At 66.3% G+C, this 115,343-nt stretch carries 93 protein-coding genes, 4 pseudogenes and 1 riboswitch (2 of these 98 cut by a window edge); of the genes and pseudogenes, 49 read left to right on the top strand and 48 right to left on the bottom strand.

Annotation, left to right across the window (positions count from 1 at the left end; all coding sequences use genetic code 11):
• The 5 genes and pseudogenes from G6N68_RS04685 to G6N68_RS31955 all read left to right on the top strand — a co-directional run.
• Nucleotides 1–445, top strand: the end of a protein-coding gene (locus G6N68_RS04685; RefSeq protein ID WP_163708505.1) for an LCP family protein. The gene continues 1,022 nt to the left of window position 1, outside the view; the window shows 445 of its 1,467 coding nt (coding positions 1,023–1,467); its start codon lies beyond the left edge, outside the window; its stop codon occupies nucleotides 443–445.
• Complete coding sequence (locus G6N68_RS04680; protein WP_240355372.1) at nucleotides 433–1,158, top strand: TIGR03089 family protein; 726 nt, start codon at nucleotides 433–435, stop codon at nucleotides 1,156–1,158. The genes G6N68_RS04685 and G6N68_RS04680 overlap by 13 nt, the downstream gene beginning before the upstream one ends.
• Before the next feature lie 109 nt (nucleotides 1,159–1,267).
• A complete protein-coding gene (locus G6N68_RS04675; protein WP_069422351.1) occupies nucleotides 1,268–1,546 on the top strand; it encodes a DUF1490 family protein in 279 nt (92 codons plus the stop codon).
• Between the two features lies 1 nt (nucleotide 1,547).
• Nucleotides 1,548–3,743, top strand: coding sequence for a manganese-exporting P-type ATPase CtpC (gene ctpC, locus G6N68_RS04670; RefSeq protein WP_163708501.1), 2,196 nt, complete (start codon nucleotides 1,548–1,550; stop codon nucleotides 3,741–3,743).
• Nucleotides 3,743–3,833: pseudogene (locus G6N68_RS31955) on the top strand (2-isopropylmalate synthase); the annotation flags it as partial. The gene ctpC and the pseudogene G6N68_RS31955, both read left to right, overlap by 1 nt.
• A 9-nt stretch (nucleotides 3,834–3,842) precedes the next feature.
• On the opposite strand, the gene G6N68_RS04665 reads toward G6N68_RS31955, so the two are convergent.
• The 3 genes from G6N68_RS04665 to G6N68_RS04655 form a co-directional block, all read right to left on the bottom strand.
• On the bottom strand, nucleotides 3,843–5,213 hold the full coding sequence (locus tag G6N68_RS04665; RefSeq protein WP_163708496.1) for a PPE family protein: 1,371 nt from the start codon (nucleotides 5,211–5,213) through the stop codon (nucleotides 3,843–3,845).
• A gap of 49 nt (nucleotides 5,214–5,262) precedes the next feature.
• Nucleotides 5,263–6,669 carry a PPE family protein, SVP subgroup gene (locus G6N68_RS04660; RefSeq protein ID WP_163708492.1) on the bottom strand — a complete coding sequence of 469 codons (1,407 nt, stop codon included), beginning with the start codon at nucleotides 6,667–6,669 and terminating at the stop codon, nucleotides 5,263–5,265.
• Nucleotides 6,670–7,011: 342 nt separating this feature from the next.
• Entirely contained in the window at nucleotides 7,012–7,680 is a 669-nt protein-coding gene (locus G6N68_RS04655; protein WP_163718168.1) for a cation diffusion facilitator family transporter, read from the bottom strand.
• A 119-nt stretch (nucleotides 7,681–7,799) separates the two neighbouring features.
• On the opposite strand from G6N68_RS04655, the gene G6N68_RS04650 reads away from it, so the two are divergent.
• Nucleotides 7,800–8,996 (top strand): CoA transferase, encoded by a 1,197-nt coding sequence (locus G6N68_RS04650; RefSeq protein ID WP_163708489.1) that lies wholly within the window; start codon nucleotides 7,800–7,802, stop codon nucleotides 8,994–8,996.
• 277 nt (nucleotides 8,997–9,273) lie between these two features.
• The gene (locus G6N68_RS04645) at nucleotides 9,274–11,535 is read left to right on the top strand and encodes a SulP family inorganic anion transporter (protein WP_163708486.1); all 2,262 of its coding nucleotides are present in this window, start codon (nucleotides 9,274–9,276) and stop codon (nucleotides 11,533–11,535) included.
• A gap of 33 nt (nucleotides 11,536–11,568) precedes the next feature.
• On the opposite strand, the gene G6N68_RS04640 is transcribed toward G6N68_RS04645, so the two are convergent.
• The 6 genes from G6N68_RS04640 to G6N68_RS04615 form a co-directional block, all read right to left on the bottom strand.
• The gene (locus G6N68_RS04640; RefSeq protein WP_069422441.1) at nucleotides 11,569–12,009 is read right to left on the bottom strand and encodes a response regulator; all 441 of its coding nucleotides are present in this window, start codon (nucleotides 12,007–12,009) and stop codon (nucleotides 11,569–11,571) included.
• Nucleotides 12,006–13,541 (bottom strand): sensor histidine kinase, encoded by a 1,536-nt coding sequence (locus G6N68_RS04635; RefSeq protein WP_163718166.1) that lies wholly within the window; start codon nucleotides 13,539–13,541, stop codon nucleotides 12,006–12,008. Before G6N68_RS04635 ends, G6N68_RS04640 begins: the two co-directional genes overlap by 4 nt.
• Nucleotides 13,542–13,609: 68 nt before the next feature.
• On the bottom strand, nucleotides 13,610–14,800 hold the full coding sequence (locus G6N68_RS04630) for a PP2C family protein-serine/threonine phosphatase (protein WP_163708483.1): 1,191 nt from the start codon (nucleotides 14,798–14,800) through the stop codon (nucleotides 13,610–13,612).
• Between the two features lie 271 nt (nucleotides 14,801–15,071).
• Nucleotides 15,072–16,241 (bottom strand): acyl-CoA dehydrogenase, encoded by a 1,170-nt coding sequence (locus tag G6N68_RS04625; RefSeq protein ID WP_163708480.1) that lies wholly within the window; start codon nucleotides 16,239–16,241, stop codon nucleotides 15,072–15,074.
• Between the two features lie 22 nt (nucleotides 16,242–16,263).
• The gene (gene purE, locus G6N68_RS04620; protein WP_163708476.1) at nucleotides 16,264–16,788 is read right to left on the bottom strand and encodes a 5-(carboxyamino)imidazole ribonucleotide mutase; all 525 of its coding nucleotides are present in this window, start codon (nucleotides 16,786–16,788) and stop codon (nucleotides 16,264–16,266) included.
• Nucleotides 16,781–17,986, bottom strand: coding sequence for a 5-(carboxyamino)imidazole ribonucleotide synthase (locus tag G6N68_RS04615; RefSeq protein WP_163708473.1), 1,206 nt, complete (start codon nucleotides 17,984–17,986; stop codon nucleotides 16,781–16,783). The genes purE and G6N68_RS04615 overlap by 8 nt, the downstream gene beginning before the upstream one ends.
• A gap of 99 nt (nucleotides 17,987–18,085) precedes the next feature.
• On the opposite strand from G6N68_RS04615, the gene G6N68_RS04610 reads away from it, so the two are divergent.
• The gene (locus G6N68_RS04610; protein WP_163708471.1) at nucleotides 18,086–18,781 is read left to right on the top strand and encodes a GtrA family protein; all 696 of its coding nucleotides are present in this window, start codon (nucleotides 18,086–18,088) and stop codon (nucleotides 18,779–18,781) included.
• Here G6N68_RS04610 and G6N68_RS04605 read toward each other — a convergent pair.
• Nucleotides 18,736–19,260, bottom strand: coding sequence for a PH domain-containing protein (locus tag G6N68_RS04605; RefSeq protein ID WP_163708468.1), 525 nt, complete (start codon nucleotides 19,258–19,260; stop codon nucleotides 18,736–18,738). The two genes, G6N68_RS04610 and G6N68_RS04605, sit on opposite strands and share 46 nt — an antisense overlap.
• A 17-nt stretch (nucleotides 19,261–19,277) precedes the next feature.
• Nucleotides 19,278–20,108: a biotin--[acetyl-CoA-carboxylase] ligase gene (locus tag G6N68_RS04600; RefSeq protein WP_163708465.1), complete on the bottom strand. Its 831-nt coding sequence runs from the start codon at nucleotides 20,106–20,108 to the stop codon at nucleotides 19,278–19,280.
• A 199-nt stretch (nucleotides 20,109–20,307) separates the two neighbouring features.
• Here G6N68_RS04600 and G6N68_RS04595 point away from each other — a divergent pair, with 199 nt between their 5' ends.
• The 8 genes and pseudogenes from G6N68_RS04595 to G6N68_RS04560 all read left to right on the top strand — a co-directional run bounded on the left by G6N68_RS04595 (nucleotide 20,308) and on the right by G6N68_RS04560 (nucleotide 27,274).
• A complete protein-coding gene (locus G6N68_RS04595; RefSeq protein WP_163708463.1) occupies nucleotides 20,308–21,948 on the top strand; it encodes an acyl-CoA carboxylase subunit beta in 1,641 nt (546 codons plus the stop codon).
• 50 nt (nucleotides 21,949–21,998) lie between these two features.
• Nucleotides 21,999–22,205, top strand: a pseudogene (locus G6N68_RS04590) (acyl-CoA carboxylase subunit epsilon); the annotation flags it as partial.
• Nucleotides 22,202–22,855, top strand: coding sequence for a Maf family protein (locus G6N68_RS04585; RefSeq protein ID WP_163708457.1), 654 nt, complete (start codon nucleotides 22,202–22,204; stop codon nucleotides 22,853–22,855). The pseudogene G6N68_RS04590 and the gene G6N68_RS04585, both read left to right, overlap by 4 nt.
• On the top strand, nucleotides 22,852–23,340 hold the full coding sequence (locus G6N68_RS04580; RefSeq protein ID WP_163708454.1) for a pyridoxamine 5'-phosphate oxidase family protein: 489 nt from the start codon (nucleotides 22,852–22,854) through the stop codon (nucleotides 23,338–23,340). The genes G6N68_RS04585 and G6N68_RS04580 overlap by 4 nt, the downstream gene beginning before the upstream one ends.
• Before the next feature lie 45 nt (nucleotides 23,341–23,385).
• Nucleotides 23,386–24,276: a sulfurtransferase gene (locus G6N68_RS04575; RefSeq protein WP_163708450.1), complete on the top strand. Its 891-nt coding sequence runs from the start codon at nucleotides 23,386–23,388 to the stop codon at nucleotides 24,274–24,276.
• Nucleotides 24,276–24,695 carry a SufE family protein gene (locus tag G6N68_RS04570; RefSeq protein WP_163708448.1) on the top strand — a complete coding sequence of 140 codons (420 nt, stop codon included), beginning with the start codon at nucleotides 24,276–24,278 and terminating at the stop codon, nucleotides 24,693–24,695. The genes G6N68_RS04575 and G6N68_RS04570 overlap by 1 nt, the downstream gene beginning before the upstream one ends.
• Nucleotides 24,696–24,799: 104 nt before the next feature.
• The gene (locus tag G6N68_RS04565; protein ID WP_163708445.1) at nucleotides 24,800–26,599 is read left to right on the top strand and encodes an acetyl/propionyl/methylcrotonyl-CoA carboxylase subunit alpha; all 1,800 of its coding nucleotides are present in this window, start codon (nucleotides 24,800–24,802) and stop codon (nucleotides 26,597–26,599) included.
• A 258-nt stretch (nucleotides 26,600–26,857) separates the two neighbouring features.
• The gene (locus G6N68_RS04560) at nucleotides 26,858–27,274 is read left to right on the top strand and encodes an STAS domain-containing protein (protein WP_163708443.1); all 417 of its coding nucleotides are present in this window, start codon (nucleotides 26,858–26,860) and stop codon (nucleotides 27,272–27,274) included.
• Here G6N68_RS04560 and G6N68_RS04555 read toward each other — a convergent pair.
• The 5 genes from G6N68_RS04555 to G6N68_RS04535 all read right to left on the bottom strand — a co-directional run bounded on the left by G6N68_RS04555 (nucleotide 27,237) and on the right by G6N68_RS04535 (nucleotide 30,092).
• Complete coding sequence (locus G6N68_RS04555) at nucleotides 27,237–28,025, bottom strand: RNA polymerase sigma factor SigF (protein ID WP_163708440.1); 789 nt, start codon at nucleotides 28,023–28,025, stop codon at nucleotides 27,237–27,239. The two genes, G6N68_RS04560 and G6N68_RS04555, sit on opposite strands and share 38 nt — an antisense overlap.
• 7 nt (nucleotides 28,026–28,032) lie before the next feature.
• Entirely contained in the window at nucleotides 28,033–28,470 is a 438-nt protein-coding gene (locus G6N68_RS04550; RefSeq protein WP_163718164.1) for an anti-sigma factor, read from the bottom strand.
• 299 nt (nucleotides 28,471–28,769) lie between these two features.
• Nucleotides 28,770–29,087, bottom strand: coding sequence for a protein UsfY (gene usfY, locus G6N68_RS04545; RefSeq protein ID WP_163708437.1), 318 nt, complete (start codon nucleotides 29,085–29,087; stop codon nucleotides 28,770–28,772).
• A gap of 123 nt (nucleotides 29,088–29,210) precedes the next feature.
• Nucleotides 29,211–29,564, bottom strand: coding sequence for a hypothetical protein (locus G6N68_RS04540; RefSeq protein WP_371871534.1), 354 nt, complete (start codon nucleotides 29,562–29,564; stop codon nucleotides 29,211–29,213).
• Nucleotides 29,565–29,708: 144 nt separating this feature from the next.
• Nucleotides 29,709–30,092 carry a hypothetical protein gene (locus tag G6N68_RS04535; RefSeq protein ID WP_163708431.1) on the bottom strand — a complete coding sequence of 128 codons (384 nt, stop codon included), beginning with the start codon at nucleotides 30,090–30,092 and terminating at the stop codon, nucleotides 29,709–29,711.
• A gap of 495 nt (nucleotides 30,093–30,587) precedes the next feature.
• Here G6N68_RS04535 and G6N68_RS04530 point away from each other — a divergent pair, with 495 nt between their 5' ends.
• The 3 genes from G6N68_RS04530 to nei2 all read left to right on the top strand — a co-directional run bounded on the left by G6N68_RS04530 (nucleotide 30,588) and on the right by nei2 (nucleotide 36,669).
• On the top strand, nucleotides 30,588–31,265 hold the full coding sequence (locus G6N68_RS04530; protein WP_163708429.1) for a TetR/AcrR family transcriptional regulator: 678 nt from the start codon (nucleotides 30,588–30,590) through the stop codon (nucleotides 31,263–31,265).
• 64 nt (nucleotides 31,266–31,329) lie between these two features.
• Nucleotides 31,330–35,901 (top strand): ATP-dependent helicase, encoded by a 4,572-nt coding sequence (locus G6N68_RS04525; protein WP_163718163.1) that lies wholly within the window; start codon nucleotides 31,330–31,332, stop codon nucleotides 35,899–35,901.
• Nucleotides 35,902–35,904: 3 nt separating this feature from the next.
• The gene (nei2, locus tag G6N68_RS04520) at nucleotides 35,905–36,669 is read left to right on the top strand and encodes an endonuclease VIII Nei2 (RefSeq protein WP_163708427.1); all 765 of its coding nucleotides are present in this window, start codon (nucleotides 35,905–35,907) and stop codon (nucleotides 36,667–36,669) included.
• Nucleotides 36,670–36,706: 37 nt separating this feature from the next.
• On the opposite strand, the gene G6N68_RS04515 is transcribed toward nei2, so the two are convergent.
• The 4 genes from G6N68_RS04515 to pstS form a co-directional block, all read right to left on the bottom strand.
• The gene (locus tag G6N68_RS04515) at nucleotides 36,707–37,633 is read right to left on the bottom strand and encodes an extracellular catalytic domain type 1 short-chain-length polyhydroxyalkanoate depolymerase (protein ID WP_163708424.1); all 927 of its coding nucleotides are present in this window, start codon (nucleotides 37,631–37,633) and stop codon (nucleotides 36,707–36,709) included.
• An 82-nt stretch (nucleotides 37,634–37,715) separates the two neighbouring features.
• Nucleotides 37,716–38,522: an MBL fold metallo-hydrolase gene (locus G6N68_RS04510; RefSeq protein ID WP_163708421.1), complete on the bottom strand. Its 807-nt coding sequence runs from the start codon at nucleotides 38,520–38,522 to the stop codon at nucleotides 37,716–37,718.
• A 52-nt stretch (nucleotides 38,523–38,574) separates the two neighbouring features.
• Nucleotides 38,575–39,780, bottom strand: a complete 1,206-nt coding sequence (locus G6N68_RS04505; RefSeq protein ID WP_163708418.1) for a PPE family protein — start codon at nucleotides 39,778–39,780, stop codon at nucleotides 38,575–38,577.
• Nucleotides 39,781–39,889: 109 nt separating this feature from the next.
• Entirely contained in the window at nucleotides 39,890–41,011 is a 1,122-nt protein-coding gene (gene pstS, locus G6N68_RS04500) for a phosphate ABC transporter substrate-binding protein PstS (protein WP_163708415.1), read from the bottom strand.
• Nucleotides 41,012–41,251: 240 nt separating this feature from the next.
• On the opposite strand from pstS, the gene G6N68_RS04495 reads away from it, so the two are divergent.
• Entirely contained in the window at nucleotides 41,252–41,596 is a 345-nt protein-coding gene (locus tag G6N68_RS04495; RefSeq protein ID WP_163708412.1) for a DUF732 domain-containing protein, read from the top strand.
• Between the two features lie 54 nt (nucleotides 41,597–41,650).
• Here G6N68_RS04495 and G6N68_RS04490 read toward each other — a convergent pair whose 3' ends face one another.
• From G6N68_RS04490 to G6N68_RS04475, 4 genes and pseudogenes are all read right to left on the bottom strand, one after another.
• Nucleotides 41,651–44,566 carry an arylsulfatase gene (locus tag G6N68_RS04490; protein WP_163708409.1) on the bottom strand — a complete coding sequence of 972 codons (2,916 nt, stop codon included), beginning with the start codon at nucleotides 44,564–44,566 and terminating at the stop codon, nucleotides 41,651–41,653.
• Nucleotides 44,559–45,425 carry a pseudouridine synthase gene (locus G6N68_RS04485; protein WP_163708406.1) on the bottom strand — a complete coding sequence of 289 codons (867 nt, stop codon included), beginning with the start codon at nucleotides 45,423–45,425 and terminating at the stop codon, nucleotides 44,559–44,561. Before G6N68_RS04485 ends, G6N68_RS04490 begins: the two co-directional genes overlap by 8 nt.
• A gap of 16 nt (nucleotides 45,426–45,441) precedes the next feature.
• Nucleotides 45,442–47,187, bottom strand: a complete 1,746-nt coding sequence (locus G6N68_RS04480) for a glycerol-3-phosphate dehydrogenase/oxidase (protein WP_163718161.1) — start codon at nucleotides 47,185–47,187, stop codon at nucleotides 45,442–45,444.
• Between the two features lie 14 nt (nucleotides 47,188–47,201).
• Nucleotides 47,202–48,695: pseudogene (locus tag G6N68_RS04475) on the bottom strand (NAD(P)H-quinone dehydrogenase).
• 162 nt (nucleotides 48,696–48,857) lie between these two features.
• Between G6N68_RS04475 and G6N68_RS04470 the strand changes: the two are divergent.
• Both G6N68_RS04470 and G6N68_RS04465 read left to right on the top strand, forming a co-directional pair.
• Nucleotides 48,858–49,337, top strand: coding sequence for a gamma-glutamylcyclotransferase family protein (locus G6N68_RS04470; RefSeq protein ID WP_163708401.1), 480 nt, complete (start codon nucleotides 48,858–48,860; stop codon nucleotides 49,335–49,337).
• Between the two features lie 119 nt (nucleotides 49,338–49,456).
• A complete protein-coding gene (locus tag G6N68_RS04465; protein ID WP_163708399.1) occupies nucleotides 49,457–50,338 on the top strand; it encodes a type IV toxin-antitoxin system AbiEi family antitoxin in 882 nt (293 codons plus the stop codon).
• A gap of 69 nt (nucleotides 50,339–50,407) precedes the next feature.
• Here the strand turns inward: G6N68_RS04465 and G6N68_RS04460 are convergent, their stop codons facing one another.
• Complete coding sequence (locus G6N68_RS04460) at nucleotides 50,408–51,577, bottom strand: M20 family metallopeptidase (protein ID WP_163708396.1); 1,170 nt, start codon at nucleotides 51,575–51,577, stop codon at nucleotides 50,408–50,410.
• Nucleotides 51,574–52,779 carry a M20 family metallopeptidase gene (locus G6N68_RS04455; RefSeq protein ID WP_163708393.1) on the bottom strand — a complete coding sequence of 402 codons (1,206 nt, stop codon included), beginning with the start codon at nucleotides 52,777–52,779 and terminating at the stop codon, nucleotides 51,574–51,576. The genes G6N68_RS04460 and G6N68_RS04455 overlap by 4 nt, the downstream gene beginning before the upstream one ends.
• A 69-nt stretch (nucleotides 52,780–52,848) precedes the next feature.
• Here G6N68_RS04455 and G6N68_RS04450 point away from each other — a divergent pair, with 69 nt between their 5' ends.
• On the top strand, nucleotides 52,849–53,655 hold the full coding sequence (locus G6N68_RS04450; protein ID WP_163708390.1) for a purine-nucleoside phosphorylase: 807 nt from the start codon (nucleotides 52,849–52,851) through the stop codon (nucleotides 53,653–53,655).
• Between the two features lie 5 nt (nucleotides 53,656–53,660).
• On the top strand, nucleotides 53,661–55,262 hold the full coding sequence (locus tag G6N68_RS04445; RefSeq protein WP_163718159.1) for a phospho-sugar mutase: 1,602 nt from the start codon (nucleotides 53,661–53,663) through the stop codon (nucleotides 55,260–55,262).
• Nucleotide 55,263: 1 nt separating this feature from the next.
• Here G6N68_RS04445 and upp read toward each other — a convergent pair whose 3' ends face one another.
• The gene (gene upp / locus G6N68_RS04440) at nucleotides 55,264–55,887 is read right to left on the bottom strand and encodes a uracil phosphoribosyltransferase (protein ID WP_163708387.1); all 624 of its coding nucleotides are present in this window, start codon (nucleotides 55,885–55,887) and stop codon (nucleotides 55,264–55,266) included.
• Nucleotides 55,888–55,980: 93 nt separating this feature from the next.
• Here upp and G6N68_RS04435 point away from each other — a divergent pair, with 93 nt between their 5' ends.
• The 5 genes from G6N68_RS04435 to G6N68_RS04415 all read left to right on the top strand — a co-directional run bounded on the left by G6N68_RS04435 (nucleotide 55,981) and on the right by G6N68_RS04415 (nucleotide 60,465).
• Nucleotides 55,981–56,877 carry an alkaline phosphatase family protein gene (locus G6N68_RS04435; protein WP_163708384.1) on the top strand — a complete coding sequence of 299 codons (897 nt, stop codon included), beginning with the start codon at nucleotides 55,981–55,983 and terminating at the stop codon, nucleotides 56,875–56,877.
• A gap of 48 nt (nucleotides 56,878–56,925) precedes the next feature.
• On the top strand, nucleotides 56,926–58,218 hold the full coding sequence (satS, locus tag G6N68_RS04430; protein WP_163708381.1) for a protein export chaperone SatS: 1,293 nt from the start codon (nucleotides 56,926–56,928) through the stop codon (nucleotides 58,216–58,218).
• Between the two features lie 195 nt (nucleotides 58,219–58,413).
• On the top strand, nucleotides 58,414–58,971 hold the full coding sequence (locus G6N68_RS04425) for a PE family protein (protein WP_163708378.1): 558 nt from the start codon (nucleotides 58,414–58,416) through the stop codon (nucleotides 58,969–58,971).
• Between the two features lie 10 nt (nucleotides 58,972–58,981).
• Complete coding sequence (locus tag G6N68_RS04420; protein ID WP_163708375.1) at nucleotides 58,982–59,563, top strand: hypothetical protein; 582 nt, start codon at nucleotides 58,982–58,984, stop codon at nucleotides 59,561–59,563.
• Entirely contained in the window at nucleotides 59,563–60,465 is a 903-nt protein-coding gene (locus tag G6N68_RS04415; RefSeq protein WP_163708372.1) for an alpha/beta fold hydrolase, read from the top strand. The genes G6N68_RS04420 and G6N68_RS04415 overlap by 1 nt, the downstream gene beginning before the upstream one ends.
• 37 nt (nucleotides 60,466–60,502) lie before the next feature.
• On the opposite strand, the gene G6N68_RS04410 is transcribed toward G6N68_RS04415, so the two are convergent.
• The 8 genes from G6N68_RS04410 to G6N68_RS04375 form a co-directional block, all read right to left on the bottom strand.
• Nucleotides 60,503–60,988, bottom strand: coding sequence for a PE family protein (locus G6N68_RS04410; RefSeq protein WP_163708369.1), 486 nt, complete (start codon nucleotides 60,986–60,988; stop codon nucleotides 60,503–60,505).
• Between the two features lie 5 nt (nucleotides 60,989–60,993).
• Complete coding sequence (locus tag G6N68_RS04405; protein ID WP_240355370.1) at nucleotides 60,994–61,524, bottom strand: PE family protein; 531 nt, start codon at nucleotides 61,522–61,524, stop codon at nucleotides 60,994–60,996.
• 198 nt (nucleotides 61,525–61,722) lie between these two features.
• The gene (locus G6N68_RS04400) at nucleotides 61,723–61,866 is read right to left on the bottom strand and encodes a hypothetical protein (protein WP_163708363.1); all 144 of its coding nucleotides are present in this window, start codon (nucleotides 61,864–61,866) and stop codon (nucleotides 61,723–61,725) included.
• Between the two features lie 708 nt (nucleotides 61,867–62,574).
• Nucleotides 62,575–62,850: a PE family protein gene (locus G6N68_RS04395; protein WP_163708360.1), complete on the bottom strand. Its 276-nt coding sequence runs from the start codon at nucleotides 62,848–62,850 to the stop codon at nucleotides 62,575–62,577.
• A 57-nt stretch (nucleotides 62,851–62,907) separates the two neighbouring features.
• Nucleotides 62,908–63,798: a PE family protein gene (locus tag G6N68_RS31950; RefSeq protein ID WP_371871533.1), complete on the bottom strand. Its 891-nt coding sequence runs from the start codon at nucleotides 63,796–63,798 to the stop codon at nucleotides 62,908–62,910.
• A gap of 258 nt (nucleotides 63,799–64,056) precedes the next feature.
• Complete coding sequence (locus G6N68_RS04385; protein ID WP_163708357.1) at nucleotides 64,057–65,145, bottom strand: adenosine deaminase; 1,089 nt, start codon at nucleotides 65,143–65,145, stop codon at nucleotides 64,057–64,059.
• Nucleotides 65,142–66,449, bottom strand: a complete 1,308-nt coding sequence (locus G6N68_RS04380; RefSeq protein ID WP_163708354.1) for a thymidine phosphorylase — start codon at nucleotides 66,447–66,449, stop codon at nucleotides 65,142–65,144. Before G6N68_RS04380 ends, G6N68_RS04385 begins: the two co-directional genes overlap by 4 nt.
• Nucleotides 66,442–66,846: a cytidine deaminase gene (locus G6N68_RS04375; RefSeq protein WP_163708352.1), complete on the bottom strand. Its 405-nt coding sequence runs from the start codon at nucleotides 66,844–66,846 to the stop codon at nucleotides 66,442–66,444. The genes G6N68_RS04380 and G6N68_RS04375 overlap by 8 nt, the downstream gene beginning before the upstream one ends.
• Nucleotides 66,847–67,103: 257 nt before the next feature.
• On the opposite strand from G6N68_RS04375, the gene sdhC reads away from it, so the two are divergent.
• The 5 genes from sdhC (at nucleotide 67,104) to G6N68_RS04350 (ending at nucleotide 71,665) form a co-directional block, all read left to right on the top strand.
• Nucleotides 67,104–67,442, top strand: coding sequence for a succinate dehydrogenase, cytochrome b556 subunit (gene sdhC, locus G6N68_RS04370; RefSeq protein WP_240355665.1), 339 nt, complete (start codon nucleotides 67,104–67,106; stop codon nucleotides 67,440–67,442).
• Nucleotides 67,439–67,915, top strand: a complete 477-nt coding sequence (locus G6N68_RS04365; protein WP_163708345.1) for a succinate dehydrogenase hydrophobic membrane anchor subunit — start codon at nucleotides 67,439–67,441, stop codon at nucleotides 67,913–67,915. The genes sdhC and G6N68_RS04365 overlap by 4 nt, the downstream gene beginning before the upstream one ends.
• A gap of 62 nt (nucleotides 67,916–67,977) precedes the next feature.
• Nucleotides 67,978–69,732 carry a succinate dehydrogenase flavoprotein subunit gene (gene sdhA, locus G6N68_RS04360; RefSeq protein WP_163718155.1) on the top strand — a complete coding sequence of 585 codons (1,755 nt, stop codon included), beginning with the start codon at nucleotides 67,978–67,980 and terminating at the stop codon, nucleotides 69,730–69,732.
• A complete protein-coding gene (locus G6N68_RS04355; protein WP_163708342.1) occupies nucleotides 69,732–70,538 on the top strand; it encodes a succinate dehydrogenase iron-sulfur subunit in 807 nt (268 codons plus the stop codon). Before sdhA ends, G6N68_RS04355 begins: the two co-directional genes overlap by 1 nt.
• 272 nt (nucleotides 70,539–70,810) lie before the next feature.
• Nucleotides 70,811–71,665, top strand: a complete 855-nt coding sequence (locus G6N68_RS04350) for an SCO6745 family protein (RefSeq protein WP_163708339.1) — start codon at nucleotides 70,811–70,813, stop codon at nucleotides 71,663–71,665.
• On the opposite strand, the gene G6N68_RS30525 is transcribed toward G6N68_RS04350, so the two are convergent.
• The gene (locus tag G6N68_RS30525) at nucleotides 71,662–72,054 is read right to left on the bottom strand and encodes a hypothetical protein (RefSeq protein ID WP_163718153.1); all 393 of its coding nucleotides are present in this window, start codon (nucleotides 72,052–72,054) and stop codon (nucleotides 71,662–71,664) included. The genes G6N68_RS04350 and G6N68_RS30525 overlap by 4 nt on opposite strands.
• 155 nt (nucleotides 72,055–72,209) lie before the next feature.
• On the opposite strand from G6N68_RS30525, the pseudogene G6N68_RS04340 reads away from it, so the two are divergent.
• Nucleotides 72,210–72,821: pseudogene (locus G6N68_RS04340) on the top strand (carboxymuconolactone decarboxylase family protein); the annotation flags it as partial.
• A gap of 121 nt (nucleotides 72,822–72,942) precedes the next feature.
• Here G6N68_RS04340 and G6N68_RS04335 read toward each other — a convergent pair.
• Together G6N68_RS04335 and G6N68_RS04330 are read right to left on the bottom strand one after the other, a co-directional pair.
• Nucleotides 72,943–73,842 carry a sigma-70 family RNA polymerase sigma factor gene (locus G6N68_RS04335; RefSeq protein ID WP_163708334.1) on the bottom strand — a complete coding sequence of 300 codons (900 nt, stop codon included), beginning with the start codon at nucleotides 73,840–73,842 and terminating at the stop codon, nucleotides 72,943–72,945.
• Nucleotides 73,839–74,189 carry a hypothetical protein gene (locus tag G6N68_RS04330; RefSeq protein ID WP_163706403.1) on the bottom strand — a complete coding sequence of 117 codons (351 nt, stop codon included), beginning with the start codon at nucleotides 74,187–74,189 and terminating at the stop codon, nucleotides 73,839–73,841. The genes G6N68_RS04335 and G6N68_RS04330 overlap by 4 nt, the downstream gene beginning before the upstream one ends.
• Nucleotides 74,190–74,218: 29 nt before the next feature.
• On the opposite strand from G6N68_RS04330, the gene G6N68_RS04325 reads away from it, so the two are divergent.
• The gene (locus tag G6N68_RS04325) at nucleotides 74,219–75,538 is read left to right on the top strand and encodes an aspartate aminotransferase family protein (protein WP_163708331.1); all 1,320 of its coding nucleotides are present in this window, start codon (nucleotides 74,219–74,221) and stop codon (nucleotides 75,536–75,538) included.
• Between the two features lie 5 nt (nucleotides 75,539–75,543).
• Here G6N68_RS04325 and G6N68_RS04320 read toward each other — a convergent pair whose 3' ends face one another.
• Both G6N68_RS04320 and G6N68_RS04315 read right to left on the bottom strand, forming a co-directional pair.
• Nucleotides 75,544–77,871 carry a VIT domain-containing protein gene (locus G6N68_RS04320; RefSeq protein WP_163708327.1) on the bottom strand — a complete coding sequence of 776 codons (2,328 nt, stop codon included), beginning with the start codon at nucleotides 77,869–77,871 and terminating at the stop codon, nucleotides 75,544–75,546.
• The gene (locus G6N68_RS04315) at nucleotides 77,868–78,470 is read right to left on the bottom strand and encodes a helix-turn-helix domain-containing protein (RefSeq protein WP_205351241.1); all 603 of its coding nucleotides are present in this window, start codon (nucleotides 78,468–78,470) and stop codon (nucleotides 77,868–77,870) included. The genes G6N68_RS04320 and G6N68_RS04315 overlap by 4 nt, the downstream gene beginning before the upstream one ends.
• A gap of 189 nt (nucleotides 78,471–78,659) precedes the next feature.
• On the opposite strand from G6N68_RS04315, the gene dacB1 reads away from it, so the two are divergent.
• The 4 genes from dacB1 to nagA are packed head-to-tail and all read left to right on the top strand — an operon-like array spanning nucleotide 78,660 to nucleotide 82,759.
• A complete protein-coding gene (gene dacB1, locus G6N68_RS04310) occupies nucleotides 78,660–79,823 on the top strand; it encodes a D-alanyl-D-alanine carboxypeptidase DacB1 (protein ID WP_371871672.1) in 1,164 nt (387 codons plus the stop codon).
• 56 nt (nucleotides 79,824–79,879) lie between these two features.
• The gene (locus G6N68_RS04305; RefSeq protein ID WP_163708321.1) at nucleotides 79,880–80,203 is read left to right on the top strand and encodes a hypothetical protein; all 324 of its coding nucleotides are present in this window, start codon (nucleotides 79,880–79,882) and stop codon (nucleotides 80,201–80,203) included.
• Between the two features lie 13 nt (nucleotides 80,204–80,216).
• On the top strand, nucleotides 80,217–81,617 hold the full coding sequence (locus G6N68_RS04300) for a sugar porter family MFS transporter (protein ID WP_163708318.1): 1,401 nt from the start codon (nucleotides 80,217–80,219) through the stop codon (nucleotides 81,615–81,617).
• Nucleotides 81,614–82,759 (top strand): N-acetylglucosamine-6-phosphate deacetylase, encoded by a 1,146-nt coding sequence (gene nagA, locus G6N68_RS04295; RefSeq protein ID WP_163708316.1) that lies wholly within the window; start codon nucleotides 81,614–81,616, stop codon nucleotides 82,757–82,759. The genes G6N68_RS04300 and nagA overlap by 4 nt, the downstream gene beginning before the upstream one ends.
• On the opposite strand, the gene yhjD is transcribed toward nagA, so the two are convergent.
• Both yhjD and trpS read right to left on the bottom strand, forming a co-directional pair.
• Nucleotides 82,756–83,802, bottom strand: a complete 1,047-nt coding sequence (gene yhjD, locus G6N68_RS04290) for an inner membrane protein YhjD (RefSeq protein WP_163708313.1) — start codon at nucleotides 83,800–83,802, stop codon at nucleotides 82,756–82,758. The genes nagA and yhjD overlap by 4 nt on opposite strands.
• 22 nt (nucleotides 83,803–83,824) lie before the next feature.
• Nucleotides 83,825–84,841 (bottom strand): tryptophan--tRNA ligase, encoded by a 1,017-nt coding sequence (gene trpS, locus G6N68_RS04285; protein WP_163708310.1) that lies wholly within the window; start codon nucleotides 84,839–84,841, stop codon nucleotides 83,825–83,827.
• Nucleotides 84,842–84,992: 151 nt separating this feature from the next.
• Here trpS and ephH point away from each other — a divergent pair, with 151 nt between their 5' ends.
• Nucleotides 84,993–85,793: an epoxide hydrolase EphH gene (ephH, locus tag G6N68_RS04280; protein ID WP_240355663.1), complete on the top strand. Its 801-nt coding sequence runs from the start codon at nucleotides 84,993–84,995 to the stop codon at nucleotides 85,791–85,793.
• An 18-nt stretch (nucleotides 85,794–85,811) separates the two neighbouring features.
• On the opposite strand, the gene G6N68_RS04275 is transcribed toward ephH, so the two are convergent.
• Nucleotides 85,812–87,047, bottom strand: a complete 1,236-nt coding sequence (locus G6N68_RS04275) for an NADP-dependent isocitrate dehydrogenase (RefSeq protein WP_163708304.1) — start codon at nucleotides 87,045–87,047, stop codon at nucleotides 85,812–85,814.
• Between the two features lie 147 nt (nucleotides 87,048–87,194).
• A riboswitch (SAM riboswitch) is annotated at nucleotides 87,195–87,317 on the top strand.
• Nucleotides 87,318–87,434: 117 nt separating this feature from the next.
• On the opposite strand from G6N68_RS04275, the gene G6N68_RS04270 reads away from it, so the two are divergent.
• The 4 genes from G6N68_RS04270 (at nucleotide 87,435) to G6N68_RS04255 (ending at nucleotide 93,404) form a co-directional block, all read left to right on the top strand.
• Nucleotides 87,435–88,793, top strand: coding sequence for a bifunctional o-acetylhomoserine/o-acetylserine sulfhydrylase (locus G6N68_RS04270; RefSeq protein ID WP_163708302.1), 1,359 nt, complete (start codon nucleotides 87,435–87,437; stop codon nucleotides 88,791–88,793).
• A 9-nt stretch (nucleotides 88,794–88,802) separates the two neighbouring features.
• Nucleotides 88,803–89,972 (top strand): homoserine O-acetyltransferase MetX, encoded by a 1,170-nt coding sequence (gene metX / locus G6N68_RS04265; protein WP_163708299.1) that lies wholly within the window; start codon nucleotides 88,803–88,805, stop codon nucleotides 89,970–89,972.
• Nucleotides 89,969–90,703: a class I SAM-dependent methyltransferase gene (locus G6N68_RS04260; protein ID WP_163708295.1), complete on the top strand. Its 735-nt coding sequence runs from the start codon at nucleotides 89,969–89,971 to the stop codon at nucleotides 90,701–90,703. The genes metX and G6N68_RS04260 overlap by 4 nt, the downstream gene beginning before the upstream one ends.
• 70 nt (nucleotides 90,704–90,773) lie before the next feature.
• Nucleotides 90,774–93,404, top strand: a complete 2,631-nt coding sequence (locus tag G6N68_RS04255; RefSeq protein ID WP_163708290.1) for a helix-turn-helix transcriptional regulator — start codon at nucleotides 90,774–90,776, stop codon at nucleotides 93,402–93,404.
• A gap of 7 nt (nucleotides 93,405–93,411) precedes the next feature.
• Here the strand turns inward: G6N68_RS04255 and G6N68_RS04250 are convergent, their stop codons facing one another.
• The gene (locus tag G6N68_RS04250) at nucleotides 93,412–93,609 is read right to left on the bottom strand and encodes a hypothetical protein (protein WP_163708287.1); all 198 of its coding nucleotides are present in this window, start codon (nucleotides 93,607–93,609) and stop codon (nucleotides 93,412–93,414) included.
• A 239-nt stretch (nucleotides 93,610–93,848) separates the two neighbouring features.
• On the opposite strand from G6N68_RS04250, the gene G6N68_RS31355 reads away from it, so the two are divergent.
• Nucleotides 93,849–97,628, top strand: coding sequence for a PE family protein (locus G6N68_RS31355; protein ID WP_163708284.1), 3,780 nt, complete (start codon nucleotides 93,849–93,851; stop codon nucleotides 97,626–97,628).
• A gap of 2 nt (nucleotides 97,629–97,630) precedes the next feature.
• Here G6N68_RS31355 and G6N68_RS04240 read toward each other — a convergent pair whose 3' ends face one another.
• Nucleotides 97,631–99,082: an FAD-binding oxidoreductase gene (locus G6N68_RS04240; RefSeq protein WP_205351239.1), complete on the bottom strand. Its 1,452-nt coding sequence runs from the start codon at nucleotides 99,080–99,082 to the stop codon at nucleotides 97,631–97,633.
• A gap of 198 nt (nucleotides 99,083–99,280) precedes the next feature.
• Between G6N68_RS04240 and G6N68_RS04235 the strand changes: the two genes are divergently transcribed.
• Nucleotides 99,281–99,715, top strand: a complete 435-nt coding sequence (locus G6N68_RS04235) for a DUF732 domain-containing protein (protein WP_163708279.1) — start codon at nucleotides 99,281–99,283, stop codon at nucleotides 99,713–99,715.
• 5 nt (nucleotides 99,716–99,720) lie between these two features.
• Here the strand turns inward: G6N68_RS04235 and G6N68_RS04230 are convergent, their stop codons facing one another.
• Both G6N68_RS04230 and G6N68_RS04225 read right to left on the bottom strand, forming a co-directional pair.
• Nucleotides 99,721–100,014 carry a DUF3017 domain-containing protein gene (locus G6N68_RS04230; RefSeq protein WP_163708276.1) on the bottom strand — a complete coding sequence of 98 codons (294 nt, stop codon included), beginning with the start codon at nucleotides 100,012–100,014 and terminating at the stop codon, nucleotides 99,721–99,723.
• Complete coding sequence (locus G6N68_RS04225; protein ID WP_163708273.1) at nucleotides 100,011–100,865, bottom strand: bifunctional methylenetetrahydrofolate dehydrogenase/methenyltetrahydrofolate cyclohydrolase; 855 nt, start codon at nucleotides 100,863–100,865, stop codon at nucleotides 100,011–100,013. The genes G6N68_RS04230 and G6N68_RS04225 overlap by 4 nt, the downstream gene beginning before the upstream one ends.
• 125 nt (nucleotides 100,866–100,990) lie before the next feature.
• Between G6N68_RS04225 and G6N68_RS04220 the strand changes: the two genes are divergently transcribed.
• A complete protein-coding gene (locus G6N68_RS04220) occupies nucleotides 100,991–102,199 on the top strand; it encodes an NADH:flavin oxidoreductase (RefSeq protein WP_163708270.1) in 1,209 nt (402 codons plus the stop codon).
• A gap of 385 nt (nucleotides 102,200–102,584) precedes the next feature.
• On the opposite strand, the gene G6N68_RS04215 is transcribed toward G6N68_RS04220, so the two are convergent.
• Nucleotides 102,585–113,654 (bottom strand): PPE family protein, encoded by an 11,070-nt coding sequence (locus G6N68_RS04215; protein WP_163708267.1) that lies wholly within the window; start codon nucleotides 113,652–113,654, stop codon nucleotides 102,585–102,587.
• 550 nt (nucleotides 113,655–114,204) lie between these two features.
• On the opposite strand from G6N68_RS04215, the gene G6N68_RS04210 reads away from it, so the two are divergent.
• A protein-coding gene (locus G6N68_RS04210) for an FHA domain-containing protein (protein ID WP_163708263.1) crosses the window boundary here: on the top strand, nucleotides 114,205–115,343 show its 5' portion. Its footprint extends 1,498 nt past the window's final position; only the first 1,139 of its 2,637 coding nucleotides appear in the window; its start codon is at nucleotides 114,205–114,207; the stop codon falls past the right edge of the window.

The raw sequence follows: 115,343 nt of genomic DNA, 5'->3' as shown, positions 1-115,343 counted from the left end.
GCAGGACGAGGGCAAGACCGAGGAACTCGCCTACTCACCGGACAAGACCACCGCCGATGTGCTCAACGACACCGACATCAACGGGCTCGCGTCGGCCGTTTCAGGGGTGTTGGCCGCCAAGGGATTTGGCACCGGGACCGTTGGCAACAACGATGGCGCCCACGTGAAGGGCAGCCAGGTCCGGGCAGCCAAGACCGACGACAAGGGGGCCCAAGAGGTCGCCAAGGAGTTGGGCGGGTTGCCCGTCGTCGCCGATGCGTCCATCCCGCCGGGGTCGGTGCGCGTGGTGCTGTCCAACGACTACACCGGGCCGGGTTCGGGGCTCAGCGGGACCGGGACCGTGACCCCCGTACGCGCCTCGAACCAGGGGGCTTCCGATGGCGCAACTCCCCCCGCCTCGCGGATCCTGACCGCGGGCTCGGATAGCCCGGAGTGCATCAACTGAGCGCGGCGACAACGCTCAGCGCGGCGATCCTGGATCCGATGCTCCGCGCCGATCCGGTTGGCCCCCGGATCACCTACTACGACGATTCGACAGGCGAGCGCATCGAGTTGTCCGCGGTGACGCTGGCCAACTGGGCCGCCAAGACCGGCAATCTGTTGCGCGACGAACTCGCCGCCGGGGCCGGCAGCAAGGTCGCCGTGCTGTTGCCCGCACATTGGCAGACGGCCGCGGTGTTGTTCGGTGTGTGGTGGATCGGCGCCGAGGTCGTGCTTTCCGGACCGGCGGATCTGGCGCTGTGCACCGCCGAACGACTCGACGAAGCCGACGAGGCGGTGGCGGGCGGCGAGGTCGCGGTGTTGTCGCTGGACCCGTTCGGCCGGCCGGCGCCCGACGTGCCGATCGGCGTCACCGACTACGCGACCGCCGTGCGGGTGCATGGTGACCAGATCGTGCCCGAAAGCAACCCGGGGCCGGCCCTGGCCGGTCGAACGGCGGAACGGGTGCTGGCCGATTGTCGGGAATCGGCGACGGCGCAAGGTCTGGGTGCTACCGATCGCGTCCTGTCCACCGCGTCGTGGGACACGCCCGACGAGTTGGTGGCTGGGCTGCTGGCGATCATGGCCGTCGGCGGGTCGCTGGTGCAGGTCGCCAACCCGGACCAGGCTGCGCTGCCGCGGCGGATCGAGACCGAAAAGGTCACTCGCGTCCTGTGAGTCGTCCGCGGCGTCTTCCCGGGGACCAAGTCGCAGATCCATGTTGATATAGCAATATTTCAATGTTAGCGTCGGGTTAACCCAGAACTCAGCAGGAAGGTTTCGCGCGATGGCATTCCAGGCGCTCCTAGGGAAGGCGGCAGCGACGGTGGTCACCGGTCTGGTCGGGGTGACCGCCTACGAGGCCTTGAAAAAGGGCCTCGCCAAGGCGCCGCTGCACCAGACTGCGGTAACGGCGGCGGAACTGGGTCTGCGCGGAACCCGCAAGGCCGAGGAAGCCGCGGAATCGGCCCGGCTCAAAATCGCCGACGTGATGGCCGAGGCTCGCGAGCGCATCGGCGAGGAGGCGCCCACTCCAGCCGTCGGCGTGCACGAGCACGATCACTGATATGTCGCTCGCGCTGGTCCCCGACGTCGCCGATTCGGACGATCCGACCTTGGAGGTGGTTTCCGACGCTGCCGGGCGAATGCGCGTCCGAGTGCCGTGGGTGCGCTCGGATTCGCGGCGCGCGGTCGCGGTCGAAGAGGCCGTCGCCAAGGAGGACGGTGTGCGCGTCGTGCATGCTTACCCGCGCACCGGGTCGGTCGTGGTCTGGTATTCGCCCAAGCGCTGTGACCGCGCGGCGGTCCTGGCCGCCATCGGCCGCGCCGCGCACGTTGCCGCCGATCTGATTCCAACCCGCGCCCCGCATTCGTCGGAAATCCGCAACGCGGACGTGCTGCGCATGGTCATCGGGGGCGCGGCGTTAGCGCTGTTGGGCGTCCGGCGATACGTGTTCGCGCGACCACCACTGCTCGGGCCCAGCGGTCGCACGGTCGCCACCGGCGTCACGATCTTCACCGGATACCCCTTCCTGCGCGGGGCGTTTCGCTCGGTCGGCTCGGGGAAGCTCGGCACCGACGCACTGGTCTCGGCGGCGACGATCGCCAGCCTGATCCTGCGGGAGAACGTCGTCGCGCTCACCGTGCTGTGGCTGCTCAACATCGGCGAATATCTGCAGGATCTGACGCTGCGGCGGACCCGCCGGGCGATTTCGGAGTTGCTGCGCGGCAACCAAGACACCACCTGGATCCGACTGACTGATCCTGCCGGGGGGCCCGACGCCGTCACGGAGGTCCAGGTGGCCACCGATTCGGTGCAGATCGGCGACGAGGTGGTCGTCCACGACCACGTTGCGATCCCAGTCGACGGCGAAGTGGTCGAGGGCGAGGCGGTGGTCAACCAGTCCGCGATCACCGGCGAGAACTTGCCGGTCAGCATCACGGCGGGCCAGCACGTGCACGCCGGTTCGGTGGTGGAGCGCGGCCGTCTGGTGGTGCGCGCCGAAGCGGTCGGCAAGCAGACCACCATCGGGCGCATCATCGCCCGAGTCGAGGAGGCACAACACGACCGGGCACCGATCCAGACGGTCGGCGAGACCTTCTCCCGCCGCTTCGTGCCCACCTCATTCATCCTGTCGGGCCTGACCCTGCTGGTGACCGGCGACGTCCGGCGCGCGATGACCATGCTGTTGATCGCCTGCCCATGCGCGGTCGGGCTGTCCACGCCGACGGCCATCAGCGCCGCGATCGGAAACGGCGCGCGCCGCGGCATCCTGATCAAGGGCGGTTCGCACCTCGAGCAGGCGGGCCGGGTGGACGCGATCGTGTTCGACAAGACCGGCACCCTGACCGTCGGGCGGCCCGTCGTGACCAATATCGTTTCCTTGCACAAGGATTGGGAGCCCGAGCAGGTGCTGGCCTATGCCGCCAGCTCGGAGATCCACTCTCGTCACCCGCTGGCCGAAGCCGTCATCCGCTCGACCGAGGAACGCCACATCACGATTCCCCCGCACGAGGAGTGCGAGGTGCTGGTGGGTCTGGGTATGCGGACCTGGGCCGACGGCCGGACCCTGCTGCTGGGCAGTCCCGGACTGCTGCGGGCCGAGAAGATCCGGGTGTCCAAGAGGGCGTCGGAGTGGGTCGACAAACTGCGCGCCCAGGCCGAGACGCCACTGCTGTTGACGGTGGACGGCAAGCTGGTGGGGCTGATCAGCCTGCGCGACGAGGTGCGGCCCGAGGCCGCCGAGGTGCTGAAGAAGCTGCGGGCCAACGGCGTTCGCCGGATTGTCATGCTCACCGGGGACCATCCCGACATCGCCAAGGTGGTGGCCGAGGAGCTGAAGATCGACGAGTGGCGCGCCGAGGTGATGCCCGAGGACAAGCTCGAGGTGGTGCGGGAACTGCAAAACGACGGCTACGTCGTGGGGATGGTCGGCGACGGCATCAACGACGCCCCGGCGCTGGCCGCCGCGGACATCGGGATCGCCATGGGCCTGGCCGGCACGGATGTCGCCGTCGAGACCGCCGACGTCGCACTGGCCAACGACAACCTGCACCGCCTACTGGATGTGCGGGATTTGGGGGCCCGGGCCGTAGACGTCATCCGGCAGAACTACGGCATGTCGATCGCCGTCAACGCGGCCGGTCTGCTGATCGGGGCGGGCGGCGCGCTGTCGCCGGTGCTGGCTGCGATCCTGCACAACGCTTCGTCAGTTGCCGTGGTGGCCAACAGTTCTCGGCTGATCCGGTACCGCCTCGACTAGTGGCGATCGCAAGCGCGGCGCAGCCGGGCGAAGCGGGTCGCCACCATCGGGCCAGTGGCGATCGCAAGCGCGGCGCAGCCGGGCGAAGCGGCGACTGATCTACGCGCCGAACGAGATTTCGAGCAGCATTTTCTTCTGCTCGGTGTAGTCCTGTTCACTAAGCAGTCCGGCGGCGCGCTGTTCGGCGAGCTGGCGGATCGCGGCGGCGACGCCGGTCATGACGGTCCGCGGCGCGGGTACGGCCTCGACGTCGTCGGTTGGTGTGTCCTCGGTGCGACCGGTGAACCACGCCGGCCTGGCGTTCGCCTCCGTGTTCGCGGCGGCCGGCGGGCCGGCCAGCGCCTGTGCGGCCATGGCGGCAGTCGCCGTCTCGTTCAATGTGTTCGCCTGGCCCAACTCAGCTTCCGGCGCCGCCGCCGCGTCCGTGCTCGGCAGCGGTGCGGTCAGCGCGGTCGGGCGGATCTCGGGCTCGCCATCAGCGATTCGAGTCCAGCTCGGCGGCACCGTCAACCTTCCGACCGCGTTCGCCCCACCGAAGAGCGCTGACGTCGTCGGTGCCGGAAGCCCGCTGGAAGGTGTCCCCAGAAGGGGAGCCACAAACGGCTCCACAGGTGCCGATCCGGTACCCGGAAAGAGTTCCGTCCCGTCCAGGCCGCTGAGAGCCTCATCGTCCTCGGCACCCGAAACCGTGGTGAATATGGCGAGAGGAAAGTCCCCGAATGAGCCGAGCACGTCTGCCGGCACTAGCGCCACAAGGGCCAGTGCGTCGATTGGCGAAAGGAAAAGAAGCCCGACCAGGACCAGCAGGAGTTCAAGCTGCTCGAACTCAGCCGGTACCGCCATTGCGGACAACGCCTGCGGCACAACCGACATCGCATCTTGCGCAGCGCCGGCAAAGGTGCCGATCTGGCTGATCGCGGCTGCTTGGCCGGCCGTCCCGGCCGGGTCGGTGTTCTGGTGCGGAGAGGCAAACGGAGTCAGCACGGTCGCGACTGCTGACGAAGCTGCGTAGTTGTACATCGCCAGGCTGTCCTGCGCCCACATCTCGGCGTAAAGCGCCTCGGTGGCCGCGATGGCTGGCGTGTTCTGTCCCAAAAAATTAGTCGCCACCAGCGCCGCCAGCAGGCTGCGGTTGGCGGCGATCTCCGGTGGCGGCACCGTGGCCGCGAACGCCGCCTCGTAGGCGGCGACCGCTGTCCATGCTTGGGCGGCGGTCTGCTCAGCCCGCGCAGCGGTGGCGCTCAGCCATTCCACATACGACTCGGCCGCTGTGCGCATCGCCGCGGCCGACGGACCCGACCAAGCCCCTTCGGTGAGTTCGGACACCGTGGACTGATATCCGGAGATTGTTATGTGCAGCTCGTCGGCCAAGCTGTCCCAGGCCTGCGCAGCGGCCAGCATCGGCCCCGCTCCCGGACCGGTGTACATCCGACCGGAGTTGATCTCCGGCGGATAGATCCCGAAATCCACTGTTGCGCATACCTCTTCTTGACAGCCGCTGCCTTCGTCGGACGACGGTTCAGCGACCGAGCAGGCGGTTCTTCTGCTCGGTGAATTCCTCGTCGGTCAAAATCCCCTCGTCGCGGAGCTTGGCGAATTCACGTAGCTCAGCCGCGACTCCGGTGACCACAGCCCGAGGCTTGTCGTCGGGCGCCTCGCCGTTCTCGCCAGCAGCCACATTGCCACCGGCGGTCTCGGCGGCTCTGGCGCGAGCGGGCGCCGCTGTTTTCTTCGCCCCCTTGCCGCCGCCCAAGCCCACGCCGGGGCCGAGGAATCCGGCCATGGCGCCCCCGGCCATGCCCGCGAGTGCCATCTCACCGAGCGAGCTGCCCGAACCGGCTCCCGGCGCTGGCGCGGCGGTGGCCTTGACTGCAGCATCACTCAACGCCGGCAGCGTGTACGAGACGGGGCGGACCGCTGGAGTGGCGATGGTCCACGTCGGTGGCACGGATAACGCCCCAACTCCCTTCGCTTCACCCAGATTGGCCGAGATACTCCCTGACGACACCGCCCCCGGCGGCATGTTGCGCACCGGCGCCGTAAGCGGCTTAACGTCCGGTTCCGGCTCAATGGTCGCGAGGGGTTCCACGCCCTCCAAGTCGCTGAGGATCTCGTCGGTGTGAACACCCACCATGGTGCCGAAGATGGCCACCGGAAAGTTCACGATCCCGAGCACAGCGGCGGGCACGCCGAGACCCAAGGTAGCGATGCCCGCTGTTACGCCGAAGACAATGGCGGACAGATCGGCCAGCACGGCCAGCACCACCAATGGGTCCTCCGCCGCCGCTGCCGGGGTCGCCGCGCTCTGCAGCGCGCCGGGCACCGCGGAGAGCGCTCGTTGGACACTGCTTTCCAGGCTGCCGGCCTGGCCAGCGGCGGCTTGCTCGGCCAAGCCGCTCGGGTCGGTGGTCTGCGGGGGTGGATTGAATGGCGTCAACGTCGTCGCCGAGGCTGACGAGGCTGCGTAGGCATACATCGCCGCCGCGTCCTGGGCCCACATCTCCGCGTACTGTGCCTCCGTGGCCGCGATGGCCTGGGTGTTTATTCCGAACACATTGGTGGCGATCAGGGTCAACAGCTGAGTGCGGTTGGCCGCCACGATAGGCGGCGGAACCGTCGCCGAAAACGCGGTTTGGTAGGCGGCGGCCGCGGCCTTTGCCTGGGCGGAGGTTTCTTCGGCTTGTGCGGCGGTGGCTCGCAACCACACCACATACGACGCGGCCGCAGCGCTCATCGACGCCGCCGACGGCCCCAACCAGGGACCGGCGGTCAATGCCGATACCGCCGCTTGGTACGAACTCGCGGCCGACTGCAGTCCGGCGGCGAGCGCAGCCCACGCCTCGGCCGCGACCAACATCGGCCCCGACCCAGGGCCGGCATACATCCGGGCCGAATTGATCTCAGGCGGATAGCTCCCGAAATCCATGGCTACGTTGCTCCTCGACGCACCTTGGTCGGCCTGAAGTCATCGCGCCGCTCCCGGTGCTGTGACCCGACGACCCCCTCCGAAAGGCCCACCATACATCGCCCGGGTAGTTCGCGCGCCCCAACGAAGATGGGACTTATCCCACACATATTGCCTGCTCAGGCAGTCGGTAGGCGTGCATGGGCATGGCATCCGCGGCGACCCGGCAGACATTAGGTATTTGCGTAGGCGCAACGATCTGCGGGTGGCGCCACGACGCCGGGCGTTGACACTGCGTCCAGGGCGACAAAATGCGAGAAATGACCGCCCTCAGCGCAGTCTCAACGAAGGGTCATGCCACACCTAGCAGCAGTCTTGGCCGCGCCAGGCTCGAACACCCTGCCATACGGCGACACACGCAATGGCCAACCCGATCGCGGGATCTACCCACCAACCGCCGGACCAGAGCGCAGTGAGCGCGAGAGTGAGCAAGACCCCCGCAGCCTGCGCCGCGCAAAGGTAGTTCTGGGTGCCGCTGCCCTCGGTTGCCCCCGACCTCAGTCGCGCGCCCAGTTTGTGGTTGGCCCGGCCGAGCATCGGCATCGCGACCAGCGCCACGGAGGTCAACACGATGCCGATCACCGACGTCTCGACGCGTTGCGCGTCAGCCAGATGATGGATCGATTCGGCGGCGACGTACGGGGCGGTCAGCCAGAAAGACACGGCGACCCCGCGTTGGGCGTGTCGCTCGGCGGTCGCCGACACCGTGCGGTCGCCGGTGAAGCGCCACAACACCATGGCGCTGGCCAACCCCTCGGCGAAGCCGCCCAGCGCCCACCCGGTCAACGCGATGGAGCCGACCGACAGGCCTTGCCACAGCCCCAAGACCCCCTCGACGAGGAGCATGGTGAGGCTGATCCACGCCAGCCGGCGCGCCCACAGTGCGTTGCGGTGCCAGTCGTCGCCATGCCCGTGTTCATGCCCATGTCCATGGCAACAGGTGTCAGCCGATAGCTCCACGGGCGACGGCATGTCCACCCAGACGATGGTAGAGGCAAGACGGACCAAAACCTCGATGAATGCCTGTGGTTAATCTGACTGACAGTTTGCGGTCATCGCGGACCGCAGCACTGACTCCGAAAGGCTCGTCGATGCCGAACAGCAACGCCGCCAAACCACTTGACGGGTTCCGCGTCCTCGATTTCACGCAGAACGTGGCCGGCCCGCTCGCCGGGCAGGTGTTGGCCGACCTGGGCGCCGAAGTGATCAAGGTCGAGGCCCCCACCGGCGAGGCGGCCCGGCACATCACCTCGGTGCTGCCCGGACGCCCACCGCTGGCAACGTATTTTCTGCCGAACAACCGGGGCAAGAAGTCGGTGTCGGTGGACCTGACCAACGACGAGGGCAAGCAGCAGATCCTGCGCCTGGCCGAGACCGCTGACGTGGTCCTGGAAGGGTTTCGCCCGGGCGTCATGGAACGGCTGGGCCTGGGGCCGGACGCCTTACAGGCGCGCAACCCCAAGCTGATCTACGCACGCCTGTCGGCGTACGGCGGCAACGGCCCGCACGGCAGCCGACCGGGCGTCGATCTGATGGTCGCGGCCGAGGCCGGAATGTCCACCGGCATGCCCACGCCGGACGGCAAACCGCAGATCATCCCGTTCCAGCTCGTCGACAACGCCAGTGGTCATGTGCTGGCTCAGGCGGTGCTGGCCGCGCTGCTCAACCGCGAGCGTCATGGCGTGGCCGACGTCGTCCGGGTTGCCATGTATGACGTCGCGGTGAGCCTGCAAGCCAATCAGCTGACCGTCCATCTCAACCGCCCCAAGAACAGCAAGCCAAAGCCCGCCGGCCCGCCAAAGGAGAAGCGGCGCAAGAGCGTCGGGTTTGCCACCCAGCCCTCGGACGCCTTCCGGGCGGCCGACGGTTATCTGGTGATCAGCGCGTACGTGCCCAAACATTGGGCCAAGCTGTGTGAAATCATCGGCCGCCCCGACCTTCTGGAGGACGAGCGCTTCATCGATCAGCGAGCCCGGGCGCTGCACTATCCGGAGTTGACCGAGGAGCTGGAGGCGGCCCTGGCCAGCAAGACCGCCGCCGAGTGGGTGGAACTGCTGCACGAAGGCGGGCTGATGGCCTGCCTGGCCCACACCTGGAAAGAGGTCGTCGACACGCCGCTGTTCGCCGAGAACGAGCTCGCGCTGGAAGTGGGCGACCCCGACCCCGAGACAGGGCAAAGAATCACCCTGATCCGCACTCCAGCCCGCTACTCCTCGTTCGACGCAGCGGTTACCGAGCCGCCGCCGGACCTCGGCGAACACAACCAATTGTTTCTAGCCAAACCCTGAAATTCCCAGCGTGAACTTTGGGCATTATTTGAATTGGCCATGAATTAGGCCTCGATTCCCGGGACCACGAAAGACAGCCTGGGAAGATTTATTCAGCACCCCTGCTGGGCCGCAATAACTGCTGCTCACAGATGTGACCTGAATCGTCCAACACTTGGTAGACACCTCTTTGACAGATGACGTTCACGCCGGTCATAGAGGGTCGACGGCTTGCGGTGCCGGAACCGCCGCCGTGACCTGCTGAGACTCACTGACCGGCTCCGAGGAATCGAAAGCTATGACAACCCCTGTGAAGAACTCCGACGACGTCCCTGATACGGGTGGACAGTCGATTTTCGCCAACCTGCGGCACGACCTGCCCGCATCGCTGGTCGTTTTCCTGGTCGCGTTGCCGCTGTCGTTGGGTATTGCCATCGCCTCCGGTGCCCCGCTGGTCGCGGGCCTGATCGCCGCGGTCGTCGGCGGCATCGTCGCCGGCGCACTTGGCGGGTCCTCAGTGCAAGTCAGCGGGCCCGCCGCCGGCCTGACCGTGGTGGTGGCCGGACTGATTGATGACGTGGGCTGGCAGATGGTGTGTCTGATGACGCTGGGCGCCGGCATTCTGCAGATCGCGTTCGGTCTGAGCCGGATGGCTCGCGCCGCGCTGGCGATCGCGCCGGTGGTGGTGCACGCGATGCTGGCCGGCATCGGTATCACCATCGCTCTGCAGCAGATCCACGTCCTGGTGGGTGGTACGGCGCACAGTTCGGCTTGGGAAAACCTTGTCGCCCTTCCGGAGGGCCTGCTCAACCACGAACTGCACGAAGTGATCGTCGGCGGGACGGTCATCGCCATTCTGTTGCTGTGGACCAAGTTGCCACCCAAGGTGCGCATGATTCCCGGTGCGTTGATCGCCATCATCGTCGCGGCAGCGCTGGCAAAGGTCACCGGACTCGACGTCGATCGGATCGACCTGCAGGGCAGCTTTTTCGAGTCCCTCAGCCTGCCCGATTTCACCCCCGACATGCCAGACGGTAGTCCCTGGACACAGCACATCAGCGCCATTGTCGTGGGCGTGTTCACCATCGCCCTGATCGCCAGCGTCGAATCGCTGCTCTGCGCGGTCGGCGTCGACAAGCTGCACACCGGGCCGCGCACCGACTTCAACCGGGAAATGATCGGGCAAGGTAGCGCCAACGTGCTGTCCGGATTCCTCGGCGGGCTGCCTATCACCGGCGTGATCGTCCGGAGTTCGGCCAACGTCGCTGCCGGTGGGCGCACCCGGATGTCGGCCATCCTGCACGGTGTCTGGGTCCTGTTGTTCGCATCGATGTTCACCAACCTGGTGGAGCTCATCCCGAAGGCGGCGCTGGCCGGGCTACTCATCGTGATCGGTATCCAGCTCGTCCAACTGGCCCACGTCCAACTCGCTTGGCGCACCGGCAACTTCGTCATCTACGTCGTCACCATCGTGTGCGTGGTGTTCCTCAACCTGCTCGAGGGTGTGGCGATCGGCCTCGCGGTCGCGATCGTCTTCCTGCTCTTCCGGGTCGTCCAGGCGCCCATCGAGGCCCGGCCTGTTGGTGAAGAGAACGCCAAGCAGTGGCACATCGACATCGACGGCACCCTGAGCTTCCTGCTCCTGCCGCGACTGACCGGAGTGTTTGCGAAGGTCCCGCGAGGTGCCGATGTGACGTTGAACCTGAACGCGGACTACATCGATCACTCCATCTCCGAAGCGATCTCCGACTGGAAGACCAGCCACGAGTTGACCGGCGGATCGGTGACGATCAAAGAGACGCACATAACGATGTCCGACGCACACTCCAGTCCGCCCAAGCGTCAGTTCAAGCCGAAGTCGCCGGCAACTTCCCCCTGGATTTCGCGGCGCGACAACGGCAACGGCAACGGCGAAACGTCGGTTCGCCACGGCGTCAAGGAATATCACCGCAACGGCGTGCGAATACTGCATCACCATGTGCCCGACCTGATCGGTTCGCCGAACCCGGACACGGTGTTCCTGACCTGCGCCGACTCGCGGATCCTGCCGGACACCATCACCGCCAGCAAACCGGGTGACCTCTACATCGTCCGCAATGTGGGCAACATCGTGCCCGTCGACGCGTCCAGCCGCTCGGTCGACGCTGCGCTCGACTTCGCGGTCAATCAGCTTGGCGCGAGTACCGTTGTGGTCTGCGGACATTCGTCCTGCCGCGCGATGCAGGCACTGCTGGAGGGATTAGCCGAGGACATCGATACCCCGATAGGGCAATGGCTCGCGCAGGCGAACGAGAGTCTGGAACGATTCCGCGAGGGCCATCCAGCACGGGCCAGCGCCACCTCGAATGGCCACAACTTCAGCGACGTCGACCAGCTGGCGATCGTAAATGTGGCCGTCCAGGTGGAAAGGCTTACCGGCCACGAAGTTTTAGGCCCCGCAGTGGCGGCCGGCGACGTGCAAGTCCTGGGCATGTTCTTCGATTTCCAGACTGTGCACGTCCACGAGGTGGACGCGAACGGCCTGGTCGAGAGCGACGAACACGTGGGGCAGCCCTCGTAAAGCCCTGATTCCCAGGGCAGGTCAGGAATTTGGTCAGCCGTTGGGCAGCCGCACGACCTGCAGGAAGAACTCGTCGATCTGCCGGACGGCCGTCATGAACTGGTCGAGGTCGACCGGCTTGGTGACGTAAGCGTTGGCGTGCAGGTTGTAACTGCGCAGGATGTCCTCCTCCGCCGAGGACGTGGTGAGGACTACCACCGGGATGCGACAAAGGTCGGGATCCGACTTGATCTTCTGCAGCAGGTGCCGCCCGTCGTACTTCGGCAGATTCAGATCGAGCAGGATCAGATCCGGCCGGGGCGCATGCTGGTACGCGCCGCGTTGGTAGAGGTAGTTCAGCCCCTCCTCGCCATCGTGGGCAACATGCAGCCTGTTCTTCAATTTGTTGTGCTCGAACGCTTCTCGAGTGATGAGCTCATCACCGGGGTCGTCTTCGACGAGCAAGATGTCGATGGCACGGCCGGGGGCTGTCATTGGTGTGCTCCTTCTGTGGTGGCGTATTGGTCTGGGGCGGACCTCACAATGGAGTCCGCAACCGGCAGGGTGAACTCAAAGCGGGTGCCGTCGGTGTACGACGTGTCGATCCAGACGTGTCCGCCGTGATGCTCGACGATCTTCTTGCACATCGCCAAGCCCAGCCCCGTTCCGCTGTAGGCATCGCGACCGTGCAGCCGCTGGAAAATGACAAAGACCTTTTCGACGAAGTCCTCCGGAATGCCGATGCCGTTGTCGGACACGCTCAGCACCCATTGGTCGTTGCGGTCACCGGTGCCTTGCCGACAGTCGACGACGATGTGCGGCGCAACACCTTCGCGCCGGAATTTCACCGCGTTGCCAATCAGGTTCTGCCACAACATCGTCAGCAACGTCGGGTCGCCCATCAACTCCGGTAGCCGCTTCGGGCGGGTGATCTGGGCGCCGGACTCCTCGATCGCGGTGGACAGATTGGCGACGGCACTGTCCAGTGTGGTGTCGAGGTGAACGTCGGTCCACTTGGTGTTCATCCGACCGACTCGAGAGAACGTCAGCAGGTCGTTGATGAGTACCTGCATACGTTTGGCCCCGTCGACCGCGAACGCGATGTACTCGACGCCACGCTCATCGAGCTTGTCCCCGTAGCGCCGCTCCAGCAGTTGGCAGAACGAGGCCACCTTGCGCAGCGGTTCCTGCAGATCGTGGGACGCGACGTAAGCGAATTGCTCGAGTTCGGCGTTGGAGCGCCGCAATTCCATCGTCTGTTCATCCAATAACTCCCGGGCACGGCGCGATACCTCGAGTTCATCGACGATCCGCTGCCGCATGTTCTCGACGTCGATGGCGATGCCGCGAATGTCTTTGGGACGCCGTGGGGGCGTGATCTTTTCGCCGAAGTTGCCTTCGGTGATCCGGCGGCAGGCCGCGGCCAGCGCGGCGAGCGGTTGCGTCACCGCCCGTCGGGTCAACAGACCCAAGAGCAATGCCGTCGCGATGAACACCAGCACCATTGCGCCCAGCACCCGGTTGCGCCAGTTGTTGATGCGGGTGAGTTCATCGGCGGCATCCTGCCGGGCCGCCACCAAGTGCGCACTTTGCGCATCGAAAAGCGTTCGCAGCTGGTCGAATTCGACCTTGCCGCGGGACGCGGTCTCAGCGCTGACGACGTCGGGCGCGTTGGGCTTGACCTGTTTGATCACCGGCTCGGCATAGTTGTCTCGCCAATCGGCGGCGGCAGCTTCGATGGCGTCCAGATCGGCGATCAGATCGGGTCGGTGCGCCAGTCGCTGCCGAATGTCCTCGGCCGCCACGCGCTCGGACCGTTGACCGTCGTAGTAGGGACTGAGGAACTGCGGATCCGCCGAAATCAGGTAGCCGCGCACCCCGGTTTCCTGGTCACGCAGCGCCACCTGTAGTTGGGCAGCGGCCGCCCGTGCCGGCTGGATGTCGTCGACCAACGCACGGGAGACCTCGTCGGTGCGATTCAGCAACAACGTACCGGCCACCGCTCCGGCGAGCACCAGCACGCCCATCGTCGACAGCAAGAAAGCCTGCCAGCCCCGCACCGTGAGGTTTGATCCCGACGGCAGGCCCACGCGACTCACCTCGGGGTCCGCTCCACGCGCAGCACGGCGATGTCGTCGGTGAGTCCTCCGTGGGTCTGGGCGCGCCCCTGCGCCGCGTCGATGAGCGCGTCGACGAAGGCCGGACCGGACAATGCGACGTGTCGGCGCGCCAACTCCAGCAGCCCACCCTCGCCGAGCCGTTCGCGGCCACGCCCCGCATAGCCTTCGTAGAGGCCGTCGGTCAGCAGCAGCAGGCTGCAACCGACCGGCAAGTCCACCTCATGCTGCGGCCAGCCGTCGGAATGCAAACCCAACGCGGGGCCGGCCGGCGGCTCCACCCACTCCACGCTGCCGAGACCGTGCAGCAACATTCCCGGGTGCCCGGCGCGGATCGCGGTGACTCGAGGGCTGTCGGGGTCGATCGTCAGGCTGAGCACCGTGGCGAAGATCCCCGCGCCGGTCCGCTCGGCGTGTAGCACCCGTTCGAGTTGTCGCATCAGGTCGACCCCGTGTACGCCGGCCAAGGTGAGCGCGCGCCAAGCGATGCGCAGCGCTGCACCCAGCGCCGCCTCGTTGGGACCGTGCCCGGCCACGTCGCCGATCAGGACATGCACGATGCGATCCGGCGTCTGGACGACGTCGTAGAAGTCGCCGCACAACAAGGCGTCCTCGCGGCTGGGCCGGTAGCGGGCCACGATGTCGACACCGGGGTCGTCGAGCAGCAGCGGGGAGGGCAACAAGCCGCGCTCGAGTAGCGCATTCTCGCGGGCCCGAAGCTGGGTGGCATGCAGGTCCGCCGCGATTAGTTCCGCGCGTTTGCGTTCGATGGCATACAGCACCGCACGACGCAGCATCTCAGGCTCGACACGCCCTTTGACCAGGTAATCCTGGGCGCCCGCGGCGACCGCGGAAGCCCCGAAGTATTCGTCGTTGAGCCCGGTCAGCACGACTATCGGGACCGTGGCGTCGAACTTGGCGATGCGGTCGAGGGCATCGATCCCTTTGGCATCCGGCAGGTTCAGGTCGAGCAGCACACAGTCGGGCCGGGCCGATGCCAGCTCACGCTCGGCATGGGCCATCGATGGCGCCCACACCACCCGGATATCGGCGACCGCGTTGCTGACCAGGTCTTCGACCAGCACCGCGTCGCCCCGATCGTCCTCGACCAGCAGCAACACCAGCGACTTCAAGGCCGATGCCTGCACAAGGGGTCCACGCACCTGCATCAGCTCCTGGTGACCCGGGGATGCGCGTACGCAACTAGGTCGTTCACTAGTACCCCCTGGACAACCGCTGGGCGGCTAAGACTATCGCGATGCGTGGTGGCGTCCACAGCACAGCCGACGGGTTGAAGGAGCGGGCCGACGCGTCGCGTCTTCCCGAATAACTGCTGATCGCGCGGCCTTGGTTCTAAAGCCTAGAGATGGATCGTATGCGCACGGGCGTACCTTTTCGCCGAGTTCGTGAAAGTGCCGCGCCGGAAAGCTCGAACCGAACTCAACGGAGCAGTGCTCGTGACATCACCACTCGTTGAATCTGGTTGGTGCCTTCATAAATCTGGGTGATTTTGGCGTCCCGCATCATGCGTTCTACTGGGAAGTCAACCGTATACCCTGCGCCCCCGAACAGCTGAACCGCGTCGGTGGTGACCTCCATCGCGACATCCGAAGCCATGCACTTCGAGGCCGCCGAGATGAAGCCCAGGTTGCTTTCACCGCGCTCGGCGCGAGCGGCGGCGGCGTAGACCATCAGTCGGGCGGCCTCCACCTTCATGGCCATGTCGGCGATCATGAACTGCACCGCCTGGAAGCTGCTGATCGACTGCGCGAACTGCTTGCGGTCCTTGGTGTAGGCAATGGCAGCGTCGAGCGCCCCCTGCGCGATACCCACCGCCTGGGCACCGATGGTCGGTCGGGTGTGATCCAGGGTCTTCAGCGCCGTCTTGAAGCCGGTGCCGGGTTCTCCGATGATCCGGTCGCCCGGGATCCGACAGTCCTCGAAGTACAGTTCGGTGGTGGGCGATCCCTTGATGCCCAGCTTGCGCTCTTTGGGGCCGACGGTGAAGCCAGGGTCGTCCTTGTGCACTATGAACGCCGAGATGCCGTTGGCACCCAGGTCGGCGTCGGTCACGGCCATCACGGTGTACCAGGTCGACTTGCCGCCGTTGGTGATCCAGCACTTCGCACCGTTGAGCACCCAGTCGTCGCCGTCGCGCTTGGCGCGGGTGCGCATCGAGGCGGCATCCGAACCCGCCTCACGCTCACTGAGGGCGTAGGAAGCCATCGCGGTCCCGTCTGAGACCGAGGGCAGCACCTGCTTCTTCAGCTCGTCGGAGCCACTGAGAATCAGGCCCATGGTGCCCAGCTTGTTGACGGCCGGGATGAGCGAAGCGGACGCGTCGACGCGGGCGACCTCCTCGATGACAATGCACGCCGCCACCGAATCGGCACCTTGCCCGCCATACTCCTCGGGCACGTGCACGGCGTTGAATCCCGAAGCGTTCAGGGCGTCCAGCGCCTCTTGCGGGAAGCGGGAGTTTTCGTCCACGTCGGCGGCGTGGGGGGCGATTTCCTTTTCCGCCAGCGCGCGGATCGCCGCGCGCAACTCCTGGTGTTCCTCCGGCAGTTGGAACAAATCGAACGACGGGTTTCCGGCCCATCCAGCCATCTCGAGACCTCCTAGCCTCTTGCTACTCGCCGGTAACTTTACCGTGCAACTGCTGCAGCGCCGCATCCTTCGCGCGCACCGTCTCAGCGAGCTGGTCTTGGAAGGCGGTGATCCGGGCCCGCAGCTCTGGGTCGGACGCGCCCAGCATCCGCACCGCCAGCAAACCCGCGTTGCGGGCTCCGCCGATCGACACCGTGGCCACCGGAACACCGGCGGGCATCTGCACGATCGACAGCAGGGAATCCAGGCCGTCGAGCCGGCTCAACGGCACCGGCACCCCGATCACCGGAAGCGACGTCGCCGAGGCGACCATTCCCGGCAAGTGCGCCGCGCCCCCCGCGCCGGCGATGATCACCTCGAGGCCCCGGTCGGCCGCGGTTCGCGCGTAATCGAACATGACATCGGGAGTGCGGTGCGCCGACACCACCCTGACCTCGGCGGGAACGTCGAATTCGGCCAGCGCTGCGGCGGCGTCCTGCATCACCGACCAGTCGCTGTCGCTGCCCATGATGACCCCGACCCGGGGCCCGCTGGGTCCGTTAGCCATGTGGATCCCATCCGTCCGTCCATTCTGCGTGCGACAACCAGTGTGCCGCCCGTTCCGCGCGCTCTCGAAGTGCGGGCAGGTCATGCGCGTCCCCGCCGAGAAAGTTGATGTGTCCCACCTTGCGGCCTGGCCGTTCGGCTTTGCCGTACAGGTGCACCCGTGCGTCGGGCATCCGGGCAAATAGGTGGTGCAGCCGCTCGTCGACCGACATGGCGGGCGTCTCGGCGGCGCCCAGCACGTTGGCCATCACGGTCACCGGCGCGATGGGGTCGGTGCTGCCCAGCGGATAGTCGAGCACCGCGCGCAGGTGCTGCTCGAACTGGCTGGTGCGGGAACCGTCCATGGTCCAGTGCCCGGAGTTGTGCGGGCGCATAGCGAGTTCGTTGATAAGCAATTCGCCGTCGGTGGTCTCGAACAACTCGACCGCCAGCACGCCGACGACGCCAAGCTGGTCGGCCAGCCGCAAGGCCAGCTGCTGCGCCGAGGCGGCGACCTCCTCGGCCAAGTTGGGCGCGGGCGCGATCACCTGGACACAGATGCCGTCCTGCTGCACCGTCTCCACCACCGGCCACGCCGCTCCCTGGCCGAACGGCGAGCGGGCGACCAGCGCCGACAATTCCCGACGCAGCTGCACCCGCTCCTCGGCCAGCACCGGCGTTCCGCCGGCCAGGTAGTCACGGGTGATGTCGCGGGCGTGCTCCAGGTCGCTGGCCAGCTGTACGCCGCGCCCGTCATAGCCGCCACGTATCGCCTTGATGACGAGCGGCACGTCGAGGCGCCCGGCGAAGTCGTCCAGATCGTCGAGGCTCTCGATGGCGCGGTAGCGCGGCACCGGGGCGCCCAGTTCTTCCAAGCTTTTGCGCATCACGAGTTTGTCCTGGGCATGCACCAGAGCCTGCGGTGGCGGTGCCACGTTGACGCCCTCGGCGACCAGTTTTTCCAGCAGCTCGGTCGGGACGTGTTCGTGGTCGAAGGTCAACACGTGAGCGCCGGCGGCGACGCGACGCAGGTCGTCCAGGTCATCGTGCGCGCCGATCACCACGTCGGGGCTGACCTGGGCGGCCGGCTCGTCGACCGCGTTAGCCAGCACGCGTAGGGTCTGCCCCAGGGCGATCGCGGCCTGGTGGGTCATGCGGGCAAGTTGGCCGCCACCGACCATGGCTACCAGGGGGGTGCGGGGACTCGGCACGGCCATCATGGTGTCACGGCGCCTGACCGGCGTGTTTACCGGCCGGAGCGCCAAATCGTTATGTACCATTTTGCGCCGATTTCGAGATCATACGTAGACTGGCGTGCTGTGTCCTTTGCCGATGCCACAATTGCGCGCCTTCCTGGGGTCATTCAGCCCTTTGCGATGCGCCATCATGAGCTGATCAAATTTGCCATCGTCGGCGGCACCACTTTCATCATTGACTCGGCAATTTTCTTTGCGCTGAAGCTCACAATTCTCGAGCCGAAGCCGGTAACTGCCAAGGTCATCGCAGGTATCGTCGCGGTCATTGCCTCGTATGTGCTGAACCGGGAGTGGAGTTTCCGCGACCGGGGCGGCCGCGAGCGCCATCACGAAGCGCTGCTGTTCTTCGCGTTCAGCGGCGTCGGGGTGCTGCTGAGCATGGCGCCGCTGTGGGTTTCGAGCTACGTCCTGCAGCTGCGGCAGCCCATGGTGTCGCTGACCGTGGAAAACATCGCTGACTTCATCTCGGCTTACATCATCGGCAACCTGCTGCAGATGGCATTCCGCTTCTGGGCATTCCGGCGCTGGGTGTTCCCCGACCAGTTCGCCCGCAACCCCGACAAGGCACTGGAATCGGCGCTTACGGCCGGCGGTATTGCCGAGGTATTCGAGGACGCTTTAGAGGACGGCCTGGAAGCCGAGTACGACAACGGCCAAAACGGAAACGTGACGTTGTTGCGCGCCTGGCGGCGTAAGAAGGCCAGCAGGCTGAATCAGCTGGGCGACTCCTCTGAGCCCAGCGTGTCGAAGACTTCGTGATACAGCAGCGCGTGCACCTCACGTAGCCGCGGGATGTTGTAAAACTCCAACGGGTCCTGCGACGCCGATTCGATGATCAGCGTTCCGGTGCGGAAGATTCGCTCCGAAAGCTTGTCCCGGAACTCCACACTGTTGATACGCGCCAACGGAATGTCGATCCCACTGCGGGTCATGACGCCGTGGCGGTACATCACCCGTCGGTTGGTCACCACGAAATGGGTGGTGAGCCAGCTCAGGAACGGCCAAACCGTCAGCCATCCGACGATCACCAGCCAGATTCCCCAGATGACGCCGTAGAGGATGTTCTTGGTGAGCTGCGGCCACTGCGAACCGGTCCCGTTGACGACGGCGGACCCCAGGGCGGCCAGGCCGGTCACCAGGATCAGCGCCAACGCCGGCAGGATGAGGCGCTTCCAATGTGGGTGGCGGTGCAAGACCACCTGCTCGCCCTTGGCCAGTGCGTTGTCCGGATAGCCCATAGCGGTGACCCTAGACCTCAGCGCAGGTGAACGACATCACCGGCGGACACCACGACCATCTCGCCTGACTTGGCCTCGTCGGTCGCCCACGTTTCCAAGCAGAGCCGGCCTTCGTCGTCGATGTCGCGGGCGACGCCGACGACATCTTTGCCGCCCGGGAGGACGGCACGCACGCGCGAACCCAGCGTCAGGCTGCGGGCCCGATAATCGGCCATCAGCTGTGCATCCGCCCCGTGCGCGGATCGCCAGCTGGCGATCCGCCCGCCCAGTTCACGCAGCAAGTGACGAACGATGACGTGCCGGTCGGGCTCGGCGACTCCCGCATCCACCAGCGAGGCGGCGTCGGGGACGTCGCCAGGGGCCTCGTAAACATTCAGCCCTAGCCCCACGACCGCGAATGGATGGGCCACCTCGGCCAGGATCCCGGCCAGCTTTGCCATCGACCCGAAAGCGTTGGCCAGCACGTCGTTGGGCCATTTGAGGCCCGCCTCGACGGTGGTGACGGTGGCCACCGCATCGACCACGGCCAGGCCGGTGGCCAGGGACAGCCAGCCCCAACCTGCCGTCGGGACATCGTCGATCCGGACGCCCGCCGACAACGTGATCTGCGCCCGCGGTGACGCCCACCAGCTACGGCCATGCCGTCCACGTCCGGCCGTCTGATGCTCGGCGATCAACACGTGGCCGTCAATGTCGACACCGGACGCGGCCCGAGCCAACAGGTCGGCATTGGTGGAACCCGTTTCGGCGACGACATCGAGTTGGCGCCAGTAAGAGGACTTCCCTAGCACCTCGGCGCGCAGCGCCACCTGATCAAGTGGCGGCCGGAGCTGATCGCGGTCGGTCATGCGCGACTTTAACCCGGCGAGACCACGCACGCGGGTTAGGCTGCGCCCATTTCACTGTTGCGGCCCCGACGGCGAGGGCGCTCCGCGCGTCGACTCCTCGCCCCGCATGGGCGACTTCCGGCGATGCTAAGACGATTACTAAGGGCTGCATAAGGACCGGCATGGGGCCCGGTCGGGGCTGCCGATAGCATCGTCACCTATGACTAGCGTTACCGACCACACCGCAGAGCCGGCTGCCGAGCACAAGATCGACATCCACACCACCGCGGGCAAGCTGGCCGAGTTGCACCGGCGTCGGGAAGAGTCGCTGCACCCCGTCGGCGAGGAGGCCGTCGAGAAGGTACACGCCAAGGGCAAGCTGACTGCCCGGGAGCGCATCTACGCGCTCCTCGACGAGGACTCGTTCGTGGAATTGGACGCGCTGGCCAAGCACCGCAGCACCAACTTCGGGTTGGACAAGAACCGCCCGCTCGGTGACGGCGTGGTGACCGGCTACGGCACCATCGACGGGCGCGACGTGTGCATCTTCAGCCAGGACGCCACCGTGTTCGGCGGCAGCCTCGGCGAGGTCTACGGCGAAAAGATCGTCAAGGTGCAGGAGTTGGCGATCAAGACCGGCCGACCGCTCATCGGCATCAACGACGGCGCCGGCGCGCGTATCCAGGAGGGTGTCGTTTCGCTGGGTCTGTACAGCCGCATCTTCCGCAACAACATCCTGGCCTCCGGCGTCGTCCCGCAGATCTCGCTGATCATGGGCGCCGCCGCCGGTGGGCACGTCTACTCCCCCGCCCTGACCGACTTCGTGATCATGGTCGACCAAACGAGCCAGATGTTCATCACCGGACCAGACGTCATCAAGACCGTCACCGGTGAGGACGTCACCATGGAAGAACTCGGCGGCGCCCACACCCACATGGCCCGCTCGGGCACCGCGCACTACGTCGCGTCCGGCGAACAGGACGCCTTCGACTACGTCCGCGACCTACTCAGCTACCTGCCGCCGAACAACGCGACCGACGCGCCGCGCTACCAGGCCACCGAGCCCGTCGGGGCCATCGAGGAGAACCTCACCGACGAGGACCTCGAGTTGGACACGCTGATTCCGGACTCACCGAACCAGCCCTACGACATGCACGAGGTGATCACGCGCGTCCTCGACGAGGACGAGTTCCTCGAAATCCAAGCCGGTTACGCCCAGAACATCGTTGTCGGGTTCGGTCGGATCGAGGGCCGGCCGGTCGGGATCGTCGCAAACCAGCCCACCCACTTCGCGGGCTGCCTGGACATCGACGCCTCCGAGAAGGCGGCACGCTTCGTGCGGACCTGCGACTGCTTCAACATCCCGATCGTCATGTTCGTCGACGTTCCCGGCTTCCTGCCCGGAACCGGCCAGGAGTACAACGGCATCATCCGGCGCGGCGCCAAGCTGCTGTTCGCATACGGCGAGGCCACCGTCCCGAAGATCACCGTCATCACCCGCAAGGCCTACGGCGGCGCGTACTGCGTCATGGGTTCCAAGGACATGGGCTGCGACGTCAACCTGGCCTGGCCGACGGCCCAGATCGCCGTGATGGGCGCCTCCGGCGCGGTCGGCTTCGTCTACCGCCAGCAACTGAAGGAGGCGGCCGCCAAGGGCGAGGACGTCGATGCGCTTCGGTTGAAGCTGCAGCAGGAGTACGAGGACACGCTGGTCAACCCCTACGTGGCCGCCGAACGTGGTTACGTTGACGCGGTGATCCCGCCGTCGCATACCCGCGGCTACATCGGCACCTCACTGCGCCTGTTGGAACGCAAGATCGCTCAGTTGCCGCCCAAGAAGCACGGGAACATTCCGCTATGACCGACGCAGCAGCAGCCGCCGCCGAAAAGCCGGCGGAAGCAGGGCAGCACCACGAGCCGCACGTTGAGATCCTCAAGGGCCACCCCACCGATCAGGAGCTGGCCGCGCTGGTGGCCGTGCTGGGCAGCATCGGCGGTCCGCCGCCGCCCCCGCCACCCGAGCCCAGCCGGTGGGGCCTGCCGGTCGACAAACTGCGTTACCCCGTCTTCAGTTGGCAGCGCATCACCCTGCAGGAAATGACGCACATGCGCCGATGACCCGGCTGGTGCTCGGGTCGTCGTCGAGCGGCCGGCTCAAGGTCCTGCGCCAGGCCGGCGTCGACCCACTGGTCGTGGTTTCCGGCGTGGACGAGGACGCAGTCATCGCCGGGCTTGGTTCCGATGCCGATCCCGACGAGGTGGTGTGCGCGCTCGCCCGCGCCAAGGCCGAACACGTGACGACCCTGCTATCCGGGGCGTATCCCGATGTCGCCGCGAATTGCCTTGTGGTGGGCTGCGATTCGATGCTCTACCTGGACGGCGGTCTCTGCGGCAAGCCGGCGTCGGTGGACGATGCGCGCCGGCAGTGGCGGTCGATGGCCGGCCACATCGGCGAGCTGCACACCGGTCACTGCCTAATCTTGTTGCAAGACAATGCAATAGTCAGTCAAGTAGCCGAAACAGCAGTTACCCGAGTTCATTTCGGCATACCATCGGACACCGACCTGGAGGCATATCTGGCCAGCGGGGAGTCGTTGGGGGTGGCCGGCGGCTTCACCCTGGATGGCCTGTCCGGTTGGTTCATCGACGGTGTGGAGGGTGACCCGTCCAACGTGATCGGCCTGAGCCTGCCGCTGATCCGCACGCTCGCGCAGCGGATGGGCGTGTCGGTCGCTGCCCTCTGGGCGGCGAACGCGGTCGCGTCGTGACCGGCTGGACGGAGTTCACCGGGCAGGCGCCGCGGATCGCGGCCATCTTTCTGCGTCGCCACCGCGCCACCGGAAACCTCTGCCTGCTGGCCACCATTCGATCCGACGGGTTCCCGCGCATCAGCCCACTGGAGCCGCTGATCTTCGAAGACCAGCTGTGGTTACCGGGCATGCCCCACACCACCAAGTTCGCCGACCTCGCCCGCGACCCGCGCTTCTGCCTGCACACCGCAACCGCGGACCCCAAGGTGACCGACGGCGACGCGAAACTGTGGGGGCTGGCCCACGACGTCACCGACGCGGCGCTGCGGCGACGCTTCGCCGAGAACCTTTACGCCGAAACCGGATTCGATCTGCGCAACGAGGAATTCGGCTTTTTCTCAACCGAGCTCACCGGCGCCTCGGCGGTCGAGGTCGGAGACGATCACCTCGACATCACCATCTGGAATCCCGGCCAGCCGGAACGCGTTGTACGCAAGCACTGAACGGCCGTCGATTCCCGAGCGGTACCGGCTGAGTAGGCTTGGGACGTGCCACTTCCCGCGGACCCGAGCCCAACCCTGTCGGAATACGCCCACCCGGAACGGCTGGTGACGGCTGACTGGCTGTCAGCCAACATCGGCGCGTCCGGCCTGGCGATCGTCGAATCCGACGAGGACGTCTTGCTGTACGACGTCGGCCACATACCCGGCGCCGTCAAAATGGACTGGCATACCGACCTCAACGACCCACGTGTGCGCGACTACATCAACGGCGCGCAGTTCGCCGAACTGATGGACCGCAAGGGCATTTCCCGCGACGACACCGTGGTGATCTACGGCGACAAGAGCAACTGGTGGGCGGCCTATGCGCTGTGGGTCTTCACCTTGTTCGGCCACCCCGACGTGCGGCTGCTCAACGGTGGTCGTGACCTGTGGTTGGCGGAGCGCCGCGATACCACGTTGGAGGTGCCCACCAAGACCTCGACCGGCTATCCCGTCGTCGCCCGCAACGACGCCCCCATTCGCGCGTTCAAGGACGACGTGCTGGCCATCCTCGGCGAGGAGCCCCTGATCGACGTGCGGTCCCCCGACGAGTACACCGGCAAACGGACGCACATGCCCGACTATCCCGAGGAGGGGGCGCTGCGCGCCGGCCACATCCCGACCGCGGTGTCGATTCCGTGGGGCAAGGCGGTGGACGAGACCGGCCGGTTCCGCAGCCGTCAGGAACTCGAGGAGCTCTACGGCTTCCTGTCGCCCGAAGACAAGACGGTCGTCTACTGCCGGATCGGCGAACGGTCCAGCCACACCTGGTTCGTGCTCACACATCTGCTGGGCAAGCCCGACGTACGCAACTACGACGGCTCGTGGACCGAATGGGGTAACACCGTGCGGGTGCCGATCGTGGCGGGCGCCGAACCGGGAGCCGTACCCGGCTGATGAGCATGCCCGCGCCGCTGGCCGAGGTGCTGTCCGACTTCGCCGAAGTCCAAGGGCAGGACAAGTTGCAGCTGTTGTTGGAATTTGCCAACGACCTCCCACCGCTTCCGGCGCATCTGGAAGAGGCGGCGATGGAGCCGGTGCCGGAGTGCCAATCACCGCTGTTCCTGCACGTCGACGCGAAGGACCCGGACCGGGTGCGGTTGTATTTCAGCGCGCCCGCCGAGGCGCCGACCACCCGGGGCTTCGCCTCCATCCTGGCTACCGGCCTCGACCAGCAACCCGCCGCCGAAATCCTGGCGGTGCCCGACGATTTCTACACCGAGCTGGGTTTGGCCGCTCTGATCAGCCCACTGCGACTGCGGGGGATGTCGGCGATGCTGGCTCGGATCAAGCGGCGGTTGCGCGAAGCCGCCTGAAGGGGGAACCGCGTGACCGCGCCGTGGGCGCGACGCATAAACTCCCCGAGAAGGCTTGTAAGAAATTCTCTTAAAGACGCAGACGTCCAGCTACAGGAGGCGCAGTGGGTAGTCACGCCAGCTCGAGGATCTCAAAGGTTCTCGTGGCCAACCGCGGCGAGATCGCAGTCCGAGTGATCCGGGCGGCCCGCGACGCCGGCCTGGCGAGCGTGGCCGTCTACGCCGAACCGGACGCGGAAGCACCGCACGTCAGCCTCGCTGACGAGGCGTTCGCCCTGGGCGGCCAGACCTCCGCCGAGTCCTACCTGGACTTCGGCAAGATCCTGGATGCGGCCGCCAAGTCCGGCGCCAACGCCATCCACCCCGGTTACGGCTTCCTGTCCGAGAACGCCGACTTCGCCCAGGCGGTGATCGACGCCGGCCTGATCTGGATCGGGCCCAGCCCGCAGTCGATCCGCGATCTGGGCGACAAGGTGACCGCGCGCCACATCGCCGCCCGCGCCCAGGCCCCGCTGGTGCCCGGCACCGCCGACCCGGTCAAGGACGCCGACGAGGTGGTGGCCTTCGCCAAGGAGTACGGGGTGCCGATCGCCATCAAGGCGGCTTTCGGCGGCGGCGGCCGCGGCATGAAAGTGGCCCGCACCCTGGAAGAGATCCCCGAGCTGTTCGAGTCGGCCACCCGCGAGGCTGTCGCCGCGTTCGGCCGCGGCGAGTGCTTCGTGGAGCGCTACCTGGACAAGCCCCGCCACGTCGAGGCCCAGGTGATCGCCGACCAGCACGGCAACGTCGTCGTCGCCGGCACCCGCGACTGCTCGCTGCAGCGCCGCTTCCAAAAGCTCGTCGAGGAGGGTCCCGCGCCGTTCTTGACCGACGCGCAGCGCAAGGAGATCCACGAGTCGGCCAAGCGGATCGTCAAAGAGGCGCACTACTACGGCGCCGGCACCGTTGAATACCTGGTGGGCCAGGACGGGCTGATCTCGTTCCTGGAGGTCAACACCCGCCTGCAGGTCGAGCACCCCGTCACCGAGGAAACCGCGGGCATCGACCTGGTGCTGCAGCAATTCAAGATCGCCAACGGCGAGAAGCTTGACATCACCGAGGACCCCACGCCTCGCGGCCACGCCATCGAGTTCCGGATCAACGGCGAGGACGCCGGCCGCGGCTTCCTGCCGGCGCCTGGCCCGGTGACCAAGTTCCACCCGCCGAGCGGCCCCGGCGTCCGCCTGGACTCCGGTGTGGAGAGCGGCTCGGTGATCAGCGGCAATTTCGACTCGATGCTGGCCAAGCTGATCGTGTACGGCGCCGACCGCAACGAGGCGCTGGCACGCGCCCGTCGCGCACTGGACGAATTCCAGGTCGAAGGCCTGGCCACCGTCATCCCATTCCACCGCGCCATCGTGTCCGACCCGGCGTTTATCGGCGACGACAACGGCTTCAGCGTGCACACCCGCTGGATCGAGACCGAGTGGAACAACACCGTCGAGCCGTTCACCGGCGGTGAAGTTCCCGACGAGGAAGACGCCCGGCCACGGCAGAAGGTGGTCGTCGAGGTGGACGGGCGCCGCGTCGAGGTCTCGCTGCCGGCCGACTTTGGCGGGCTGGCGGGCGGACCCAGCACCGACGCCGTCGGTGCCGTCCGGCGCAAGCCCAAGCCGCGCAAGCGTGGTGCCCATGGCGGCGCCACCGCCTCCGGTGACGCGGTGACCGCGCCCATGCAGGGCACCGTGGTGAAAGTGGCCGTCGAAGAAGGCCAGGAGGTCACCACGGGCGATCTGGTGGTGGTCCTAGAGGCGATGAAGATGGAGAACCCGGTCACCGCGCACAAGGACGGTGTGATCACCGGCCTGGCGGTCGAACCGGGTGCGGCCATCACCCAGGGCACCGTGATCGCCGAGATCAAATAGCGTCGCAACGGCTCGACGAGCCGTGGCGATTGTTTAGCCGCGCTGGGCGCTTTTAGCGCACTGTTCGGGTCAAGGGTGTCTTATTGGTCCCTGTGCGGGTAGGGTCAGAAGAAGGTTGAGTTCACAGCCGCCCGGACTCACGTCTTACATCTGCTCAGGCCGCACAGGGGCCATGAATTTCCCCATTCTCTAGAAGCGGTCGTTCGTTGCATTGCCGTGGTCCGCAGCATTTATTTGCTAGACGACTGAGGAGTCAACATGTCCGTTTCCCAAGCTTGGCAAAAGAGCGGCACCGCAGAGTTCACGGCTCGGTGGGGTCCGTCGACCGGTGTCATCATCGCCGACGGCGAACTCGACGCGGCGAACGCCGACCTGCTCGCCGAATTCGTGCATCGCTGCAGTCAGCACCGCGATCGCCTCGTCCTGGACCTGCGTGGCCTGGAATTCATTGGTACGGCCGGGTTTTCGGCTCTGCACCGGATCAATGTCGCGTGCTCGGAAGCCCAGGCGGACTGGTCGATGATTCCCAGCGCGGCGGTGACGCGATTGCTGCAAATCTGCGATCCGGACGGTTCGCTACCGATCCTGCGTCTGGATGGCGACGCGGCCGGGGAGTTGGACGGCGTGCAGCCCGGGCCTATTGCAGCTGGTCCCGAAGTCGCGCTAGCGACTTAGCCAGTAGGCGGGATACGTGCATCTGAGAGATGCCGACCCGCTCGGCGATCTGGGTCTGCGTCATCGACTCGAAAAACCGCAGGACTAAAACCATTCGTTCCCGCTCGGGTAACGCCTCGAGCAGGGGCCGAAGGGCCTCCCGGTTCTCGATCTGATCCAAGCCGGTGTCGACGTCGCCCAGGGTGTCCGCGATGGCGCGGGCGTCGTCGTCTTCGTTGCCGCCGCCGCTGTCGATGGACAAGGTGTTGTACGAACTGCCGGCCACCAGGCCTTCCACCACTTCTTCCCGGTCCATCCCGAGTTCGGCGGCGAGTTCGGTGGCGGTCGGCGCACGGCCCAGCCGCTGCGACAGATCCGCGGTGGCGGTGCCGAGTCGCAGGTGCAACTCCTTGAGACGCCGGGGCACTTTGACCGACCAGCTGTTGTCCCGGAAGTGCCGCCGGACCTCGCCCATGATGGTGGGCACGGCGAAGGAAACGAAATCCGACCCCGTCTCGACGTCGAACCGGACTACGGCGTTGACCAGTCCTACACGCGCGACCTGGACGAGGTCGTCTCGCGGCTCGCCACGGCCTTCGAACCGCCGCGCGATGTGATCGGCCAATGGCAGGCATCGTTCCACGATTTTGTCCCGGTGCCGCTGGAACTCCGCGCTATCGGAACCAAAAGTGGCCAGCTCACGAAACATGTCTGGCACATCGGCGTATTCGTTAGGTCGGGATTCAGAACCGCCGGCAGCACGCGCTGTCACCTGGTCGTCACCTGCTGGGGGCCGCCCGCCGGGCCGTCAACGAGATACCGAAGACGCTCCCGGTTGCATCGGGCTGCCGACCGTCGTGGAAAGTCTGGACGTCATCGGCCAGCGAGGTTAGGACGTGCCAACTGAAGCTCCCCGGTGCCACCACGTCGTGGGTGTCGCACGCTGCGGAAGCCTCCACCACGAGCTCGTCATCACGCGGGTCGACGACGAGGTTGAGGGTGGCGCCGGGCGTGGCCGAACGGATCAGCCGCGTACACACTTCGTCCACCGCCAGCCTCAGGTCCGCGACGGCGTCGAAATCCAGGTCTTCGAAAGTGCCGATGGCACCGACCAGCGTACGCAGCATCGCCAGGTTCTCCAGGCGTGCAGCAACATTGAACTCAACGGCGCGTAGCCCCCGTTGGCGCCCATTGTTACGCGGATCCGCATCGGTCATCTGGCCTCCCGGCAGTATTTGGGCGACAACACTCCCGCCTTCAATCCCGGCTTCGACCTCTTGATCCAGCCGGTTGTTCATGATTGCCACCGGGTATTCAACCAGCTAACGGCCAGGTAGACACGACCGACACAAAGATCGCGGGGACAACAGGCTAACGCAGACATGCCGGTGCTCATCATGGTGACCTCTTAATACCCCATCACCGGGGTGGGCGAAACCAGGTTTGCCCGCTGAGTTTCGGCGAGGTGTGCAGGCATGCACCGACGTGATACGGGGCAGGCCAAGTAGCTCGCCAATTAGCTCGACGTAGCGCGTTGGCGTGGCCGACTATCGGGGTGGGCGGCATAAAACCGCTCCTCGATGCGGCCGACGCGACGGTTCTCTACGGCGAACCACAGCGCACCGGCGATCAATCCCAGCACGGCGATCACTATCGTCGTAGCGAGCCACTCGTAGTGCCGGTAGCCTGCGGCTACCGCAGTGCTGATCATGCCGAACGCCGATACAGCAAACAAAATCAAGCCCGGCCAGAAGAAATTGTCCTTCATGACGAGGCCGGCGTGCGGCAGCGTGGTGCGCAAGTAATCCGTCGGATCGTGATGCGTATCGCCCATCACGTCTCCTCTCCTACGGGACGAGACAATTGAAATGCTACCTACTTCGGGGGTACCAGCGAAATCCCGAATGTGCACGTGCCGGCGGGCGGTGCCGAATAACGCACACGCGCACACTTTGTGTCACACCGAGGCGGCGTCCTGGCGATCGAACAGGTCGGGCAGGGAAATCGCACCAATCGTCGTGACAAGCCAGACCATCACGGTGGTGGCCACCCACGAGGGGAAGCCGCCGATGCTGACCCCGTCGGTCAATTCAGCCGCGAGAACCAGGGCGAGGAGGGTCAATGCCAGGCCGCTCCCGCCCAGCAGTAGGGATGCGTATTCATGCGGCAACTTCAAGATCAAGAACGACAGCAGCGCCTGCGTGACCGAGAACAACACCAGCGCGACGATGAACCCCGACGCCGACAACGAAACTCTGGGAACAATCCACGCCGCCAGCATTAGTCCGATCGCCCACACAATTAGAAGCACAGCTAAGCGTACGAGAATTTGCCTCATGCAATAAGCGTAGGACTTTGAAGTATGGCTGTGAAGAACGCGAGTTGTCCGATCAAAGCGCAATATCCGAAATTGGGCGCGCAATGCGACGCGGGCCGACTCAATCGCGGGCCTGACTCAAAGGGCCGGGAAGGGTCCGGCGATCGACGGGAAGCCCATGGACGCGGTCAGCATCGCCAAGCCCAACAGGAACCAACCCGCTCCGTGCCAGCCCCACCAGGTGCGTTCCTCGCGCCGCGCCAGGTAGGTGCGCAGGAACGCCCACAGTCCGCCGCCCAACAGGATCAGCGGTCCACCGAGCGCCAACGCGGTTCGTTGGGGTACGCCGCACGCCACGGTGTCCACCGTCGTGCCAGGACAGGTGCTCACCCACAGGGCGGCCAAGACGACGAAGCCCAGGCCGGCAAGTATGGCCAGCACTGCAAGCCGGATCGCGGCGTGGACCTCACCGTCCTCCAACCCCAGTCGATCACCCGGTGATCGCTCGCGCGCCTCCTGCATCGAAGCCCCTCTGTCGCGTGGTCCGCAGGCTGCGGATCAATAAGTACGTCGCGCGGGCCGCCTGGTTAGTTACACCCGGCGGCCACTTTTGTGTCCAATACCCTGCGCGATGGCTGGTAAAACCGCATTTTGGCCTCGCCGCAGCGCGCGACCCACCAATGCGCACGGCCAATGCGCACCACCAATGCCCCTACTAATGCGACCACCAATTCGATGGCAACCGTGCGAGCGCGTATTGCGTTGAGTCGACGGCGGTTCGATGGCCGTACCAAAATGCCGGCGAGGCGGCGCCGACGTCCGCGGCCGATCCTGGCCGTGCTTATCAGGCGCTTTACATGCGTTCAATAACGTTGGGCCGCCGAAGGTTTCATCGGCACGCGCTCGACCAGCGCCGATATCGCGTGCTCGAACGCCCCGCCGTCGCCGCGGAAGAAAGTTCGGCGAAAAAACTCGTTTCGCCTGAGCGCTTAAACGACATGAGTAGTATCGGTGCTTATGGCGACAGCCAGAAGGCGGTTATCCCCGGAGGATCGACGCGCTGAACTGCTCGCCCTGGGGGCGGAAGTTTTCGGGAAGCGACCTTACGACGAGGTTCGGATCGACGAGATTGCCGAACGCGCCGGGGTGTCGCGCGCGCTGATGTACCACTATTTCCCCGACAAGCGGTCGTTCTTCGCCGCGGTCGTGAAGGACGAGGCCGATCGGCTGTACGCAGCCACCAACACCGAGCCCGCGCCCGGCATGACGATGTTCGAAGAAATCCGCACCGGCGTGCTGGCCTACATGGCCTACCACCAACAGAACCCCGAGGCGGCCTGGGCCGCCTACGTGGGCCTGGGTCGGTCGGACCCGGTTCTGCTTGGCATCGACGACGAGGCCAAGGACCGCCAGATGGAACACATCATGAGCCGCATCGGCGAGGTCGTGAGCGGAATGCCGGACACGAGCGCGCTGGACGCCGAAATCGAGCGCGACCTGAGGGTGATCATCTACGGCTGGATCGCGTTCACGTTCGAAATCTGTCGCCAGCGGATCATGGACCCGACGACCGACGCCGACATGCTCGCCGATGCCTGCGCGCACATGCTGCTCGACGCCATCGCCCGGGTGCCCAACATCCCGGGCAAACTGGCCGACGCCATGAAGACCGCCCGCGACCTGCCGCAACGGTAACTTGTCGGTACCTGTTGGCACGATGGGTTAGGTGAGCCCCGCGCACGCCGAACCGGCCCCTTCTCTGGCAGCATTGGATCGCTTCAGTGCGATCACCAGGGACTGGTTTTCCAGCACGTTCGCCGCGCCGACCACCGCGCAGGCGAGCGCCTGGAACGCCATCGCCGACGGCGACGACACGCTGGTCATCGCGCCTACCGGCTCCGGCAAGACGCTCGCCGCCTTCCTGTGGGCTTTGGACAACCTGGCCGCCCAGGCCGGCACGGCCGCCGACCGGCCGGTGGGCACCCGCGTCCTTTACGTATCTCCGCTAAAAGCGCTCGCGGTCGACGTCGAACGCAACCTACGCACCCCGTTGGCCGGGCTGACCCGGCTGGCCGAACGCCGGGGGCTGCCCGTCCCGAGCATCAGCGTCGGGGTCCGGTCCGGCGACACTCCCCCGACGCTGCGCCGTCAGCTCATCGCCCGACCACCGGACGTGCTGATCACTACGCCGGAGTCGCTGTTCCTGATGCTGACGTCGGCGGCCCGCGAGACGCTGGCCGACGTGCAGACCGTCATTGTCGACGAGATCCACGCCGTGGCCGCCACCAAGCGCGGCGCGCATCTGGCCCTGTCACTGGAACGGCTCGACGAACTGTGCGGCACGGCGCGCCCACAGCGCATCGGGCTGTCGGCCACCGTGCGGCCGCCCGAGGAACTCGCCCGGTTCCTGTCCGGGGTAAACCCCGCCGCCCGGACCACCGTGGTGGCTCCGCCGTCGAGCAAGACCGTCGAACTGTCCGTGCAAGTTCCCGTGCCGGACATGGCCAATTTGGAGAAAAACACCATCTGGCCCGATGTCGAGGCACGGCTGGTCGATCTCATCGAAGCGCACAATTCCACCATCGTGTTCGCCAACTCACGGCGGTTGGCCGAGCGACTTACCGCGCGCCTCAACGAGATTCACGCGGAGCGGTCGGGAGTGGAACTGCCTTCCGCCGGCAACCCCCAGGTCGCGGGCGGGGCACCCGCCTACGTGATGGCGAGCGGCCAGACTTTCGGCGCTCCCCCACTACTGGCCCGCGCGCACCACGGGTCGGTCAGCAAGGAGCAACGAGCCATCGTCGAAGAAGACCTCAAACGCGGTCAGCTCAAGGCGGTGGTGGCGACGTCGAGCCTGGAGCTCGGCATCGACATGGGCGCGGTCGACCTCGTGATCCAGGTGGAGGCGCCCCCATCGGTGGCCAGTGGCCTGCAACGCATCGGGCGGGCCGGCCACCAGGTCGGCGAAATCTCGCGCGGGGTCCTGTTCCCCAAGCACCGCACCGACCTGATCGGCTGCGCGGTGAGTGTGCAACGCATGCTCAGCGGCCAGATCGAGACCATGCGGGTGCCCGCCAACCCGCTCGACATCCTGGCGCAGCACACGGTGGCCGCGGCCGCCTTGGAGCCGCTGAACGCCGACGCGTGGTTCGACACCGTGCGACGCAGCGCGCCCTTCGCGACGCTGCCACGCAGCGTGTTCGAGGCCACCCTGGATTTGCTGTCCGGCAAGTACCCGTCCACCGAATTCGCCGAATTGCGACCACGTTTGGTCTACGACCGTGACACCGGCACGTTGACCGCACGGCCCGGCGCGCAACGGCTGGCCGTCACCTCCGGCGGCGCCATTCCCGACCGCGGGCTGTTCACCGTCTACCTCGCCTCTGACTCTGAAAAGCCCTCGCGGGTAGGCGAACTCGATGAAGAGATGGTCTACGAATCGCGCCCGGGCGACGTCATCTCGCTGGGCGCCACCAGCTGGCGGATCGTCGAGATCACCCACGACCGGGTGCTCGTCGTGCCCGCCCCTGGACAGCCGGCCCGGCTGCCGTTCTGGCGCGGCGACGACGTCGGCCGCCCCGCCGAACTCGGCGCCGCCCTCGGCGCGCTGACTGGTGAGCTGGCCGGTCTGGATCGCGAATCCTTCGACAAGCGTTGTGCCGAACTGGGATTCGACGCCTACGCGATCGACAACCTCTGGGTGCTGCTGGACGACCAGCGCACCGCCACCGGTGTGGTGCCCACCGACACCACCCTGCTGGTCGAGCGGTTCCGCGACGAGCTCGGCGACTGGCGGGTGGTCCTGCATTCGCCCTACGGCCTGCGCGTGCACGGGCCGCTCGCGCTTGCTGTGGGCCGCCGACTGCGCGAACGTTACGACCTCGACGAGAAACCAACCGCCTCCGATGACGGCATCGTGGTGCGGTTGCCGGACACCGGAGACGACACGCCGCCCGGCGCCGAACTGTTCGTCTTCGACGCCGACGAGATCGACCCGATAGTCACCGCCGAAGTGGGCGCCTCGGCGCTGTTCGCCTCGCGCTTCCGGGAATCCGCGGCCCGCGCCCTGTTGCTGCCGCGCCGCCATCCCGGTCGGCGCTCTCCGCTGTGGCATCAGCGGCAGCGCGCCGCTCAGCTGCTCGAGGTCGCCCGCAAGTATCCCGATTTCCCGATCGTGCTGGAAACCGTCCGCGAGTGCCTGCAGGACGTCTATGACGTCCCCACGCTGACCGGGTTGATGACCGCGATCGCCCAGCGGCGGATACGGGTGATCGAGACCGAGACCGCCAAGCCCTCCCCCTTTGCCGCGTCGCTGATGTTCGGCTACGTCGGCGCGTTCATGTACGAGGGCGACATCCCGCTGGCCGAACGACGCGCCGCGGCACTCTCGCTCGACAGCACGCTGCTGGCCGAACTGCTCGGCCGCGTCGAACTGCGCGAGCTGCTTGATCCCGAAGTCATTGCGGCGACCGGTCGCCAGCTGCAGCATCTCTCCGACGACCGACGCGCCCGCGACGCCGAGGGAGTCGCCGACCTGCTGCGGTTGCTCGGTCCGCTCACCGAAGACGAGGTCGCCGAGCGGTCGAGCGTGTCTTCGCCCAACACCGATGTCGGCGGCTGGCTCGAAGGTCTGCGCGCCGCCCGACGCGCGCTGACGTTGTCGTTCGCCGGCCGCACCTGGTGGGTGGCGGTCGAGGACATCGGCCGGCTGCGCGACGGTGTCGGCGCCGCCGTTCCGGTGGGTCTACCGGCCAGCTTCACCGAGGCGGTGGCCGATCCGCTGGGCGAACTCCTCGGCCGTTACGCCCGCACGCACACCCCGTTCACCACCGCCGAGGCCGCCGCTCGGTTCGGATTGGGGCTGCGGGTCACCGCCGATGTCCTGGGCCGGCTGGCCAGCGACGGCCGGTTGGTGCGCGGCGACTTCGTCGTGGCCGAACCGGTTGGCGGAGCGGGTTCCCAGCAGTGGTGCGACGCCGACGTTTTGCGCATTCTGCGCCGACGTTCGCTGGCGGCGTTGCGCGCTCAGGTCGAGCCCGTCAGCACCGCCGCCTACGGGCGGTTCTTGCCGGCCTGGCACGAAGTGGGCACGTCCGGCTCGGCCGGCGCATCGGGCGTCGACCGGCTGCTGTCGGTGGTCGACCAGCTCGCCGGGGTTCGGATACCGGCCTCAGCGCTGGAACCGCTGGTGCTGGCCCCACGCATCCCCGGCTACTCGCCGGCGATGCTCGACGAACTGCTGGCCACCGGCGAGGTCACCTGGGCCGGTGCCGGGTCGATCTCGGGCAGCGACGGCTGGATCACGCTGCACCCGGCCGAGGTGGCGCCCTTCACGCTGGCCCCACCCGCCGAGATTGACCTCACCGACGCCCACCGGGCGATCCTGGACAGCCTGGCCAACGGTGGCGCTTACTTCTTCCGCCAGCTCATGGCCACCGGGTTGCCCGAATCGGAGCTGAAAGCCGCACTGTGGGAACTGATTTGGGCGGGCTGGGTCACCGGTGACACCTTCGCGCCGGTACGCGCGGTGCTCGGCGGCGGGCAGGGCCCCCGAAAGCGGTCGGCGCCCGCACACCGGGCACACCGCCCCCCGCGGCTGAGCCGGTACAGCGTCGCGCATGCGGCCACCCGCGCAGCCGACCCGACCGTTGCGGGCCGATGGTCGGCGCTGCCGTCGCCCGAGCCGGACTCCACGCTGCGCGCACATCACCAGGTGGAGGTGCTGCTGAACCGCCACGGCGTGCTGACCAAGGGCGCCGTCGCCGCCGAGGGCATCCCCGGCGGATTCGCCACGGTCTACAAGGTCCTGAGCGCGTTCGAAGAGGCCGGCAAGTGCCAGCGGGGGTACTTCGTCGAGTCACTGGGCGGCGCACAGTTCGCCGTCGCCTCGACCGTCGACCGGTTGCGCAGCTACCTCGACAGTGTCGACCCCGAACGCCCGGAATACCGCGCGGTGGTGCTGGCCGCCGCCGACCCGGCCAATCCCTACGGGGCCGCCCTGCCCTGGCCCACCATCGACGACCACGCCGGCGCCCGGCCGGGTCGCAAGGCGGGAGCGCTGGTGGTCCTGGTGGACGGCGTGCTCGCCTGGTTCCTCGAACGGGGCGGACGATCGATGCTCACCTTCACCGACGATCCCGCAGCCAACGGCGCCGCCGCCCTGGGACTCGCCGAGTTGGTCACCGCCCGGCGAGTGGCGTCGATCCTGGTCGAACGGGTCAATGGGGTGCCGGTGCTATCCCCCGACGCGTCCGAGCGCGTGACGAGCGCGCTGACCGGCCTCGTGGACGCCGGCTTCTCACGCACGCCACGCGGGCTGCGGCTACGGTAGGCCATGCCCGAGGGCGACACCGTCTGGCACACCGCCGCCACCCTGCGTGAGCATCTGGTTGGCCGCACGTTGACCCGCTGCGACGTGCGGGTGCCCCGCTTCGCCACCGTCGACCTCACCGGTGCGGTGGTGGACGAGGTGATCAGTCGGGGCAAGCATTTGTTCATCCGGGTCGGGCCGGCCAGCATTCACTCGCACCTGAAGATGGACGGCAGCTGGCGCGTCAGCAATCGACCGGTGAAGGTGGACTACCGCGCCCGGATCGTGCTCGAGGCCGGCGACGTCCGGGCGGTGGGTGTCGATCTCGGCGTGCTCGAGATTCTTGACCGCGACCACGACGGCGACCCAGTCGCACATCTTGGTCCCGATCTGCTGGGCGAGGACTGGGATGCCCAAACCGCGGCGGCCAATCTGGTGGCCGATCCCGACCGGCCGTTGGCCGAAGCACTGCTCGACCAGCGGGTGATGGCCGGTGTCGGCAACGTCTACAGCAACGAGCTGTGCTTTATCTTCGGGCAGCTACCGACCGCGCCCGTCAGCGATGTCGCCGATCCGTTGCGTCTGGCCACCCGAGCCCGGGAGATGTTGTGGGCCAATCGTTTCCGCTGGAACCGCTGCACCACGGGCGACACCCGGCCCGGCAGGCAGCTGTGGGTGTACGGCCGGTCCGGCCAGCCCTGCCGGCGCTGCGGAACACGCATCAACTACCGGAACGCCGAGGGCGGCGACGAGCGCGTGACGTACTGGTGCCCGAAATGTCAGCGCTGAGGCCGTGGGCGCGGGCCGCACCAATCAGTCGCGGCGCTTAGTCGCGGCCGTGGGTCAGGAAGAACTGGGCGATCACCTGCGAGCTGTCGAACGTCCGCGTGGTGAGTCCGATGACCGATTTCGGCAGATACTGCTTGCTGCCCGGCCAGGTGTGTCCGCCGTCGTCGATCTGATAGAAGACCACCTCCGTCCCGTCCTTGCAGCCCGTGGAATCGAAACGGCGAACGCGAGTTCCGTCCCTGACATCCGGCAGGTTCTGCACCGACGGTGCGCCTTTACACCCGTCGATGGCGCGCCACCGATCGAGGGAGTTGGCGACGGAAATGGCCTGGCTGATCCCGCCGCGGCCCCGGACCTTCCCGCCGTTGAACGGCACGATCCGATCCGCGGTGCCGTGCGCGGCCAGCACCGACACCGGACGCGACGGATTGCAGGGCACGCCGACGCCCAGCGTGCCCGAGATCGGCGCAATCGCGGCGAACAGGTCGGCGCGGTCGCAAGCCAGCCGGTTGGACATGAACCCGCCGTTGGACATTCCGGTGGCGAAGATGTGTCCGGCCGGAACGTCGAACTCTTTCTGCACCCGTTCAACCAGGGCGACCAAGAATCCGACATCGTTGAGATGGCGACGGTCAGCGGGTGCCGCGCCGCGGCCGTCGGCCCAGCTCTTGTCGTAGCCGTCGGGATATACCACCACCAGGTTGGCGGCGTCGGCGACGGAGTTGAAACGCGTCAGGTTCTGTTGTCCGATTCCGGTGCCGCCGCCTCCATGCAGGTTGAGCACCAGGCCGACGGGGTCCCCCGGCGGCACATGCACGACGTAGGTGCGCTTCAACTTGTCATAGTGAAACGTTCCCGGAATATCCCGAGAACGATCCGCCGACACCTTCTGCTCCGCACACCCAGTCACGCAGGTAGCGCACACCAGAAGAACGGCAAGCGATAGCAATCGCGCCCAGAGCATGCAGCCAAATTACCGACCGCACCCGCACATGCGTTGAACGCCTCCACATGTCGCGGGCTGCCGGCCCTCGGTTCAGGCTGTCTCACACCACGACGGAGGCGCCCCGCTCCAGCTCGATGATCCGGTCGGCCATGCCTCGCCGTTCCATTTCCCGGCTGAACTCGGAAAGGGGTGACGCGAAGACGCCATAGTCATCGAAGTGCACCGGAATCATTTTCGGCAGGTCAAGCAACTCCACCAACCCGGCGCCCTGCCTGCCGTCCATGGTCACCGTGAGCCCGAACGGAAGCCGTCTACCGGCCGGCAGCCGGGCCCCGCCCAGATGGAGCAGGCCGACGTCGATCGAATCGAATTGCACTGGAATCTCTTTGAGTTCTTCGACTAGCAGCGTGTCGCCGGATATGTAGATCCGCCGTCGCCGGTCGCCGTCAACGGCGACGAAATCCAGCATGGTGCCCATCACCGGTGGCAGCAGCCGATGCGCCAAGGTCGGTGCGTGCCGGCCGGGCAGCGACGTCAGGGTGACGGTGAGATCGCCCTTGGTGATGATGTGCCGCTGCCAGGTGCTGAGGCCGAGCGCGTCGTCGAAGCCGCGGTGCTGCAGCCGCTTGGCAGCATGCGGGGTCGTCACGATGGGCAGTGCATGGTCGAGGCGCTGCTGCGACACCCGATCCCAGTGGTCGCCATGCATGTGCGAGAGCACAACCACATCGATCGGCGGCAGCTGCTCGATGCTGAGCGCCGGCTCTTTGCGGCGCTTCGACACCAGCCCGTAGCCGAGGTATGCGCGCTGCCCGCGGTGCAGGAAGTTCGGATCGGTCAGGATCGTGAACCCGCCCGCCCGGATCAACGTGGTGGCGTTGCCGATGAAGGTCACCGTGATGTCCATCGCGGGTGGCTACCCCAGTGCTCGCGTACCTAAGCGCGCGCCTGACGTCCCCTCATCCCCCAGACGGAGATCGGGGGATGAACGTCCCGATAATTTCCTTGCCCATCGCCAGGTCTTCGTACTTCGGGTCGGTGCGCTTGCGCCAACCGCTTCCGGCCGAGATCGGCGGGGCCATGATCGGCGGGAGCATCGGGAAATCGGCATCCCCAGCGGGTAGCGGGGACGCGGCCGAGGCGAGTTGCACCGGCGTATTCGCACTGACCAGAAGGCCCGCGGTGGCGGGTGGTGCCGAGAGGCTGCCCAGCTGAACGGCAGCGCCCATCGTCGCCGCAGGAGCGCCGATCCCGCTCAACGCCTCGGCAACGTCGGCTAGGCCGCCCGCTGCGCCGCTCAGGGCCGACTCGCCTTCGGCCAGGCCCTCGGCGACATCCGGGGCAAGCTCCGTCAAAGCCTGGGCCGACGTGAATTGTGCGAAATAGCTGAGCATGTTGATCGGGAATCCCGACGAGACCAACTGGTTGGCGTAGGTGTTGGCCATGCCGAACCAGCCCTGGCTCGGATCGAAGAGGACGCCGACGCTCTGAAGCAGCGCATCGATCGGAGACATCGGCGGAGCAACCGCCGATGCGGGCGCCGCGGCAGCGGCCGCCTCGGCCAGCCCTGACGCGGCGTGCGTGGACCCTGCGGACGCGACTGCCGTCTGGACGGCGTCGGTTTGGGCTGCCATCCCGCCCGGATCCACCATGGTCGGTGGTGAGGAGAACAACGGCAAGTCGAGGGCCTGCGCCGTCGCCGCCTGGTATCGGTACATGGCCGCGGAGTTGTTCACCCACATCGCTTGGTACTGCGCCTCGTTCTCGGCGATGGCGGCAAGGTTCTTGCCGAATCCGTTGGTGGCAATCAACTGGGCCAACTGGGCCCGGTTGGCGCTGACGACCGAGGGGTGCACCACCGCTGCGAGGGTCGCGTTGAATTCCGCCGCAGCGGCCTGCGCCGAAGCGCTCAACCGGTGACACTGCTGCGCGGTGGCTCGCATCCAGTTGAGAAAGGGACCGGCGGCATCGATCATCGCCATGGTCGACGGTCCGTGCCATTCCCCGGCCAGCGTAGACAGCACCGACGCATAGTTGGCGACGGTTTCTTCCAAGTCGGTGCCGAGGTTCTGCCATACCCCGGAGGCGACGATCAGTGATTGCGCACCCGGTCCCGAGTGGATCAGCGCCGAGGTCACCTCAGGCGGCAGCGTTACGAACTCCATAGCACCTCACAATGACAGCAAGAGAAAATTTTGCGAAGTTTCTGTTAAACACACAGGTTAAAAGCGCAGGAATAATGCGCGTCGGCGATCCTGCTCAGGACTTCGGCGGTCAACTGATGGCGTTGACCGCCGCGGATAATCGCGACTTGAATGCGTCCGGAACGGGAGCGTATCCGTTGTCGACCAGACCGTTCTGACCGGGGCCGATGGCGCTCTGCAGGAACGCTCTGACCGCCGTGCCCGTCTGCGCGTCGGAGTACTTCGAGCACACCACCTCATAGGTCGCCTGCACGATCGGGTAGGAGTCGGGCTGGTTGGGCCGGTAGAAGGAGATGGTGTCGAGAGCCAGGTCGTTGCCCTCCTTGGCGAACCAGGCACCCGAGATCGTCTTCCCGACCGAGTCTGCGCTCAACGCCACCGGTTCCGGTCCGGCCGCGGTGATGATCCGGGCCGTCGCCAGGTGGTGCGCTTGGGCGAATGACCACCCGACATAGGTGATGGAACCGTCAGCGTTGGCGACGGCCGCGGCGGCACCCTCGTTGCCAGCGGCGCCCTCGCCGACGCCGCCGTTGAACGTCTTGCCAGCACCCTTGCCCCAGGCGCCGTAGCCGGCGGTGTCGAGGTAGCGCTGGAAGTTTTCCGAGGTGCCGGACTCGTCGCTGCGAAAGACGACCCGGATTGGCTGAGCGGGCAGCGCGGCACCTGGATTCAGCGCGGCGATCGCGGGGTCATTCCAGGCGGTGATGGCACCGTTGAAGATTTTCGCCGCGGTCGGTCCGTCGAGGCTCAATGACGTCAAACCTTTGACGTTGTAGGCGATGGCAATTGCGCCGAAGACTACCGGCAGGTTCCACGCCGGAGAACCACAGCGCCGCTCCGCTTTCGCGTAGTCATCCTTGGCCAGGGGTGCGTCCGAACCGGCGAAATCGGTTCGGTTGCTGATGAATTCGTCGATTCCGGCGGCCGATCCGTCACCCGCATAAGTTAGTGACTGTCCCTGGCAAACTTGTTCGAAGGCCTTGGTGAATCGGCTCATTGCGCCTTCCTGAGCGGTGGATCCGCTGGCCTTCAGCGCCGTCTTGCCACCGCACGCCACCTGCGTCGGCGACGTTCCCTCGGGGTTCGGACTCGCGGCCGGGCGGACGGCGTCTTTCTCGCCGCCGCACGCCGACAGCGTCACCGCAGCGGAGGCGATGACGCTCAGTGCGAGACCAAACCGATTGCAGTTCAACTCAATTCCTCAAGGCACGAAGGCTGCCCCGGCTCGCAGCCACGACGCATGGTAACAAGCGCGCTCGAATAGCGGCCATCCTCAATCCACACCGGAGGTACCGAAGGCGTGAATTCAGCGACCGTTCGCCACCCGTACACAACCCGGCAACCTGCGATGTTCGCACCGTCCGGAACGGTCGTGTAATGATCGGAATGTAAGCAGCGTGTTACATCGGCAGGTCAGCGGGGAGGTTTGGCAATGGCAATCCAGCATGTGCGCACATCCATACCCGCGCGATCATTCTGGGCCGGCCTGACCGCGTTGGTGGTGTCGGTCGGTCTCGCAGGCGCGGTCGCCCCGACGGCACGGGCCGACGGAATCGACGATCAATTCCTGAGCGCGGTGGAGTCCCGGGACATCAAGTTCGCCTCGCCGCAAGCGGCGATCCTCGCCGGCCACCAAGTCTGCAATGAACTCGACCAAGGCAGGCCAAAGGGTGACATCGCGACCGAATTGACCAACAGCGGCAAGCTGGACGGCTATCACGCCGGGTTCTTCGTCGGCCTGAGCATCGCCGCGTTCTGCCCTAGACACCATGGCTGACTAGGGCTTCCCCAAGGCTGACCCCGTCCGCCCACCGCGCCAACGGCATTCGGACTAGTTGGCCGCGCCCCGCCCGACCGCCTGGATGGAGGCGTGCTCGTGCAACGCGTGCTCGGCGGCCGGCGGAACCGGCTTGAGGTCGAAAATCACCTCTTTGACGGTTCCGGTGAATGCATAGGGAGCCTTGTCCTCGTAGTCGCGGTCGACAACGAGTCCGTTGTCGCGACCGACGTCCAACCCGGCGTAGGACGTGAAGGCCAGGCTCACCGTCTGCGGCAACTCACCGTCGCCGATCAATCGATCGTCGGCCCAAAGCGTCACGCGCCCACCGGAACCCACCACCGGCTGCGCGGTTTCGAACAGCATACGCACCGTGACGTCACCCGTCGGGATCGGCTCGGTGGACACCTGCCGATACGTCTCGACGCCGAGGAACGAATAGGTGTGGTGCAGCCGGTGCTCCTCGTCCACCCACAACGCGAATCCGCCCATGAAGTCGGCGTTGGCGACGATCACCCCCTGCGCCCCACCCTCCGGTACGTGCAGCCGCGCCTCGATGGCATAGGAGCGACCGAAGATGCGTGGCACCATGCCGCGTTGAATGTTCTGCACGCCGCCCTGGAAGCTGAACCGGGTGGTGGTGGGCAGCGGCGGCAGGTCGCCGTACATCACCGCAAGCCCGCCGAGTAGCGGCAGCACCCGGTTCTTCTCCGCCTCCTGCCACCACAGCTCTTGCAGCTCGGCAAGTTTGTCCGGGTGTTTGTCCGCTAGGTTGTGCGCCTGCGAGAAGTCGTCGGGCAGGTAATAGAGCTCCCAAATGTCTTTGTCCGGGTCGTATACGCCAGGGGCAAAGCGCTGCATCGTCTGCGGCGACAGATCCCACGGCGCCTTGTCCAGTCGCGCACACGCCCACCAGCCGTCCTTGTAAATGGCGCGGCTGCCGAAGTTTTCGAAGTACTGCACGGTGTGCCGCTCTTCGGCGGCGGGGTTGTCGAAGGTGTGCACGAAGCTCGTGCCGTCCATCGGTTCCTGCTCCACGCCGTCGACCGTGTCCGGCTGCGGTAAACCGATGGCCTCCAACACCGTTGGCGCGATGTCGATGCAATGGGTGAACTGCTCGCGGATGCCGGTGCCGCGCGGGATCCGGCTCGGCCAGGCGACCACCATGGGGTCGCGGGTGCCGCCCAGATGGCTGGCCATCTGCTTGCCCCATTGCAGCGGCGTGTTATTCGCGTGCGCCCAGGGCGACGCGAAGTGCGGGGCGGTAAATTCGTCGCCCAGCGCTTCCATCCCGCCGTACTGCTCGATGAGTTCCAACTGATGCTCGGCGTCCAGGTCGAGACCGTTGATGAACGTCATCTCGTTGAACGAACCGGTATTGGTCCCTTCCATGCTGGCGCCGTTGTCGCCCCAGATGTAGAAGATCAGCGTGTTGTCCAACTCGCCGAGGTTGTCGATCGCGTCGATCAGTCGGCCGACGTTCCAGTCGGCGTTCTCGGAGAATCCGGCGAACACTTCCATCTGCCGGGCAAAGAGTTTGCGTTGGGTCTCCGAGAGGCTGTCCCACGCCGGGAACAGGTCCGGCCGTTCGGTGAGCTCGGTGTCCGGCGGGATGATCCCGAGTTGCTTCTGGCGTTCGAATGTTTTCTGCCGGTACACATCCCAGCCTTCGTCGAACTTCCCCTTGTATTTGTCGGCCCACTCCTTGAACACGTGGTGCGGCGCGTGGGTGGCGCCGGTCGAGTAGTAGATCATCCAGGGCTTCGTCGCGTTCTGGGCGCGCACGGTGTGCAGCCACTCGACGGCCTTGTCGGTGAGGTCGTCGGGGAAGAAGTACGGCTTGCCCTCGGGCGCTTCGGGTATCGCCGCTGGTATACCCAAGACCGAATTGTCCTGGCTGATGATCGGGTCGTACTGGCCCGCGGCACCGGAGGGAAAGCCCCAGAAGTGGTCAAATCCCCAACCCAGCGGCCAGTTGTCGAATGGTCCGGCCGCTCCCTGGACGTTGTCCGGAGTAAGGTGCCATTTGCCGAAAGCGGCTGTCACATAACCGTTGTCACGCAAAATGCGGGGCAGTGCGGCGCAGCTGCGCGGCTTGACCGTCGAGTATCCCGGGTACGGGCCGGGGAACTCGCAGACCGAACCGAAGCCGACGCGGTGGTGGTTGCGGCCGGTCAACAGCGCCGCACGGGTCGGCGAGCACACCGCGGTCACATGGAAACGGTTGTAGGCCAACCCATTTTCTGCGATGCGCGACAGCGTCGGCGTCGAAATGCCGCCACCGAAGGTGTCCGGACCGCCGAACCCGGCGTCGTCAATCAGCACGATCAACACATTCGGTGCGCCCTCGGGTGCACTGGCGCCCGGGACGATCGTCCAGTCACCGACCGACTCCCCCACCGTGCGGCCGATCGTCCCGCCGAAACTGCGTTGGGCTATCGGCAGCTTGGTGCGGTCCGGGTTGAACTTGCCCATCGCCTGTTCGAGCGCCGAACCGAAGCTACGCAGGGTCGTATGACTCAGTTCGGCAAGTGATTTCATCGGCGAGCCGGCCAATGTCTGCTGCACGGCCAGCCGCCCCGGCGCGGGTGTCACGGCGATGATCAGGCCACTGCCGGCCGCCAGCGCTTCCCCGATCTTGTCGGCCAGCCCACTCTTGATCCGGTAGTTCGCGAAGGTGCCCGCCACCGCACCGGCGGCCGCGCCCAATAGGGTCGAAGCCAGCAGGGCGGGCGAGAACAGGCCGACGGCCAAGCCCGCCCCGGCTCCCCACGCGGCGCCGCGGCGGCCCAACCGATTTCCGGTGTCGAGCAGGACGGCGTTGCCGTCGGCGTCCTTGCCGACAAGCACCGCGCCGTGCAACTCGATCGCCTTGGCCTTGGCCTTGCCGTTGAGGTTCTCGAAGTCCTTTCGCGCGGCGTCAATGCTCTGATACCCCGCGACGATGACGAGTGCGTTTTCTTCACCCATGTCGTAACTCCCTGTTGCTCATGAACTCCCGGCGTGAGCCGGTGATCGGGTCGACAAACTCGATGCGCTGCGCCAACAGCTGCAGCGGTGTGCTGAAATCGTCGTCTGGAACCGCCACGACGTTGGGATACAACGGATCTCCGCATATCGGTATCCCCAGCGAAGCCATGTGCACGCGCAGCTGATGGGTGCGTCCGGTGCGCGGCGTCAGCCGGTACAAGCCGTCGGGTGTGACCAGTTCGACCAGGGTTTCCGCGTTGGGCGGGCCCGGTTCGGTCACCGCCTGTAAGTTGCCCCGGCGCTTGACGATCCGGCTGCGGACCACCCGCGGTAGCGTCAGCGTTGGATCCACCGCCGCCCGGGCCAGGTAGGTCTTGGCCACGGCGCCGCGGGCGAACAGCGTCTGGTAGGGGCCACGAAGCTCGCGTCGGGTGGTGAACAGCAACACCCCGGCGGTGAGCCGGTCAAGTCGGTGGGCCGGGCTCAGTTCGGGCAGGTCCAGTTCCCGGCGCAGCCGCACCAGCGCAGTCTGCGCGACATGCCGCCCGCGGGGCATGGTGGCCAGGAAGTGCGGCTTGTCGACGACCACAATGTTGGCGTCTTGATACAGCACGGGTATGTCATACGGCACCGGCACCTCGTCCGGCAGGTCCCGATACAGATAAACGCTCGCCCCGGCGGGCAGCACGGTACGATCGTCGACAACATCGCCGTCGGCGTCAACCACTTCTCCGGCAAGGACTTTCGTCCGCGCCGCGTCCCCGAACCGGGCGGCCAACTCGGCGAGCACGGGCCCGCCATGCAGGCGCACCCGTGCCGGTCCCAAGCCGTCGCGAACCGGCAGCGGCGCGGCCCTCACCACTGGCTCATCTGGCTCAATCGAGCGGCACCGGCTCGAGGATCTCGGCCCGGGCCTCGGGGGCACTGGCCCGCAGCATGTCTGCCGAAACGTCGTCGGGCTGCGCTTGGGACAACACCTCGGCCTCCACCCGCGCCTTGTAGTTGGCCACTTCGCGTTCGACGTCCGCCGGGCTCCATCCCAGGACGGGGGCGACGATTTCGGCGACCTCCTGGGCGCAGTCCACCCCGCGGTGCGAGTACTCGATGGAGATCCGCATCCGGCGCGCCAGGATGTCCTCGAGGTGCAACGCGCCCTCGGCGACCACGGCGTACAGCGCTTCCACCTTCAGGTAGCCCGGCGCCTCCTTGATCGGGCCGAGCAGGCTGGAGTCTTTGACGGCCAAGGCCAGCACCTCGTCGATCAGCGAACCGTACCGGTCCAGCAGATGGCGAACCCGGTAGGGGTGCAAACCCCTTGTGGCACCGACCTTCTCGGTTTGGTTGATGAGCGCGAAGTAGCCGTCGGCGCCCAGCAGCGGCACCTTCTTGGTGATCGACGGGGCGACCCTGGTCGGAATGAACTCCGCTGCGGCGTCGACGGCGTCGGCGGCCATCACCCGGTAGGTGGTGTACTTGCCGCCCGCGATGGCGACCAGGCCGGGCGCGGGTACGGCCACGGCGTGCTCGCGGGACAGCTTGGACGTCTCCTCGGACTCCCCGGCCAGCAGCGGCCGCAGTCCGGCGTAGACGCCGTCGATGTCGGCATGCGTCAGCGGGACGGCCAGCACGGTGTTGACCGTGCTGAGGATGTAGTCGATGTCGGCCTTGGTGGCCGCCGGGTGCGCCAGGTCGAGATTCCAGTCGGTGTCGGTGGTCCCGATGATCCAGTGGCTGCCCCACGGGATGACGAACATCACCGACTTCTCGGTGCGCAGGATGATCGCGACGTCGCTGACAATGCGGTCGCGCGGCACCACCACGTGCACGCCCTTGGATGCGCGGACTTTGAACCGCCCGCGCTGCTTGGACAGGGCCTGGATTTCGTCGGTCCACACGCCGGTCGCATTGATCACGACGTGGCCGCGCACCTCGGTGATCGCGCCGTCCTCGGAGTCGCGGACGCGAACGCCGGTGACCCGATCCCCTTCCCGCAGCAGCGCCACCACCTGGCTGGAGGATCGCACCACGGCGCCGTAATGGGCGGCGGTGCGCGCGACGGTCATCGTGTGCCGGGCGTCGTCGACGACGGTGTCGTAGTAGCGGATGCCGCCGATCAGCGAGCTGCGCTTCAGACCCGGGCTCAGCCGCAGCGCACCGGCCCGGGTGCAATGTTTCTGCGCGGGAACGGATTTCGCTCCACCCAGGCTGTCGTACAGGAAAATGCCGGCGGCAATGTACGGGCGTTCCCACAGCCGCTTGGTGAGCGGGAACAGGAACGGCAACGGCTTTACCAAGTGCGGCGCCAGCGTGGTCAGCGACAACTCGCGCTCGTAGAGCGCCTCGCGCACCAGGCCGAATTCCAATTGCTCCAGATAGCGCAGGCCGCCGTGGAACATCTTCGACGACCGACTGGACGTTCCGGAGGCGAAGTCACGCGCCTCGACCAACGCCACCTTGAGGCCACGGGTAGCGGCGTCCAACGCGCTTCCGGCACCCACCACGCCGCCGCCGATGACCACCACGTCGAATTGCTCGGTACCGAGTCGCTCCCACGCCAACGCGCGCTGCTCGGGACCCAGCAACGCGGGCCGCAGGGCCTGCTCGCTATCCGGTCCGTCCATCGGGATGCTCACGACTACGTCTCCTGTCGGCTACTCGTCGGTACGCGTTGCTCACGTAAGGCTAGTGCGTCGGGCACGTTGGAGTTTGCCCTTCAGTCCAGATCGTCGTGTGCCATCAGGCGGCGCGCGGCCTCGGTGATCGAACCCGACAACGACGGGTAAACGGCGAGTGTCTGCGCCAACTCGTTGACCGTGATGCGGTTCTGCACGGCCACAGCTATGGGCAGGATCAGCTCCGAAGCGATGGGGGCCACCACCACGCCGCCGATCACGACGCCGGTGGACTGCCGGCAGAAGATCTTCACGAAGCCCTGCCGCAGGCCGGACATCTTGGCGCGGGCGTTGGTGCGCAGCGGCAACATGATGGTGCGGGCGCTGAACTGCCCCTCGTCGATCGCCTTTTGGGTTACTCCGACGGCCGCGATCTCCGGACGGGTGAAAACCGTCGCGGCGACCGTGCGCAGCCGGATCGGGCTCACGCCCTCGCCCAGCGCGTGATACATCGCGATCCGGCCCTGCATCGCGGCGACGGAGGCCAGCAGCAGCAGGCCGGTGCAGTCGCCTGCGGCGTAGATGCCGGGCACCGACGTGCGCGAGACCCGGTCCACCTTCAGGTAGTCGCCGGGCGCGACCTCGATGCCGACCCGTTCCAGGCCCAGGCCGCTGGTGTTGGGCACCGAGCCGATCGTCATCAGCGCATGGCTGCCTTCGACGGTGCGGCCGTCGGTCATCGTCACCAGCACGCCGGTGTCGGTGCGGGTCACCGATTCGGCGCGGGCGTTCTTGTACAGCTGCACGCCGCGTTCGGCGAACGACTCCTCAAGTACCGCCGCGGCGTCGGCGTCCTCATACGGCAGCACGCGGTCCCGGCTGGCCGCCACCGTCACCGGTACACCCAGCTCGGTGTAGGCGTGTACGAACTCGGCGCCGGTGACCCCGGAGCCCACCACGATCAGGTGTTCGGGCAGCGTCTTCAGGTCGTAGAGCTGGCGCCAGGTGAGGATCCGCTCGCCGTCGGGCTGAGCCGTCGGCATGATGCGCGGGCTGGCGCCGGTGGCGATGAGCACGACGTCGGCGTCGTGTTCGGTGACCTGGCCGTCGTCGCCGGTGGCCCTGACCCGGTGCCGGGCCAGGCCGGGCCTGGGGTCGACCAGCTCGCCGCGCCCGGCGACGATCTTCACCCCGACGTCGCGCAGCTGCATGGCGATGTCGGCGGACTGCTCGGCGGCCAGCCGGCGGACCCGGGCATGGATCTGCGGGAGCGAAATCTTGGCGTCGTCGATGTCGATGTCGAAGCCCAGCCGCGGCGCCCGCCGCAATTCGGTACGCAGCCAGGTCGAGGCGATGAACGTCTTGGACGGCACGCAGTCGTCCAAGACGGCAGCTCCGCCGATGCCATCGGAATCGATGACCGTGACTTTGGCTGTATCGGGGTGCGAGGTGGCGGCTACCAACGCGGCCTCGTAGCCGGCCGGGCCTCCACCGATGATCACGATGCGAGTCACCACAGGCCCTAACCTAGCCCGGCGGCTCGGAAAGCGCCGAGTGCCGCGCAAGGGGCCAGGTCGCAGGCCCGCCGCGGCCGACTTGCGCCCGGCTTGCGGCCGGCTTGCGGCCGGCAACTTCGGCCACAGACAGGTGGGGGGCCGCGTGTTGTCTAAGATTTCTCCGTGCCGCTATACGCCGCTTACGGGTCAAACATGCATCCCGAGCAGATGCTGCAGCGCGCACCCCACTCGCCGATGGCCGGAACCGGCTGGTTACACGGCTGGCGGCTGACGTTCGGCGGCGAGGACATCGGCTGGGAAGGCGCCCTGGCCACAATCGTCGAGGATCCGGACTCCAAGGTGTTCGTCGTCCTCTACGACATGACGCCGGCCGACGAGGCCAACCTGGACCAATGGGAGGGGTCCGAGTTCGGCGTGCACAAGAAGATCCGCTGCCGCGTCGAGCGGCTGTCGTCGGACACCACCACCGACCCCGTCCTCGCGTGGCTTTACGTGCTGGACGCCTGGGAGGGCGGGCTGCCGTCAGCGCGCTATCTAGGGGTGATGGCCGACGCCGCCGAAATCGCGGGCGCCCCACCCGAATACGTGCACGACCTGCGCACCCGCCCCGCCCGCAACATCGGCCCCGGCACGCCTACTTAGTTAGCTACGGGCGCCGCGAGCGTCCCCATTTGTACGTGTTTTGGCCCCAAAACCCGGCATTTTGCGGACGCTCGTCAGGTGAATTGCCTGCGCCGCACGTCGCCCTCACGATTGCTCGCGTGCACGCGGAGCTCGGTCAACTACTCCAAGCGCAGGGTGGGGTCGTCACCGCTGCTCAGGCGTTGACCTACCTAACCCGCCGCGGCCTTGAGGCAAAGGTGAAAAGCGGTGCACTGCGGAAGGTTTTGCACGGCGTCTACGGCGTCGGCAACGTGACGACCAGTCTGAAACTGCGCGGCCTGGACTTGGTGACGGGTACCACGGTCGCTGCTTGCATGGGTACCGCCGCTGCCGCCTACGGCTTCGACACGGAGCGAACCACTAGTGTGCACGTGCTGAGCCCGGATGGACTTCGTCTTCGTTCGTCCGCTGGCGTGGTAGTCCACCGTCGCCAGGGCGCACCGCTGACCGTCGTCCGGGGACGACCCGCAACCACCCCACCGTGGACCGCAATCGAAGTCGCCCGCAGTTTGCGCCGGCCTCGGGCTCTGGCGACGCTGGATGCTGCGTTACGCAGCGGTACGTGTCTCCGCTATGAGCTTGAGCGGGCCATCGAGCTGCAGGCAGGTCGTCGCGGTATTGCCATCGCGCGCGAATTGCTCCCCATCGCGTCGCCGCTCGCCGAGTCTCCCATGGAGAGCGAGGCACGCCTGGTCATGATCGACGGCGGCCTGCCGCCGCCGGTGCTGCAATACGAGCTTGTTGACCTGCAGGGACGCGTCTGGCGGTTGGATTTCGCATGGCCCGAGCAGCGAGTCGCGGCCGAATACGAGGGCGTCGACTGGCACACCTCACCGGATGCATTTCGCCGGGATCGCAAGAGGGCGGCGGCCGTTGGCGATCTGGGCTGGGTGGTCGTGCCCATCATTGCCGAGGACGTCAGGCAACGACCGGCGGAATTGGTCGCGCGGATCAACCAACGCCTAGCCCGCGCGGCGTGAGCGTCCGCAAATTGCCAGGTTTCGGGGCCTTTTCGTGTACAAATGGGCGCGCTCCCGGTCTCGCGGTGTTTAGAACTGCGCCGCCTGCTCGATGAGGTTGACCATCACCCGCACCCCGATGCCCAGCGCCCGCTCGTCGAGGTCGAACGTCGGCTGGTGCAGGTCTAACTGCGGCCCCTCCCCCGACCACACCCCGAGGCGCGCCATCGCACCCGGCACTTCTTCGAGGTACCAGGAAAAGTCCTCGCCGCCGCCGGATTGCCGGGTGTCGGCCAGCACATCGGGGCCGATCGCTTCGATCGCATGGGTGAGCATGCGCGTCGAGACGTCCTCGTTGACCACGGGCGGCACTCCACGCCGGTATTGCAGCGTGTGCTCGATGGCCAGCGGGGCGAGCAGGCCCGCGACGGCCTCGCGGATCAACTCCTCAAGGTCTATCCAGGTGTGACGGCTCGCGGTGCGCACAGTGCCGGCGAGCACACCGGTCTGCGGTATGGCATTCGGCGCCACCCCCGCGTTAACCGCACCCCACACCAAGACCGTGCTGTTGCGCGGGTCGATGCGCCGCGACAACACCCCCGGCAGGCCGGTGATCACCGTACCCAGCCCGTAGACCAGGTCGGCGGTCAGGTGCGGGCGCGACGTGTGGCCGCCGGGTGAATACAGCGTGATCTCGATCTGGTCCGCCGCCGACGTGATGGGCCCCGGTCGCACAGCGACCTTGCCGACCTCCAACCGCGGATCGCAGTGCAGCGCGAAGATCCGCGACACCCCGGTCAACGCCCCCGCCGCGATCGCGTCGATGGCACCACCGGGCATCAATTCCTCGGCCGCCTGAAAGACCAGGCGCACGCCGACCGGCAGTTCGGGCACCGAGGCCAGCGCCAACGCCGTCCCGAGCAGGATCGCGGTGTGCGCATCATGGCCGCAGGCGTGCGCGACATTCGGCATCGTGGAGGCATACGGCGCCCCGGTGCGCTCGGCCATGGGCAGCGCGTCCATGTCGGCGCGCAGCGCGATCCTGGGTTGGTGTTCGGGGCCGAAGTCGCACGTCAGTCCAGTGCCGCCGGGCAGCACCTTGGGGTTGAGCCCCGCGTCGGCCAACCGCTCGGCGACGAATTGTGTGGTCGCGTATTCCTGACGACCCAGCTCTGGGTAGCGGTGGATGTGTCGACGCCACGCGACCAGATCGTCGTAATGGGCGGCCAACCACGATTCGGCGCTGTCGACGAGACTCATGACTGCGTCCCGCCGGCGGCCCCGCTGGCTCTACGCTGCTGGGCGGCGAGCACCCGGTCACGCTCGTCGGGGTTCTGCGCGAGCTGAACAACGGTGCGCGCCAACATGATCGCGCCGTCGACGACCGCGCGGTCCGCGCTCGGGCCCGCGGCTGCGGCCTCGAATGCGCGCTGATGAACGGTGGCGCCCCCGGCGTCGACACCGATCACCGGATGGATCCCCGGGAGCAGGTGCGTCACGTTGCCCATGTCGGTGCTGCCCAACGGCAACACAGCCTCCACATCGGGCGGCACCGGCGCGCGCCCCAGACGGCGCAGCTCGTCTCGGCATACGTCGACCAGCCAGCGGTCGGGTTTGAGCTCGAGATATGCCGGTGCGGAATTGTCGATGTCGTATTCGCACCCCGCCGCCAGCGCACCGGCGGCGAAACACGCGAACATCCGCCCCTCTAGCTCGCGTAACGAGTCGGACTCGATGGCGCGCATCGCGTAGTGCAGGGTCGCACGCCCGGGGATGATGTTGACCGCCTCACCGCCGTGGGTGACGATGCCGTGCGTCATCTGGCCCGGCGCCAGTTGCTGACGCAGCAACCCGATGGCCACTTGCGCAACGGTCACCGCGTCGGCGGCGTTGACGCCCAGGTAGGGCGCGACGGCGGCGTGCGACTCCTTGCCCCGGTACTCCACGTTCACCTCGGACAGCGCCAGGGATCGGGCGCCGGCGATATCGGTCGGCCCGGGATGCACCATCACCGCGACCGTAACGTCGTCGAATGTGCCCGCCTCGAGCATCAAGGCTTTCCCGCCACCCGACTCCTCGGCGGGAGTGCCCAGCAAGGACACGGTCAGGCCCAGGTCGTCGGCCACTTCTGCCAGCGCCAGCGCGGTGCCGACCGCCGACGCGGCGATGATGTTGTGCCCGCAGGCGTGCCCGATCTCCGGAAGCGCGTCGTACTCGGCGCAGATGCCGACGACCAAGGGCCCACTGCCGTAGTCGGCGCGGAACGCCGTTTCCAAGCCACCAACTGCCCGCGTGATCTCGAATCCCCGCTCGGCGACCAGCGTCTGCGCCTTGGCGCAACTGCGGTGCTCGTCGAAGGCCAGCTCCGGCTCGGCGTGGATCGCGTGGGACAACTCGACCAGCTCGTCGCCGCGGCGGCGCACCAATTCCTCGACGTCATCCAGGGCGGTGGCTGCGGGCATGTTGGCAAGTATCCCATCCACCTCGCAGTACGGCCCAAAGTCCGCTGCACCCAGATAGGCTCCCCCAGTGTGACCAGCCCGCCGCCCGACCCCGCCTCACTCGCGCGACAGGCGGCGCAGGTCATCGCCGAACGCACCGGGAGCGCCGAGCATGACGTCGCGGTCGTTCTCGGATCGGGGTGGGCGCCCGCCATCGCAGCGCTCGGCCCTGCCGTAGCACTGCTGTCACAGGCCGAAGTCCCCGGCTTCTCGCCACCCCGCGCCGTGGGACACACCGGCGAGCTGCTCTCCGTGCGGATCGGCGGCCACCGGGTGCTGGTGCTGGCCGGGCGCATCCATGCCTATGAGGGACACGACCTGCAGCATGTCGTGCACCCGGTGCGAACGGCGTGCGCCGCGGGCGCGGAGATCATCGTGCTCACGAACGCCGCCGGCGGACTGCGGCCGGACATGCGGGTCGGCCAGCCCGTGCTGATCAGCGACCACCTGAACCTGACCGCGCGCTCCCCGTTGGTCGGGGCCCAGTTCATCGACCTGACCGACGCCTACTCCCCCCGGCTGCGCGCGCTGGCCCGGCAAGCCGACCCGGCGCTGGCCGAGGGCGTCTACGCGGCACTGCCCGGTCCGCATTACGAGACGCCCGCCGAGATCCGGATGCTGCGGACGCTGGGCGCCGACCTGGTGGGCATGTCCACCGTCCACGAGACCATCGCCGCGCGCGCCGAGGGCGCCGAGGTGCTGGGGGTTTCCCTGGTAACGAACCTCGCGGCGGGGATCACCGGCGAACCGCTCAGCCATGCCGAGGTGCTGGCCGCCGGAGCCGCATCGGCGGCGACGATGGGCGCCCTCCTGGCCGACATCATCGCCCGCATGTGACACCAGTGAAGCCCGAAGACTGGATCGCGCACGATCCCGACCCGGTGACCGCAGCCGAGTTGGCCGCTTGCGACGCCGACGAACTCACGGCGAGGTTCGCGCGTCCGCTCAAGTTCGGCACCGCTGGGCTGCGCGGGCCGGTCCGCGGCGGTCCCGACGCGATGAACCTGGCAGTGGTGTTGCGCGCCACCTGGGCGGTGGCCCAGGTACTCAGCCGACGCGGCCTGGCCGGTCAACGGGTGATCGTGGGCCGAGACGCCCGGCACGGGTCGGCCCAGTTCGGCGCCGCGACCGCTGAAGTTCTTGCTGCGCACGGCTTTTCGGTGCTACTACTGCCAGGCCACGTACCCACCCCGGTGGTGGCGTTCGCGGTGCGCGCCACCGGCGCGGCCGCCGGCATACAGATCACCGCCTCACACAACCCGCCCGCCGACAACGGCTACAAGGTGTACCTCGACGGCGGGTTGCAGATCATCTCCCCCACCGACCGGGACATCGAGGAGGCGATGGCCGCGGCACCGCCGGCCGACCAGATACCCCGCGCACCTGTCGCGCCCGCCGACACCGATCTCGTCGAGCGCTACATCGAACGCGCGGCCGGCGTGCGACGCGGCGGCGGATCGGTTTGCATCGCACTGACGGCGCTGCACGGCGTGGGCGGTGCGGTGGCCGTCGAGACGCTCCGGCGCGCCGGTTTCGACGACGTGCACACCGTCGCAACACAATTCGCTCCCGATCCGAACTTCCCCACGGTGGCGTTTCCCAATCCCGAGGAACCCGGCGCCGCCGACGCACTGCTCGCCCTGGCCGCCGACGTCGCCGCCGACGTCGCCATCGCCCTGGACCCCGACGCCGACCGCTGCGCCGTCGGAATCCCCTTGGGGATGTCCGGGGAAGCGGGCTGGCGAATGCTGTCCGGCGACGAAACCGGTTGGCTATTAGGCGATTACATCCTGTCGGACACGCAAGGCCGGCAACCCGGGACACGGGTGGTCGCCAGTACCGTGGTGTCGTCGCGCATGCTGTCGGCCATCGCGGCCGACCATGACGCCGTCCACGTGGAGACCCTCACCGGATTCAAATGGCTGGCGCGCGCCGATGCTGACGTACCCGGCGGCACCCTGGTCTACGCCTACGAGGAGGCGATCGGGCACTGCGTCGACCCCGCCGCCGTGCGCGACAAGGACGGCATCAGCGCGGCGGTGTTGGTGTGCGATCTGGTGGCGAGCCTGAAAGCCAAGGGCGACAACGTTTCCGACGTCCTCGATCGGCTGGCTCGGCGGTACGGGGTGCACCAGGTCGCCGCGGCGCCACGTCGCGTCGCCGATGTCGTCGAGGCGGCGAACATCATGCGCCGGCTGCGCGCGGATCCGCCGCGTCGGCTGGCCGGCTTCGACACGACCCTTGACGACATCACCGATGCGCTGATCTTCACCGGCGGCGACGCGGACGCCTCGGTCCGGGTGGTGGTGCGCCCGTCGGGCACCGAGCCAAAGCTCAAGTGCTACACGGAGGTTCGCTGCGCGGTCGCCGAAGACTTGGCAGCAACCCGGCAGCGGGCCGAGGCCCTGAGCCGGCAACTCGTCGCAGAGATACAGCGGTGGTGACCTACCGGGGGCCGAACTGGCGATCCCCAGCGTCGCCCAAACCGGGCACGATATAGGCGATCTCGTTGAGCCCGTCGTCGATGGCCGCGGTGAACAGTCGCAGGTTCGGGGCCACCTTTTCCAGTGCGGCAATGCCTTGCGGCGCGGCCACCACACAGAGCACGGTGATGTCGACGGCACCGCGGCGCTGCAGCAGGCCGACGGTATGCGTCATGGAACCCCCGGTGGCCAGCATCGGGTCGAGCACTATCACCGGCAGGTCGGAAAGGTCGTCGGGCAGCGACTCCATATACGGCACGGGTTCATGCGTTTCCTCGTTGCGGGCAACGCCGATGAACCCGACATGCGCCTCCGGCAGCGCCGCGTGCGCTTCGTCGACCATGCCCAGTCCGGCCCGCAGCACCGGAACCAGCAGTGGCGGCTTGGCCAGCCGCGACCCGACCGTCTCGGCCAGCGGCGTGCAGATCTGGACTGGTTCGCTGGGCAAAGTGCGCGTGGCCTCGTAGACGAGCATCAGCGTCAGCTCACGCAGCGCTGCCCGGAAGGCGGCGTTACCGGTGCGCTTGTCGCGCAGGACGGTCAGCCGCGCCGCGGCCAGCGGATGGTCTATGACGTGCACGTCCACGGGGTGTGACCTTATATAACGATCGGATGCAGGGCGCCTGACACGCGAACTTCCATCCCCAGCACGCCACGGATCCGCCCATATACTCCCGGCATGCGGCGGTTGCGGGAGCCTCTGACCAGGGCATATCGGGCGTTGGCGGTTCTCGGCGCGGTGGCGTTGACGCTGCCCGCGGGCGGGTTCGACACCGCGCGCACCGCGCCACCGGTGACGCTGAGCGCGGCGCCGCTGCCTACCTACTCGCACGTGGTGATCGTCGTCGAGGAAAACCGGTCGCAGTCCAACATCATCGGCAACCCGTCGGCGCCCTTCATCAATGCGCTGGCCGCCGGTGGCGCCATGATGGCGCAGTCGTTCGCCGAAACCCATCCGAGCGAGCCGAACTACCTGGCACTGTTCGCGGGCGACACCTTCGGGCTGAAGGAGAACGCCTGCCCGGTCAACGCCGGCGCGGCGCCCAACCTGGCCTCCGAACTGCTCGCCGCCGGCCGCACGTTCGTGGGCTACGCCGAGGACCTGCCCGCCGTCGGCTCGACGGTGTGCGCCGCGGGCAAGTACGGACGCAAGCACGTGCCGTGGGTCAACTTCACCAATGTGCCGCCGACGCTGTCGGTGCCGTTCTCCGCGTTTCCGAGTCCGGCCAACTACGCCAGCTTGCCGACGGTGGCGTTCGTCATTCCCAATGGCGACAACGACATGCACGACGGCTCGATTGCCCAGGGCGATGCCTGGCTCAACCGCAACTTCTCCGCGTACGCCAACTGGGCCCGGGCCAACAACAGCCTGCTCATCGTCACCTGGGATGAGGACGACGGCCACAGCCGCAATCAGATCCCGACCGTGTTCTACGGCGCCCACATCCAGCCGGGCACCTACAACGAGACGATCAGCCACTACAACGTGCTGTCCACACTGGAGCAGATGTACGGCCTGCCCAAGACGGGTTATGCGGCGACCGCCCCGCCGATCGCCAGCATTTGGGCCGCGTAACCCCACCGGGGACGGGGCCGCGGACGGGTCGTCGCTATCCTTTGCCGCATGGCTGCTGACCTCGTGCCCATCCGCCTGAGCCTGTCCGAGGGTGACCGCTACACGGTGTGGGCACCCCGCTGGCGCGACGCTGGAGACGAGTGGGAGGCATTCCTGGGCAAGGACGAAGACCTGTACGTCTTCGACAATGTCGCGGACTTGGTCGCCTTCGTCCGCAGCGGCACCGACAACGACCTGGTGGACCACCCGGGGTGGCAGCGGCTGACCGAGGCGCACGCGCACAAGTTCGAGCCGGCCGCCGACAAGGAGTTCGATCTCGTTGTCGTCGAGGAGTTGCTGGCCGAAAAGCCGACCGAGGAGTCGGTGGCCGCGCTGGCCGGCGCCCTGGCGATCGTGTCGTCCATCGGTTCGGTGTGCGAGCTGCCCGCGGTGTCGAAATTCTTCAACGGCAACCCGATCTTGGGCACGGTGTCCGGCGGAATCGGGAACTTCACCGGCAAGGCGGGCCAGAAGCGCTGGGACGCAATCGCCGACGTGATCGCCCGCAGCTGGGACGATGTGCTCGACGCCATCGATGAGATCGCGACCATTCCGGAGGTCGACGAGAAGCTGTCGGAGAAGGCCGCCGAGGAGCTCGAAGAGGAACGCGAAGAAGAGGAAGAGGAGTCCGAGGACACCGAAACCGACGAGGCGGCCGACGAGACTGACGAGGCGGAGGACGCGGACGAGGACACCGACGACGAAGACGAAGAGGAAGAACGCGCGGCCGCCGACACGGTGATCCTGGGCAGCGACGAGGATTTCTGGGCGCAGGTGGGTATCGACCCGATCCGGATCATGACGGGGGCCGGTACGTTCTATACCCTGCGTTGCTACCTGGACGACCAGCCGATCTTCCTGGGCCGCAACGGCCGGATCAGCGTCTTCACCTCTGAGCGTGCTTTGGCTCGCTACCTTGCCGACGAGCACGACCACGACTTGTCCGACTTGGCGACCTATGACGACATCCGCACCGCCGCGACCGACGGGTCGCTGCAGGTCGACGTCACCGACGACAACGTCTACGTGTTGAGCGGCCTTGCCGACGACTTCGCCGACGGGCCGGACGCGGTGGACCGTGACCAACTGGAGCTGGCCGTCGAACTGCTGCGCGACATCGGTGACTACTCGGAGGAGAGCACGGTCGAAAAGGCGCTGGAGCCGACCAAGGCGCTTGGCAAGCTGGTCGCCCACGTGTTGGACCCCGACTCTGCACCCAAGCCCAAGCCTCCGTATGCCGCAGCCGTGCGCGAGTGGGAGAGGCTGGAGGCCTTCGTGGAAGGCCGACTGCGGCGCGAATAGCGCTCTAGCGCGACGCCGGCTGCATCGAGTGTGAGTCCGGCGACGCATCTTGGTTGTGTCGCGTCATACCGTTCACTCTCGCTGAACGGGCAGCCCCGGTACAAAGGGCGCGAAAGCTATAGCCAGCAAGCGACGCGTCGGACAAAATAATCCTCTACGCCGGAAACGGGGCCGGCCGTTGGGTAGGATGAAACTATGTCGTACGTGATCGCGGTGCCGCAGTCTGTGCAGGCGGCGACAACGGATTTGGCGGCAATCGGTTCGGCCGTTGACGCAGCACGACTGAAGGCGGCAACTCAGACCGGCATCCTGTTACCCGCGGCTGCCGACGAAGTTTCGGCCGGTATCGCGCAGCTGTTCGCCCAACACGCAGCGGAATACCAGCAAGCGGCTGGACAAGCAGCGGCGTTCCACGAGAAGTTCGTGCAGCAGTTGACGGCGACCGCCAACGCCTACGCCAACGCCGAAGCCGCCAATGCATCCCTGCTCGCGCCGAAGATCGCCGAAGCGGCGCCGGCCGCCGGTACCGGAATTCCCTGGTACGACGCGTTGAACATGGCCATCAACAACTTCATCGATAGCGTCCTCAACCAGATCTTCCTGTTCCTGTTCTGGCCCTTATGGCTCCCGATAGCCGTGTCGTTTCTGCCGTTCTACATAATATTGTCCGCGTTTTTCCCAAGGGCCTTCCCGATAGAGGATTTCTGGAAGATCTTGTTCCTGCCTTTCCTCGAAGGTTGGACCGTTACATAACATCACCCGTGTGCTGCTCAACCGCGCCACCGCCGAGGGCATCGCGAACGGCAGCATCACCCTGGTCTTGCGGCGCTGGGACGCTCCGCGAGCCAAACCCGGTGGCACGCAGCGGACGATGGCCGGCACCATCCGCATCGACGACGTCGTCGAGCACTCGGCCGACTACCAGGTGACCGAGCGCGAGGCGCGGGCCGCGGGCTATCCCGATGTGGCGACCGCGCAGGCCGAGTTGGACCGGCGGCCGGCCAAGCACACCTACCTCATCTCCGTCTCATTCCTGGGCGCCGACGAGCGTCCCGCGCTGGCGGCAGACGACGCATTGACGGCGGCCGACGTTGCCGCGATTGCGGCCCGCCTCGACCGGCTCGACGCCGCCAGTGACTCCGGACCGTGGACTCGGCATTACCTGCGGCTCATCGCAGACAACGAGGCCGTGCGAGCTCCGAACCTGGCGGCCGGCGAGGGCCTGGACGTACCCCGGTTCAAGCGGAGGGTGCGTCGGCTCAAGGAGCTCGGTCTGACGATCAGCCTGGATGTCGGCTACCGCTTGTCGCCGCGCGGACGCGCGTTTCTGAAAGGCATTCGCTGATGCTGCCCGAGCGCATCCGCAATCACGAGGCCGAGCTCTGCACGCTGCCCGACGGTCGCGTTCTGGCCTACCTCGAGTGGGGCGACCCCGCCGGCTACCCCGCGTTCTACTTTCACGGGACGCCAAGTTCGCGTCTTGAGGCGGCCTTCGTCGACGGTGCCGCGCGGCGCAACGGCTTCAGGCTGATCTCCGTTGACCGCCCCGGGTTCGGTCGTTCCACCTTCCAGGCGGGGCGCACTTTCCGCGATTGGCCGACCGATGTGTGCGCGCTGGCCGACGCGCTGGGGCTGGACGAGTTCGGCGTGGTCGGGCACTCGGGAGCGGGGCCGCACCTGTTCGCCTGCGGCGTCTTCGTCCCGCCGTCACGACTGAAGTTCATCGGCGCGCTCGGACCATGGGGGCCGCTCGCTACGCCGGAGATTATGGACAGCTTGAATACCGCGGACAGCTTCTATGCGCGTGCGGCGCATCTCGGACCGCACCCGTTCGCCGCCCTCTTCGCGCCGATGGGCTGGTGCGCCAAGTACTCGCCGGGATTGTTCTGCCGAATAGTGACTGCTACGGTGCCCGCGGTCGACCAGCGTCACTTGCGCGACGAAAGTTTCCTTCGCCATTTCCGCGCCATGCAGTTGGAGGCGTTCCGGCAGGGCAGCCGCGGTGGGGCCTACGAATCGTATTTGGAGTACCGGCCGTGGGGATTCAACATCGGCGAGGTCGCGGTGCCCACTCATATCTGGTTGGGCGATCAGGACAGCTTTGTGCCGCGCTCGATGGGTGAGTACTACCAACGTGCGATCCCGGGCGTCGACTTTCACTGGGCCCATGGGAAGGGGCATTTCGGCATCGAAGACTGGGACGCGATCTTTGCCGCCTGTGCGCCGGACATCGACACCCGCCCTTAGAGCCCATAGGATTCTGCGAAAGCCGCAATCGGGCGAATCATGACCTGAAAAAGATGCTCTGCCACCAAAACAAGAAGAATAGGCCGGGTATGATAAGCGGCCAAAATAATGCCAGAATTAGAGCATTTACGACAAACCCGACTAGCATAGTTTGTAAGTCGACCAAAGCGTTCTCAGAGGCTGCAACAGCACCACCGGCAACAGAATCCGAAGTAGCCGCCAACGACTGAAGCAGCGAGGCGTTTGCAGCCTCGGCGTTGGCGTAGGTATTTGCAGTTGCTGTCAACTGCTGCACGAACCGCTCATGGAACGCGGTTGCCTCCCCGGCGAGTTTCTGATATTCCTCGGCTTGTCGGGAAAAGAGGTAGGCGATACTCGCGGACACCTCATCGGCGGCAGCGGGCATCATCGCGAGCGTCGGCTCCGCCGCTTCTAGGTTCGCCGCCTTCAGCGTGTCACCAATGGTCGCCAGATTCGTTGCGGTTGCCTTCATCGACTCCGGAACCACCATTACGTGAGACATGTCGCTTAGCCCCTTCCATTTGCGAGTGCCGCGAATCCCCGCACGAGATTCGGGTTGAAATAAAGGAAAGCGGCAAGAAATAGCAGCAGGGGAACCCCGACAAATAGCACCGCAGGAATCCCGAGGAATATTAAGAGGATCAAGATAAAGCTGCTGAGCAAAGAGGTGAACAACAGGCTGCCCAATTCGTCAAGCGATTGCGGCACCGCTTGCGCAACAGCTGCGCCTGCGGTACCAAGCGCTTCGGCGAACGGTTGCAGCAAGGAGACGTTGAGGGCCTCCGCGCTCGCATACGCACCTGCGCCGGCTGCCAGCCGCTCCACAAACTGCTCGTGAAACGCCGCGGCCTCGCTGGCCAGCTGCTGATAGTCCTCGGCCTGTCGAGAAAACAGGCTGGCGATATTCACAGACACCTCGTCGGCGGCAGCCGGGGCCAGCGCGAGCGTCGAAGCCGCTTCGCGGTGCGCCGCCTGCAGCGTCACACCGATAGCCGTCAAGTCAGTGGCCGCAGCGGTCAACAGCTCTGGCACCACCATCACGTGAGACATATCGCCCTCCTACCGGGTCTCGAGTGTCGGTATGAAACTCACGTCGCCGCCGATAAGCCTCCGCGTCGAGATGGAGCCATACTGCCACCAGAATGACATGTCAGTTCCATAATTGCAACATTCGCCCGCACTTGGCCTTGTTAGTCTCTCATCGGAAGAATATTGACATTCGCGCAACTAATATTCTCAGAGTCGGTTCATCGCCCGCGCCATGCAGGAGTCATCGAGGAACGAGTAGCGCTTTGCGGCTTGGTGGCGCGGCTGGTGGCGGCTGCGGCGCTCGGTCGAGCCGGTTTCTGAACCGGAGACGGTGCGGATGCGAAACTTCATGGTCGGATCCCTTCAAGAAGTGCTTCAAAGACTTGGACACTTCGAATGTCCCAACTTCCGCCGTCCCCTCCATCGGTTGGAACGCGTAAATCCGCCAGGCGCGGGTCGTACGGATTCGCCGGGGCTACGACTGCTCCCTAGGTAATTTCGCTGACTCGGCGGCGCTGGCCTGTCGCTCCCGCTAGGAGTAATGCAAGCTAGACGCGCGTCGATCCACCAATCCGAACTTTCGCAGCCAATGGCGCGATGCTTGATAAGCGATATGGCCATCTATAACGCTGTCCCACCCGTGAACAAGTACACAAACAACAAGAGGACGCTCGGCGACAAGGCCAGCTGAGCCAGCATCTGCAGACCCGGACTCGACGCGAATATAGGCAGCATAGGTGCGACCAGCTGCGTGACCCAAGGCTGCAAAGCTAGCGTTTCGAGCGCATGCAGTGAAAGGGGCCCCAGGGGGATACAACAAAAAGAAACAGGACCGCGGGTAAGAATGTCACGCTAAGTACTGCGTCGGTTAGAGCGGCAATCGGGTTGGCAGTGAGCAGCGAGACTAACAGGTCCACGATCAGATTAGGCAGTCCAGTAATCATCGCTGCCGAACGGACTAATACCATTTCCAAGTAGGCAGCAGCTATCGGATCTATGGCTATTACTGCCCCGGCAAGCGAATCAGTCGCGCCAGCCAAGGGCTGTAACAACGACGCGTTAGCAACCTCGACTCGCGTAAGCCTCGGCGCTAGCGGTCAAGCGATGCACAAAGTTCTCGTGAAACGCCGCCGCCTCGCCGGCCTGTTTCTGGTAATCCTCAGCCTGACGAGAAAATAGACGTGCAATGCTCGCGGACACCTCGTCAGCGGCGGGAGGCGCCAGCTCGAGCGGGAGCCCCGCTTTCAGGTGCACCGCCTCGAGGGACGAACCGATTGCGGCTAGTTCCGCCGCCGCCACCTCCAGCAACCGCGGTGCCGCCATGACGTGAGACATGCCCCACCCCTACGGATATTTACGAACGCATTTGACGCCCAACGGGCCCGTCCGCCGTTACAGGTACGTACCCCCAGTGGCCGAGTAGAACGTCAAGGCCAATTCCAAAAAAAGCAGCGGAGAAAGCGCCGCCAGAAGCACAACTACCGGAACGAAGGGGAATGTTGCGAAAAAGAAACTCGTCGCGTCATACAACGCCGTAGCAAGAGGAGCTACAGCGGTGGATAGCGCCGCAGTAAGCGGAGCCGCAGCATTGGATAGAGCCGTAGCAAGAGGAACCATTCCGTTGACCAGCGCTGACCCTATTAAGGGAACTAGCGGCTGGGTAAGCGCCGCAGCCAGCAGATGTAGCGAGAGTGGAACCAACGGCGAAAAGGCCCACCCAAGAGCAATGACAGAGCCGATTGGCATGGTCAACGAGAAAAGAAGCACAGCGTCGAGCGGGCGCCTAGGAAATAGTTCAATGTAATCAATCAACGTATCCCATAAGCCAACAACCAGAGCACCGAGACGATCCGGCACCATTTTCAAATAACCGATAACTTTCGGGTCCACGGCTGCGGCAACGCGGGCGAGCGTGTCGGCGGCCGCGCTCAACGGTTGCAGCAACGACGTGTTGGCCGCCTCGGCGCTCGCGTAAGCGCCGGCACTGGCGGTCAATCGCTGCACAAACTCCTCGTGGAACGCCCCCGCCTTCTCGGCCAGCTTCTGATACTCCTGCGCGTGCTGGGAAAACAAGGCGGCGATGCCCGCCGACACCTCGTCCGCGGCGGCGGGCAACACCCCCACTGTCGGACCCGCCGCCGCCAGGTGTGCGGCGCCGAGCGTCGAACCCATACTCGTTAGATCTGCCGTTGCCGCCTCGATCAGCTCCGGAACCACCATCACATGTGACATCTCGGCCCTCCCGCCTATCACCAATCCATCCGGCGCGGACGCTTCGCCCATTGCAGGTAATGAGTCCTGGTACCGATGTAGCGTCACCAGCTACATAAATAGCATGTATAGTTCATCATTTGGAACTTAGAACCAAAAGTGATCCAGATAACGTCAACATTGGACCAGTCTCGCAAGATGGTTGCGATTCGAGTGCGAGTGCGAGCGTCCCGCGACAAACAGGGCGAGCACCGCGGTTACGGGACAGAGGGCGGCGGTGCGGTGTCGAACGTTAAGGATCGCCCGCACGCGCAGCGTCGATCGGATGCGTTACCCGATGAGCACCGCGTACCGCGGCTTGATCACGTCATCGATGATGGCCAACCGCTCGTCGAACGGTATGAACGCCGACTTCATCGCATTGATGGTGAACCGCTGCAGGTCGGCCCAGCCGTAACCGAAAGCCTCCACCAACCGATGCATCTCCTGGCTCATCGTCGTATCGCTCATCAATCGATTGTCGGTGTTGACCGTCACCCGGAAGCGCGTGCGAGCCAGCAGATCGAAGGGATGCTCGGCAATGCTCTTGACCGCACCGGTCTGCACATTGGAGCTGGGACACATTTCCAGCGGAATTCGCTTGTCCCGCAGGATCGATGCGAGCCGACCCAGCGTGACACGACCATCTGGGGCCACGGTGATGTCATCGGTGATCCGCACGCCGTGACCAAGCCGGTCGGCACCACAGAACGCGATCGCCTCGTGGATGGACGGTAGACCGAACGCTTCGCCAGCGTGAATTGTGAAGCGCGCGTTGTTATCCCGCATGTATTCGAACGCATCCAAGTGCCGCGTCGGCGGGTGCCCGGCTTCGGCGCCGGCGATGTCAAAGCCGACGACGCCCTTGTCGCGGAACCGGATCGCCAACTCGGCGATCTCTCGTGACAGTGCGGCGTGTCGCATCGCGGTGACCAGACACCGCACGACGATGGGATGACCCTCTGCGGCACAAGCCTTTTCACCGTCGGCAAAGCCAGCCAGCACCGCGTCGACGACCTCGTCGAACGACAGCCCGCGTTCGATGTGCAATTCCGGTGCGAACCGAACTTCGGCATACACGACCGCGTCCGCGGCCAGGTCTTCCACGCATTCATAGGCGACCCGGTACAGGGCATCGGGAGTCTGCATCACCGCCACGGTGTGGGAGAACGGTTCGAGGTAGCGCTCTAGCGAGCCGCTGTGCGACCGGGTGCGAAACCAGTTAGCCAGCGCGTCGGCCTCGGTGGCGGGCAACTCGTCGTAACCGATCTGGCCGGCGATGTCCAGGACGGTTGCCGGGCGCAATCCGCCGTCGAGGTGGTCGTGCAGCAGGGCCTTGGGCGCCTGTTTGATGGTCTCCAGGTTCAACGGGGTGGTCATGAGGTGATCCGATCGATGATCAACGGCCGCGGCTCCGGCGGGTCGCCGACAGTCCAGGCGCCGTCCAGCTCGCCAAGCGCGGCACCGAGACGTTCCGGTGTGTCGGTGTACAGCGTGAACAGCACGTCACCGGCAACCACCGGCTCGCCCGGGCGGCGGTGGATCCGGACGCCGGCCCCGTGCTGCACCCGCGCACCCGGCGCAGACCTGCCTGCGCCGAGCCGCCATGCCGTCAGCCCTACTTGCAACGCGTCTATGTTGCCCATTGTGCCGCTTCGGCCGGCGACCACGGTGTCCGAGCACCGACCAATCGGCAACGGTTGCGACAAGTCCCCACCCTGGGCGGCCACCAGCCGGCGAAAACGGTCCATCGCCGTGCCGTCGCGCAGCGTCTGCGCCGGATCGCGGTCGTCGATGCCGGCGAGCTCGAGCATCTCGGCCGCCAGCCGCAGTGCGAGTTCCACGACGTCCGGCGGACCGCCCCCGGCGAGCACGTCCAGCGACTCCTGCACCTCGAGCGCATTGCCAACGGTCGCACCCAGCGGACAACTCATATCGGTCAGCAGCGCGCGGGTCGGCACCCCGTGCGCCTCGCCCACTTCAACCATGGTCTGCGCCAGCTCGCGACTCTCCGCCTCGGTCTTCACCAATGCGCCCGACCCGACCTTCACGTCGAGCACCAGCGCGCCGGCACCCTCGGCCAGCTTCTTGCTCATCACCGAACTGGCGACCAACGGCAGCGACTCGGTGGTGCCGGTGATGTCGCGCAGGGCATACAACTTCTTGTCGGCCGGCGCCAAGCGGCCGGCGGCGAAGATCGCCGCACCGATGTCGCACAGCTGTTCGCGCACCCGCTGATCGGACAGCTCAGCGGTAAAGCCCGCGATCGATTCGAGCTTGTCCAGGGTGCCGCCGGTATGGCCGAGCCCGCGCCCGGACGACTTCGGTACCGCGGCGCCACAAGCGGCGATGACGGGCACCAACACCAGCGTGGTCTTGTCCCCCACCCCACCGGTGGAATGCTTGCCCACCGTCGGCAGCGGCTTTCCAGGCTCGGCTCCTGACCTCAGATCGCGGAAGTCCAGCACGTCACCCGAGTTCAGCATCGCCTCGGTCCACCGTGCGATCTCGCCACGATCCATGCCGCGCAACACAATCGCCATCAGCAAAGCCGACATCTGTTCGGGAGCGACCTGGCCGTCGGTATAACCCTGAACGATCCAGTCGATCGCGGCATCGGACAGCCGACCGCCGTCCCGCTTGGTGCGGATGATCGTCGGTGCATCAAAATCGAAGTTACTCAACGGAATTCCCGGCGAGATCGTCGGGACCGAAGGGGTCGGGCAACAGGTCGCCCAATCGGCGCGGCCCGGCCGCATGGTCGATCAGCAGTTCCGGCCCGCCGTGCTCGAGCAGGACCTGACGACACCGACCGCACGGCATCAACGGGGCCCCGGCACCGTCCACACAGGCAAGCGCCACCAGCCGTCCGCCACCACTGGAATACAGGGCACTCACCACAGAACATTCCGCACAGAGACCAAGACCATATGAGACGTTTTCCACATTGCAACCAACGACGATGCGCCCGTCGTCAACCAAGGCAGCCGCGCCGACGGGGAACCCCGAATACGGCGCATAGGCAGTGGACGAGGCTTGTATCGCCTTGTCCCGCAATATCTTCCAGTCAACATCACTCATTGCACGACCCCGCCCTCCAATGAGTCGACCTTAGATAGCCACCCTAACCTGTGCCACGACACACAATCGGAAGGGGATTGTCTGGTACCGCATCAACGTTGCAAACGTTAAGCTCGCGTTGCCCGGCCAGAGCGTTTGATGACGGTTTGTATAAGGCGGTAAAAGACATGACGGCAACCGCGGATCCGGCCCTCAAAGCGCCGGGATCATCGCGCAAGCGGCGACCACCTCGGACTTTGTATCGGGGAGATCCCGGAATGTGGTCGTGGGTGCTGCATCGCATCAGCGGGGCGACGATTTTCTTCTTCCTGTTTGTCCACGTCCTTGACGCCGCGATGCTGCGTGTTAGCCCGCAGATCTACAACGAGGTCCTCTCGACCTACAAAACCCCCATCGTCGGGCTCATGGAATACGGCCTCGTGGCCGCCGTTTTGTTTCACGGACTGAACGGAATTCGGATCATCCTCATCGACTTCTGGTCCGAGGGACCTCGGTACCAGCGGCTAATGCTATGGGTCGTCGCCGTCGTCTTCCTGCTGCTGCTGGTCATGGCCGGGGTCGTGCAGGGCATCCACATGTGGGAGCACTTCCGATGAGCACAACAGACCAGCTCGGCGCCCGAAACACACGGGGCCAGCTCGCGCCGGTCCGGCAACGCAGCCACGATCGTCCGGCAAGCCTGGACAACCCGCGCTCGCCGCGGCGTCGCGCCGGCATACCCAACTTCGAGAAATTCGCCTGGCTGTTCATGCGGTTTTCCGGCGTCGCGCTGGTGTTCCTTGCGCTAGGGCACTTGTTCGTGATGTTGATGTGGGAAAACGGTGTCTACCGTATTGACTTCAACTACGTCGCGTCGCGCTGGGCGTCGCCGTTCTGGCAATTCTGGGATTTGGCCCTGCTGTGGCTGGCGCAATTTCACGGCGGAAACGGCCTGCGCACCATCATCGACGACTACAGCCGCAAGAACAGCACACGTTTCTGGCTGAACAGCCTGCTGCTCTTGTCGATGGGGTTCACATTGGTGCTCGGCACCTATGTACTGATGACGTTCAACCCGAACATTTCCTGAAAGGCTGTCATGTTTGCGCCACCTTGTCCCCATCACAACGCTCTGGATCGTCGGTGGCGGCGGTGATACAGCAACACCGATACGACGTTGTGATCGTCGGCGCCGGGGGTGCCGGGATGCGTGCCGCCGTGGAGGCCGGCCCACGTGTTCGCACGGCGGTGCTGACCAAGCTCTATCCCACCCGAAGCCACACCGGCGCCGCGCAGGGCGGCATGTGCGCCGCGCTGGCCAACGTCGAAGACGACAACTGGGAGTGGCATACGTTCGACACCGTCAAGGGTGGCGACTACCTGGCTGACCAGGACGCCGTCGAGATCATGTGCAAAGAGGCCATCGACGCGGTGCTCGACCTGGAAAAGATGGGGATGCCGTTCAACCGCACCCCTGAGGGCCGCATCGACCAGCGCCGCTTCGGCGGGCACACCCGCGAGCACGGCAAGGCCCCGGTGCGCCGCGCGTGCTACGCGGCCGACCGCACCGGCCACATGATCCTGCAGACGCTGTATCAGAACTGCGTCAAGCACGATGTGCAGTTCTTCAACGAGTTCTACGCGCTCGACCTGGTACTCACCCAGACCCCGACCGGGCCGGTGGCCACCGGGGTGGTGGCTTATGAACTGGCCACCGGGGACATCCACGTGTTCCATGCCAAGGCCGTGGTGCTGGCGACGGGCGGCTCGGGCCGGATGTACAAGACCACCTCCAATGCGCACACGCTGACCGGTGACGGCATCGGGATCGTGTTCCGCAAGGGACTTCCCTTGGAGGACATGGAGTTTCACCAGTTCCACCCGACCGGTCTGGCCGGGCTGGGCATCCTGATCTCCGAGGCCGTCCGCGGCGAGGGTGGCCGGCTGCTCAATGCCGACGGCGAGCGGTTCATGGAGCGCTACGCCCCGACCATCGTCGACCTGGCACCCCGCGACATCGTCGCCCGCTCAATGGTGTTGGAGGTCCTGGAGGGACGCGGTTGCGGTCCGCACAAGGACTACGTCCACATCGACGTCCGGCACCTCGGCGAGGACGTGCTGGAATCCAAACTGCCCGACATCACCGAATTCGCCCGCACCTACCTCGGGGTGGACCCGGTCACCGAATTAGTCCCGGTGTACCCGACGTGCCACTACCTGATGGGCGGCATCCCCACCACCGTCGGCGGCCAGGTGCTGCGCGACAACACCAACACCGTCCCCGGCCTGTACGCGGCCGGCGAATGTGCCTGCGTGTCCGTGCACGGTGCCAACCGGCTGGGCACCAACTCGCTGCTTGACATCAACGTGTTCGGTCGACGGGCCGGCCTCGCGGCTTCCACTTACGCCCAGTACAACGACTTCACCGACATGCCTCCCCATCCGGAAAAAATGGTCGTCGGCTGGGTCAGCGACATCTTGTCCGAGCACGGCAACGAGCGCGTCGCGGATATCCGCAGCGCGCTGCAACAGTCGATGGACAACAATGCCGCGGTGTTCCGCACCGAGGAGACCCTGAAGCAGGCGCTCACCGACATCCACGCGTTGAAGGAGCGCTACTCGCGAATCACCGTGCAAGACAAAGGCAAACGCTTCAACAGCGACCTACTGGAAGCCATCGAACTGGGCTTCCTGCTGGAGCTGGCCGAGGTCACCGTTGTTGGCGCGTTGAACCGCAAGGAATCCCGCGGCGGGCATGCCCGCGAGGACTATCCAAACCGCGACGACGTCAACTACATGCGGCACACCATGGCGTACAAGGAGGGCACCGACCTGCTCAGCGACATCAGGCTGGACTTCAAGCCCGTCGTGCAGACCCGCTACGAGCCGAAGGAACGGAAGTACTGATGAGCGCTGAGCCCGCTGGCGACACTGTCGAGGTCGAGACGCTGCAGCAGCCGTTGCCTCCGGTTCCGGACGGCGCGGTGATGGTGACGCTCAAGATCGCCCGGTACAACCCCGACGACCCCGAGCGTTTCGCCGCTACCGGCGGCTGGCAGAGCTTCCGGGTGCCGTGCCTGCCCACCGACCGGCTGCTCAACCTGCTGCTCTACGTCAAGGGTTACCTGGACGGGACGTTGACCTTCCGCCGCTCCTGCGCCCACGGCGTGTGCGGGTCGGACGCCATGCGCATCAATGGCGTCAACCGGCTGGCCTGCAAGGTGCTGATGCGTGACCTGCTGCCCAAGAAGCCCGGCAAGAAGTTGACCGTCACGGTCGAGCCGATTCGCGGGCTGCCGGTCGAGAAGGACCTGGTGGTCGACATGGAGCCGTTCTTCGACGCCTACCGCGCGATCAAGCCGTACCTGGTCACCAGCGGCAACCCGCCCACGCGGGAACGGATCCAAAGCCCCACCGACCGCGCCCGCTACGACGACACCACCAAGTGCATCCTGTGCGCATGCTGCACCACCAGCTGCCCGGTGTTCTGGAACGAGGGCAGCTACTTCGGCCCGGCGGCGATCGTCAACGCGCACCGGTTCATCTTCGACAGTCGCGACGAGGCCGCCGGCGAGCGGCTCGACATCCTCAACGAAGTTGACGGCGTGTGGCGCTGCCGGACCACGTTCAACTGCACCGAGTCCTGCCCGCGCGGCATCGAGGTCACCAAGGCGATCCAAGAGGTCAAACGCGCCCTGATGTTCTCGCGTTAATCGGCAGCGCGCCTTACCCCCGCGAGGCCCGCGAGAACGACGCGAGCAGACGCAAGATCCTCGTAGCCAGCCGTATCACCTCCGCAGTACTACCCACCACCGGGCACACCCCCGCCTGGCTATCCTCGGCCCGGGTATCCCCCGCCGCCTCAGGGTTACTACCCACCGCCACCCCGCAGCCCGTATCCGCCGACGAACTATCCCCCGCCGGGCAGTAGGCCGTATCAACCCCCACCATCAGGGTGATGAGTGAAAAGTGCTTAGCTGCAGAAATGCAACGGACACCTGAACTGGCTCGGCAGTTCTATGACCGCTTCGAGCCCATCCATGCCGTCACGTACTTCGCGCCGGAAGCGCGCAAGGCTTTCGACGACCTCGGCTATCGCGGCTTCTTCATGGGCTACTTCGCAGCACGGTCCGCACCCTTGGGTCGGGTCCCGCCCGAGGTCGTGACGGCCGTCTTCTACAACTTCGCCCCGGCGCGGGTAGCCAAGGCCATTCCGGCGGCATGGGAGATCGCCAGCCGTGAGCAAGCATTGCGGGCCCGCGAAGATTCCGCGGTGGCGGCGTTGCGGCGCTGTGGCGTTACCGATGACGAAAATGTTCGCACCGCAGCACAATTGGCCGCCCGCGCGGTACAGGGTGCGGCGGTCGACGGTCGGACGCTGTTCGCGGCCAACCGCGCCTTGCCGTGGCCGGACGATCCGGTGGCCGCGCTGTGGCACGCGACGACGCTGCTGCGCGAGCACCGCGGTGATGGCCACGTGGCGGTGCTGGCCGCCGCCGGTGTATCCGGGCGGGAATCCAACGTGCTGCACGGCGCGGGCGCCGGAGTGCCGAAGGAATACCTGATGCGGTCTCGTCACTACGACGACGCCGAATGGAGTGCGTGCGCGCAGAGCCTGGCTGCTCGTGGCCTTCTAGACGAGGATGGCTCGCTGACATCCGCGGGACGCCAATTCAAGGAACAGATCGAAACGGTCACCGACACGCTCGCACTGCATGTGTTCGACGGTCTCGACGACGACGAACTCGAAACGTTGTTTCAGGCGCTGACGCCGATCGCGCGGCAGGCTGGAGCCGACATACCCGACGTCACACCGATGAGCATTCGGCGCGACTTCTAGATCCGCGCGGGTTCGGGTTCCAGCTGGCCCGCGTCATAGGCCGTCACGACCTCCTCAACCACGGCCTGCCACGACTCGCCGTCCACGCACAGGTGACTGGCCGTGAGCACCAGCCGGTCGGGAGTCCCGGGCAGCAGCGAAACGCCGAACAATCTGCCGAGGCGCATGTCGAAGGCTGCGCGCTGACGTGCGATGACCTCGGCGACCGTGGCACCGGGCGGCTCCACCGCCCAGGCCCATGAACCCCCCGGACGCGCCATCCAGCGGTCACACCAGGGTTCGAATACCGCCCCCAGGGTGGGGTTGGCTTCGAAAACCTCGTCGACGGCGGCGCGGATCAGGCTCTGGTCCAACCGCGAATCGGCAACCAGCACCTCGGCGTGTGCCATGTCCTCGATGTCCTGCGGCCGCGGGAGTTCGGTGAAGGTCCAGTAGGAAGCCGTTTCGTAAGTCACGTACAGAGCCTCTGACGTGCTACTTGTCGGATTCTTGATGGATTCTTGGAAAATTCTTGGACCGCATGTCACAGATCGGCGGGCTGTCTCGTCTGATGGGCATGACACAGAAAACACGCATCCAACCCCTGTCCCCCGACCGCGCCGGGTTCCTGACCCGCCTCATGTACCGCGTCGCCAAACGACGCTTCGGGGAGGTCCCGGAACCATTCTCCGTCGCCGCGCATCATCCCCGCTTGCTAATGGCGAATGCGGTGCACGAAACCTTGCTGCAGCGAGCGTCGCAGACACTTCCGGTCAGCGTGCGCGAGCTGGCGGTGTTCTGGACGGCCCGCACCATCGGCTGCTCATGGTGCGTGGACTTCGGGTCCATGCTGCAGCGTCTCGAAGGCCTCGACATGGAGCGGCTCAAGGACATCGACAACTACGCCACCTCGCCGCACTTCACTGACGACGAGCGCGCCGCCATCGCCTACGCCGACGCCATGACCACCGACCCGCATTCGGTCACCGACGAGCAGGTTGCCGATCTACGCGCCCGCTTCGGCGATGCCGGCGTGGTCGAGCTGAGCTACCAAATCGGTGTGGAGAACATGCGCGCGCGGATGTACGCGGCACTCGGCATCACCGAGCAGGGCTTCAATTCCGGTGACGCCTGCCGGGTTCCTTGGGCCACCGAGGTTTCCGCCGAGCGCGAGTGAAGGGGGCGCGAACCCCACCCCGAGCGCGGCGCGCCTCCCACGAGCGCGCGCAAATGTACGCGTTTCACCGGTGTGTCGCGTACATATGGGCGCGCTCGCGGCGCGACCCCGTGGCGAGCCACTACGCCTCCGACGCCCTAAGCGGCGAGCCGGTGAACTTGTCGGGATTGGCAATGTCCCACAGCGCGACCACCTTTCCGTCGCGCACCGTCATCGCGGTAATGCGCGGCGGCATCGGCTTCCTGCCTTCCGCTGCATCGAAACCCGGTGTGTAAGAACCCAGTTCACCGTTGATCAGCGCCAGCTGGTGGGATGTGTAGAAGGCATCGCCGTAGCGGTTGGCCAGGCCGAGCATGAACCGAACCACCTTGTCGGCGCCGCGGATGACCTGGACGGCCGTCGCCACCTTGCCGTCCGAGTCGCCGGTGAACGTCACGTCGGGGTGCAGGAGCGATACCACGGCGTCGATGTCCCCGGCGGCCATGGCAGCCATCAACTTGCCGACCACCTCGTTGTGAGCGCGGTCAGGTTCGGGCGGGGGCGCGGATGCGACAGCCTTGCGGGCGCGCGACGCCAGTTGCCGCGCGGACGCTTCGCTGACGCCCAATACCTCGGCGATTTCGGAGAACGGCACCGAGAACCCGTCGTGCAGCACGAACGCCACTCGGTGATCGGGGGTTAGTCGCTCCAACACCACCATCGCCGCGAACCGGGCATCCTCATTGGCCACCACTGCCGACAGCGGATCGCCACTGTCGAAGCCGGTGACGACGGGCTCGGGTAGCCAGTTGCCGGTGTAGGTCTCCCGCCGGTGCGCGGCCGAGCGCAGCTTGTCCAGGCCTAGCCGGCTGACGACGGTGGTGAGCCACGCCCGCGGGTCTTCGATCTGCGATTCCTGGCCGTCCCAACGAAGCCATGCCTCCTGGACGATGTCTTCGGCATCTGCCACGGTGCCAGTCAGCCGATATGCGACCGACATGAGATGAGGTCGCAGCTCCTCGAACTCGGCTACCACCGTCATAGTCGCGAGCCTAGCGCGGCGACGGCGAGCGCCGGGACGGCGCGAGTAAGGAGCCGCGCCATCCAACCGAGCGCGGCGACGGCGAGCGCCGGGACGGCGCGAGTAAGGAGCCGCGCCATCCAACCGAGCGCGGCGACGGCGAGCGCCGGGACGGCGCGAGTAAGGAGCCGCGCCATCCAACCGAGCGCGGCGACGGCGAGCGCCGGGACGGCGCGAGTAAGGAGCCGCGCCATCCAACCGAGCGCGGCGACGGCGAGCGCCGGGACGGCGCGAGTAAGGAGCCGCGCCATCCAACCGAGCGCGGCGACGGCGAGCGCCGGGACGGCGCGAGTAAGGAGCCGCGCCATCCAGCCAAGCGGCTAGCATCGCGATCACCATGACTAACAACCTTTGGCTCCATTTCGCCCAGCACGGCAACGGCATCACGCCGCCCGTCATCACCCGCGGCGAAGGCGTCACCATCTTCGACGACCGCGGCAAGAGTTACCTCGACGCGCTGTCGGGTCTGTTCGTCGTGCAGGTCGGCCACGGCCGCACCGAACTGGCCGAGGCCGCCGCGCGCCAAGCCGAGAAACTGGCGTTCTTCCCGCTGTGGGGTCACGCGACGCCGCCGGCAATCGAACTCGCCGAGCGTCTAGCGCACTACGCGCCAGGCGACCTGAACCGGGTTTTCTTCACCAACGGCGGCACCGAGGCCGTCGAAACCGCGTGGAAGGTCGCCAAGCAATACTTCAAGCTCGTCGGCAAACCCAATAAGTACAAAGTGATTTCGCGCGCCATCGCCTATCACGGAACCACGCAGGGTGCCCTGTCGATCACCGGCCTACCGAAGTACAAGGAAGCGTTTGAGCCGTTGGCGCCGGGCGGCTTCCGGGTGCCCAACACCAACTTCTACCGGGCTCCGGAGCCGTTCCACACGGACATCAAGGCGTTCGGCCAATGGGCCGCCGACCGGATCGCCGAGGCGATCGAGTTCGAAGGGCCCGACACCGTCGCCGCGGTCTTCCTCGAACCCGTCCAGAACGCCGGCGGCTCGTACCCGCCGCCCCCGGGCTATTTCGAGCGGGTGCGGGAAATCTGCGACGAGTACGACGTGCTCCTGGTTTCCGACGAGGTGATCTGCGCGTTCGGCCGGATCGGATCGATGTTCGCCTGCGACGACTTCGGCTATGTGCCCGACATGATCACCTGCGCCAAGGGCATGACGTCGGGTTACTCGCCATTAGGCGCAATGATCGCCAGTGACAAGGTCTTTGAGCCATTCAACGACGGCAAAACGACCTTCCGGCACGGTTACACCTTCGGCGGCCACCCGGTTTCGGCGGCCGTCGCCTTGGCCAACCTCGACATCTTCGAACGTGAAGGCCTCAACGAACACGTCAAGCAAAACTCTCCCGCACTGCGCGCCACGCTGGAAAAGCTTTACGACCTGCCCATCGTCGGCGACGTACGCGGCGAAGGGTTCTTCTTCGGCATCGAGTTGGTCAAAGATCAGGCCGGCAAGGAGAAGTTCACCGATGACGAGCGCGCCTCGCTGCTGCGCCACGTGTCCAAGTCGCTCTTCGAAGCCGGCTTGTACTGCCGCACCGACGACCGTGGCGACGCCGTCATTCAGCTCGCCCCTCCGCTGATCAGCACTCAAGCCGAATTCGACGCCATCGAATCGATCCTGCGCGGTGTGCTCTCGCAGGCATGACCTGACTACTCCCAGAAGCGCAGCTTTCGGCCCGCCCGAACGTGTTTCAGGGCTTTCTTCACCTCCGCGACGGCCTCCCGCACTTGCCTCGCGCCCGCGTCACTCGGGCTCGACACATATGCCCGCAGTGCGTCGCAAAGGTTCTCCAGAGCTGCCTCCAACGCCGGATCGGAAGTGGCTGCGCGTTCGGCCTCGAGTTGTTGCAAGAAGCCGGACAGTCCCGTCTCGTCGTGACCGACCGCCTTCTCCACCGCCTTGAGCACATCCTTCAGAGCCGGCCGAGTCGGCTGAGTCAGCTTGGGCGCCATGCGTTTTGCGAGCGGATCCAGTGCCCCGCCGTCAAACTCCGGGGCGGTCCTGCGGTGGCGAGCGGTGCCGACGAAAGGCACCCCAGCCGCAGCCGGAGGCGCGCCCATTGGCGCGGCCATGGGGAACGCTCCAGTGGTCGGCGCTGCCGCGGCCAGCATCGCCCAACCAGCGGGCTGCTCGACGGGCTGCATCACCTCGGTGAGCGGTCCGGCGTCGGTGCGCTCGGGGTCGACGGCGACGAATGCGGTGAACCGCGACAGCACCCCGAATCGGATCGAGTGCGCCACCAATTGTACGGCCAACTCCGTGTCGCCACGGCCCGACGCGTAGTCGTCCTCCATGTCACGGACCAGAGATCGTGCCCAGATCGTTTGCACAGCAATGGCTTCGGGCGCGGTCTTGGCCGGCACCGTGACCGCGAACGGCCCGGTCGAGGCGTCGGCCGCGACGCGAAGCGAAGCACCAGCCGCAGATCCTCGGTAGCGCCCGGAAATCACACACGGCACCCCGGCAAAGGCGTCGGGCGCGCGGCCTGGGGTGACGGTGCCGTCGATGATCTCGACCCCGTCTGCGCTCACCCGCACGTCGGTCAGCGTCGGACGGCCTATGGTGCGGGCCAACCTGCCCATTGCCTCGTCGAGGCGGTCCTCGGATTCGACCAACTCGACTCGGCCACTGTTCATGCTGGCGAGCCGGTCGAGGAAGCCGGCGTTGACGGCGCGGTCGATCCCCACGCAGTAGGTGCGGGTCCGCCCGGCGATCGTGGCAAGCGAGCGAAGCAAATGGTCCTCACCGCTGATCTGCCCGTCAGTCACCAAAACAACGCTGGCGCAACGGCCTTGGTCCGCATTGGCCAGCAGCCGGAAGGCCATCCGCAACGGTTCGGCCATCTCCGTGCCGCCGCGACTCTGCAGCGAGCCCAACCACGACGCCGCGGCAAACCGGTTGCGGTCAGTGGCCTCGACGAGCCGGTTGGGCAGCGCGTCGGGAGTATCAACCCGGTCGTCGAAGGCGATCACACAGAACCTGTCGGCGGTGTCGAGCATGTCGACGATGCGCCCCGCAGCCCGTCGCGCCGCGATCATCTTCCAGCCGTGCATCGACCCGGAACGGTCCAGTACGACAACGACATCGCGTGGAGCGCTGGATGTTTCGGCGGGCGGCAACAGCGTCACCGACCATGTACCTTCGTCACCTTCGGTGTCGGGGACCAGCAGCGCCGACGACGACAACTCCGTCCGGTCGACGCGGAACCGCAAGATGAAGTCCTGGTCGGCTCGCAGACCCGGCTGCAACTCCAGTCGGGTCACCCCATCCGAGTCGAGCACGGCGGTCGGCAGGGACGACCGCAAGTCCGACACCGCGAAACCGCCGCCGTCCACCGTCAGCGAGATCTGCAGGTCCGGCCGCTCGTCACCGTCGCCAAGCCGGGGCGGGGTCACCCGTGACGCATCCGGAACGGCGTCGGTGTCGGGGGCCTCGCCGCCGCCGGTCCGGTCGCCGGACAGCGGGGTGCCGGTGGTGTAGCGCGGCGCGACCACGAGCGGGAAACGGAACGTCGCCTCGCCGTCTTCGAACGCCAGCGGCCCCGTCAGCCGCATCTCGATGGTGGCCTCTTCACCGGGGCCGAGGTTGCCCACCCGCACCGAGAACACATCCGAGCGGTCCTCCTCGACGATCGCCGCGCGCTGACCCGAGACCAGCGCCTGCTCGTAGTCGGCTCGCGCCTCCCCACGCTCCTTGAGCACGCCGACCACGCGTCGCCCGGCCAGGTCGGCCACGAAGTCGGTCACCCCGGCCCGCGCGGGCAACGGGAACACGTACGTGGCCTCGAGGGCGGTGTCGAGGTTGTTGACGAACCGCTGTCGCACGGTCGAGGTCGCGGTCATGCCGACGATGACGGTGTCGACGTCGACAGCCTTGAGCGGCAGCCGAACGCCCTCGGCCGAGCTCAACTCGCCGCACGTCGGCCCCGGGCCGGGGATGGCCTCCGCGGCGATGATGGGGAGCAACTGAGCGTTCACTGGGCGTCCTTTCGTCGATTGTCCAGTAGGTCCAACAGCGGCGCAGCCGCGCGGCGCAGCGCGTCGAGTTCGGGAAGCGGCCCGTCGATGAGCAAGGTGACAGTGTCGGAAAGCCGGACGGCCTGCAGGCTGGTGACGGCAGGCCCAGAGGGCTCAGCAGCCGCAGCGGGCCCGTCCGGTGCAGGCGGTTCCGCCACCACTTCCGGAACGGTCTCCCAGAACCGCCCCGCGGCGCGCGACGGCTCCGGGAGCGGTTCGGGGTCGCCCAAATCGGCCGGGATCGCGCCGGGCGGGATGGCGGCCAGCGCTTCCAGTTCCGCCGGCGACAGACCCGCCAGGCGCCGGCCGATCTCGTCGAGCGAGAGTCCCTGACCCTGCAACCGCTTGATGGCAACGAGGCTCACCAAGTGTTTCCGGCCGTAGGTGAGCGCACGACCCCGATTTCCCGGACGCGGCAGCAGGCCGCGCGCGGTGTAGTAGCGGATCATCCGCTCGGCCGGGATCGGCTTGGCCTGACGATTCTCGGGCACGGCGCCGGACGCCTGGACCGCGTCGGCGGCCGCGGCGGCGAACTCGGAGAGCGTCAGCAGTGATTCCATTGATTGACAGTGTCATACACATATCAGACACTGTCAAATAACATCAGTCACACTAGTCACAGCGTGCCAACCTGCGTTTGCCACCTGGATCGCCTAGTCTGCTCAGCGATGCTTTTCTCACGGTCTCTGTCTCGCGGCGCGGGCCTGGCGGCAGCGGCATTCCTGCTGGCCGGGCCGGTCACGCTGGGAATGCCGATCGCCTTGGCCGACCCCACCCCCGTGGCCAACGGCTCATCCACAAACTGCCCCTACCGGGTCACCACTCCGCCCGCGGTGGACTCGTCAGAGGTTCCCCAAGCCGGTGATCCGCCACTGCCATTGGCGGTCCCGGCGACCCCGGTCGGCGGCAGCGCACTGGGCGGCTGCGGCATCATCACCGCGCCCGACACGCCTCCGGTACCCAATGACATCTCCGCCGAGGCGTGGCTGGTGGCGGATCTGGACAGCGGCGCCGTGATCGCCGCAAAGGACCCCCATGGCCGGCACCGTCCCGCCAGCATCATCAAGGTGCTGGTCGCGATGGCCACCATCAACACCTTCAACCTCAACAAGACGGTGGAGGGAACCGAGGACGACGAGGCGGCCGAAGGCACGCAGGTCGGCGTCGGGCCGGGCGGCACGTACACCATCAACCAGCTGCTGCACGGCCTGATGATGCATTCCGGCAATGACGCCGCACACGCCTTGGCCAGGCAACTCGGCGGCATGGAGGCCGCGCTGGAGAAGCTCAACGTGCTCGCCGCCAAGCTCGGCGGCCGCGACACCCGGGTGGCCACGCCATCGGGATTGGATGGACCGGGCATGAGCACGTCGGCCTACGACATGGCCCTGTTCTACAGGTACGCCTGGAAGAACCCCGTCTTCGCCGACATCGTCGCCACCCGCACGTTCGACTTCCCCGGCCACGGCGACCACCCCGGCTACGAGCTGGAAAACGACAACAAGCTGCTCTACAACTATCCGGGCGCCATGGGCGGCAAGACCGGTTACACCGACGACGCCGGCCAGACCTTCGTCGGCGCGGCCAACCGCAACGGCCGACGGCTGGTGGCGGTGCTGCTGCACGGCACCCGGCTGCCGATCCCGCCGTGGGAACAAGCGGCGCACCTCCTCGATTACGGATTCAGCACGCCGCCGGGCACCCAGATCGGTTCGCTGGTCGAGCCCGACCCGTCACTGCTGCCCGGCAAGCCCAATCCCGCCGACCGACAGGCGACCGACCCCCAGGCCGCCGGGCTGATGTCGCCCGCGGATGCTTTACCGGTGCGTGTCGGCGTGGCCGTGATCGGTGCCATCGTCGTGTTCGCATTGATCCTGGTCGCACGCTCGATGAACCGCAGGGCCCAATACTGAGTCAGGGCCCGGCGGGTTCATTGACCAGCCCCCGCGGCTGTGTCACCGTATCGGGCATGACTGCCCTTTACGAGGACGCTGGCCTGACGCTGGATGACGAGGGAATCACCATTCGGCGCTACTACTTCCCCTTTGCTAACGCGAAGCGGGTCGCCTACCGCGACATCCAGGGCATCAAGGCCGAGTCGATGGGCTGGATGTCGGGCAAGGCCCGTTGGTGGGGTGCGGCGGACCCGCGCTACTGGTTCCCCTTGGACATGCACCGGGGCGACAAGAAGACGCTGCTGGTCCTCAACGTGGGACGCAAGGTGCGGCCGTGCATCACGCCCGAAGATCCGGAGAAGGTCATCGAAATTCTGAAGGCCCGGGTCAGCTGCTGACCGGGTCTACAGGGTGCGCAAAGGACTATTTGTCGGGCTGACCGCAGCCAGCGTCGGCGTCGTCTACGGCTACGACCTGTCCACCATCGCGGGTGTGCTGCTGTTCGTCGGCAAGGACCTCGCCATCGCCTCGGACAGCCAAAAGGGGCTGCTGACCACAATGGTCGTGATCGGCCAGATCGGCGGGGCGCTCGGCGCCGGTGTGCTGGCCAACGCGATCGGGCGCAAGAGGTCGATGCTGCTGATCCTGCTCGGTTACACGGCGTTCGCGCTGCTGGGGGCGTTCTCGATGTCGGTGCCGATGCTGTTGACGGCACGCGCGCTCATTGGCGTCGCCATCGGCGTGTCCGTGGTGGTGGCTCCGGTGTACGTGGCCGAGTCGGCACCGGCCGCTGTGCGCGGGTCGATGCTGACCGCCTACCAGGTGGCCACCCTCAGCGGCGTCATCCTCGGCTACGTGACCGCCTACTTCCTGGCCGGGTCGCAGAGTTGGCGCTTGATGCTGGGACTCGCCGCCGTTCCCGCACTGCTGTTGCTGCCACTGTTGTTGCGGATGCCCGAAAGTGCGCGCTGGTACCTGCTCAAGGGACGGACCGACGACGCGCGCCGCTCGCTACTGCGGATCGAGCCGGAGGACAACGTCGACGCGGAACTGGCCGAAATCTCTCGTGCCATTGCCGAGGAAACCCAAGACCGTTCCGGCGGCGGCCTTTCCGAACTAGTGAGACAACCGTATCTACGGGCGACGTTGTTTGTTGTCGCCCTGGGATTCCTGCAGCAGATCACCGGGATCAACGCGATCATCTATTTCAGCCCGGGCCTGTTCACGGCCATGGGATTCCACGGCAACTTCGCGCTGCTGGCACTGCCGGCCATGGTGCAGGTGGCCGGTTTGGCTGCGGCGCTGAGCGTTTCGCTGTTCTTGATAGATCGCATGGGCCGCCGGCCGATCCTGATGTCCGGCATCGCATTGATGACGATCGCCGATATCGTGCTGGTCGCCGTCTTCGCCAACGGCGCCGCCCATGCGGGCGGTCTCGCGCTGGTCTTCGGCTTTGGCGGCGTGCTGCTGTTCATCATCGGGTTCAACTTCGGGTTCGGTTCTCTGGTCTGGGTCTACGCCGGGGAGAGCTTCCCGTCTCGGCTGCGATCGATTGGGTCGAGCGTCATGCTCACCGCGAACCTGACCGGCAATGCTCTGATCGCCGCCTTCTTCCTACCGATGCTCCAAATACTCGGCGGTGCAGGCGTTTACACCGTATTCGGCCTGTTGGCCGTAGTCGCCCTCGTCGTCGTGTACCGGTTCGCGCCCGAGACCAAAGGTCGACAACTCGAAGAAATCCGACGCTACTGGGAAAACGGCGGAAAGTGGCCCACTCCTTTGGATACGCCGGATACGTCTGACGCCCCATGACGGTGATCCGTGCAGGAACCGCGGTCATCGACGGGCAGATCTGCCGGCCGGGGTGGGTCCACATAGCGGCGTCGCAGATCCTGGACTGCGGTGGCGGCGACCCGCCCGGCGTTCCCGACGCTGACTTTCCGAATTGCATTGTGGTACCGGGCTTTGTCGACATGCACGTCCACGGTGGCGGCGGCGTGTCCTTCACCGATGGTGACACCGCGCGAGCGGCCGAGTTCCATCTGGGCCACGGCACCACATCGATGCTCGCCAGCCTGGTCACCGCGGGGCCGGAGGAACTGCTCTCCGCGGTGGGCGCCCTTGCCGAGGCAACCCGGGGGGGCTTGATCGACGGCATCCATCTAGAAGGACCGTGGTTGAGCCCGGCGCGCTGCGGCGCCCACGACCACAACAAAATGCGGCCGCCGGCCCTCACCGAGGTCGAAGCCGTACTAAACGCCGCCGACGGCGCCGTCCGCATGGTGACGCTGGCTCCGGAACTGCCGGGTAGCAACGCTGCGATCCGACGGTTCGTCGAGGCCGATGTCGTTGTCGCAGTGGGACATACGAACGCCAGCTACGAGCAGACCCACCACGCGATTGCCCTGGGCGCGACGGTCGGGACCCACCTGTTCAACGCGATGCCGCCACTGCATCATCGCGAGCCCGGGCCCGCGCTGGCGTTGTTGGCCGACCAGCGCGTGACCGTGGAATTGATCGCCGACGGCGTGCACGTCCACCCCGACGTCGTGCGCACCGTCATCCAATGGGTCGGCCCCGACCGGGTCGCCGTCGTCACCGATGCCATCGCGGCGGCAGGTTACGGCGACGGGGCGTACCGGCTCGGTTCAGTGCCGATCGATGTCGAATCAGGGGTAGCACGGGTCCGCGGGACGTCGACGATCGCCGGCAGCACGGCCACCATGGATCAGCTCTTCCGGGCGGTCGCTGGATTGGGCGGCGACACTGAAACCGACCGCGATGCCGCGCTGCTGGCGGCGGTCCAGACCACCTCGACGACGCCGGCCAGGGCGCTGCGGCTCGATCGGGTGGGCAGCCTCCGGCCGGGCTATGACGCCGATCTGGTTGTGCTGGAAGGGGATTTGCAGATACGGGCGGTCATGCGGCACGGCGCGTGGCAGACCGGCGCCTAGGATCCCCGTCCGCCCCGCCGACGAGGCTGCAGAAACCGTGAGAATGCCAGCGCCCCAATTGCTCCCAGCGTCGCGGCGGCAACCGTCTGACGCGCGTTGGGGCCTTGGCTGACCTCTATTCGCGGACTGATGATCGCGGGCGCGGGCGGGTCGACATGGCGGTCGCGCGGGTCCTCCGGTTCGGCCGTCGCGGCCCAGGCGGTGGCGAACATAAGCAGCGACCAGGTGACGAACGTGAACACCATGAGCCCCAACACCGGCCCGAAGGTGGCGCCCGCCGGGCTGCGCACCACCGCCTGCAGATAGATCGAGCCCAGTTGCTTGAACAACTCGAAGCCGATGGCCGCCATGAATCCCGCGCGCAGCGAGGTCACGAAGCCGGCCGGTTCGCGCGGCAACCGGGCGATCATCCACGAGAACAACAGCCACGCCACCAGCACCGAGACCAGGATCGAAACACCGCGGAAGATCTCGTCGAAGATCGAAAACTCAGGTATGCGAAGCAATCTCAGGACGGCCCTCATCGGCTTGGTCTGACCCAACGCGCTCAATGCGACGGTGAAAGTAATCACCAGGAACGTGCCGAGCATGGCCAGCAGATCCGACAGCTTGGTACGCACGAACCCGCCCGAATTCGTGGGTTGCAACCACATTTCGCTCAGCGCTTCGCGCAGGTGATACATCCACCCAAGGCCCGCCCACGCCGCGGTGGCCAACCCGATCACGCCCACCGACGTACGCGCATCGATCGCCGAATTCATCAGGTCGACCAGTTGCTGCCCTAGCGAGCCGGACACCGCGGATCGAATGTTGTGCTCCAGCGTCTTGATCAGCTGCGGATGGCGCGACAGGCTGTAGCCGGCAACCGCGAAACCGACCATCAGCAAGGGGAACAACGAAAAGATCGTGTAATACGTGAGGCCGGCCGCGAAGAAAGTGCCCTTCTGCTCGCTGAAGCGTGCAGCGGCGCGCAGCGCGTGGTCAAACCACGGATACCGGATCCGCCACCGCTCTAAGAACCCGAGCTTCGCGGCTTCGGTCATCGACCACCTATTCCTTGTGCCGTCACCTTCGCGGCAGGAAACCTAACCGATCGTAGACCCGCTGCACGGTATTGCTGGCCACCTCGGTGGCGCGCTGCGCACCGGCCGCCAGCACGGACTCCAGTTCGGCGAGATCGGCGGTCAACTCGTCGACGCGGGTCTTGATCGGGCGGACGTATTCCACGACTGCCTCGGCCGTGTCCTTCTTCAGGTCTCCGTACCCGCGCCCCGCGTAGCCCTCGACGAGCGTGTCGATGTCGACCCCGCTGACCGCCGACTGGATGCTCAGCAGGTTCGACACCCCGGGCTTGGCCTCGACGTCATAGCGGATCTCGCGCTCACTGTCGGTGACGGCGGAGCGAATCTTCTTCGCGGACCGTGCCGGATCGTCGAGCAGGTTGATCAGCCCGGCGTCGGTGCTGGCCGACTTGCTCATCTTGGACGTCGGGTCCTGCAGGTCGTAGATCTTCGCGGTGACCTTGGGGATGAGCACGTCGGGCACCACGAAGGTGTCCGGGAAGCGGCTGTTGAACCGTTGGGCGATGTCGCGCGCCAACTCCAGATGTTGGCGCTGGTCCTCCCCCACCGGCACCAGGTTGGTGTCATAGGCCAGCACGTCGGCGGCCTGCAGCACCGGGTAGGTGAACAGGCCGACCGTGGTGGAATCGGCCCCCTGCCGCGTCGACTTGTCCTTGAACTGCGTCATCCGCGATGCCTGACCGAAGCCGGTGAAGCAGCCCAGCACCCACGCCAACTCGGTGTGCGCCGGCACATGACTCTGCACAAAGATGGTCGCCCGCGCCGGGTCGATCCCCAGCGCCAGGTATTGCGCAGCGGTGATCAGCGTGCGGCGGCGCAGCGCCTCGGGGTCCTGCGGGATGGTGATCGCGTGTAGGTCGACCACGCAGAAGAAGGCGTCGTGGTCGTCCTGCAGCCCAACCCACTGGGCGACGGCGCCCAGGGCGTTCCCGAGGTGCAGCGAATCAGACGTCGGCTGTACGCCGGAGAAAATCCGGCTCGTTCCGGTTGCGGTGCTCATGATGCCCACGATCTTGTCACGGCGAATCGGGCCAGGACCGGACCGGATCCGGTCTGCTTGCGATACCGCCGGTACCGCATTTAGTGTCGGGAGAGTGACGACTCGCCCGCCCATTCACCTGGGGGCCAATGACGGCCAACGTGAACCAGTCCTGCTGCTGCACCCATTCCTGCTCTCCCAGTCGGTGTGGGAGGTCGTGGCCCAGCAGCTGGCCGAGACCGGCCGCTACGAGGTTTTCGCCCCCACCATGGCCGGCCACAACGGCGGACCACGTGCGGGTACCCACTTCCTGTCCTCCTCGGTGCTGGCCGACCACGTCGAACGCCAAATGGACGAGCTTGGTTGGCCGACGGCCCACATCGTCGGCAACTCCTTGGGCGGCTGGGTCGCGTTCGAACTCGAGCGGCGCGGCCGGGCGCGCAGCGTCATCGGCATCGCGCCGGCAGGGGGTTGGCACCGCTGGACTCCGGCCAAGTTCGAGGTGATCGCCAAGTTTGTCCTGGGCATCCCGCTGATGATCCTGGCCTGGTTGTTGGGGGCACGCGTGCTGAGCCTGCCGTTCAGCCGCCCGCTGGCCACCTACGCGATCAGCGCGTCGCCCGACGGGGTCGGCGAACGTGAACTGCGCGGCATCATCGATGACGTCGCCCACTGCCCGGCGTACTTCCAGCTGCTGGTCAAGGCGCTGATGGCACCCGGCCTGCAGGAGCTGGCCGAGAACGCCGTCCCGGCGCAATTGGTCATTTGCGAGAAGGATCGGGTCATTCCCGCGCCGAGGTTCAGCCGCCACTTCACCAACCACCTGCCCGACGACCACCGCGTCGTCGAACTCGACAACGTCGGGCACGTGCCGATGTACGAGGCACCCGGCCGCGTCACCGAGGTGATCCTCGACTTCCTCGACGACTTGGTAGAGCACGGCGCCGAAGCCATCGAACCGCCCGCCAGCTAGCTGACGGCCGCGCCGCGCCTACGTTCGGTTAGCCAGCGCCTTTTCCAGATTGTCCGAGATGGCTTGCATGAATTCTTCGGTGTGCAGCCAGTCCTGGTCCGGGCCGATCAGAATCGCGAGGTCCTTGGTCATCTTGCCGCTCTCCACCGTGCCGATGACCACCTGTTCCAGGGTCTGAGCGAACTCGACGACCTCGGGGGTGTCGTCCAGCTTGCCGCGGTGCGCCAGCCCCCGCGTCCAGGCGAAGATCGAGGCGATCGGGTTGGTGGAGGTGGGCTGGCCGGCCTGGTACTGGCGGTAATGGCGGGTCACGGTGCCGTGGGCGGCTTCGGCCTCTACCGTCCGGCCGTCGGCCGTCATCAACACCGAAGTCATCAACCCCAATGAGCCGTAACCCTGTGCGACGGTGTCCGACTGGACGTCGCCGTCGTAGTTCTTGCAGGCCCAGACGTACCCGCCCTCCCACTTCAGGCACGCGGCGACCATGTCGTCGATGAGGCGGTGCTCGTAGGTCAGCCCGGCCTCCTCGAACCGCTCCTTGAACTCCTCGTCGTAGATGCGTTGGAACTCGTCTTTGAACATGCCGTCGTAGGACTTGAGGATGGTGTTCTTCGTCGACAGGTACACCGGCCATTTCGCGTTCAGCCCGTAGGAGAACGTCGCCCGCGCGAAGTCCTGGATCGACCGCTTGAAGTTGTACATCCCCATGACCACCCCGCCGTCCTCGGGAATGGACACCACCTCGTGCACGATCGGCTCGCTGCCGTCCGCCGGCGTGAAAGTCAGTGTGACAGTGCCGGGTTTGTCCACCTTGAAGTTCGTCGCCCGGTACTGGTCGCCGAATGCGTGACGGCCGATCACGATTGGCTTGGTCCATCCCGGGACCAGCCGCGGCACATTGGAAATTACGATCGGCTCGCGGAAAATGGTCCCGCCCAGGATGTTTCGGATCGTCCCGTTGGGCGACAACCACATTTTCTTCAGGTTGAATTCCTGGACCCGGGCTTCGTCGGGGGTGATGGTCGCGCACTTGACGCCGACGCCGTGCTTCTTGATCGCGTACGCCGCGTCGATGGTCACCTGGTCGTCGGCGCGGTCACGGAACTCGATGCCCAGGTCGTAGTAGTCGAGGTTGATGTCCAGATGGGGCAGGATCAGCATGTCCTTGATCAGCTTCCAGATGACTCGCGTCATCTCGTCGCCGTCGAGCTCGACAACCGTGCCCTTGACTTTGATCTTGGCTGGGTTGGACATCTTGGACATCTTTTTGGACATCTTGGTCGCAGCCTCCAGTCCCTCCCCTGCTTGAGATTTGCTCGTAAGGCCAGCGTACTAGCGCTTACCGGGCCGCTCGGCCCTCGAATTGGCACCGACCAGCCGCCATGCGATAGGCTTCAGATCGGTCATGAGCGCCAGCGTTAAGCCCCGGCTTGCTGGCCGGCAACCCTCCAACCGCGGTGGGGTGCCCCGGGTGATGACCAGGTTGAGTAGCCACACCCAAGGGCTACACGGCAAGCGCGGGTCCGCCATGACGGGCCCCTGACTTAGAACAGGGCGGCGTGATGTGCACACTTTCTCCCCCTCCCGCACCTCGTGCGGTCCTGCCCACCATCGGTTCCTTCGCGTAGAAAGTGCCTTTTCATGAGCAGTGAGAGCAATAACCCCGACACCGATCCGACCGCGCATTGGTCGTTCGAAACCAAGCAGATCCACGCAGGTCAACGACCGGATCCGACCACCAATGCGCGGGCCCTGCCCATCTACCAGACCACGTCGTACACCTTCGACAACGTCGCGCACGCCGCCGCGCTGTTCGGGCTGGCGGAGCCGGGCAACATCTACACCCGGATCGGCAACCCGACCACGGATGTCGTCGAGCAGCGCATCGCCGCGCTCGAGGGCGGGGTGGCCGCGTTGTTCCTGTCCTCCGGGCAGGCCGCCGAGACGTTCGCCATCTTGAACCTGGCCGCCGCGGGCGACCACATCGTGTCCAGCCCGCGGCTCTACGGCGGGACGTACAACCTGTTCCACTACTCGCTGCCCAAGCTCGGCATCGAAGTCAGCTTCGTCGAGGACCCCGACGACCTGGACTCGTGGCAAGCGGCGGTACGCCCGAACACCAAGGCGTTCTTCGGCGAGACCATCTCCAACCCCAAGATCGACGTGCTGAACACGCCGGCCGTCTCTGAAGTCGCGCACAGCAACGGGGTGCCGCTGATCGTCGACAACACCATCGCCACGCCGTATCTGATCCAGCCGTTGGCGCAAGGCGCCGACATCGTGGTGCACTCGGCCACCAAGTACCTGGGCGGGCACGGCTCGGCAATCGCCGGTGTCGTTGTCGACGGCGGCACCTTCGACTGGACGAACGGTAAGTTCCCCGGCTTCACCACCCCGGACCCCAGCTACCACGGCGTGGTGTTCGCCGAGCTGGGACCGCCCGCGTTCGCCCTCAAGGCCCGCGTGCAGCTGCTGCGCGACCTCGGCTCGGCGGCATCGCCGTTCAACGCGTTCCTGGTGGCACAGGGTCTGGAGACGTTGAGCCTGCGGGTTGAACGCCACGTCGCCAACGCTCTTCGCGTCGCCGAGTACTTGGAGGGCCACGACGACGTGGTGTCGGTCAACTACGCCGGCCTGCCCAGCTCGCCGTGGTACGAACTCGGAAAGAAGCTGGCGCCCAAGGGAACCGGCGCCGTGCTGGCGTTCGAACTGGCCGGCGGCGTCGAGGCCGGCAAGGCCTTCGTGGACGCGCTGCAGCTGCACAGTCACGTCGCCAACATCGGCGATGTGCGCTCGCTGGTCATCCACCCGGCGTCGACCACCCACGCCCAGCTGAGCCCGGCCGAGCAGCTGGCCACCGGCGTCAGCCCGGGCTTGGTGCGGCTGGCCGTCGGCCTGGAAGGGATCGACGACATCCTGGCCGACCTGGAGTTGGGCTTCGCCGCCGCCGCAAAGGCGAGCAAAGTCAGCGGCGACGCGCAGTCCGTGGCGGCCTTCTGAGGAACTGACGTGACAATCTCCGACGTGCCCACCCAAGCGCTGCCCGCCGAAGGCGAGATCGGCGTCGTCGACATCGGCTCACTGCGCCTGGAAAGCGGCGCCGTTCTCGACAACGTCAGCATCGCGGTGCAGCGCTGGGGTGAGCTGTCGCCCACCCGCGACAACGTCGTGGTTGTCCTGCACGCCCTCACCGGCGACTCGCACATCACCGGACCGGCCGGGCCGGGTCATCCCACGCCCGGGTGGTGGGACGGCATCGCCGGCCCCGGCGCACCGATCGACACCAACCGCTGGTGCGCCCTGGCCACCAACGTGCTGGGCGGGTGCCGCGGGTCCACCGGGCCCAGTTCGCTCGCCCGCGACGGAAAGCCTTATGGCTCAAGGTTTCCGCTGATATCCGTACGCGACCAGGTCGAGGCGGACATCGCCGCGCTGGAAGCGTTGGGAATAACCGAGGTGGCCGCCGTTGTTGGCGGGTCCATGGGCGGCGCCCGAGCGTTGGAATGGATGGTCGGCCACCCGGACCGGGTGCGGGCCGGGTTGCTGCTGGCGGTGGGCGCGCGCGCCACCGGCGACCAGATCGGCACCCAGTCGACGCAGATCGCGGCCATCAAGGCGGATCCGAACTGGCAAGGCGGCGACTACTACGACACCGGGCGCTCACCCGACGATGGCCTGAGCATTGCCCGGCGGTTCGCGCACCTGACCTACCGCGGGGAGGTCGAACTGGACACCCGGTTCGCCAACAAGCCGCAGGGCACCGAGGACCCGGCCCACGGTGGTCGTTACGCCGTGCAGAGCTACCTGGAACACCAGGGCGACAAGCTGCTGGCCCGGTTTGACGCCGGCAGCTACGTGATCCTGACCGAGGCGCTCAGCAGCCACGACGTCGGCCGCGGCCGCGGCGGCGTCGAGGCGGCGCTGCGCGGTTGCCCGGTGCCGGCGGTGGTCGGTGGCATAACCTCGGACCGGCTGTACCCGTTACGTCTGCAGGCGGAGCTGGCCGAGTTGCTGCCCGGCTGCGAAGGCCTGCGGGTCGTCGAGTCCATCTGCGGCCACGACGGCTTCCTGGTCGAGACGGAGGCCGTCGGCGAATTGGTGCGCGAGACGTTGGCTTTGGCCGATGGCTCGGCCGGTGCGGCCGAGCCGGCCGACTCGAAAGGCGCGTGTCCGCGGTGACCCGCTCCAGGCACGACCGCTCCCTGTCCTTCGGCTCCGCGGCCGCTGCCTACGAGCGAGGACGTCCGTCCTATCCGCCCGACGCGATCGATTGGTTGCTACCGGCCAGCGCGCGCGATGTGCTCGACCTTGGGGCGGGCACCGGCAAGCTGACCACCAGGCTGGTCGAGCGCGGTCTGGACGTGGTGGCGGTCGACCCGATTCCGGAGATGCTGGATGTGCTGCGCCAGTCGCTACCGGATACCCGGGCGCTACTCGGGACGGCGGAAGAGATTCCGTTGGAGGACAACAGCGTTGACGCCGTGCTGGTCGCGCAGGCGTGGCATTGGGTGGACCCGGCACGAGCGATTCCCGAGGTGGCTCGGGTGTTGCGGCCGGGCGGACGGCTGGGCCTGGTGTGGAACATCCGCGACGAAAGACTCGGCTGGGTACGCGAATTGGGCGACATCATCGGGCGCGACGGCGACCCGGTCCGCGACAAGGTGACGCTGCCCGAGCCGTTCACCGATCTGGAACGTCATCAGATTGAGTGGACGAATTACGTGACGCCACAAGCGCTTATCGATTTGGTGGCGTCGCGCACCTACTGCATCAACTCACCGACCGAGGTGCGGACCAAGACGCTGGACAAGGTGCGGGAGTTACTGGCCACCCATCCGGCCTTGGCGAATTCGGCGGGATTGGCGCTGCCGTACGTCACGGTCTGCGTAAGGGCAACGCTGGCCCACTGAACGGGCTGCGGGGCCGGCGGGGCCGACTTTCGTGGTCCACGCGCCTGCCGAGCGACTAGCATCTGCTCCTATGGCAGACCGCTGGCCTCTGACGGGTCGTGCGGAGGAACTTCGGCTCATCGGCGAGTCGCTCGGCGGTGGCGAATTCGGCGACCACAGGGGCATCGTTATCGCCGGTGCGGCCGGGGTGGGTAAGACCCGGTTGGCGCGTGAAGCCGCCAGTGCGGCAGCGGAAACCGGGTGGTCGGTGCGGCGGGTGGCCGGCACTGCGACCGGTCGGGCGGTGATGCTGGGCGCTTTCGCGCCCTGGGTGGACGCTGCCGATGCATCGTCGGCGGCTGTGGCGCGCAAAGTATTCGCTGAACTTGCCGATGGCAGCAACGGCGCGCCTTTGCTCGTTCTCGTCGACGACGCGCATCTGTTGGATGACCTGTCGGCACTGATCCTGCATCAACTGGTCATGCAGGACGTGGCGACCGTGATCGCCACCATTCGCAGTGGCGAGCCCACACCCGACGCTGTCAGGGCGTTATGGAAAGACAGCCTGCTGCGCCGGTTGGAGTTGCAGCCGTTATCCCGCATCGAGACCGACATTCTGTTGCACACCGTCCTCGACGGTCCGGTTGGCGCCGACGCCCTCGAGCGGTTGTGGAAGTTGAGCCAAGGGAATGTCCTTTACCTGCGCCATCTTGTGGAACACCTTCGGGAATCTGGCAATCTCGCGTGTGTCGACGGCGAATGGCGTTGGGCGGGGACACTATCGGCATCGCCGTCGCTGGTCGAACTAGTAGACGAACAAATTGGCGCGGTGCCCGAAGATATCCAGCATGTTGTGGATTTGGTGGCGGTCGCTGAGCCGATCGACCGCCGACTCTTAGCCACGCTGGCCGAGCCGCCCGCGATCGAATCCGCCGAACAACGCGGCCTGGTTGTGGCCAGCTCCGCTACCGACGCCCTGTACGTCGGCCATCCGCTGTATGGGGAGATCCGGCTGAGCAATTGTGGACCGTTGCGGCTGAAGAGATTACGCGGAAGCGTCGCGGCCGCGATGGCAGCGAACGATGGCGCCGACGTGCTTCGGCTCGGGCTGCTGTGGTTGGAGTCCGATCTTGCTCCGGACGCCGAAATCCTGACACATGCCGCGAAGGTGGCCGCGTCGCGGCACGATCTCGGACTGGCCGAGCGGCTCGCCCGCGCGGCCCTCGCCGTGAAACCCGTTCCCGAGGCAAAGATCTCACTGGCATACATCCTCTTTATGCAAGAGAAGGGCGACGACGCCGAGGAAATCCTGAGCAGTCTCGGGCCACCGGAGCTCGCCGGGCACGGCTTCTTTGACGGATCGGTCCTGCGTGCCACGAATCTGTTGCTCAACTTGCGGCAGCCCAACGAATCCCGCAGCGTGCTCGACGATGCAATGCGACTCGGCGATGCCGACCGCAACCATGTGCTGCGCACGTGCCGTGCCGTCATCGAAGTGATGGCCGCCCAACCGACCGCAGCGATCGAGACGATGAGCAGGGTCGACCAAGATCGGTTGGCCGGTTACGGGGTCGTCGGCTGCGCAACAGAAACGATTGCGTTGGGTGACGTGGGACGCACCGAAGATGCCGCTGCGCGGGCCAGGTCGGGATACTCAGAGCTGGCAGGCGCACCGGAGGAAGAGTCGTTTCACCGCTCCGGTCTCGGCGAATTTCACGCCTACGCACTGATGGCCGCGGGCTACGTCGACGAGGCCGGGGTCGTTACGGACGACCAGTATCGCCAGTACGCCGATATGCCTGGCATGTTGCGGTCGATGGCTATCGCCGCCCAGGGAATGGTTGCGCTCGGCAAGGGTGATCTGGCCGCGGCCCGGCGATATTTGACAACAGCTCTCGAAAGTTTCGGCGGCTCCGGCGAGACCTCCGGATTCTCGTATCGATTCAGAGTCCTGCAGACCGAGGCGCTGGCCCGATCTGGCGCCGTCGATGCCGCGCTAGCTTGTCTGGAGACGACCCGCCGAAACAGACATCCGGCATACATGTATGTCGAATCCGGATACCTGTTGGCGGAGGCGTGGGTACGCGCAGCACAGGGGCGAACCACGGATGCGCGCGAGATCGTTTCGCGCGCAACGCAATTTGCCCGCGACCACCACCAATACGCGCGCGAGGTCCTCTGTCTGCAGACCGGGGTGCAGTTCGGCGACGTCGACGCGGCCACCCGACTCGAGGAACTGGCCACTCTGGTCGAAGGCCCGCGAGCGCCCCTGTTGGCCCGCTATGCCCGTGCCCTGGCTGACGATGACGCCGCAGGACTGGATGCGGTGTCGCGGGATTTCGAGGCGATGGGCGACGTTTTGGCCGCGGCCGATGCCGCGGCGCAGGCCGCCGCCTCCCACCGTTCGCAGGGGCGACGCGGTAGTGCGCTCACCGCCGGTGCCCGGGCGCAACTGCTTGCCCGGCAGTGCGGGGGCGCGGTAAGCCCGGCGTTGGCCGCGAGCAAGGTACCGCTGCCCTTCACGCGGCGCGAGCACGAGATTGCAAATCTGGTGTCGAAAGGTCTGTCCAACAAGGAAATCGCGGAAGCAATGTCGGTGTCGATTCGCACGATCGAAGGTCACGTTTACCAGGCCAGCACCAAGGCCGGCGTTTCGTCGCGTGCAGAACTGTCCGCCCTGGTGCAACAGTTCAACGACGCGGCGACCGCGCCTACGGGGTGACGGACCGCTACCTGCGTTGGCAGTGCAGCGCGCTGTCCAGCTTGCGACGCGCCACGTCGAGCAGCGTGCCTAGGCTTTCCGGCTCGATGTGGAGGTACTCGCAGATCACCGCCTCCGCGACGCCGGCATCGTGCAGGCGAATGGCGAGTGAATGCGCTTCAGGTAAACGGCGCAGTGCGGCCTCGTAGTCCTCGTCCTGTGTCATGACCTTCCCGCCGCGAAGCTGTCGTCTCGGTCGCTAGTGACGATGCCGCACGGCGCACGGCGCTGCCCCGTACCGCGCTACCTGATTTTCGAATGCTCTCGACGCCTGACTACTTGCTTTCCGAGTAGGTAGTCGTCGGCGGGTGTGGGTCGAAATCCAAGTAGTGCCGTACGGGGTTGGCCTGCCCGCTATGGCGTTAGTTTTGCCGATCGGGGGCTGTAGGGGTCGGGAAGGGCGTCATGTCGTTCGTAGTGGCTGTGCCGGGTGTGTTCGCTTCTGCTGCTACGGATCTGGCCAGTATCGGTGCAACACTCAGCCAAGCGCAGTATGCGGCGGCGGCGTCCATTGTCGGGCTGGCCCCGGCGGCCGCCGACGAGGTTTCAGTGGCGATCGCGGCGCTTTTTTCGTCTCAAGGTAACCAGTTTCAGACGCTGAGTACGCAGGCCGCAGCGTTTCACACCGAGTTCGTGCAGGCGCTCACTCGTGCCGGTAGCGCATACGCGGCCGCGGAGACGGACGCGGCGCAGCTGATTCTGGGCGTGATCAACGCTCCGACAATGGCGCTGTTGGGCCGTCCGCTGATCGGCAATGGCGCCGACGGGGCCGCGGGTACCGGCTCGAACGGCGGCGCGGGCGGACTGTTGTGGGGCAACGGTGGAGCCGGTGGATCCGGCGGCCCTGGCGTTGCCGGGGGTGCCGGTGGCGCGGCGGGTCTGATCGGCTCGGGCGGCCTGGGCGGCGCCGGAGGCGCGGGCGCTGCGGGAGGCGCCGGCGGCAGCGGCGGCTTGTTGTTCGGCCATGGCGGGCACGGGGGCGCCGGCGGGGCTGGGGGTGGGACTGCCGGCGGAATTGGCGGCGCGGGAGGCCGCGCCTGGTTGTTCGGTGACGGCGGCACCGGTGGGACCGGCGGTGCCGGAGTGCTCGGCGGCAGCGGCGGGCAGGGCGGTCACGCCGGGATGATCGGCACCGGTGGATCGGGCGGTGCCGGCGGAGCAGGCACCACGGGAGCCGCCGGCTTCACGTTTGACGCGGAGGGAATTTCAGGCACCAACGGCGGACTGGGAGGCACCGGCGGTCAAGGTGGCGCCGGCGGTTACGGCGGGTTGCTGTTCGGCAATGGCGGCGCCGGCGGCGGTGGCGGAGTCGGCGGATCCGGTGGGAACGGTGGGAACGGCTCGGCCGGAGTGACCACCGGTGTCGCGGGCGGACACGGCGCCAACGGTGGGGCCGGCGGAAACGGCGGGGCCGGTGGCCAGGGCGGCCTGGGTGGCATGTTCGGGGGTGTTCAGGGTGTCGGCGGGGCCGGCGGAGCCGGCGGGACCGGCGGGGCCCCCGGCAACGGCGGCGACGGGGCGCATTCGGCGATTTCCGGCGCCGCTGGTGCCGACGGCGGCAACGGCGGTAATCCCGGCGTCGGCGGGATCGGCGGAGCCGGCGCGCCCGGCCGGATCAACGGAGCCGACGGCGCGGCCGGAAGCACAGCTACCAGCGGCGGCAACGGAGGCAACGGCGGCGACGGCGGCCACGGCTTTTTGTTCACCGGCCAGAATGGCGGGGCCGGCGGTAACGGAGGCAACGGCGGCCTGGTCGGCGACGGCGGCAAGGGCGGCAGGGGCGGCTTCGGCGCCCATGGCGCTCCCGCGGCGGCGGGGCCTGGCCAGGACGGCGGATCTGGCGGCCACGGCGGTCACGGCGGCGCAGGGGGCATGGGCGGTGCCCAAGCCGGCAACGGTGGGGACGGCGGGGCGGGCGGCAACGGCGGCTTCGGCCAAGACGGCACCGTTGGTGCCGACGGCGCCAAGGGCGCCCTCGGCGGCTTTGCAGGCGACGACGGAATGGACGGCGGCGGGGGCGGCAACGGCGGCAACGGCGGCAACGGCGGCGCCGGCGGTGCTGCACCGAACGGTCAGGCCGGCAAACTGGGCGCCGGCGGTGCCGGCGGAAACGGCGGCGCCAACGCCCACGGCGGTAACGGCGGCGACGGCGGTGACGCGATCCAGGGCACCGGCGGAAAAGGCGGCAACGGCGGCAACGCCGGCGCGAAAGGATTTGGCGGAGCAGGTGGGTCGGGATCCACTCCCATCGTCAACGGGCAGAACGGCGGCATTAAAGACAGCACGGGCGCGTTCGCCGGTTCCGGCGGTCATGGCGGCAATGGCGGCACCGGCGGCGGCGGACTCAGCTTCGGTAACACCCTCATCCCGGGCGGCAACGGCGGTGACGGCGGTAACGGCGGTTCGCACGGCAACGGCGGCAACGGCGGCAACGGCGGTAACGGCGTCAACGGCGTCAACGGCGACCCCCTGCTGGGGCCCAACACCCCCGCCGGAGCCACCGGAGCAACCGGTGGTGACGGTGGCCAGGGCGGCAATGGCGGTAAAGGCGGTAACGCCGGATTCATGGCCGGCAACGGTGGCCGTGGCGGCAATGGCGGGACCGGCGGCACGGGCGGCACCGGCGCAACCGGCGGAACCGGCATCGACGGCAGCTTGCTTCCCTTCGGCGACGGCGGTCAGGGCGGCGACGGCGGCAAAGGTGGCGTCGGCGGTAAGGGCGGTGACGGCGGCACCGGCGGCCTGTCCTGGAATGGCATTAGCGCCGATGTCGGGGACAGCGGAAAGGGCGGCACCGGCGGCACCGGCGGCAAAGCCGGCAACGGCGGGAACGGCGCCCAAGGCACCTGGAGTGTCAACAACGGGACCGGTGGCAGCGGCGGCGACGGCGGTGACCCAGGCCAGGGCGGCGCCGGCGGCCAGGGCGGCAGCGGCAAGGGCAGCGGCACCACCGATGGCCTCGCGGGTAACGCCGGTAGCAGCGGCGGCAACGGCGGCACGGGCGGCAAGGGCGCCAACGCAGTCGACATCGCCGGCACCGGCGGCGACGGCGGCAAAGGCGGCAACGGCGGAGTCGTCGGCAACGGCGGCACCGGGGGCCAAGGCGGCACCGGCGGGATCGGCGCCTCAAACCCGAGCACGCCCGGCGCAACCGGTGGCCAAGGCGGCATCGGCGGCAAAGGTGGGGCCGGCGGCAGCGGTGGCACTATCTCCGGCGACGGCGGCACCGGCGGCGCCGGCGGCTCTGGTGGAATCGGGGGCGAGGGCAGCACCGGCGTCAAGGGCGGCACCGGCGGCAACGGCCTCACCGGCGGACTCGGCGGCGACGGCGGCACCGGCGGCCAAGGGGGCGCCGGCGGTACCGCGAAAGGTGCCGGTGTCGATGGCAAGCAAGGCGCCGGGGGCGCGGGAGGCGCGGGCGGCAAAGGCGGCACGGGTGGCGACGGCGGGACCGGCGCGCACGGCGCCAACTCGATTATTGATTCGGAGCGAAACGGTGGCGACGGCGGCAGAGGCGGCGACGGCGGTGCGGGCGGCAGTGGCGGCCAGGGGGGCCAGGGTTCCAGCCAAGGGGCAAAGGGCGCGGCAGGCCAGCAGGGCAACGGAGGCGATGGTGGTTTCGGCGGCAATGGCGGCGTCTGGGTCCACGGCGGCCACGGCGGCAAAGGTGGCGCCGGTGGCATCGGCTCCAATGGGGGTGACGGCGGCAACGGAGGAAGTGGCGGAGCCGGCGCCGCCGGCGGCGAAGCCGGAAATGGCGGCATGGGCGGCGACGGCGGTTGGGGTGTCACCGGCGTCGGCGGCAACGGTGGCGATGGCGGTATCGGCGGCGACGGCTCCACCATCCCACTCCTCGCCAATGGCACCGACGGTGGCCTCGGCGGCAAAGGCGGCGAAGGCGGCATTGGCTTCGTCAGTGGCGGCACCGGCGGCAATGGCGGCAACGGGGGCGATGGCGGCAACGGGACGCTGGCGCCCGGCGGTGGATCGAGCGGCCCGGGCGGCAACGGCGGCAAAGGCGGCGACGGCGGCCAGGGCGGTTCGCGGCTTGTGAATGTGATCATCGCTGTGGGCCAGCCGGGCGGCCTCGGCAGCCTCGGCACGGGGCCCACCGGCGCCGGCTCTGTTATCGGCGGCGACGGGGGGGCCGGCGGGGCCGGTGGAGCCGGTGCCGGCACCTTCTGAAGTTAGAACGTAAGCCCGGAGTACATCACCCGGTTGGGGTCGAACTGCTGCCGAATAGCGCTGAGCCGAGCTAGGTTTGAGCCGAAGTAACGTACCGCCTGGGTGTTGGGCTCCAGGTAATTCACGTAGCCGCCCACCGAAAACGGTTGCACCACTTGGTGTGCCGTCACCCACTGATTGGCGGTGCCCACTTGCGCGGCATTGGGCGTCTCGGCGTACCACTGCACGACGGCGGCCTGCCGGCGCCAGGAAAACGCCGAAGCGCCCGGATCAACGTCGGCGACGGCGCCGCTGAGCGTATCGATGATCGCCGCCGCGCGACCCGACGCGGGCGGCCACTTGCCGATGGCGGCCACAATCGCTTGTGCCGCACCAGAACTCAACGTGTCGATGACGTCGGATCCGGCGACGAATCCGCGCGGCGAGCTCGTCGCGCTGCCACCGGCCAGATACCGCACCAGCTCCATGTGAGCGAACGACTTGATCTCGGTGCCGCTGGGTTGGATGCCCACCGACGACTTGATCGCCTCAGTCGTCGCGGCGCCGGAACCGGAAGGGCACGTCGCCAATACATGACAATTGCCTCCTGATGCCCCCTGACCCTGGCCTACCGACAGATCGACCAGACCCCACGTGTTGCGATCCGCCGCCGCGAGCCACTTCTGCCAGCCGATCAGCACCTCGGCCGCCGTTGCCGGCGGGAAATCGACCCGAACCACATCGGCCCCGGCAGCGGGAAACGTCGCAAACGTCATCGACGTCGTCACCCCGAAGTTCCCTCCCCCACCACCACGCAGCGCCCAGAACAGGTCCGGGTGGTCGTCCGCGGATGCGGTCACCGTCTCCCCGCTGGGCAGCACCACGGTCGCCGATCGCAGCGCGTCGCACGTCAATCCGGCGTGGCGGGAATCGGCACCCAGCCCGCCGCCGAAGGCTAATCCGCCGACCCCGACGGTGGGGCAACTGCCGGTGGGAATCGCGCGACCTACGCCGGCCAGCGCTTCATGCACGGCATACAGGTGCGTTGCGGCGGGCACCGTGACAGTGTTCGTGGCGCTGTCGAATTTCACCCCACCGGGCAGACCACGCAGGTCGAGGACCATCGCGCCGGTGGCGGTCGAGGCGCCGGTGTAGGAGTGCCCGCCGCCCCGGGGTGCGATCTTCAGCTTGTTGGCCACCGCGAAGGCGACTGCCTTCTCGACGTCGGACTGGGACGTGACGGTGACGACGGCCGCCGGGTTGGAACCGTCGTACAGCGAGTTGAAAACCTGCTTGGCCGAGGTGAACGCGCCGCCGTTGGCGGGCAGCACGACCTTGCCACCGATCGAAGAAGCCAGGCCCGCCCAGTCGATCCCCGGGTCTGCCGCCGCCCGCCCCGAATTGGCCAACGCCCCGGCAGCCAGCGCCCCGACGGCGCCTCGTAGGAACTCTTGGCGTGAGATCTCCCGGCCCATGGTCCGCATTGTTCACTGTCAGCACCACCAAAATGCTTGTGCCGCAACGTGTCGCATCCCAGCGTGACGCGATCGTGTCGTTGCGGAGCACCGCTAATAGCCGAAGAGCTAGCCGGAGGACCATAAGAAAACGCAGAGAAGGCAAACCTTTATGGCGTCGTGTTCTAAATGAGACCGCCATGCCGGAGGGTTCTCAACATGAAACTTTGGCGCAATCAGCCCTTGACCATTCGTCTGCTGACGGCGTCCGCCGGAGTATTGGCCGCCAGCGCGGTATTTGCGGCGGCACCGGCGGAAGCCAGCCCGGTAGACGACGCATTCATCAATGCGCTGAACAACGCCGGAATCAACTACGGCGACGCGCTCAATGCGGAAGCGCTGGGCCAGTCCGTCTGCCCGATCCTGTCCCAGCCGGGTGGTTCGTTCAACAAGGCCGCGTCAACGGTCGTCGCCAGGCAAAGCGGCATGAACCAGGGCATGGCTGAAATGTTCACCAGCATCGCGATTGCGTCCTACTGCCCGCAGGTGATGGCCAACGTCGCGAACGGCAGCCTGCCGGACAGTCTGCAGCAAATTCCCGGAGTGGGACAGATACCCGGCCTGGCGGACCTCCCCGGACTGCCCGGCTTCTAGCAGCGCTAGCGCGTACCTAAGGGATCGATGGTCGAGGCGATGTAAACCATCGTGGCCGCGACCGTCGCCATCGTCGCAAAGTCCGTTCCGCGGTGCCGCACCACCAGCAGACCCGCCCGATCCTCCGAAAGCACCAAACGTAGCGCGGCCGCGACACCCACGCCGATTCCGATAAGCAGTGCCCCCCGGCGCCAGAAGTTGGCCCCTACCAGCACAAACGCCACAGTGAAGATCAACCCAACCAGCAGGATTGGCCATTGCGCACGCAGGGCGCGCGCGAGGATGGCCCGAACCGTCATGGCTTTGCGGCCTGCTCGGCCAACTCGACGACGTTGGTCAGCAGGAACGCCCGGGTGAGGGGTCCCACCCCGCCGGGGTTGGGCGACACGTGTCCGGCGACGTCCCAGACGTCCGGGTGCACGTCACCGGTGAGCTTGCCGTCCACCCGGCTGACACCGACGTCGACGACCGCGGCGCCCGGACGCACCATGTCCGCCGTCACCAGATGCGGCACCCCGACGCCAGCCACAATGATGTCGGCCTGCCTGGTCAGCTCGGGCAGATTGCGAGTTCCGGTGTGGCACAACGTCACTGTGGCGTTCTCGGAACGGCGGGTGAGCAACAGCCCCAACGGCCGGCCCACCGTCACACCACGTCCGATGACGACGACGTGCGCCCCCGCGATCGGAACGTCGTAACGCCGCAGCAGGTGCACGATGCCCCGCGGCGTGCAGGGCAGCGGTGCCGGTGTGTTGAGCACCAGCCGGCCCAGGTTGGTCGGGTGCAGACCGTCGGCGTCCTTGGCCGGGCTGACGCGTTCCAGCGCCGCGTTCTCGTCGAGATGCTTGGGCAGCGGCAGCTGCACGATGTAGCCGGTGCAGTCCGAGTTGGCGTTGAGCTCGTCGATCGTCTCGTCGAGCGTGGCCGGGGAGATGTCTGCGGGCAGGTCGCGACGGATCGAGTTGATGCCCACCTTCGCGCAGTCGGCGTGCTTGCCGCGGACGTACGCCTGGGAACCAGGATCGTCACCGACCAGAATCGTGCCCAGCCCGGGCGTGCGGCCCGCTGCAGTTAGCGCCTCGACCCGTTGCTTCAGGTCGACGAAGATCTCCTCACGGGTGGCCTTGCCGTCCAGCGTGATTGCGCCCACGACAGACAGTCTGGCATGGCGGGCTTGGGGCCGCCGCGCCGACATTGCCGTCGGGGCCCGAGGACGCGAGCGTTAGCACCGCCCTAGCGGCGATCTCGGCGCACCGCGCCATTAGGCTCAGCGGCATGGTTCCTGAGACAGCCCCTCAGGCGGCTCCAGACGTTTTCAGCCCCGCCAAGCTGGGGCCACTGACGCTGCGCAACCGCATCATCAAGGCCGCGACCTTCGAGGCCCGCACACCCGACGCGCTGGTGACGGACGACCTGATCGAATACCACCGACAGCCGGCGGCCGGCGGGGCCGCCATGACGACGGTCGCGTATTGCGCGGTCGCCCCCGGCGGCCGGACCAGCGGCGAGCAGATCTGGATGCGGCCGGAGGCGGTGCCTGGCCTACGTCGCCTCACCGACACGATCCACGCCGAGGGTGCGTTGGTGAGCGCGCAGATCGGCCACGCCGGGCCCGTGGCCGACGCCCGATCCAACAAGGCCACCGCGCTGGCGCCGGTGCGGTTCTTCAACCCGATCGCGATGCGGTTCGCCAAGAAGGCCAGCCGTGACGACATCGATGACGTACTCGCCGATCACGCCAAAGCGGCCCGGTTTGCCGTCGAAGCCGGCTTCGACGCCGTGGAAATCCACCTCGGTCACAACTACCTGGCCAGCTCGTTTCTCAGCCCGCTGATCAACCGCCGCACCGATGAGTTCGGCGGGTCGCTGGCGAACCGGGCCAAGGTCGCGCGTGGATTGGTGCTGGCCGTGCGCCGCGCAGTGGACCAAGGCCCGCGCCGGATCGCGGTGACGGCCAAGCTCAACATGGCCGACGGCGTGCGCGGCGGCATCAGCATCGAGGAGGCGCTGACCACCGCCAAGTGGCTGGAAGAAGACGGCGGCCTGGACGCGCTCGAGCTGACCGCGGGCAGTTCGCTGGTCAACCCGATGTACCTGTTCCGCGGGGACGCTCCGGTCAAGGATTTCGCCGGCGCCTTCAAGCCGCCCATTCGGTGGGGGATTCGGATGACGGGCAAGAAATTCCTCCGCGAGTACCCCTACCGCGAGGCTTACCTGCTGCGCGACGCGAAGCTGTTCCGCGCCGAGTTGTCGATGCCGCTGATTCTGCTGGGTGGCATCACCAACCGGGAGACCATGGACCTGGCGATGGCGGAAGGGTTCGAGTTCGTCGCGATGGCACGGGCGCTGCTGGCCGAGCCTGACCTGATCAACCGGATCAAAGCTGAGGGCGCCGCCGTGAAATCCGCTTGTATTCACTGCAATCGGTGCATGCCCACGATCTACAGCCGCACGCACTGTGTGGTCACCGGAGCTCCGGACTAGCCGCCGGCCCTGCTGCGCCGCGGCGGCGCGGCGCGGCGTGCCCCTTCGCCGAACGTAAGGCCTTCGGCCCCAACATCGCCCGACGAGGTACATATCCCCCACACCCGCGACGCAGCGGCGACGCAGCGGCGCCGCAGCGGCGCCCACCACTTCGCCGAACGTAAGGCCTTCGGCCCCAACATCGCCCGACGAGGTACATATCCCCCACACCCGCGACGCAGCGGCGACGCAGCGGCGCCGCAGCGGCGCCCACCACTTCGCCGAACGTAAGGCCTTCGGCCCCAATATCGCCCGACGAGGTACATATCCCCCACACTCGCGATGCCGAGGCGCGGCGGCAATGCGCAAAGGCGACGCAGCGGCACCGCCGCGGCGGCCACCATCGCTACGGCCCGACGCCCTTGAAAATCAGGCCGGAGAGGTGCTCGCCAACATTCATGAAGCCGGAGGTGAAGGCCGCGGTGACCAGGTCCAGCGTGGTGGTGTTGATCAGACCCGACATGCCGGCGCCGCGGTTCAGCAATCCAGACAGCTGAGTGCCGAAGTTGTAGAAGCCCGACGCCCATCCGTTCGAGGCCTCCGACATCGCGTTGTACCAGCCGGACAGGCTGGCCCCGTCGTTGAAGAAGCCCGAATTGCCGCCACCGCCGCTGTTGAAGAAGCCCGACGACGGCGTCGTGGACGAGTTCCAGAAACCCGGGCTCCCGCCGGTGCCGAAGACGGGCACATCGATCGGGCCGATGGTGCTGGTGGCGTGCAATTCGATCAGAATGCGGTCGATGACGGCCGTCGGGATGTCGAAGAACGGCGTGCCATCGGTCAACGCGAGGCCCAGCGGCAATCGCGGCAGGCCACCTGCAGGGATGTCGAACCCAGGGATGGTCAGCGACAACGGCAGGCCGATATGGATGGGATCGACGGGAATGGTGAATCCCGGAATGTGGAACGTTGTGGCGCCCAAGACGATTGGTCCAACGGTGAAAGCCTTCAACACCGATACCCCGCCGCCCGGGTCGAAGTCGGAACCGACGGAGAACGGAACGTAGCTGGCCTTGACCTGGAAGCCCGAGCTGCTCCCGGATCTCAGGTTGAGATCCGAGATGGCGGCTTCCAAGTTCACGCCCGGAACGGTGAAGCTGAAGGGCGCGACGGTGATCGTGCCGACGTCAAAGGTCGGGTTGAGGCTCAGGTGGATGGACGGGACGGGAATCGACGGAATGTTCACCGGACCGATGTCGCCAATCGCGGTGAATCCCAGTGGGATTGCCGGGATGTGGATCGGCGGGATCACGGTGATGGGCCCGACACCGGCGTGGACATCGGCACCGAGCGCGGAGAACAACGGGACGGTGTATCCGTAGGCGAACCCGTTCAGCCCCTGGAAGTTCCCCCGCCACAGGAAGCCGTTGCTGTAGTTGCCGGTGATATAGGCGCCGGTGTCGACGTTGCCGGCGTTGGCGAAACCGGTGTTGGAGTTACCGGTGTTGACCCAACCGGTGTTGATGCTGCCCGGGTTGAAGCCGCCGGTGTTGTAGCTGCCTGCGTTTGCGGTGCCGGTGTTGGCGTGTCCGACGTTCGCCAGACCGGTGTTGAAGTTGCCCACGTTGAACAACCCGGTGCTGGCCATGCCGGAGTTGCCGATGCCGGTGTTGTAGCTGCCGGAGTTGAACAACCCGAAGTTTCCGGTCCCGGTGTTGAAGAACCCGATGTTGCCGGTGCCGGAGTTGAACAGCCCGATGTTGCCCTCACCGGAATTGAAGCCGCCGAATCCAGTCAGGTTGTCGCCGACCAGGCCAATGCCGAAGTTGTTGTTGCCGGTATTGGCGAAGCCGATGTTGCCGACGCCCAGGTTCGCCAGGCCGAAGTTGCCGGCGCCCGCGTTGCCGAACCCGACGTTGCCGCCCAGCACCGCGCCCAGAGCTGCGTTGCCGAACCCGACGTTGAGGTCACCGACATTGCCGAACCCGAAGTTGCGGCTGCCCAGGTTCCCGAGGCCCAGGTTCAGATCGCCGACGTTGCCCGCGCCCAGGTTGAGGTTTCCGACGTTGCCAAGTCCGATGTTGCCGTTGCCGACGTCGGCAAGTCCGAGGTTGACGATGGTGATCGGGTTCTGGCCGGCGTTGGCCGCCAACAGCCCCGACAGGTGGTCGCCGAAGTTGCCGATGCCAGAGACCAGCGCCGACGTGTCCAGCGGCAGGGTGCTGGTGTTGTAGAACCCGGACAGACCGCTGCCCACGTTGAGCATGCCGGAGAACAGCGAGCCCACGTTGGCGACGCCGGACCCCGCCCCCGCCATGGCGGTGTGCGCCTGGTTCCACAAGCCCGAAACGTTCGAGCCGAAGTTGCCGAAGCCCGATCCCCCACCTTCGCCGAGGTTGAAGAACCCCGACGAGGGCAGCGTCGTCGTGTTGCCGATACCCGGTGTCGGGGGCACGTTGACGAACGGGATGTTGCCGCCGATGAAGTACAGGGAGCCGTCGGCGCTCGCCGGGATCTGCGGGAACGTGATCGCTGGGATGTCGACGCCTCCGGCGAAGGCGGAGATTTTCAGATTCAGCAGCGAGGCCGCCGAGAAGTGCAGACCGCCCGGGAAGATGGTGATTGCGTCGAGGGTGCCCGGCACGTGGAAGCCCAACGGAATCTGGCCGATGTGCAACGCCGGCGTGTCGAAACCCTGGTCGGTGGCCAGCTTGAACACGGCGTGCAGGGGTCCGCTGGTGCTGAGATTCGGGATGCCCGAGGTGATATTGCCCGACGGAAAGACATTGCCGAAGCTGTAGCTCTGCCCCACTGCGTAGAAAGTCGGACCGATGAGACCGCTTGACGTCCAGAACAGGAACGGCTCGATCTGTGTCGTAGACCCGATCGTCACCGCCTGATTGAGGATTGCTGTAAACGCGGTGATGGATGGAATGTGCACGGACGGGATCTCGACGGGCCCGAAACCGACGCTGCCCAGAACGTTCGGGTGCAGGGCGGGGATGTCGATCTGCGGAATGGTGAACGCGCCCATCGCGACATTGCCGCCAAAGTGCATATGCACCGTCGGTATCGGGATGGGCGGAATGATGACGGGCCCGAAGGCGGCGTTTCCGTGCAGCTCCAGGATTTCGATCCTGGGCGCCGGGTAGTTGTAGGAGGCGCTGAACAGTCCCTCGTAGTTGCCCCGCCAGAGGATGCCGTTGCTGTAGCTGCCGGACATGAATGCCCCGGTGTCGACGTTGCCCGAGTTGGCGATGCCGGTGTTGGAGTGGCCGGTGTTGAACCATCCGGTGTTGATGTTGCCGGGGTTGAAGTCGCCGGAGTTCGTGTCGCCGGCGTTGAAGCTGCCGGTGTTGTAGTGACCGGTGTTGGCCAGCCCGGTGTTGAAGTTGCCGGCGTTGAAGAACCCGGAGCTGGCGATACCGGAGTTGCCGATGCCGGTGTTGTAGCTGCCTGAGTTGAACAGCCCCCAGTTGCCGGTGCCGGAGTTGAAGAATCCGACATTGCCGGTGCCGGAGTTGAACAACCCGATATTGCCTTCTCCGGAGTTCAATCCGCCGATACCAAACTGGTTGTCGCCCTTGAGCCCGATACCGACGTTGTTGTTGCCGGAGTTGCCTAGACCGATGTTGCCCAGGCCCAGGTTGCCGAATCCGAAGTTGTTGTCGCCCGCGTTGGCAAACCCGATGTTGCCGCCGCCGACATTGGCCAAGCCGATGTTGACGTCGCCGAAGTTGCCGAAGCCGAGGTTCTGCCCGCCGACGTTGGCCGCGCCCAGGTTGAAGTTCCCGACGTTGCCGAAGCCGAGGTTGAAGTTGCCGACGTCGGCCAACCCGATGTTGGCGACCAGCGCTTGGTTCACGCCGTTGCCCGCGGCCAGCAGACCCGACAGCCGCTCGCCGAAGTTGCCGATACCCGACACCAACGCCTGCGTGCCTAGCGGCAGCACGCTGGTGTTGTAGAACCCTGACAGGCCCGAGCCGACGTTGAGCAGGCCCGACTGCAACGAGCCGAAGTTGGCAACGCCCGAGGTCCCGCCCACCAACGCGGAGTAGGCCTGGTTCCAGCCACCCGACAAGCCCGCGCCAAAGTTTCCGATGCCCGAGACTCCACCGGCGCCGCTGTTGAAGAAGCCCGACGACGGGGAGCTGGTCATGTTCCCAAAACCCGGCGCCGGCGGAATGCTGATGATCGGGACGCTGCTGTCCGGCACCGTGATGTTGAGTGCGACGGTCAGCGGCAGCGGGTCGATGGTCAAGCCGCCCGGGAAAATGGTGATCGGATCGAGCCTGCCGAACGCCTCGATATTCAGCGGGATCGCGTCCTGCGGAATCGACAGGCCACCGGGGAAGAGCGTGAATGCCGGCAGACCGCCGGTGATATCGATACGTAGCGGTACGGGCGACGTCTGGATCGTCGGAATCGTCATGCTCGGGAAGTGCAGTTCGAGACTGCCCGTGCTGCCGAAGGTGGGGCCGGAATGGATGAGGATGCCCTGCGTCGGCGGGGTGACGAAGCCAAGACCATCGAAACCCGTTGAATTGGTCGCGCCGACGATCCAGGTATCCCCGAGCGCCTCAACAATGAGCAGCGGCAGCCGGAAGGGCGGCGGAGCGGGCGCGGCCGGGGTGTCGAGCGAAATCGTGTACGTCTGGCCGCCGATCTGCATGCTGGGCAGGAAGACGATCGGCGGGATCTCGATGACCTCGTGAATGTCGAGGTCTAATGCGGGAACGTGGATTTCGGGAATGTTGAACGGGCCGATATTGATCAGTTCGCTGATGTCGAACAGCGACATTCCGGGGATGTCGATCTGCGGGATGGTGACCGGCCCGAAGTTGAACGCCTCGTTGAGGTCCAGGACCGTGCTGCCGGATATTTCGATGCGGTATTCGAAGTGCAGCAGGCCGTGGTACTCGCCCGTCCACAACATCCCGTTGTTGAAGTTGCCGGAATTGAAGGCGCCGGTGTTGACATTGCCCGTGTTGAACAGGCCGGTGTTGGTGTGCCCGGTGTTGAACCACCCGCTGTTGATGTTGCCGGCGTTGAAGTCGCCGCTGTTGGTGTTGCCGGCGTTGAAGCTGCCCGTGTTGTAGTGACCCGCATTGGCCAGCCCGCTGTTGAAATTCCCGGCGTTGAAGAAGCCGGTACTGGCGATTCCTGAGTTACCGATTCCGGTGTTGTAGCTACCGGAGTTGAACAACCCCCAGTTCCCGTTGCCGGTGTTGAAGAAGCCGATGTTGTTGGTGCCGGAGTTGAACAGGCCGAGGTTGCCCTGCCCGGAGTTCAGGCCGCCGAAGCCCGACTGGTTGTCGCCGGTGAGCCCGATGCCGACGTTGTTGTTGCCGGTGTTGGCGAAGCCGATGTTGCCCACGCCCAGGTTGGCGAAGCCGAAGTTGTTGCTGCCGGCATTGCCGAAGCCGATGTTGCCAAGACCGGCCAAACCCGTGGCGAGACCGGAATTGCCGAACCCGATATTGCTGTCGCCGAGGTTGCCCAAGCCGAAGTTGCCGTCGCCGATGTTGCCGAAGCCCAGGTTCTGCAGGCCGATGTTGCCGCCGCCGAGGTTCAGGTTTCCGACGTTGCCCGCGCCGAAGTTGTAGTCGCCGATGTTGCCGAAGCCGAAGTTGTAGGCGCCGATGTTTCCCAGGTCGAGGAAGTTGAGGACGCGCATGTGTCGCAACTCGGCGAGGGCCAAGTCGATCAGGTTTGGCTCGCCAGACCCTGAATCCTGAGGGTGGGTCAACATCGCGAGCAATCCTTGGTACGACATCCCGGAGACGTTGTGCCCGAGGTTGCTGATGCCGGAGATGAACGCCGAAGTGTCTCTGCCGACCGTGCTCACGTTGAACCAGCCGGAGATGTCGACGCCGGAGTTCAACATGCCGGACGCCAGGCTGCCGGCGTTGCCGAAACCGGACAGTCCGCCCTTCATCGCCTCGTACCCGAAATTGAAGATGCCCGAAATGCCCGCGCCGGCGTTCTGAATGCCCGATCCGCCGCCAACACCGGCGTTGAAGAAGCCCGACGACACGAGTTCGGTCGTGTTTCCGAAACCCGGAACCTTCGGAACGTCGATTATTGAAATATCGAAGGGTCCGACATTGGCGATGATGTCGAAGTCCAGCGGAATTGCGGGGATCGTCATCCCCGGGATGGTGACCGCCGGGATATCCAAGGAGAAATCGATGGGCAACGAACCGGCCATCGACAGTCCCTCGACAATCGACGCCGGGATGTCAATGGGCGGAATGTCGATCGGTATGAACTCACTAAAGGCGATCGCATCCAGTGTGATGGGCTCGATCTGCTCCGACAACGGAAAGAAAAAGCCCAATGCGGTCGCCGAATGGAACGGTATCGGGACGTTGATCCGCAGCGAAATCTTGGGATCGGGGAAGATATTCGGATCAATGTCGTGCAGGAAGGGCAAGGTCAGCACCACATTGAACGGATTGAGCTGCAGGTCCGAAATCGTGAGCGGGCCGAACCGGAAGCCTCCTTGGAGGTCCACTGCTGACATCAGCGTGGTGGCTGGGGCTTGGAAGCCGACGTTGGCGCCGCCGGTGATGCCAATGTGGATCGCCGGGATCGGGATGTCGGGCACGGTGAACCCGTAGTTCGCGCCACCGGAGATGCCTAGGTGCAGTGGCGGCAGCAGCTCGATGTCCGGGATGACGATCGGTCCGAATCCGCCGGTGGTGGTGATGTGGAGGGGGAACTCCTCGATCGTCATGCCGTAGTGCGCACCGACCAGGCCCTCGAAATTGCCGCGCCAGAACCAGCCGTTGCTGGCATTGCCCGTCATGAAGATGCCGGTGTTCAGGGTGCCCGAGTTGAACATCCCGGTGTTGGAGTGGCCGGTGTTGAACCAACCGGTGTTGATGTTGCCGGGGTTGAAATCGCCGGTGTTGGTGTTCCCCGCGTTAAAGCTGCCGCTGTTGTAGTGCCCGGGGTTGAACAAACCGGTGTTGAAATTGCCGGCGTTGAACAACCCGGTACTTGCCGTGCCGGAATTACCGATACCGGTGTTGTAGCTGCCGGAGTTGAACAGCCCCCAGTTCCCGTTGCCCGTGTTGAACAATCCGACGTTGTTGGTGCCGGAATTGAACAGCCCGAAGTTGCCGGCTCCCGAGTTCAGCCCGCCGATACCCGACTGGTTGTCACCGGTGAGGCCGATGCCGAAGTTGTTGTTGCCCGTGTTGCCGAACCCGATGTTGCCCACACCCAGGTTGGCGAAGCCCACGTTGTTGCTGCCGGCATTGCCGAACCCGATATTGGCGATGCCGGCCAAGCCCGCCGACAGACCCGAATTGCCGAACCCGAAATTGCTGTCGCCGATATTGGCGAATCCGAAGTTGCCGTTGCCGATATTGCCGAATCCCAGGTTCTGCCAGCCGACGTTGGCCGCACCCAGGTTGAAATCCCCGACGTTGCCGAGACCGAGGTTGAAGACACCCAGATCGGCCAACCCGAGGTTGGTGATGCTGCTTCCGGGATTCAGTGCGGTACCGGCAGCCAGTAGCCCGGACAGCTGCTGACCGACGTTGCCGGCGCCGGAGAGCACCGCCGATGTGCCGGCCGCGAGGGTGCTGGCGTTGTACACACCCGAGACCCCCGAACCGAAGTTCAGCAAACCCGAGTGCAGAGAGCCGAAGTTGCCGACGCCCGACCCCGCGCCCGCCAACATGTCGTGCGCCTGGTTCCACCAACCCGACACGCCGGCGCCGAAGTTCCCGAAGCCCGATCCCCCGCCGGCGCCGCTGTTGAAGAAGCCGGACGACGGGGTGGTCGTCGTGTTCCCGAAACCCGGGACCGCCGGGATGTTGATGACCGACATCCGGATCTCGCCGACCATGGCATGGCCGTCGACGATGGCCGGGACGGTGTTGATGGTGAAACCGTTGGGCAGCAGGGTGAACGCGTCGAGTCCGCCCGACAGGTTGGAGACCCCCGCGAAGGCCTTGGGGAACGTGAGACCGCCCGGGAAGATCGTGAACGCGTCGTTGCCGCCGGACAGGGCAAGGGTTACCGGAACCTGATCGGGGATGTTCCAGCCGTTCGGGAGGAGCGTCACCACCGTGGACTGCACCGAGAGCATCAGCGGGATCGGGTCCCCGATGTTGAACCCGCTGAGTCTGGGTCCGGTGATCGACAGGTCGGACAAGTAGAAGCCGATGACCGGGGGGTTTGGATTGCCGAAATGGTCGATGCTGATGAACGGGTTGTTGAACTGGAAGGAACCGACCAGGAGACCGACCCCAGCACTGATCGGGTTCAGGGCGGTGATCGGCGCGATGGTGTTGGCCGCAAGGTTTACGGATCCCAGGACGTCGATCGGGATCTTCGGAATGTGGATTTCGGGAATGGTGAACGGCCCCAAGCCGACTGCCGCGTTGGTGATCGAGAAGTGCAGCGCCGGAATCGGAACGGGATCTATGTGAAGCGGGCCGACACCGGCGATGGCGTGCATGGTCACCGGGAAGCGGTCGGCCGTGACCGCGTAGTACGCGCCGACCAGGCCTTCGTAGTTGCCACGCCACAGGATGCCGTTGCTGTAGTTGCCCGTGATGAAGGCGCCGGTGTCGAAGTTGCCCGAGTTCGCGATACCGGTGTTCGAATTGCCGGTGTTCAACCACCCGGTGTTGATGCTGCCCGGGTTGAAATCGCCGGTGTTGTAGCTGCCGATGTTGAAGCTGCCACTGTTGTAGTGGCCGGGATTGGCCAGTCCGGTGTTGAAACTGCCGACGTTGAACAACCCGGTATTGGCCATACCGGCGTTACCGACGCCGGTGTTGTAATCACCCGAGTTGAAGAATCCGAAATTCCCGCTGCCCGAGTTGAAGAACCCGATGTTGTTGTCGCCCGAGTTGAACAACCCGATGTTGCCTTGGCCGGCATTGAGGCCGGAACCAAGCCCAGCGGCCAGCCCGCCGATACCGGTCTGGTTGTCACCAACGAGGCCGATACCGAAGTTGTTGTTGCCCTGGTTGGCGAATCCGAGGTTGCCGTTGCCGATATTGCCGAACCCGATGTTGCCGTCACCGACATTGCCGAAACCGAGATTCTGCATGCCCAGGTTGGCGGCACCCAGGTTGAGGTCTCCGAGATTGCCGAGTCCGACGTTGTATTTGCCCACGTCCGCCAAGCCGATGTTGGCGACCAACTGTTGGTTGAGCCCATCGCCCGACGACAACAGTCCCGCCACCCGCTCGCCGATGTTGCCGAATCCCGAGACCAATGCGGGCGCCCCGACGGCGGCGGTGTTGTAGAGACCCGATACGCCCGAGCCGAAATTCAGGAACCCAGACTGCAACGAGCCGAAGTTGGCCAGCCCGGAGCTGGTCCCGGCCACCGCGGCGTTCGCCTGGTTCCACCAGCCCGAGACGCCCTGGCCGAAGTTCCCGAAGCCCGAGACGCCCCCTTCGCCGCTGTTGAAGAAGCCCGAGGACGGGTTGGTGGTGGTGTTCCCGTAGCCCGGCGTTGCCGGGATATGCAGCCCATGGATCGGGATGGGACCGATGTTGAATTTGATCCCGATATTGATGGGCAGGACGTCGATAGTGATGGGCGGTGTTCTGAAGCCGTCAATTTGGCCGTCGATGTCGATGGTGAGCGGCAGCGGTTCGATCGGGAGGCTGAAGCCCGGAATGGTGAAGCCCGGGGTACCGATCGACGCGCGGGCAAGCAGCGACAGCGGATTGTTGGGAATGCTGATCCCATTCGGGAAGAGCGTGATAGCGGGCGTATTCCAGTCGATTCGCAACGAAGTCTGCGAAATGCGAGTGTCGATCGTGATGGGCCCGAATTGGGTCACCGCGCCTTGCGGATCGACGATTTGGATCTCGGAAATGTTCACCACGCCGAGGGCGAACAAGGGGCCGATCGGGAATTCGGTGTTGAAATGCTGCGCCTGGAACAGGGTGATGGGCGAGATGGTGATCGGGCCGATGTCGATGGGTATCCCGGTGCCTCCGCCGAACGCGGGAATAACTATGTCGGGAACATGCAGCGGACCCAGATTGAAGGTGTGGTGGATGTTCAGCGGGATGGTGGGAAGGATCTGGATGGGCAGCAGGGTGATGGGACCGACCGCGCCGAACAAACCGATATTGACCGGAATCAACGGTATGGAGGATCCGGCGTCGAACCCGATCAGGCCCTGGTAATCACCCGCCCACAAGAACCCGTTGCTGTAGTTGCCCCTGATGAAGAAGCCGGTGTTGACATTGCCGGAGTTGCCGATGCCGGTGTTTATGTGGCCGGTGTTGAACCAGCCGGTGTTGACGTTGCCGGTATTGAACCAGCCGGTGTTCGCATTGCCGGAATTGAACAAACCGGTGTTGTAGTCACCGGAAATGTCGATGCCGGTGCTGAAGTTGCCGGAGACGAAGATGCCGGTGCTGGCGTGCCCCGTGTTGCCGAATCCGGTGTTGTAGCTGTTGCCCGCGTTGAACAAGCCAACGTTTCCGGTGCCCGAGTTGAACAGCCCGATGTTTCCGGTGCCCGAGTTGAACAACCCGATGTTGCCGGTCCCCGAGTTAAGGCCCCCGAAGCCCGTCTGGTTGTCGCCCGTGAGCCCGAACCCGACATTGTTGTTGCCGGTATTGCCAAATCCGATGTTGCCCAGGCCCATATTCCCGAAGCCAAGGTTGCTGGCACCGGTATTGCCGAACCCGATGTTCCCGCCGCTGAACGACCCCAGCGCGGCGTTGCCCCAACCCAGGTTCAAGTCGCCAATGTTGGCAAAACCGAAGTTCCAATTGCCGATGTTGGCCTTGCCCACGTTTCCGGTGCCGATGTTGGACACCCCGAAGTTCAGCAGGCCGATATTGCCGCCACCGACGTTGTAGTTGCCGACGTTGGCCAATCCAGCATTGAGAACGAGTTGCTTCGGGACGGCCGCCAATTCGTCCATCGCCGCGTTGGCGTGGCCCACCAGCGCCGACAGGATGGCCCCTACCTCTTCGAACGCCGGCAACGCCGACACCGCAGCCGACGCACCGGCGTGATAGGCCGCCATCGCGGCCACGTCCTGGGCCCACATCAGCTCGTAGGCGGCCTCGGTTGCCGCGATCGCCGGCGTGTTCTGCCCGAGAATGTTCGACAACGCCAATGACGCCAACTCGAAACGGTTGGTCGCCACCACAACGGGATTCACCGTCGCGGTCAACGCGGCTTCGAAGACTTCGGCCACCACCCGGGCCTGTCCCGCCGCCGCCTCGGCGGCCGCCGCCACCGCACCCAACCACCCGGTATACGGCGCGGCCGCGGCCGCCATCGCCGTCGACGCCGGCCCCTGCCAGGCTCCGGTGGCCAACTCCGACGTGACGCGACCGAACGACGCGGCCGCTGAACTTAATTCAGCCGCCAACCCGTCCCATGCCGCGGCCGTCCTCAACATGGGCCCCGAACCCGCGCCGCCGTACATCAAGAGGGAATTGATTTCCGGGGGCAATATTTGAAAACTCATCACCCACCTCCGCAGAACGCACTGGCCATGCTCTCATTACCCAGGCCATTCCGCTCGAGGAATGGGAAACTCTTAAGTAAGAGCTCATTGCATATATAAGCGGCCTCGGTGGCCGCGATCGCCGGAGTGTTCTGTCCGAAGATGTTCGATACCGCAAGCGACACCGGCTCCCGCCCGGTCGGCCTGGATCGCGGGATTCACCACCGCCGCCAGGGCTGTCTCGAAACGCTTACCGCTGCCCGCGCCAAAGGCGGATCTCAGGGCAGCGTAAACGCGAGTGATGTCTGCATACTTTCCCCTTTGGACAGTGGCGACCCCTAGGGCAATTTGTCCACGCATTTGCGCCGGACCTATGCAAAGTGCACAGCTCCGCCGACCGAAATGGCGTTGGCGCCACTTCCACGACCGTTGACCCTGCGCTGAGGGCGGAGATTCGTCGCAATGCGCCGCCCGGAACGCAGACTCAACGCCTAAGCGCAGACTCCACACAGACACCGGGCCGCGGTTGATGCAGTTGGTGCGCAATATAGACAAAGCTAGAGTTGTGGCGATGTCCTCACCCGCGCCACCAACGCTCACCGTTCGGTACGACGGATCGGAGCGCACGTTCGCAGCGGGCCACGATGTAGTCGTAGGACGCGACCTTCGCGCCGACTTGCGAATCACCCATCCGCTGATCTCTCGCGCTCATCTGCTGCTGCGCTTCGATCAGGGCCGCTGGCTGGCGATCGACAACAATTCGCTGAACGGGACGTACGTCAACGGGCGCCGAGTGCCCGTGGTCGACATCCACGACGGCCAAGCCGTCAACATCGGAAATCCAGACGGTCCGCTGTTGATCTTCGAGGTCGGACGACACGTCGGCCTGGCCGGACGTCCGCCCCAGACCAATTCGATGCCGATCATCAACACCGAAGCGAGCTGGGACCAGGTTGCACCGGTGGGTCCGCCAGGGCCGCCAGGGCCGCCCGGTCCGCCGTCGGCCCGCGGTTCGAACTGGGGTCCCCCACCACCTGCGCGTCCCCAGCCGGGCGGACCGCCCCCTCCAAGCGGTGCGCCGCCGATGTATCCCGGCGGCGGGGCCCCCCGGGGACCCGTTCAGCCCGCGCCCGCCACATCTGCGGCGACCAACTTTCCGCCACGTCCGGCTCCGCCCCGCGCGGCACCGCGACGCATTCCTCCGCAATCTTCCCCGCCGCAGTCGTCGAACCTGGCCACGAAGATGTTCCAGGCCCTGCGCACCCGGACGGGCTCCCACGAGAGGCCCGTCAACGCCAACGCCGTCACCATCGGCCGATCGACCGACAACGACATCGTCATTCAGGACGTCCTGGCGTCGCGTCACCACGCGTCGTTGACGATGTCGCCGCTGGGTGCGGAGATTCGCGACGAGCAGAGCGTGAACGGGACCTTCGTCAACGGCGTCCGGGTCGGATCGGCCATCCTCACCGAGGGCGACGTGGTCACCATCGGCAACGTCGACCTGGTCTACACCCGCGGCACCCTGGTCCGTCGCACCGAAGCGGCCACCCGTACGGGCGGGTTGGAGGTCAACTCGGTCACGTTCACGGTCGAGGGCGGCAAGCAGCTGCTCGACCACATCTCGCTGACCGCCCGTCCCGGGACGCTGACCGCCATCATCGGCGGGTCCGGCGCCGGCAAGTCCACGCTGTCCCGGCTGATCGCCGG

It is taken from the genome of Mycobacterium bourgelatii (assembly GCF_010723575.1).
Taxonomy (GTDB): domain Bacteria; phylum Actinomycetota; class Actinomycetes; order Mycobacteriales; family Mycobacteriaceae; genus Mycobacterium; species Mycobacterium bourgelatii.
This window is presented reverse-complemented; position numbering and strand designations above follow the sequence as displayed.

Excerpts from the sequence above, each read along its gene's own strand:
- G6N68_RS04675 (WP_069422351.1), top strand. The coding sequence starts at position 1,268 with ATGGCATTCCAGGCGCTCCTAGGGAAGGCGGCAGCGACGGTGGTCACC.
- ctpC (WP_163708501.1), top strand. The coding sequence starts at position 1,548 with ATGTCGCTCGCGCTGGTCCCCGACGTCGCCGATTCGGACGATCCGACC.
- G6N68_RS04660 (WP_163708492.1), bottom strand. The coding sequence starts at position 6,669 with ATGGATTTCGGGAGCTATCCGCCTGAGATCAATTCGGCCCGGATGTAT.
- G6N68_RS04655 (WP_163718168.1), bottom strand. The coding sequence starts at position 7,680 with ATGCCGTCGCCCGTGGAGCTATCGGCTGACACCTGTTGCCATGGACAT.
- G6N68_RS04650 (WP_163708489.1), top strand. The coding sequence starts at position 7,800 with ATGCCGAACAGCAACGCCGCCAAACCACTTGACGGGTTCCGCGTCCTC.
- G6N68_RS04645 (WP_163708486.1), top strand. The coding sequence starts at position 9,274 with ATGACAACCCCTGTGAAGAACTCCGACGACGTCCCTGATACGGGTGGA.
- G6N68_RS04640 (WP_069422441.1), bottom strand. The coding sequence starts at position 12,009 with ATGACAGCCCCCGGCCGTGCCATCGACATCTTGCTCGTCGAAGACGAC.
- G6N68_RS04635 (WP_163718166.1), bottom strand. The coding sequence starts at position 13,541 with ATGGGCGTGCTGGTGCTCGCCGGAGCGGTGGCCGGTACGTTGTTGCTG.
- G6N68_RS04630 (WP_163708483.1), bottom strand. The coding sequence starts at position 14,800 with ATGCAGGTGCGTGGACCCCTTGTGCAGGCATCGGCCTTGAAGTCGCTG.
- G6N68_RS04625 (WP_163708480.1), bottom strand. The coding sequence starts at position 16,241 with ATGGCTGGATGGGCCGGAAACCCGTCGTTCGATTTGTTCCAACTGCCG.
- purE (WP_163708476.1), bottom strand. The coding sequence starts at position 16,788 with ATGGCTAACGGACCCAGCGGGCCCCGGGTCGGGGTCATCATGGGCAGC.
- G6N68_RS04615 (WP_163708473.1), bottom strand. The coding sequence starts at position 17,986 with ATGATGGCCGTGCCGAGTCCCCGCACCCCCCTGGTAGCCATGGTCGGT.
- G6N68_RS04605 (WP_163708468.1), bottom strand. The coding sequence starts at position 19,260 with ATGGGCTATCCGGACAACGCACTGGCCAAGGGCGAGCAGGTGGTCTTG.
- G6N68_RS04600 (WP_163708465.1), bottom strand. The coding sequence starts at position 20,108 with ATGACCGACCGCGATCAGCTCCGGCCGCCACTTGATCAGGTGGCGCTG.
- G6N68_RS04595 (WP_163708463.1), top strand. The coding sequence starts at position 20,308 with ATGACTAGCGTTACCGACCACACCGCAGAGCCGGCTGCCGAGCACAAG.
- G6N68_RS04585 (WP_163708457.1), top strand. The coding sequence starts at position 22,202 with ATGACCCGGCTGGTGCTCGGGTCGTCGTCGAGCGGCCGGCTCAAGGTC.
- G6N68_RS04570 (WP_163708448.1), top strand. The coding sequence starts at position 24,276 with ATGAGCATGCCCGCGCCGCTGGCCGAGGTGCTGTCCGACTTCGCCGAA.
- G6N68_RS04560 (WP_163708443.1), top strand. The coding sequence starts at position 26,858 with ATGTCCGTTTCCCAAGCTTGGCAAAAGAGCGGCACCGCAGAGTTCACG.
- G6N68_RS04550 (WP_163718164.1), bottom strand. The coding sequence starts at position 28,470 with ATGACCGATGCGGATCCGCGTAACAATGGGCGCCAACGGGGGCTACGC.
- usfY (WP_163708437.1), bottom strand. The coding sequence starts at position 29,087 with ATGGGCGATACGCATCACGATCCGACGGATTACTTGCGCACCACGCTG.
- G6N68_RS04535 (WP_163708431.1), bottom strand. The coding sequence starts at position 30,092 with ATGCAGGAGGCGCGCGAGCGATCACCGGGTGATCGACTGGGGTTGGAG.
- G6N68_RS04530 (WP_163708429.1), top strand. The coding sequence starts at position 30,588 with ATGGCGACAGCCAGAAGGCGGTTATCCCCGGAGGATCGACGCGCTGAA.
- nei2 (WP_163708427.1), top strand. The coding sequence starts at position 35,905 with ATGCCCGAGGGCGACACCGTCTGGCACACCGCCGCCACCCTGCGTGAG.
- G6N68_RS04515 (WP_163708424.1), bottom strand. The coding sequence starts at position 37,633 with ATGCTCTGGGCGCGATTGCTATCGCTTGCCGTTCTTCTGGTGTGCGCT.
- G6N68_RS04510 (WP_163708421.1), bottom strand. The coding sequence starts at position 38,522 with ATGGACATCACGGTGACCTTCATCGGCAACGCCACCACGTTGATCCGG.
- G6N68_RS04505 (WP_163708418.1), bottom strand. The coding sequence starts at position 39,780 with ATGGAGTTCGTAACGCTGCCGCCTGAGGTGACCTCGGCGCTGATCCAC.
- G6N68_RS04495 (WP_163708412.1), top strand. The coding sequence starts at position 41,252 with ATGGCAATCCAGCATGTGCGCACATCCATACCCGCGCGATCATTCTGG.
- G6N68_RS04490 (WP_163708409.1), bottom strand. The coding sequence starts at position 44,566 with ATGGGTGAAGAAAACGCACTCGTCATCGTCGCGGGGTATCAGAGCATT.
- G6N68_RS04480 (WP_163718161.1), bottom strand. The coding sequence starts at position 47,187 with ATGGACGGACCGGATAGCGAGCAGGCCCTGCGGCCCGCGTTGCTGGGT.
- G6N68_RS04460 (WP_163708396.1), bottom strand. The coding sequence starts at position 51,577 with ATGAGTCTCGTCGACAGCGCCGAATCGTGGTTGGCCGCCCATTACGAC.
- G6N68_RS04455 (WP_163708393.1), bottom strand. The coding sequence starts at position 52,779 with ATGCCCGCAGCCACCGCCCTGGATGACGTCGAGGAATTGGTGCGCCGC.
- G6N68_RS04435 (WP_163708384.1), top strand. The coding sequence starts at position 55,981 with ATGCGGCGGTTGCGGGAGCCTCTGACCAGGGCATATCGGGCGTTGGCG.
- satS (WP_163708381.1), top strand. The coding sequence starts at position 56,926 with ATGGCTGCTGACCTCGTGCCCATCCGCCTGAGCCTGTCCGAGGGTGAC.
- G6N68_RS04425 (WP_163708378.1), top strand. The coding sequence starts at position 58,414 with ATGTCGTACGTGATCGCGGTGCCGCAGTCTGTGCAGGCGGCGACAACG.
- G6N68_RS04415 (WP_163708372.1), top strand. The coding sequence starts at position 59,563 with ATGCTGCCCGAGCGCATCCGCAATCACGAGGCCGAGCTCTGCACGCTG.
- G6N68_RS04410 (WP_163708369.1), bottom strand. The coding sequence starts at position 60,988 with ATGTCTCACGTAATGGTGGTTCCGGAGTCGATGAAGGCAACCGCAACG.
- G6N68_RS04405 (WP_240355370.1), bottom strand. The coding sequence starts at position 61,524 with ATGGTGGTGCCAGAGCTGTTGACCGCTGCGGCCACTGACTTGACGGCT.
- G6N68_RS04400 (WP_163708363.1), bottom strand. The coding sequence starts at position 61,866 with ATGAAGTTTCGCATCCGCACCGTCTCCGGTTCAGAAACCGGCTCGACC.
- G6N68_RS04395 (WP_163708360.1), bottom strand. The coding sequence starts at position 62,850 with ATGTCTCACGTCATGGCGGCACCGCGGTTGCTGGAGGTGGCGGCGGCG.
- G6N68_RS31950 (WP_371871533.1), bottom strand. The coding sequence starts at position 63,798 with ATGGGCGAAGCGTCCGCGCCGGATGGATTGGTGATAGGCGGGAGGGCC.
- G6N68_RS04385 (WP_163708357.1), bottom strand. The coding sequence starts at position 65,145 with ATGACCACCCCGTTGAACCTGGAGACCATCAAACAGGCGCCCAAGGCC.
- G6N68_RS04375 (WP_163708352.1), bottom strand. The coding sequence starts at position 66,846 with ATGAGTGATGTTGACTGGAAGATATTGCGGGACAAGGCGATACAAGCC.
- sdhC (WP_240355665.1), top strand. The coding sequence starts at position 67,104 with ATGTGGTCGTGGGTGCTGCATCGCATCAGCGGGGCGACGATTTTCTTC.
- G6N68_RS04365 (WP_163708345.1), top strand. The coding sequence starts at position 67,439 with ATGAGCACAACAGACCAGCTCGGCGCCCGAAACACACGGGGCCAGCTC.
- G6N68_RS04355 (WP_163708342.1), top strand. The coding sequence starts at position 69,732 with ATGAGCGCTGAGCCCGCTGGCGACACTGTCGAGGTCGAGACGCTGCAG.
- G6N68_RS04350 (WP_163708339.1), top strand. The coding sequence starts at position 70,811 with ATGCAACGGACACCTGAACTGGCTCGGCAGTTCTATGACCGCTTCGAG.
- G6N68_RS30525 (WP_163718153.1), bottom strand. The coding sequence starts at position 72,054 with ATGGCACACGCCGAGGTGCTGGTTGCCGATTCGCGGTTGGACCAGAGC.
- G6N68_RS04335 (WP_163708334.1), bottom strand. The coding sequence starts at position 73,842 with ATGACGGTGGTAGCCGAGTTCGAGGAGCTGCGACCTCATCTCATGTCG.
- G6N68_RS04330 (WP_163706403.1), bottom strand. The coding sequence starts at position 74,189 with ATGGCGCGGCTCCTTACTCGCGCCGTCCCGGCGCTCGCCGTCGCCGCG.
- G6N68_RS04325 (WP_163708331.1), top strand. The coding sequence starts at position 74,219 with ATGACTAACAACCTTTGGCTCCATTTCGCCCAGCACGGCAACGGCATC.
- G6N68_RS04315 (WP_205351241.1), bottom strand. The coding sequence starts at position 78,470 with ATGGAATCACTGCTGACGCTCTCCGAGTTCGCCGCCGCGGCCGCCGAC.
- dacB1 (WP_371871672.1), top strand. The coding sequence starts at position 78,660 with ATGCCGATCGCCTTGGCCGACCCCACCCCCGTGGCCAACGGCTCATCC.
- G6N68_RS04305 (WP_163708321.1), top strand. The coding sequence starts at position 79,880 with ATGACTGCCCTTTACGAGGACGCTGGCCTGACGCTGGATGACGAGGGA.
- nagA (WP_163708316.1), top strand. The coding sequence starts at position 81,614 with ATGACGGTGATCCGTGCAGGAACCGCGGTCATCGACGGGCAGATCTGC.
- yhjD (WP_163708313.1), bottom strand. The coding sequence starts at position 83,802 with ATGACCGAAGCCGCGAAGCTCGGGTTCTTAGAGCGGTGGCGGATCCGG.
- trpS (WP_163708310.1), bottom strand. The coding sequence starts at position 84,841 with ATGAGCACCGCAACCGGAACGAGCCGGATTTTCTCCGGCGTACAGCCG.
- G6N68_RS04275 (WP_163708304.1), bottom strand. The coding sequence starts at position 87,047 with ATGTCCAACCCAGCCAAGATCAAAGTCAAGGGCACGGTTGTCGAGCTC.
- G6N68_RS04270 (WP_163708302.1), top strand. The coding sequence starts at position 87,435 with ATGAGCAGTGAGAGCAATAACCCCGACACCGATCCGACCGCGCATTGG.
- G6N68_RS04255 (WP_163708290.1), top strand. The coding sequence starts at position 90,774 with ATGGCAGACCGCTGGCCTCTGACGGGTCGTGCGGAGGAACTTCGGCTC.
- G6N68_RS04250 (WP_163708287.1), bottom strand. The coding sequence starts at position 93,609 with ATGACACAGGACGAGGACTACGAGGCCGCACTGCGCCGTTTACCTGAA.
- G6N68_RS31355 (WP_163708284.1), top strand. The coding sequence starts at position 93,849 with ATGTCGTTCGTAGTGGCTGTGCCGGGTGTGTTCGCTTCTGCTGCTACG.
- G6N68_RS04240 (WP_205351239.1), bottom strand. The coding sequence starts at position 99,082 with ATGGGCCGGGAGATCTCACGCCAAGAGTTCCTACGAGGCGCCGTCGGG.
- G6N68_RS04235 (WP_163708279.1), top strand. The coding sequence starts at position 99,281 with ATGAAACTTTGGCGCAATCAGCCCTTGACCATTCGTCTGCTGACGGCG.
- G6N68_RS04230 (WP_163708276.1), bottom strand. The coding sequence starts at position 100,014 with ATGACGGTTCGGGCCATCCTCGCGCGCGCCCTGCGTGCGCAATGGCCA.
- G6N68_RS04220 (WP_163708270.1), top strand. The coding sequence starts at position 100,991 with ATGGTTCCTGAGACAGCCCCTCAGGCGGCTCCAGACGTTTTCAGCCCC.
- G6N68_RS04215 (WP_163708267.1), bottom strand. The coding sequence starts at position 113,654 with ATGAGTTTTCAAATATTGCCCCCGGAAATCAATTCCCTCTTGATGTAC.